The sequence below is a fragment of the Micromonospora citrea genome (assembly GCF_900090315.1).
GTDB classification, from domain to species: Bacteria; Actinomycetota; Actinomycetes; order Mycobacteriales; family Micromonosporaceae; genus Micromonospora; species Micromonospora citrea.
The window spans coordinates 2,913,327-3,025,579 of the sequence record NZ_FMHZ01000002.1; the positions used below are offsets into that span (position 1 = coordinate 2,913,327).

The 112,253-nt window shown below is 73.6% G+C and carries 108 protein-coding genes, 1 tRNA gene and 2 pseudogenes (2 of these 111 cut by a window edge); 50 read left to right on the top strand and 61 right to left on the bottom strand.

Annotated features, from left to right (window positions below; all coding sequences use genetic code 11):
- From GA0070606_RS32495 to GA0070606_RS13300, 3 genes and pseudogenes are all read left to right on the top strand, one after another.
- Positions 1-1,814: the end of a YwqJ-related putative deaminase gene (locus GA0070606_RS32495; protein ID WP_091098765.1), read on the top strand. Its footprint begins 12,118 nt before the window's first position; the window shows 1,814 of its 13,932 coding nt (coding positions 12,119-13,932); the start codon falls outside the window, past its left edge; the stop codon is at positions 1,812-1,814.
- 53 nt (positions 1,815-1,867) lie between these two features.
- Positions 1,868-3,354 (top strand): annotated as a pseudogene (locus GA0070606_RS34015) (DUF6406 domain-containing protein).
- Positions 3,355-3,377: 23 nt separating this feature from the next.
- On the top strand, positions 3,378-4,004 hold the full coding sequence (locus GA0070606_RS13300; protein WP_091098769.1) for a hypothetical protein: 627 nt from the start codon (positions 3,378-3,380) through the stop codon (positions 4,002-4,004).
- Positions 4,005-4,151: 147 nt separating this feature from the next.
- Here the strand turns inward: GA0070606_RS13300 and GA0070606_RS13305 are convergent, their stop codons facing one another.
- Both GA0070606_RS13305 and GA0070606_RS13310 read right to left on the bottom strand, forming a co-directional pair.
- Positions 4,152-4,688, bottom strand: a complete 537-nt coding sequence (locus GA0070606_RS13305) for a hypothetical protein (RefSeq protein WP_091107686.1) — start codon at positions 4,686-4,688, stop codon at positions 4,152-4,154.
- 91 nt (positions 4,689-4,779) lie between these two features.
- Positions 4,780-5,043, bottom strand: a complete 264-nt coding sequence (locus GA0070606_RS13310; protein ID WP_091098775.1) for a hypothetical protein — start codon at positions 5,041-5,043, stop codon at positions 4,780-4,782.
- Positions 5,044-5,197: 154 nt separating this feature from the next.
- On the opposite strand from GA0070606_RS13310, the gene GA0070606_RS13315 reads away from it, so the two are divergent.
- The 7 genes from GA0070606_RS13315 to GA0070606_RS13345 all read left to right on the top strand — a co-directional run bounded on the left by GA0070606_RS13315 (position 5,198) and on the right by GA0070606_RS13345 (position 10,539).
- On the top strand, positions 5,198-5,560 hold the full coding sequence (locus tag GA0070606_RS13315) for a hypothetical protein (RefSeq protein ID WP_091098779.1): 363 nt from the start codon (positions 5,198-5,200) through the stop codon (positions 5,558-5,560).
- A gap of 305 nt (positions 5,561-5,865) precedes the next feature.
- Positions 5,866-6,678 (top strand): hypothetical protein, encoded by an 813-nt coding sequence (locus tag GA0070606_RS13320; protein WP_091107687.1) that lies wholly within the window; start codon positions 5,866-5,868, stop codon positions 6,676-6,678.
- Positions 6,679-6,738: 60 nt separating this feature from the next.
- On the top strand, positions 6,739-7,068 hold the full coding sequence (locus tag GA0070606_RS13325) for a DUF1232 domain-containing protein (RefSeq protein ID WP_091098782.1): 330 nt from the start codon (positions 6,739-6,741) through the stop codon (positions 7,066-7,068).
- Positions 7,069-7,171: 103 nt separating this feature from the next.
- A complete protein-coding gene (locus GA0070606_RS13330; RefSeq protein ID WP_091098786.1) occupies positions 7,172-7,579 on the top strand; it encodes a pyridoxamine 5'-phosphate oxidase family protein in 408 nt (135 codons plus the stop codon).
- Positions 7,580-7,940: 361 nt separating this feature from the next.
- Positions 7,941-8,645: a C39 family peptidase gene (locus GA0070606_RS13335; RefSeq protein WP_091098789.1), complete on the top strand. Its 705-nt coding sequence runs from the start codon at positions 7,941-7,943 to the stop codon at positions 8,643-8,645.
- A gap of 243 nt (positions 8,646-8,888) precedes the next feature.
- Positions 8,889-9,773: an aminoglycoside phosphotransferase family protein gene (locus GA0070606_RS13340; RefSeq protein WP_091107688.1), complete on the top strand. Its 885-nt coding sequence runs from the start codon at positions 8,889-8,891 to the stop codon at positions 9,771-9,773.
- Positions 9,774-9,936: 163 nt separating this feature from the next.
- Entirely contained in the window at positions 9,937-10,539 is a 603-nt protein-coding gene (locus GA0070606_RS13345; RefSeq protein ID WP_091098793.1) for a hemerythrin domain-containing protein, read from the top strand.
- 54 nt (positions 10,540-10,593) lie between these two features.
- Here the strand turns inward: GA0070606_RS13345 and GA0070606_RS13350 are convergent, their stop codons facing one another.
- A complete protein-coding gene (locus tag GA0070606_RS13350) occupies positions 10,594-11,043 on the bottom strand; it encodes an Lrp/AsnC family transcriptional regulator (protein ID WP_245724939.1) in 450 nt (149 codons plus the stop codon).
- A 97-nt stretch (positions 11,044-11,140) separates the two neighbouring features.
- Between GA0070606_RS13350 and GA0070606_RS13355 the strand changes: the two genes are divergently transcribed.
- Positions 11,141-12,046 carry an SMP-30/gluconolactonase/LRE family protein gene (locus GA0070606_RS13355; protein ID WP_218106012.1) on the top strand — a complete coding sequence of 302 codons (906 nt, stop codon included), beginning with the start codon at positions 11,141-11,143 and terminating at the stop codon, positions 12,044-12,046.
- Positions 12,047-12,089: 43 nt separating this feature from the next.
- On the opposite strand, the gene GA0070606_RS13360 is transcribed toward GA0070606_RS13355, so the two are convergent.
- From GA0070606_RS13360 to GA0070606_RS13370, 3 genes are all read right to left on the bottom strand, one after another.
- A complete protein-coding gene (locus tag GA0070606_RS13360) occupies positions 12,090-12,326 on the bottom strand; it encodes a ferredoxin (protein WP_091098801.1) in 237 nt (78 codons plus the stop codon).
- Between the two features lie 4 nt (positions 12,327-12,330).
- Positions 12,331-13,536, bottom strand: a complete 1,206-nt coding sequence (locus tag GA0070606_RS13365; RefSeq protein ID WP_091098805.1) for a cytochrome P450 — start codon at positions 13,534-13,536, stop codon at positions 12,331-12,333.
- 194 nt (positions 13,537-13,730) lie between these two features.
- Positions 13,731-13,913, bottom strand: coding sequence for an antitoxin (locus GA0070606_RS13370; RefSeq protein ID WP_091098809.1), 183 nt, complete (start codon positions 13,911-13,913; stop codon positions 13,731-13,733).
- Positions 13,914-14,115: 202 nt separating this feature from the next.
- On the opposite strand from GA0070606_RS13370, the gene GA0070606_RS13375 reads away from it, so the two are divergent.
- On the top strand, positions 14,116-15,237 hold the full coding sequence (locus tag GA0070606_RS13375; protein ID WP_091098812.1) for an AI-2E family transporter: 1,122 nt from the start codon (positions 14,116-14,118) through the stop codon (positions 15,235-15,237).
- A gap of 79 nt (positions 15,238-15,316) precedes the next feature.
- Here GA0070606_RS13375 and GA0070606_RS13380 read toward each other — a convergent pair whose 3' ends face one another.
- On the bottom strand, positions 15,317-15,970 hold the full coding sequence (locus tag GA0070606_RS13380; RefSeq protein WP_091098815.1) for a dienelactone hydrolase family protein: 654 nt from the start codon (positions 15,968-15,970) through the stop codon (positions 15,317-15,319).
- 167 nt (positions 15,971-16,137) lie between these two features.
- Here GA0070606_RS13380 and GA0070606_RS32500 point away from each other — a divergent pair, with 167 nt between their 5' ends.
- Complete coding sequence (locus tag GA0070606_RS32500) at positions 16,138-16,314, top strand: hypothetical protein (RefSeq protein WP_176737312.1); 177 nt, start codon at positions 16,138-16,140, stop codon at positions 16,312-16,314.
- 41 nt (positions 16,315-16,355) lie between these two features.
- On the opposite strand, the gene GA0070606_RS13385 is transcribed toward GA0070606_RS32500, so the two are convergent.
- The 9 genes from GA0070606_RS13385 to GA0070606_RS13425 all read right to left on the bottom strand — a co-directional run bounded on the left by GA0070606_RS13385 (position 16,356) and on the right by GA0070606_RS13425 (position 28,748).
- Positions 16,356-18,728: a glycoside hydrolase family 65 protein gene (locus GA0070606_RS13385; protein WP_091098818.1), complete on the bottom strand. Its 2,373-nt coding sequence runs from the start codon at positions 18,726-18,728 to the stop codon at positions 16,356-16,358.
- Positions 18,725-19,477, bottom strand: coding sequence for an HAD-IA family hydrolase (locus GA0070606_RS13390; protein ID WP_091098822.1), 753 nt, complete (start codon positions 19,475-19,477; stop codon positions 18,725-18,727). The genes GA0070606_RS13385 and GA0070606_RS13390 overlap by 4 nt, the downstream gene beginning before the upstream one ends.
- Positions 19,478-19,540: 63 nt before the next feature.
- Entirely contained in the window at positions 19,541-20,005 is a 465-nt protein-coding gene (locus GA0070606_RS13395; RefSeq protein WP_091098826.1) for a DUF4442 domain-containing protein, read from the bottom strand.
- A gap of 70 nt (positions 20,006-20,075) precedes the next feature.
- Positions 20,076-21,371 carry an ABC transporter ATP-binding protein gene (locus GA0070606_RS13400; RefSeq protein ID WP_091098829.1) on the bottom strand — a complete coding sequence of 432 codons (1,296 nt, stop codon included), beginning with the start codon at positions 21,369-21,371 and terminating at the stop codon, positions 20,076-20,078.
- Between the two features lie 135 nt (positions 21,372-21,506).
- A complete protein-coding gene (locus GA0070606_RS13405; protein WP_091098832.1) occupies positions 21,507-23,717 on the bottom strand; it encodes a bifunctional glycosyltransferase/CDP-glycerol:glycerophosphate glycerophosphotransferase in 2,211 nt (736 codons plus the stop codon).
- A 15-nt stretch (positions 23,718-23,732) separates the two neighbouring features.
- Positions 23,733-25,745 (bottom strand): DUF5941 domain-containing protein, encoded by a 2,013-nt coding sequence (locus GA0070606_RS13410; RefSeq protein ID WP_091098836.1) that lies wholly within the window; start codon positions 25,743-25,745, stop codon positions 23,733-23,735.
- Positions 25,742-26,488: an ABC transporter ATP-binding protein gene (locus tag GA0070606_RS13415; RefSeq protein WP_091098838.1), complete on the bottom strand. Its 747-nt coding sequence runs from the start codon at positions 26,486-26,488 to the stop codon at positions 25,742-25,744. Before GA0070606_RS13415 ends, GA0070606_RS13410 begins: the two co-directional genes overlap by 4 nt.
- A gap of 2 nt (positions 26,489-26,490) precedes the next feature.
- Positions 26,491-27,318, bottom strand: a complete 828-nt coding sequence (locus tag GA0070606_RS13420) for an ABC transporter permease (protein WP_091107690.1) — start codon at positions 27,316-27,318, stop codon at positions 26,491-26,493.
- 59 nt (positions 27,319-27,377) lie between these two features.
- Positions 27,378-28,748, bottom strand: coding sequence for an L-serine ammonia-lyase (locus GA0070606_RS13425; protein ID WP_091094657.1), 1,371 nt, complete (start codon positions 28,746-28,748; stop codon positions 27,378-27,380).
- 277 nt (positions 28,749-29,025) lie between these two features.
- Between GA0070606_RS13425 and GA0070606_RS13430 the strand changes: the two genes are divergently transcribed.
- Entirely contained in the window at positions 29,026-29,232 is a 207-nt protein-coding gene (locus GA0070606_RS13430; RefSeq protein ID WP_091098842.1) for a PspC domain-containing protein, read from the top strand.
- Between the two features lie 179 nt (positions 29,233-29,411).
- Here the strand turns inward: GA0070606_RS13430 and GA0070606_RS13435 are convergent, their stop codons facing one another.
- The 5 genes from GA0070606_RS13435 to GA0070606_RS13455 all read right to left on the bottom strand — a co-directional run bounded on the left by GA0070606_RS13435 (position 29,412) and on the right by GA0070606_RS13455 (position 33,554).
- On the bottom strand, positions 29,412-30,176 hold the full coding sequence (locus tag GA0070606_RS13435; RefSeq protein ID WP_091098845.1) for a DUF4230 domain-containing protein: 765 nt from the start codon (positions 30,174-30,176) through the stop codon (positions 29,412-29,414).
- Between the two features lie 142 nt (positions 30,177-30,318).
- Complete coding sequence (locus GA0070606_RS13440) at positions 30,319-31,479, bottom strand: acyl-CoA dehydrogenase family protein (protein WP_091098848.1); 1,161 nt, start codon at positions 31,477-31,479, stop codon at positions 30,319-30,321.
- Between the two features lie 35 nt (positions 31,480-31,514).
- Positions 31,515-31,820: a type II toxin-antitoxin system VapB family antitoxin gene (locus GA0070606_RS13445; RefSeq protein WP_089002310.1), complete on the bottom strand. Its 306-nt coding sequence runs from the start codon at positions 31,818-31,820 to the stop codon at positions 31,515-31,517.
- Between the two features lie 189 nt (positions 31,821-32,009).
- Entirely contained in the window at positions 32,010-32,612 is a 603-nt protein-coding gene (locus GA0070606_RS13450; protein ID WP_091098852.1) for a nitroreductase family protein, read from the bottom strand.
- A 12-nt stretch (positions 32,613-32,624) separates the two neighbouring features.
- Positions 32,625-33,554, bottom strand: coding sequence for an aldose 1-epimerase family protein (locus GA0070606_RS13455; RefSeq protein WP_091098857.1), 930 nt, complete (start codon positions 33,552-33,554; stop codon positions 32,625-32,627).
- A gap of 122 nt (positions 33,555-33,676) precedes the next feature.
- On the opposite strand from GA0070606_RS13455, the gene GA0070606_RS13460 reads away from it, so the two are divergent.
- The gene (locus GA0070606_RS13460) at positions 33,677-36,604 is read left to right on the top strand and encodes an AfsR/SARP family transcriptional regulator (RefSeq protein WP_176737314.1); all 2,928 of its coding nucleotides are present in this window, start codon (positions 33,677-33,679) and stop codon (positions 36,602-36,604) included.
- Here GA0070606_RS13460 and GA0070606_RS13465 read toward each other — a convergent pair.
- The 3 genes from GA0070606_RS13465 to pdxH all read right to left on the bottom strand — a co-directional run bounded on the left by GA0070606_RS13465 (position 36,534) and on the right by pdxH (position 40,077).
- Positions 36,534-37,823 (bottom strand): cytochrome P450, encoded by a 1,290-nt coding sequence (locus GA0070606_RS13465; protein WP_091098865.1) that lies wholly within the window; start codon positions 37,821-37,823, stop codon positions 36,534-36,536. The genes GA0070606_RS13460 and GA0070606_RS13465 overlap by 71 nt on opposite strands.
- A gap of 329 nt (positions 37,824-38,152) precedes the next feature.
- Positions 38,153-39,451 (bottom strand): MFS transporter, encoded by a 1,299-nt coding sequence (locus GA0070606_RS13470; protein WP_091098868.1) that lies wholly within the window; start codon positions 39,449-39,451, stop codon positions 38,153-38,155.
- On the bottom strand, positions 39,448-40,077 hold the full coding sequence (gene pdxH / locus GA0070606_RS13475; RefSeq protein WP_141721926.1) for a pyridoxamine 5'-phosphate oxidase: 630 nt from the start codon (positions 40,075-40,077) through the stop codon (positions 39,448-39,450). Before pdxH ends, GA0070606_RS13470 begins: the two co-directional genes overlap by 4 nt.
- A gap of 281 nt (positions 40,078-40,358) precedes the next feature.
- Between pdxH and GA0070606_RS13480 the strand changes: the two genes are divergently transcribed.
- The 4 genes from GA0070606_RS13480 (at position 40,359) to GA0070606_RS13495 (ending at position 45,270) form a co-directional block, all read left to right on the top strand.
- Entirely contained in the window at positions 40,359-41,465 is a 1,107-nt protein-coding gene (locus tag GA0070606_RS13480; RefSeq protein WP_091098874.1) for a citrate synthase 2, read from the top strand.
- Positions 41,466-41,712: 247 nt separating this feature from the next.
- Positions 41,713-42,840 (top strand): phosphoserine transaminase, encoded by a 1,128-nt coding sequence (gene serC / locus GA0070606_RS13485; RefSeq protein WP_091098877.1) that lies wholly within the window; start codon positions 41,713-41,715, stop codon positions 42,838-42,840.
- A 187-nt stretch (positions 42,841-43,027) separates the two neighbouring features.
- Positions 43,028-44,107, top strand: coding sequence for a septation protein SepH (sepH, locus tag GA0070606_RS13490; RefSeq protein WP_091098881.1), 1,080 nt, complete (start codon positions 43,028-43,030; stop codon positions 44,105-44,107).
- 176 nt (positions 44,108-44,283) lie between these two features.
- Positions 44,284-45,270, top strand: coding sequence for an aldo/keto reductase (locus tag GA0070606_RS13495; RefSeq protein WP_091098884.1), 987 nt, complete (start codon positions 44,284-44,286; stop codon positions 45,268-45,270).
- Between the two features lie 13 nt (positions 45,271-45,283).
- Here GA0070606_RS13495 and thpR read toward each other — a convergent pair whose 3' ends face one another.
- The 5 genes from thpR to GA0070606_RS13520 form a co-directional block, all read right to left on the bottom strand.
- A complete protein-coding gene (gene thpR / locus GA0070606_RS13500) occupies positions 45,284-45,862 on the bottom strand; it encodes an RNA 2',3'-cyclic phosphodiesterase (RefSeq protein WP_091098888.1) in 579 nt (192 codons plus the stop codon).
- A gap of 13 nt (positions 45,863-45,875) precedes the next feature.
- Positions 45,876-46,385, bottom strand: a complete 510-nt coding sequence (locus tag GA0070606_RS13505; protein ID WP_091098891.1) for a hypothetical protein — start codon at positions 46,383-46,385, stop codon at positions 45,876-45,878.
- A gap of 101 nt (positions 46,386-46,486) precedes the next feature.
- Positions 46,487-47,770: an MFS transporter gene (locus GA0070606_RS13510; protein ID WP_091098895.1), complete on the bottom strand. Its 1,284-nt coding sequence runs from the start codon at positions 47,768-47,770 to the stop codon at positions 46,487-46,489.
- A 69-nt stretch (positions 47,771-47,839) separates the two neighbouring features.
- A complete protein-coding gene (locus GA0070606_RS13515) occupies positions 47,840-48,289 on the bottom strand; it encodes a MarR family winged helix-turn-helix transcriptional regulator (protein WP_176737315.1) in 450 nt (149 codons plus the stop codon).
- 119 nt (positions 48,290-48,408) lie between these two features.
- A complete protein-coding gene (locus tag GA0070606_RS13520; RefSeq protein WP_091098903.1) occupies positions 48,409-49,887 on the bottom strand; it encodes an NCS2 family permease in 1,479 nt (492 codons plus the stop codon).
- A gap of 87 nt (positions 49,888-49,974) precedes the next feature.
- Between GA0070606_RS13520 and GA0070606_RS13525 the strand changes: the two genes are divergently transcribed.
- Positions 49,975-50,220 carry a DUF2530 domain-containing protein gene (locus tag GA0070606_RS13525; protein ID WP_091098906.1) on the top strand — a complete coding sequence of 82 codons (246 nt, stop codon included), beginning with the start codon at positions 49,975-49,977 and terminating at the stop codon, positions 50,218-50,220.
- Positions 50,221-50,337: 117 nt separating this feature from the next.
- Here GA0070606_RS13525 and GA0070606_RS13530 read toward each other — a convergent pair whose 3' ends face one another.
- Entirely contained in the window at positions 50,338-51,177 is an 840-nt protein-coding gene (locus GA0070606_RS13530; RefSeq protein WP_091098908.1) for a DUF3027 domain-containing protein, read from the bottom strand.
- An 87-nt stretch (positions 51,178-51,264) separates the two neighbouring features.
- On the opposite strand from GA0070606_RS13530, the gene GA0070606_RS13535 reads away from it, so the two are divergent.
- Both GA0070606_RS13535 and GA0070606_RS13540 read left to right on the top strand, forming a co-directional pair.
- Positions 51,265-52,914 (top strand): MFS transporter, encoded by a 1,650-nt coding sequence (locus GA0070606_RS13535; protein ID WP_091098912.1) that lies wholly within the window; start codon positions 51,265-51,267, stop codon positions 52,912-52,914.
- A complete protein-coding gene (locus GA0070606_RS13540; protein ID WP_091098916.1) occupies positions 52,911-53,561 on the top strand; it encodes a futalosine hydrolase in 651 nt (216 codons plus the stop codon). Before GA0070606_RS13535 ends, GA0070606_RS13540 begins: the two co-directional genes overlap by 4 nt.
- A gap of 145 nt (positions 53,562-53,706) precedes the next feature.
- On the opposite strand, the gene GA0070606_RS13545 is transcribed toward GA0070606_RS13540, so the two are convergent.
- Entirely contained in the window at positions 53,707-54,690 is a 984-nt protein-coding gene (locus tag GA0070606_RS13545) for a GNAT family N-acetyltransferase (RefSeq protein WP_245724680.1), read from the bottom strand.
- An 893-nt stretch (positions 54,691-55,583) separates the two neighbouring features.
- Between GA0070606_RS13545 and GA0070606_RS13550 the strand changes: the two genes are divergently transcribed.
- A complete protein-coding gene (locus GA0070606_RS13550) occupies positions 55,584-56,480 on the top strand; it encodes a 1,4-dihydroxy-6-naphtoate synthase (protein ID WP_091098924.1) in 897 nt (298 codons plus the stop codon).
- On the opposite strand, the gene GA0070606_RS13555 is transcribed toward GA0070606_RS13550, so the two are convergent.
- Both GA0070606_RS13555 and GA0070606_RS13560 read right to left on the bottom strand, forming a co-directional pair.
- Positions 56,441-56,827, bottom strand: coding sequence for a cold-shock protein (locus GA0070606_RS13555; protein ID WP_091098926.1), 387 nt, complete (start codon positions 56,825-56,827; stop codon positions 56,441-56,443). The two genes, GA0070606_RS13550 and GA0070606_RS13555, sit on opposite strands and share 40 nt — an antisense overlap.
- Positions 56,828-56,861: 34 nt before the next feature.
- The gene (locus GA0070606_RS13560; RefSeq protein WP_091098928.1) at positions 56,862-57,485 is read right to left on the bottom strand and encodes an HAD family hydrolase; all 624 of its coding nucleotides are present in this window, start codon (positions 57,483-57,485) and stop codon (positions 56,862-56,864) included.
- A gap of 87 nt (positions 57,486-57,572) precedes the next feature.
- Here GA0070606_RS13560 and GA0070606_RS13565 point away from each other — a divergent pair, with 87 nt between their 5' ends.
- Positions 57,573-60,053 carry a helicase-associated domain-containing protein gene (locus GA0070606_RS13565; RefSeq protein ID WP_091098932.1) on the top strand — a complete coding sequence of 827 codons (2,481 nt, stop codon included), beginning with the start codon at positions 57,573-57,575 and terminating at the stop codon, positions 60,051-60,053.
- Between the two features lie 66 nt (positions 60,054-60,119).
- On the opposite strand, the gene GA0070606_RS13570 is transcribed toward GA0070606_RS13565, so the two are convergent.
- A complete protein-coding gene (locus tag GA0070606_RS13570) occupies positions 60,120-60,368 on the bottom strand; it encodes a hypothetical protein (protein ID WP_091107692.1) in 249 nt (82 codons plus the stop codon).
- Between the two features lie 154 nt (positions 60,369-60,522).
- Positions 60,523-61,404 carry a L,D-transpeptidase family protein gene (locus GA0070606_RS13575; protein ID WP_091098935.1) on the bottom strand — a complete coding sequence of 294 codons (882 nt, stop codon included), beginning with the start codon at positions 61,402-61,404 and terminating at the stop codon, positions 60,523-60,525.
- Between the two features lie 175 nt (positions 61,405-61,579).
- Here GA0070606_RS13575 and GA0070606_RS13580 point away from each other — a divergent pair, with 175 nt between their 5' ends.
- The gene (locus GA0070606_RS13580) at positions 61,580-63,259 is read left to right on the top strand and encodes a DNA repair helicase XPB (RefSeq protein ID WP_091098939.1); all 1,680 of its coding nucleotides are present in this window, start codon (positions 61,580-61,582) and stop codon (positions 63,257-63,259) included.
- Between the two features lie 222 nt (positions 63,260-63,481).
- On the top strand, positions 63,482-63,745 hold the full coding sequence (locus GA0070606_RS13590; RefSeq protein ID WP_091098943.1) for a hypothetical protein: 264 nt from the start codon (positions 63,482-63,484) through the stop codon (positions 63,743-63,745).
- A gap of 17 nt (positions 63,746-63,762) precedes the next feature.
- On the opposite strand, the gene GA0070606_RS13595 is transcribed toward GA0070606_RS13590, so the two are convergent.
- Positions 63,763-64,695, bottom strand: coding sequence for an RNA polymerase sigma-70 factor (locus GA0070606_RS13595; RefSeq protein ID WP_091098946.1), 933 nt, complete (start codon positions 64,693-64,695; stop codon positions 63,763-63,765).
- Between the two features lie 163 nt (positions 64,696-64,858).
- On the opposite strand from GA0070606_RS13595, the gene GA0070606_RS13600 reads away from it, so the two are divergent.
- A complete protein-coding gene (locus GA0070606_RS13600) occupies positions 64,859-65,344 on the top strand; it encodes a carboxymuconolactone decarboxylase family protein (protein WP_091098949.1) in 486 nt (161 codons plus the stop codon).
- 175 nt (positions 65,345-65,519) lie between these two features.
- Here GA0070606_RS13600 and GA0070606_RS13605 read toward each other — a convergent pair whose 3' ends face one another.
- From GA0070606_RS13605 to ligD (GA0070606_RS13620), 4 genes are all read right to left on the bottom strand, one after another.
- Positions 65,520-66,479 (bottom strand): zinc metalloprotease, encoded by a 960-nt coding sequence (locus GA0070606_RS13605; protein ID WP_091098951.1) that lies wholly within the window; start codon positions 66,477-66,479, stop codon positions 65,520-65,522.
- 344 nt (positions 66,480-66,823) lie between these two features.
- Positions 66,824-67,588: a TIGR03089 family protein gene (locus GA0070606_RS13610; protein WP_091098955.1), complete on the bottom strand. Its 765-nt coding sequence runs from the start codon at positions 67,586-67,588 to the stop codon at positions 66,824-66,826.
- A gap of 104 nt (positions 67,589-67,692) precedes the next feature.
- Positions 67,693-68,607: a non-homologous end-joining DNA ligase gene (gene ligD, locus GA0070606_RS13615; protein ID WP_091098959.1), complete on the bottom strand. Its 915-nt coding sequence runs from the start codon at positions 68,605-68,607 to the stop codon at positions 67,693-67,695.
- Positions 68,597-69,538, bottom strand: a complete 942-nt coding sequence (gene ligD, locus GA0070606_RS13620) for a non-homologous end-joining DNA ligase (RefSeq protein ID WP_091107693.1) — start codon at positions 69,536-69,538, stop codon at positions 68,597-68,599. Before ligD (GA0070606_RS13620) ends, ligD (GA0070606_RS13615) begins: the two co-directional genes overlap by 11 nt.
- Before the next feature lie 86 nt (positions 69,539-69,624).
- Here ligD (GA0070606_RS13620) and ku point away from each other — a divergent pair, with 86 nt between their 5' ends.
- From ku to GA0070606_RS13655, 7 genes are all read left to right on the top strand, one after another.
- Complete coding sequence (gene ku, locus GA0070606_RS13625) at positions 69,625-70,629, top strand: non-homologous end joining protein Ku (RefSeq protein ID WP_091098963.1); 1,005 nt, start codon at positions 69,625-69,627, stop codon at positions 70,627-70,629.
- 190 nt (positions 70,630-70,819) lie between these two features.
- Positions 70,820-71,212, top strand: coding sequence for a MerR family transcriptional regulator (locus GA0070606_RS13630; protein ID WP_091098967.1), 393 nt, complete (start codon positions 70,820-70,822; stop codon positions 71,210-71,212).
- Positions 71,182-71,529: a thioredoxin family protein gene (locus GA0070606_RS13635; protein WP_091098970.1), complete on the top strand. Its 348-nt coding sequence runs from the start codon at positions 71,182-71,184 to the stop codon at positions 71,527-71,529. Before GA0070606_RS13630 ends, GA0070606_RS13635 begins: the two co-directional genes overlap by 31 nt.
- Positions 71,530-71,750: 221 nt before the next feature.
- Positions 71,751-72,392: an FKBP-type peptidyl-prolyl cis-trans isomerase gene (locus GA0070606_RS13640; protein WP_091098974.1), complete on the top strand. Its 642-nt coding sequence runs from the start codon at positions 71,751-71,753 to the stop codon at positions 72,390-72,392.
- A 196-nt stretch (positions 72,393-72,588) separates the two neighbouring features.
- Positions 72,589-73,413: an SCO6745 family protein gene (locus GA0070606_RS13645; RefSeq protein ID WP_091107695.1), complete on the top strand. Its 825-nt coding sequence runs from the start codon at positions 72,589-72,591 to the stop codon at positions 73,411-73,413.
- 48 nt (positions 73,414-73,461) lie between these two features.
- Complete coding sequence (locus GA0070606_RS13650) at positions 73,462-74,115, top strand: HAD family hydrolase (RefSeq protein ID WP_091098978.1); 654 nt, start codon at positions 73,462-73,464, stop codon at positions 74,113-74,115.
- Between the two features lie 264 nt (positions 74,116-74,379).
- Positions 74,380-75,396: an NADPH:quinone reductase gene (locus GA0070606_RS13655; RefSeq protein ID WP_091098982.1), complete on the top strand. Its 1,017-nt coding sequence runs from the start codon at positions 74,380-74,382 to the stop codon at positions 75,394-75,396.
- Positions 75,397-75,618: 222 nt separating this feature from the next.
- Here GA0070606_RS13655 and GA0070606_RS13660 read toward each other — a convergent pair whose 3' ends face one another.
- Entirely contained in the window at positions 75,619-77,268 is a 1,650-nt protein-coding gene (locus GA0070606_RS13660) for a fatty acid--CoA ligase (protein ID WP_091098985.1), read from the bottom strand.
- 83 nt (positions 77,269-77,351) lie between these two features.
- Here GA0070606_RS13660 and GA0070606_RS13665 point away from each other — a divergent pair, with 83 nt between their 5' ends.
- Positions 77,352-77,843, top strand: a complete 492-nt coding sequence (locus GA0070606_RS13665; RefSeq protein WP_091098988.1) for an NUDIX domain-containing protein — start codon at positions 77,352-77,354, stop codon at positions 77,841-77,843.
- A gap of 110 nt (positions 77,844-77,953) precedes the next feature.
- Here the strand turns inward: GA0070606_RS13665 and GA0070606_RS13670 are convergent, their stop codons facing one another.
- Positions 77,954-79,621 carry an MDR family MFS transporter gene (locus GA0070606_RS13670; RefSeq protein WP_091098992.1) on the bottom strand — a complete coding sequence of 556 codons (1,668 nt, stop codon included), beginning with the start codon at positions 79,619-79,621 and terminating at the stop codon, positions 77,954-77,956.
- 103 nt (positions 79,622-79,724) lie between these two features.
- The gene (locus GA0070606_RS13675; RefSeq protein WP_091098994.1) at positions 79,725-80,285 is read right to left on the bottom strand and encodes a type 1 glutamine amidotransferase domain-containing protein; all 561 of its coding nucleotides are present in this window, start codon (positions 80,283-80,285) and stop codon (positions 79,725-79,727) included.
- Positions 80,286-80,403: 118 nt separating this feature from the next.
- Between GA0070606_RS13675 and rfaE2 the strand changes: the two genes are divergently transcribed.
- Entirely contained in the window at positions 80,404-82,392 is a 1,989-nt protein-coding gene (gene rfaE2 / locus GA0070606_RS13680) for a D-glycero-beta-D-manno-heptose 1-phosphate adenylyltransferase (RefSeq protein WP_091098999.1), read from the top strand.
- The gene (locus tag GA0070606_RS13685; RefSeq protein WP_091099003.1) at positions 82,389-83,267 is read left to right on the top strand and encodes a glycosyltransferase family 2 protein; all 879 of its coding nucleotides are present in this window, start codon (positions 82,389-82,391) and stop codon (positions 83,265-83,267) included. The genes rfaE2 and GA0070606_RS13685 overlap by 4 nt, the downstream gene beginning before the upstream one ends.
- 84 nt (positions 83,268-83,351) lie before the next feature.
- On the opposite strand, the gene GA0070606_RS13690 is transcribed toward GA0070606_RS13685, so the two are convergent.
- Genes GA0070606_RS13690 through GA0070606_RS13700 form a run of 3 tightly spaced genes read right to left on the bottom strand, consistent with a single transcriptional unit; the run spans position 83,352 to position 85,550 of the window.
- Entirely contained in the window at positions 83,352-84,473 is a 1,122-nt protein-coding gene (locus GA0070606_RS13690) for a glycosyltransferase family 9 protein (RefSeq protein ID WP_091099007.1), read from the bottom strand.
- 11 nt (positions 84,474-84,484) lie between these two features.
- A complete protein-coding gene (locus GA0070606_RS13695) occupies positions 84,485-85,018 on the bottom strand; it encodes an Hsp20/alpha crystallin family protein (protein ID WP_091099012.1) in 534 nt (177 codons plus the stop codon).
- A gap of 25 nt (positions 85,019-85,043) precedes the next feature.
- Complete coding sequence (locus tag GA0070606_RS13700; protein ID WP_091107697.1) at positions 85,044-85,550, bottom strand: DUF2231 domain-containing protein; 507 nt, start codon at positions 85,548-85,550, stop codon at positions 85,044-85,046.
- A gap of 148 nt (positions 85,551-85,698) precedes the next feature.
- Between GA0070606_RS13700 and GA0070606_RS13705 the strand changes: the two genes are divergently transcribed.
- The 3 genes and pseudogenes from GA0070606_RS13705 to GA0070606_RS32900 all read left to right on the top strand — a co-directional run.
- Positions 85,699-86,316, top strand: coding sequence for a pyridoxamine 5'-phosphate oxidase family protein (locus tag GA0070606_RS13705; RefSeq protein ID WP_091099015.1), 618 nt, complete (start codon positions 85,699-85,701; stop codon positions 86,314-86,316).
- A gap of 188 nt (positions 86,317-86,504) precedes the next feature.
- Positions 86,505-87,140, top strand: a complete 636-nt coding sequence (locus GA0070606_RS13710) for a hypothetical protein (protein ID WP_091099019.1) — start codon at positions 86,505-86,507, stop codon at positions 87,138-87,140.
- 227 nt (positions 87,141-87,367) lie between these two features.
- Positions 87,368-87,817 (top strand): annotated as a pseudogene (locus GA0070606_RS32900) (SRPBCC family protein); the annotation flags it as partial.
- Positions 87,818-88,287: 470 nt separating this feature from the next.
- Here the strand turns inward: GA0070606_RS32900 and GA0070606_RS13720 are convergent.
- The 3 genes from GA0070606_RS13720 to GA0070606_RS13730 form a co-directional block, all read right to left on the bottom strand.
- Positions 88,288-88,692, bottom strand: coding sequence for a VOC family protein (locus tag GA0070606_RS13720; protein WP_091099025.1), 405 nt, complete (start codon positions 88,690-88,692; stop codon positions 88,288-88,290).
- A 95-nt stretch (positions 88,693-88,787) separates the two neighbouring features.
- Positions 88,788-89,333: a DUF4240 domain-containing protein gene (locus GA0070606_RS13725; protein ID WP_091099029.1), complete on the bottom strand. Its 546-nt coding sequence runs from the start codon at positions 89,331-89,333 to the stop codon at positions 88,788-88,790.
- Between the two features lie 84 nt (positions 89,334-89,417).
- The gene (locus tag GA0070606_RS13730) at positions 89,418-90,371 is read right to left on the bottom strand and encodes a GlxA family transcriptional regulator (RefSeq protein WP_091099032.1); all 954 of its coding nucleotides are present in this window, start codon (positions 90,369-90,371) and stop codon (positions 89,418-89,420) included.
- Between the two features lie 135 nt (positions 90,372-90,506).
- On the opposite strand from GA0070606_RS13730, the gene GA0070606_RS13735 reads away from it, so the two are divergent.
- From GA0070606_RS13735 to GA0070606_RS13745, 3 genes are all read left to right on the top strand, one after another.
- Entirely contained in the window at positions 90,507-91,796 is a 1,290-nt protein-coding gene (locus GA0070606_RS13735; RefSeq protein ID WP_091099035.1) for a Dyp-type peroxidase, read from the top strand.
- Between the two features lie 29 nt (positions 91,797-91,825).
- Complete coding sequence (locus GA0070606_RS13740) at positions 91,826-92,473, top strand: HD domain-containing protein (protein WP_091099039.1); 648 nt, start codon at positions 91,826-91,828, stop codon at positions 92,471-92,473.
- A 103-nt stretch (positions 92,474-92,576) separates the two neighbouring features.
- Positions 92,577-93,620: a saccharopine dehydrogenase family protein gene (locus GA0070606_RS13745; RefSeq protein WP_091099043.1), complete on the top strand. Its 1,044-nt coding sequence runs from the start codon at positions 92,577-92,579 to the stop codon at positions 93,618-93,620.
- A gap of 241 nt (positions 93,621-93,861) precedes the next feature.
- Here GA0070606_RS13745 and GA0070606_RS13750 read toward each other — a convergent pair whose 3' ends face one another.
- Positions 93,862-94,497: a peptidase associated/transthyretin-like domain-containing protein gene (locus tag GA0070606_RS13750; protein WP_091099046.1), complete on the bottom strand. Its 636-nt coding sequence runs from the start codon at positions 94,495-94,497 to the stop codon at positions 93,862-93,864.
- A 532-nt stretch (positions 94,498-95,029) separates the two neighbouring features.
- Entirely contained in the window at positions 95,030-95,647 is a 618-nt protein-coding gene (locus GA0070606_RS13760) for a GNAT family N-acetyltransferase (RefSeq protein WP_091099050.1), read from the bottom strand.
- Between the two features lie 210 nt (positions 95,648-95,857).
- Between GA0070606_RS13760 and GA0070606_RS32505 the strand changes: the two genes are divergently transcribed.
- Positions 95,858-96,019, top strand: coding sequence for a hypothetical protein (locus GA0070606_RS32505; RefSeq protein WP_176737316.1), 162 nt, complete (start codon positions 95,858-95,860; stop codon positions 96,017-96,019).
- Positions 96,020-96,103: 84 nt separating this feature from the next.
- Here GA0070606_RS32505 and GA0070606_RS13765 read toward each other — a convergent pair whose 3' ends face one another.
- A complete protein-coding gene (locus GA0070606_RS13765) occupies positions 96,104-96,634 on the bottom strand; it encodes a hypothetical protein (protein WP_176737317.1) in 531 nt (176 codons plus the stop codon).
- Between the two features lie 155 nt (positions 96,635-96,789).
- Between GA0070606_RS13765 and GA0070606_RS32510 the strand changes: the two genes are divergently transcribed.
- The gene (locus tag GA0070606_RS32510) at positions 96,790-98,391 is read left to right on the top strand and encodes a replication initiator (RefSeq protein WP_425413043.1); all 1,602 of its coding nucleotides are present in this window, start codon (positions 96,790-96,792) and stop codon (positions 98,389-98,391) included.
- Positions 98,392-98,443: 52 nt separating this feature from the next.
- Here the strand turns inward: GA0070606_RS32510 and GA0070606_RS13775 are convergent, their stop codons facing one another.
- Positions 98,444-99,331 (bottom strand): IS5 family transposase, encoded by an 888-nt coding sequence (locus tag GA0070606_RS13775; protein WP_091099058.1) that lies wholly within the window; start codon positions 99,329-99,331, stop codon positions 98,444-98,446.
- A gap of 951 nt (positions 99,332-100,282) precedes the next feature.
- Here GA0070606_RS13775 and GA0070606_RS13780 point away from each other — a divergent pair.
- The 3 genes from GA0070606_RS13780 to GA0070606_RS13790 all read left to right on the top strand — a co-directional run bounded on the left by GA0070606_RS13780 (position 100,283) and on the right by GA0070606_RS13790 (position 102,105).
- Positions 100,283-101,014 carry a hypothetical protein gene (locus GA0070606_RS13780; RefSeq protein WP_141721675.1) on the top strand — a complete coding sequence of 244 codons (732 nt, stop codon included), beginning with the start codon at positions 100,283-100,285 and terminating at the stop codon, positions 101,012-101,014.
- Complete coding sequence (locus GA0070606_RS13785; RefSeq protein WP_091099064.1) at positions 101,014-101,346, top strand: winged helix-turn-helix domain-containing protein; 333 nt, start codon at positions 101,014-101,016, stop codon at positions 101,344-101,346. The genes GA0070606_RS13780 and GA0070606_RS13785 overlap by 1 nt, the downstream gene beginning before the upstream one ends.
- A gap of 294 nt (positions 101,347-101,640) precedes the next feature.
- Positions 101,641-102,105 carry a tyrosine-type recombinase/integrase gene (locus GA0070606_RS13790; RefSeq protein WP_218106014.1) on the top strand — a complete coding sequence of 155 codons (465 nt, stop codon included), beginning with the start codon at positions 101,641-101,643 and terminating at the stop codon, positions 102,103-102,105.
- A gap of 94 nt (positions 102,106-102,199) precedes the next feature.
- Here GA0070606_RS13790 and GA0070606_RS13795 read toward each other — a convergent pair.
- Positions 102,200-102,276, bottom strand: a tRNA-Thr gene (locus tag GA0070606_RS13795).
- 140 nt (positions 102,277-102,416) lie between these two features.
- Here GA0070606_RS13795 and GA0070606_RS13800 point away from each other — a divergent pair.
- Positions 102,417-104,174: a metallophosphoesterase family protein gene (locus GA0070606_RS13800; protein ID WP_425413044.1), complete on the top strand. Its 1,758-nt coding sequence runs from the start codon at positions 102,417-102,419 to the stop codon at positions 104,172-104,174.
- Positions 104,175-104,203: 29 nt separating this feature from the next.
- Here GA0070606_RS13800 and GA0070606_RS13805 read toward each other — a convergent pair whose 3' ends face one another.
- From GA0070606_RS13805 to tmk, 6 genes are all read right to left on the bottom strand, one after another.
- Positions 104,204-105,043 (bottom strand): PSP1 domain-containing protein, encoded by an 840-nt coding sequence (locus GA0070606_RS13805; protein ID WP_091099070.1) that lies wholly within the window; start codon positions 105,041-105,043, stop codon positions 104,204-104,206.
- 375 nt (positions 105,044-105,418) lie between these two features.
- Positions 105,419-106,105, bottom strand: a complete 687-nt coding sequence (locus GA0070606_RS13810) for a hypothetical protein (protein ID WP_091107701.1) — start codon at positions 106,103-106,105, stop codon at positions 105,419-105,421.
- Positions 106,105-106,410, bottom strand: a complete 306-nt coding sequence (locus tag GA0070606_RS13815; protein WP_091099073.1) for a hypothetical protein — start codon at positions 106,408-106,410, stop codon at positions 106,105-106,107. Before GA0070606_RS13815 ends, GA0070606_RS13810 begins: the two co-directional genes overlap by 1 nt.
- Before the next feature lies 1 nt (position 106,411).
- Complete coding sequence (locus GA0070606_RS13820) at positions 106,412-106,741, bottom strand: YbaB/EbfC family nucleoid-associated protein (RefSeq protein ID WP_091099077.1); 330 nt, start codon at positions 106,739-106,741, stop codon at positions 106,412-106,414.
- A gap of 180 nt (positions 106,742-106,921) precedes the next feature.
- Complete coding sequence (locus tag GA0070606_RS13825) at positions 106,922-108,208, bottom strand: DNA polymerase III subunit delta' (protein WP_091099081.1); 1,287 nt, start codon at positions 108,206-108,208, stop codon at positions 106,922-106,924.
- The gene (tmk, locus tag GA0070606_RS13830; protein ID WP_425413095.1) at positions 108,208-110,316 is read right to left on the bottom strand and encodes a dTMP kinase; all 2,109 of its coding nucleotides are present in this window, start codon (positions 110,314-110,316) and stop codon (positions 108,208-108,210) included. Before tmk ends, GA0070606_RS13825 begins: the two co-directional genes overlap by 1 nt.
- 286 nt (positions 110,317-110,602) lie before the next feature.
- Here tmk and GA0070606_RS13835 point away from each other — a divergent pair, with 286 nt between their 5' ends.
- On the top strand, positions 110,603-111,814 hold the full coding sequence (locus GA0070606_RS13835) for an amino acid deaminase/aldolase (RefSeq protein ID WP_091099085.1): 1,212 nt from the start codon (positions 110,603-110,605) through the stop codon (positions 111,812-111,814).
- A gap of 245 nt (positions 111,815-112,059) precedes the next feature.
- Here GA0070606_RS13835 and GA0070606_RS13840 read toward each other — a convergent pair whose 3' ends face one another.
- Positions 112,060-112,253, bottom strand: partial view of a TetR/AcrR family transcriptional regulator gene (locus tag GA0070606_RS13840; protein WP_091099088.1) — the 3' end only. It continues 382 nt past the right edge of the window; the window shows 194 of its 576 coding nt (coding positions 383-576); the start codon falls outside the window, past its right edge — the gene reads right to left on this strand; its stop codon occupies positions 112,060-112,062.

A 112,253-nucleotide genomic window follows, 5' to 3' on the forward strand; every position in this document is an offset into this window, starting at 1 on the left:
CCGTCCAGGGTGAGCAGGCGCAGTCCAGCCTGCCCCGGATGCCGGCCTGCGCCGGGCAGATCGTCGCCATGCCGCCGGCCCAGCTGGATCTGATCCGGCAGGTGGATCCGCAGCTCGCCGACCGGATCGCCGCCCAGGGCGTGTACGTCGACCTGACCGGCCGGTTCGACCTGCGCCCGTACGTGCTCGACGGCGCGCCGGAGTTCCGGCTGGCGGAGTCTCGGACGGCCTTCGACCTGGACACGGAGGTGGGGCGGCAGTCGCTGCTGACGGAGGACCGGGTTCGCGCCCGGGTCGCGTTCCGGGCCGAGTACGGCGCGAACCCCGCCGCCATGGCGGTGCTGAACACGCACGACTTCCACTACCTGACCAACGCGCGGGTGCTGGCCCTGGTGCCGGACGTGCTCGCCCGGGCGTTGCGCGGGCTGGTGCCCGGCGCGCCGCCGATGGATGTCGAGGTCGACGCGACCGTCACGGCCGGTGAGACCGCGGTGGTCGCCGACCGGGTCACGCTGCCGGCCGCGGAGCCGGGCCAGTCCGCCCCCGAGTACGGTCGGGCGCGCGACGCGCAGACCGGTCAGCCGGCGCCGCTCTTCGACGGGCCGCCCCGCCGGGAGCAGGTGCGGCAGGGCATGCTCGGCGACTGCGGGATGCTCGCCACCGTGGCCGCCGTCGCCGGCCACCGGCCGGACGCGATCGCCCAGCTCTTCCGGCCCAACCCGGACGGCACCGTCGACGTGCTGCTGCACGAGAGCACCCTGCTCGGCGACGCGATCAACCCGACGGGCCGGCGACTGCGGATCACCGTGCGCCCGGACGTGCCGCTCCGTCCCGGCCACGGCGGCACGACCGCCTACGCCGACCAGGCCGAGAACGGCAGTTCCTGGGCGTCGCTGTTGGAGAAGGCGCTCGCGGCGGTGGATCGAACCTGGAGCACCGAACGCCATCAGCAGTGGCAGCGTGACTGGTCCTCCTGGCACAGCCCGAACGATCCGCACGTGGCCGCGCCGACCGCATACGCCCGGTTGAACGTCGGCAGCACCTCGCAAATGCAGGCTGAGCTCCTTACCCAGCTCTCCGGAGTGCCGAGCCGCGCCGAACAGTTCGACCCGACGCCGGGACGGGAGGCAGCCGTCGAGGCCCGGCTGGCCGCACTGCTGGCCGCCGGCAGCCCGGTGATCACCACCACCAGGTCGAAAACGGACTACCCCGCATCGATCCGTAAGAAGCTTCCGCACGGGCTCTACGCCGGTCACGCCTACGAGGTGGTCGCGGTCGACAACGGTCAGGTGCGGCTGCGCAACCCGTGGAATTGCGATCACCCGACGCCGATGACGGTGCGGGAGTTCCTCGATCTGATGAGCCGGAGCTTCGCTCACCTGGAGCCACAGCCAACCCCGCCGCACGCAGCCGCCGTGGTTCCGCAGCCGCCAGCTCCGCCCATTCCGCCGCCTCCGCCAATGCCGCCGATGCCCTCGCAGGCGCCGGCAGGACCGGCAGGACCGGCAGAACCGGTCCAGCCCCCGGCGTACCCGACCCGCCCGCACACCCTCGGGCAGACCTACCTGGAGGAGTTCGGGTACGTCATCGCCTACTACGCCCTGCTCGCCGCCGACGGTACGGTGATTGGTCTGGGGGTGGTCGAGTCGTCCGAGCGGGGACAACGCTCGGCCCACTGGACGGCGGGCGGGGCACCGCCCGGCCCCGGGGGCTCGCTGCCGGTCCGGCGGGCGGAGGCCGAGCGGATCGCCCGGGAGGTGCTCGGCTTCGAGCTGCCCGACGAGGCGACGCTGCACGACATGCTGGGCGGGTGACCGTGCCGAGAAGAGAGCTGGAAGGAGAGCCGTTGCGCTCCTACACGGACGTCATGTCCATCCGCAACAACGTGCCGTCGGACATCGGGCCGGCGCGGCTCGGCGTCCGGTGGATCAACGAGGGCCCTCCGGTCCGGTGCGAAATCGCCGTCATGCCCCACCGGAGCGAGGAATCCCCCCACCACGAGGTCACCCTGGGCGAGACCTTCCCGGTGGGCGACGAGACCTGGCGCTTCGCGGACGTCGACATGAAGAACGCGGACGAGTGGCGGGTGATCGTCCGACGGGTCGACGAGAACGAGGTGATGACGCCACCAACCGGCCACGTCTGGAAGTCCGCCCGGCTGCGGCCCTACGGTCAGCTCGACGACGCGCAGCTACAAGCGGTGGAGGCCGAACTCGGCATCTCGTTGCCGCCGAGCTACCGCGACTGGCTGCGTGACAACAACGGGGCACAGCCCGAGGTCGAGCACCACGTCCCCGGCCTGCCCTTCACCGTGTTGCCGGAACGTCCCCTGCTCGGCGTTCATCCCCAGTACCCGCCGTTCGACCTGGTGCACGCTCAGCGCGTACACCGAGATCCCTGGCTGTCGCCGACCTGGCTGGTCATCGCGAACCTCTCCGGCGGTCTGCTGGTGCTCTCGCTGCGGCCGCGCGACATGGCGGAGGAGGGCGTGTACTTCCTGCCGGATGCCGGCCTGAGCGGGGCGATCGGTCCTGACGGTGCCGCCGGGCGCGAGCGGCACCTGGTTCCGGTGGCCCGCTCGTTCGGGTACTTCCTCGGCAAGCTGACTCCGATCGACCTGTCCGACCTGCCGCCGGTGCAGATCATCCGGCCCGGCGAGCCCGGCCACTCCCAGCATGACGACCAGCCGTGGTCGGCCACGCGACCTGAGGATCAGCAGCGATGACGACGACACACACCGCGCAGGCCCTGCTGCTGCCGGTCGGGCAGTTCTTCGGCACCTTCCACCCGGTGGCCGGTTCGACCGAGCGCTACCACCGGGTCCGCCTCGGCGACGAGGTGTGGGAGCTGGACGACCAGCGCTTCACCCTGTGGGCGCTGGCGCACGGCACCGGCGACCGAGCGCCCGAGGAGCCCTGGACCCTGCCCGCGGTACGCGACGCGGCCGCCGCGCAGCTGCCCGGTGTCGACAGCGCCCCGCTGCTGCACGGGCTGCTGGCGGAAGGGCTCGCCGTGGAGGTCGTCCCCGGCGAGGCGGTGGAGTTCGCCCGCCGGCACCGGGTCGGCGCCCGCATGCTCGGGTTGGGCAACAGCGCAGAGCAACCCTGGCTCTGGTCCATCGGCTTCTTCGAGCACCCGGTGGTGAGCGTCACGCGCACGGTCTACGACATGTGGGAACGATGCCCGTCCGGGGAGAGCCTCTGGACGATGTGCCAGGCGCTCGCCGACGAGGAACGAGAGGCCGGCGGCACCGAACCGGACCTGGTGGACCCGGAACGGCTGCTCACCGCGTTCCTCCGTACCGCCCACCTCCTGCTCGCGGCCAGCGTCGTCTACCTGGAGCCGCTGCCGTGACCGACACGACGAGGAACCCCGCGATGGCCGATCCGCTGATCCTGCCGGTGGGGCGCTACACCGGGGAGTTCCACCCGGCCGTCGGCGCCCCGGTGAAGTACCACTCGCTGAGCATCGGCCGCCTCTCGGTGACCCTGGAGGACCCGCAGGCCTTCGCGGTCTGGGCCGCGGCGCACCGCCCTTTGGACCGGCCCGACGCCATCTGGGACCGGACCGCCGTGACCGATGCCGCCAGGCAGCTCGGCGTGGCCGACCCGCACCGCATCGTCGCGGAGTTCCTGGAGGACGGCCTGCTGGTGGAGATCACGCCGGACGCGCCGGACGTGGTGGACTTCGCCCGCGCGCACCGGGTGCTCCCACTCATGGTGTCGCTGGGCAACACCCCCGACGACCCGCTGCGCTACGGCGTAGGCCTCTTCGGCACCGCGCCGGTGTTGCGGCTGCCGGCGTTGGTGCACGACGTGTGGCAGTGGAGCAGCGTGGGCGCCAGCCTCTGGGACGTCTGTCAGGTCTTCGCCGACGCCGGCGCGCGGGCCGAGGTGGCGGATGCCCGCGAGCACGACCCCCGGCACGTGCTGCGCGAGTTCCTGGCCGCGCTGCCCCTGCTGGTCGGCGCGAACGCCGCCTGTCTGGACGAGGCCCGCCGGTGAGGATCGCCGTTTCCGGGACTTGGCGAGCCTGAGAACCGACCGCGCTGGACGGTGTGGCTGCCGGAAGGGTTCGGCGCGATGCGGCCGGCATCCCGGCCCCGGGTCGCGCCGGTGCCGTGAGGGGATCGAGGACGACTCGCGGTCCGCTCAGACGGCCTGCGGCAGCATCCCGGCGTACGTGTCGCGGGCCGCGGCCAGCCGGCCGCGGCGGAATCGGCCCGGCTCCCGCTGGCGCAGGTCGCGTCCCCACTCGCTGGTGCAGGCTGCGGCGGGCACCACGTCCTCGCCGGGCGGGATGAACTTGAGCACCTCGTCCAGCGCCGCGACGGCCCGGATCAGCGTGGCCCGGGCCCGCGGCCCCGCGTCCCCGACCGCCGGCACCGACCTGGCGTACGTGTCGGCCACCCGGAGCCACTCGCCGGGATCGAGCAGCTGCGACGGCTCGTCCCCGCCGTAGCGGAAGCCACCGGCAGGGATCACGGCAGGCTCGGCCGGCAGCCGGAAGGTGAATTCACGCGGCTGGCCGCAGGCGGGGCAGGCACCGGTGTAGCGGGCGGCCAGGTCGCCGTCCTCGAGCGCCACGACCGCGCTCTGCCGGGCGAACCGCGTCTCGCCGCAGGAGCAGGGCCGCAGGTCCATGTAGAGATGAGCCTCCGCGCTCGTACGGCTGGGGGGCAGGATCATGCGCTCCACCGTACCGATCCGCCGCCCTCCCCGGCGACCGTGGCCCGGCGCCGCCGACGCGAGCCGACGCGGTCGCCCCACCGGAGCCGGATCAGGACCGTGACCGGGACTTGTCCCGCAACATCCACGGCGTCAGGGCAAGCATCCCGGCCAGCAGCGCGGCCAGGAACCAGTTCACCGGCTCGTCCAACCCGGCGACGACGAGAACCGGCAGCATCAGCCCGGCCCCGGCCAGGACGAGCACGTGGAACGCCCGCTTCAGCGCGACCGAGGGGCGGAGCCGCTCGTACATGCCGAGCAGAATGCCCACCATCACCGCCAGGAGTGACATCACGAAGAACCACGACATCCACATCAGCGCAACCTAACGTCACTGGTTCCCCCGTGGCTTCCGGCAGAACTGCAAATCCCGCACCCGGTTGGTCCACCCCGGACGGCGTGGTGGCGGTCACCCGGTCCGACACCGCCGCCGCGCTGCACGGCCCGCGCATGGGCGATAGGTTGGACGAGTGCCGTCCACAGCGTCCACCGACCCGTTCTGGTCGGTCACGCTGCGCTCGCTGCGCGAGCTGACCCGGCTGGCCGTCGCCGCGCTGGTGCTCGCCGTCGGCCTCGGCGGCGTGACCGCCGCACCGGCGCCGGCCGCCCCCACCCTCAGCCCGGTCGCCGCGAGCACACCGGTCGCCGCGAGCACACCGGTCGACCGGCCGCTGCCGCGCCGGGAGCCGGCCGCCGAGCGGGTGGTCGACGCGGCCGCCTCGCCAACCGTCCGCCGGGCCGAGACCCCGGTCGCGTCGACCACCCGCCTGGACGTGCCGGCCCGCGACCCCGGTCGGGGAGTTCCCACCCGGCGCGGTCCGCCGACCGCCTGACCCATAGGCCACCGTCTCCGAGGCGACCGGCCGCTGCGGCGGGGCCTCCTCCCGCAGCGCGAGGCCGGGCCGACCGGGCCGCCTCCTGGCACTCGGGCCGCCACGGCTCCGGCCCGCCACCGCGTGGACCGCCACGCCGCCCCGGCCGCCTCCGCCTCGGCGCCGCCCGTCCGACCGTTCCCGCGGGCCCCGCCGGAGACGACCACCTGCCGACATACGCCCACACGCGTCCACGATGTTTAGCCGCCCGCCAGCCGGGCACGACCACACGTCGATTTCCCTCGATCGACCGCGAGGTGCTCACCATGCAGACCGTGCTCTCCTCCGTCCTGCTCGATGTGCCGCGGGCCGCCGCGATCTGGCTGAGCCTGCTCGGCGTCGTCGCCGTCACCGTCGCCGGCCTGTTGCTGCGGCCGGGCCGACTCCGCTTCGACGCGGGTGCCCGCATCCGGCGCGCGGCGATGCCGAGCGAGCTGGAACGTGCCGAGGAGCAGCGCGAGCGGTCCCGGTATGCGGAGGAGATCGCGGTGGCCGCGGAGCGGGCCGGCACCACCGCCGCCCGGATGCGGGCCGAGTGGCTGACCGCGCAGGAGGCGGTCGAGGCGGCCTGGCAGGCGTACGAGGCCGCCGAGGCCGACGTCCGCCGGCTGGCGACCGCCGAGGCGATGCCCCTGCCGAGCACCCCCCGGACCCCGGCCGAGTACGCCGAGCGCGAGCGCTTCCTGCACCGGGCCGCGCTGGACGCGTACTGGCGGAAGGAGCTCTCGGTGGACCAGCTCAGCGACGTCTTCGCACACCGGAACGGGTGGGATCCGCGCCTGCACCCGGTCGAGCAGGAGCTGGCGCTGCGCCGGGCGGTACGGGACAACCTGTTCGCGCGGCAGCAAGCCGCCCGGGACCGGGAGCAGGCCGCCTGGCGGGCCGCCGAACGCGCCGCCGAGGCCGCGCGCAGCCTGCGGGACGAGGCGTTCGCCGCGGCCAACAGCCGCCCCGAGGAGTCGCCGTCGCTGCTGCCGCTGATCGAGGGGACGGGCGAGCAGACCGGGGAACTCCCGGCGGTGTCCGGCCGCGAGGTGCCCTCGGTGGCCCGGGGGCGGGCGGCCGTCGCCGCGTACTGAGCGGCGCGGCCGGCCCGGCGGTTCCGGGCAGGGTTGGCCCGGCTGGGCTAGCGTGGCCGTATGTCCAGGGAGGCGTGGATCGTCGTCGGCGTCGTGGCGCTCGCCACGCTGGTCGGCGCGGTGCTGCTGGCTGTCCGCGTGATCCGGACCCGCCGGCTGCTCGGCACGCTCGGGGTGAACGGCAAGGTCGCCTTCTACGGGGCGCTGCTCTACACCGTGCTGCCGATCGACCTGCTGCCCGACCCGATCTACCTGGACGACATGGCCGTGCTGACCGGCGCGCTGATCTACCTCGGCCGGCTGGTGCAGCGGCGGCGCGCCGGTAATCCCCCGCTGCCCGGCGCACCCGGCGCCCCGCCCGCCGACCGGACCGGCCGCCGGGTGCCCTGACCGGACGACTCTGCCGCCCGGCGGTCTGCCCCACGCCCGTTGCGTCCCGACCCGAGCGGTTCGTGCCATGATCGGAGCCGCACCGCGAGGACAGGGGACGGACATGGCCGGCGACCATCGGTTGGCACCGCACGACGAGCGGGTCGTCGCGTTCTGCCGGGAGCGGCACCTCGCCACGTTGACCACCGTGCGCGCCGACGGCACCCCGCACGTCGTGCCGGTGGGGGTCACCTTCGACGCGGCGGCGGGCCTGGCCCGTGTGATCACCAGCGGCACGTCCCGCAAGGCGCGCCAGGTCGCCGCCGCAGGATCCGGAGGCGCCCCGGTGGCCGTCTGTCAGGTCGACGGGCGGCGCTGGCTCACCATCGAGGGGCGGGCCGTCGTCCGCACCGACCGGGCCGCCGTGGCGGAGGCCGAGCGCCGGTACGCCGACCGGTACCGGACGCCGCGTCCCAATCCCGAACGGGTCGTCATCGAGATCGCCGTGACGCGCCTGCTGGGCAGTCTGTGATCGTCTGACCGATTCGGCCCGGGCCCGGCTCGCGCCCGCCCGACCGTAGGCGCCGCTCGGGACCCACCCGGCCCGACCCGCGCCCGCCCGACGGCAGGCCCCTGGGCTCGGCCGCACGTCACCGTGTGACGAGCGGCATCCGTACGCCGGAATCGCGCTGCCCCCGGCGCCGTTGCATCTCATCGTGCGGCCGGAACCCCGGCCGTGGGCCCGGAATGACGGCGAAGCAGGGCCGTTGGATCCCTGGTACGCCGGCGGACCGACGCGGTCCGGGCCGTCGAATCCCCTCCAGGCGAGCGCCTTTCCCGGTGCTTGCGCCTCCGGCCCCCGGAGGCGTCAAACCCCCGATTGGAGCCCGACCATGAAGCCGATCATTCACAGGAGCGGTCTCTCCGTCGCCGGCCTGCTGGTGGCCGGCGGATGCATCGCCGGACCGGCGGTGGCCGCCCAGGCCGCGCCGGTGACGACTGCCCCGGTGGCCTCGGTGCACACCGACAAGGGCGGGCGGGCGGACCAGGCCGACAAGGGCGGCCGCCACGACAAGGACCGTCGCGCCGGCAGGCGGGCCGAGCGCATGGTGGGCATCGAGTACCAGGCGCAGCCCAACTTCTACTACTGCGGCCCGGCGGCCACCCGGATCGCCCTGTCGGCGCAGGGCAAGGCGCTGCCCCAGGACGAGGTCGCGAAGATGCTGGGCACCACCGAGGCCGGCACCGACTCGGCCCTGGACACCACCCGGGTGCTCAACGAACTGACCGGCGGCCGGTACCGGACGACCGAGATCCCGGGCCCGGCGGCCAAGCCGGAGGAGGTCGACCGGCTGCGCGCCGACGTGATCGCCGCCCTGGACGAGGGCCGGCCGGTGGTGGCCAACGTCAAGGGCACCGCGGTCGACACCGACGGCCACCCGCAGTCGTACGAGGGCGGGCACTACCTGACCCTGGTGGGCTACCGGGACGGCGGCGACCTGATCCGGATCGCCGACCCGGCCTCCCCGGAGGGCGAGTACTGGATGACCCTGGAGAAGGTCGCCAACTGGATCGCCGAGCGCGGCTACTCGTCCTGACCCGACGCACCTCCCGCGGGCCGGTCCCCTCAGGTCGGGGGCCGGCCCGCGCGCGTCCCGCCCCCGCGACCGGAGCGCCGACGCTGTGGGACGTCGGCTTCGCACCGCCTGCGGACGCACGAGGCCGTCGCGGGGACGGCGGCCACGGCCAGCAGCGCCGTGACCGCCGTCGCGCGGGCGCCGCGAGCGGCGAAAATGGAGTCGCCCGGCCGGTCCGCCCTCGCCCATGATCGGCTGGTGAAGATGCACGCCGACCAGATCGACGTCCCGGTTGACGTCGTCACCGCGCTGGTGGCCGACCAGTTTCCCCGGTGGCGCGGCCTTCCGGTGCGCCCGATCGCCTCGCACGGCACCGTGAGCGCCCTGTTCCGCCTCGGCGAGGACATCGTCCTCCGGTTTCCGCTGCGACCCAGCCTCGACCCGGAACTCCTCGACGACCTGCGGCGCGAGCAGGAGAGCGCGCGCCGCGTCGCCGCGCACGTTCCCCTCCAGGTTCCCGAACCGCTGGCCCTTGGCGAGCCGGGCGAGGGCTACCCGGGGCCCTGGACGGCGTACCGCTGGATCCCCGGCGAGGTCGTGAGCGCCCGCAGCATCGGCGACCCGGTCGGCTTCGCCCGTGACCTCGCCGGCTTCGTCCGCGCGCTGCACGGCATCGACACCGGCGGCCGGGCGTGGAACGGGCGTACCCGGGGCGGCCCGCTGCCCACCCGGGACGACTACGTCCGTCGCTGCCTGGCGAAGAGCGGTCACCTCGTCGACACTTCCCGGCTCGCCCGCGTCTGGCAGGAGTGCCGGGACGCGCCCCCGCACGACGGGCCGGACGTCTGGATCCACGCCGATCTGATGCCCGGCAACCTGCTGGTCCGCGACGGGCGGCTGGCCGCGGTCATCGACCTCGAAACGGTCTGCGTCGGCGACCCGGCGGTCGACCTCATGCCGGCGTGGAACCTGTTGCCGTCCCAGGGGCGGGAGAGCTACCGCCAGGCGCTGGGGGTCGACGACGTTACCTGGGCGCGCGGGCGCGGCTGGGCCCTCGTCCAGGCAATCGGCGCCCTCTTCTACTACGTCGACACCAATCCCGTCATGGCCGACACCGCCCGCCACACCCTGAACGCCGTCCTGTCCTGACGCCAACGACGGGGCCGCTCGGGCCGGCACAGCAGGGGCAGGGGCCGCCACCACGGGTCCGTGGCGCGGCGGGAACGACCTCGGCGGCCGGTGGGTTCGGTCGGTGGCTCGGGGGTACCAGCAGCTCAGAGCCGACCGTTCCGCAATCGGTAAGGGGCAGACAATGACCGACACCCACCACGCCGTCGGTCAGGACGTCGTCGACGTCCTGACCGCGGACCACCGCGAGGTCGAGGCGCTCTTCGTGGAGCTGGAGAGCCGGCAGGGCACCCCCGAGCACCGCCGGCAACTGGCCGACGTCATGATCGCCGAGCTGATCCGCCACGCCGTCGCCGAGGAGATGTACGTCTATCCGACCGCCCGCAAGGCGCTGCCGGACGGCGACCAGATCGCCGAGCACGAGATCTCCGAGCACGCCGACGCGGAGCGGACGCTGAAGGAGCTGGAGTCGCTCGACCCGTCCGAGCCGCGCTTCGACGAGGTGCTGGCACACCTGACCAGGACGATCCGGCACCACGTGCAGGACGAGGAGTCGGACCTCTTCCCCCGGCTGCGGGCCGCGGTCGCCCGCGAGGAGATGGTCGAGCTGGCAGGGAGGGTGGAGGCGGCGAAGAAGTCGGCCCCGACCCGGCCGCACCCTGCCGCGCCGGACCGTCCGCCGGTCAACAAGCTGCTCAACCCGGGCGCGGGCCTGGTGGACCGGATGCGGGACGCGCTCACCGGTCGTCCCACGTCGACCGCGGAGCTGCGCGAGAAGCAGCGCTGACCGCGTCGGGCCGTTCGGTGGCCACGCCCCGCCCGGGGCGTGGCCACCGGCGTCTCACTCGCCGAGCGGATCCGGCGGGCGGTCGAAGAACGTCTCCAGCACCACGATGGTCCGGGTGCCGGTGACGCCCTCGACCTGGAACAGTCGCCGCAGGCTGGCCTGGAGTTGCTCGGGCGACCCCGCCCTGATCTTGACCAGCAGCGAGGCCGGCCCGGCCACCACGTGCGCCTCCTCGACCTCCGGCAGCGCGGCGAGCGCCTCGTGGGTGGGGCGGTCCCCCATCCAGGCGTTCGCCTCGATCATCACGAAGGCGAGCACGCCGCGGCCCACGGCGGCGGGGTCGACGTCCACCGTGGTCCGCCGGATCACCCCCTGCTCGCGCAGCTTCCGTACCCGCTCGTGGACGGCGCCGGTCGACAACCCGACCGCGGCGGCGAGGGCCGCGTACGGCTGGGCGGCGTCCCGTTGCAGCTCCGCCAGCAGCCTCCGGTCGATGTCGTCCACACTCACCCTCCGAACCTCATTCTGTAGATCACATCTGTCACTGACTGCCATTCGGCAGTGTTAGCGTACAACCGAACAGCAGTCGGGAGGGTGTCTGATGATCGATCGGGTTAAGGCTCACTTCGAGGCCCTTGACGAGCGGTTCCGCCGGGTCAACGGCGACGAGTGGGTCGAGCGGCTCTACACCGGGGGCCGCTGGCTGGAGGGTCCGGCATACTTCCCCGCCGGGCGCTACCTGGTGTTCAGCGACATCCCCAACGACCGGCTACTGCGCTGGGACGAGACCACCGGGGCGGTCGGCGTGTTCCGGCAGCCGGCCGGCTACGCCAACGGGCACACCGTCGACCGGCGCGGGCGGCTGGTGAGCTGCGAGCAGGGCAACCGGCGGGTCACCCGCACGGAGGCCGACGGCACCGACACCGTACTCGCGGAGCGCTACCGGGGGCAGCGCCTGAACAGCCCCAACGACGTGGTCGAGCACTCCGACGGCTCGATCTGGTTCACGGATCCGAGCTTCGGCATCGACAGCGACTACGAGGGACATCGCGCCGAGAGCGAGATCGGCGGCAACCACGTCTACCGGGTCGACCCGCACGACGGCGAGGTACGCCTGGTCGCCGACGACTTCGGCCAGCCGAACGGGCTCGCGTTCGACGCCGACGAGTCGACGCTCTACGTGGCCGACACCCGACACCGGCACCTGCGGCGCTTCCGCGTCGGGGCGGACGCCACCCTGCGCGGCGGCGAGGTGTTCGCCGAGTGCGACGCGGGCAGCTTCGACGGCGTACGCCTCGACTCGGCCGGCCGGATCTGGACCGCCGCATACGACGGGCTGCACTGCTTCGACCCGGACGGCACGCTGCTGGGCAAGCTGCGCCTGCCCGAGGTGGTCGCCAACTTCACGTTCGGCGGGCCGAAGCGCAACCACCTGTTCGTCTGCGCGTCCAGTTCGCTCTACGCCCTGCGCGTCAACATCAACGGAGTTCGTTACCCCGGCCAGTGACCGGGTGGGCGTGCCGGCGCGACGGCCGGCACGCCCGGCCCGCTCACGGCTCCGGGGCGATCCGGCGCAGGCCGTCCACCTCGGACACGACGACCGCCTCCACCGGGCACGAGTCCGCGGCGTCCACCAGCACCTCGTCGGGCGCCACCCGCTCGGCCAGCGGACGCGACACCCCGTCCACCAGCACGAAGTGCCCCGGCGCGGTGCCCGCGCAGATCCCCGACCCGATGCACCGGGCCCGGTCCACCCGCACCCGCCACTGCTCCGTCGGCCCGCTCACCGGGTCACCAGCTCACCGGCATGGCAACGAGGCCGCGCACCAGCAGGCCGCTCTTCCAGGTCAGCTCGGCCTCGTCGACGGCCAGGCGCAGGCCGGGGGTGCGGTCGATCAGGGTCTCCAGGACGACCTGGAGCTCCATCCGGGCGAGCTGCGCGCCGATGCAGTGGTGCACCCCGTGCCCGAAGCCGAGGTGCGGGTTGGCCTGCCGGGTCAGGTCGAGCCGGTCCGGCTCGGCGAAGACCGTCTCGTCGCGGTTCGCCGACGGGATCGAGACGATCACCGGCTCGCCGGCCCGCACCAGCACGCCGCCGAGCTCGACGTCCTCCAGCGCGTAGCGGGCGAAGGCCGAGGACGCGCCGAGCGGGACGAAGCGCATCAGCTCCTCGACGGCGCCCGGCACCAGCGCCGGCTCCGCCCGCAGCCGGTCCCACTCGTCGGGGTGGGTGAGCAGCACGTACACGAAGTTGGGGATCTGGGTGACGGTGGTCTCGTGGCCGGCGGCGAGCAGCCCGGCGGCCAGCCGCACGACCTCCTCCTCCGCGAGCCGGTCGTCCGCGTCGCGGGCCCGGACCATCGCGCCGAGCAGATCGTCGGTGGGCTCGTGGCGCCGCCGCGCGATCAGCTCGCCCATGTACGCGAACAGGTTGTCGATGTACTGCTGGGCCACCTCCGGACTGAGGGAGGTGGTCGACACGATAGCCTCGGACCAGGTGTGGAAGCGGTCCTGGTCGGTCACGGGCACACCGAGCAGGTCGCAGATGACCCGGATCGGCAGCGGGGTGGCCAGATGCTCCACCAGGTCGGCGGGTGGGCCGGCGGCGAGCATCCCGTCGACCAGCTCGTCGGCCACCTTCCGGGTACGGGGACGCAGCGCCTCCACCCGCCGGGCGGTGAACGCCTTCGCCACCAGCCGGCGCAACCGGGTGTGCTCGGGCGGGTCCATGGACAGGATGCCGGTGTCCTGCTGCCGTGCCCAGTTGCGGGGCTCGTCGCGACCCACGGAGGCGGCGCGGCTGAACCGGGGGTCGCCGAGCACGGTCCGGACGTCGGCGTGCCGGGTGGCGAGCCAGGCCGGCTCCCCGAAGGGCATCCGGATCCGGCTGAGCGGTTCGTCCCGGCGCAGCCGGGCGTAGCGCGGGTCGAGGTTGAGCCGGTCGGGCTCGCTGAACGGATAGCGCTGGGGTCGGGTCGTCTCGGGGGCCTCTGTCACCGATCGACTTCCTCTCGTCGCGGCGTCCGAGGGGGACGCCGGTCCGGTCGGGGGCTGACTCCACGAAGAGTCATGTTCCGACTGCGGATGGTAGCGAGATTCGTCGATCGTTGGCTAGCGGCGACGGCCGATCGTCCTGACCAGACGCTCCCGGGCCGCCGGCGGTGCGGCGACCCGGGAGGGGTACGACGGGGTCAGCGGACCTGGTCGCCCTCACCCGTACGGGCCTGGGCCTGGTCGACGCCCCTGTCGATCTGCTCGTCGTACCTGCCGCCGGTGCGCTGGTCGGCCATGTCGCCGCCCTTCTCCAGACCCTGGTCGACCTGCTTGTCGTGCTTGTCGGCGAAGTCCTTGGCCTTGTCCATGAAGTCGCTCATCGGGTCCTCCTCGAATCGGGGTTCGGTCTCAGCCTTCCCTTGCGGTCCGGGCGCAAACTCCCGACGGGACGGACCCCCGGCAGGGAGGGCGGGAACGCCCAGTCGGCGTTCACCCACGTCCGAGGGATCTAGCGTGAGGGGACGCGGGTGTCGCGGGGACGCCGGCCGGGTACCGACTCGCCGGAGATCGAGGAGGACCGACGTGGTCGCAGACGGTGCCGGGCGTACGCCCGAAGGGACGACGGACCGGGGGGCGGGGCCCCGGCAGACCTGGGCGGCGCTGCCCTGGCTGGTCCGCTCGGCCGTGGTGTGGAGCGCCTGCCTGGTGATGGTCGTCGCCGGGCTCTACCTGCTGGGGAAGATCGCGGTGCTGCTCGCGCCGCTGGCCATCGCGCTGGCCGCCACGGTCTTCCTCACCGCGCTGCTCGATCCGGTGCAGCTCGCGCTGCGCCGGCTCCGCCTGCCCGCCTCGCTGGCCGCCCTGCTCACCGTGCTGCTGCTGCTCGGCGTGCTGTTCGGGGTCGGCGCCCTGGTCTGGAACCTGACCGCGGGCCAGTTCAGCGAGCTGAGCCAGGAGCTGACCCAGGGCCTGCGGCGGACCCGCGAGTTCGTCACCTCCACGCTGCCGGTCAGCGACCAGCAGCTCGACCGCCTGCTCGACCAGGCCCGACAGGGCTTAGGGCAGGGCTCGGTCGACCCGGTGTCGGGGGCCCGGACGGCCGCCGAGGTGCTCGGCTCGGCGCTGCTCGCGCTCGTGCTGCTGTTCTTCCTGCTCAAGGACGGCCGGTCGATGTGGCGCTGGACGCTGTCCCGGGCGACCGGCCCGAACCGCTCGGTGACGGCGGAGGCGGGTCGGGTCGGCTGGCGGACGCTGGGCGCGTACAGCCGGGGCACGATGATGATCGCCGCGATCGACGCGATCGGCATCGGCCTGGCCCTGGTGCTGCTCCGGGTGCCGCTGGCCTTCCCGCTGGCGCTGATCACCTTCTTCGGCGGCTTCATCCCGATCATCGGGGCGACCGTGGCCGGGGCGGTCGCGGTGCTGGTGGCGCTCGCGGCGAAGGGGCCGGTCACCGCGCTGCTCGTCCTCGCCGCCGTGATCGCCGTGCAGCAGATCGAGGGCAACCTGCTGGAGCCGCTGATCATGAAGCGTCAGGTGCGCCTGCATCCGGCGGTGATCCTGGTGGCGGTCACCGCCGGCACGCTGGTCGCCGGGATCGCCGGCGCCTTCGTCGCGGTGCCGATCACCGCCGTCGTCTGGCGCGTCATCGACACCGTGCAACAACACCGCCAACCCCGCACCCCAGCTCCGGATCCCCGTTGATCATCGGTTGGCGATTCGGTGGGTCTCTGCCGCTGTCGCCAACCTCATGGTCGACCCCGCGCGCCGGGCGGGCCGAGAGTCAGCGGGTCAGGTGGGTGGTGAACCAGTCGGCGGCGCTGTGGGCCACCTGTTCCAGGGTGCCGGGCTCCTCGAAGAGGTGGGTCGCCCCCGGGATCACCGTCAGCTCGGCCGTGTCCGGCAGCGCCTCCTGCGCCTGCTCGTTGAGGGTGATCACCTGCTCGTCGAGGCCGCCGACCAGCAGCAGCGTCGGGGCGCGCACCTGGCCGAGGGCCGCGCCGGCCAGGTCGGGACGACCGCCCCGGGAGACCACCGCGCCGACGAGGTCGGGCCGGGCCGCCGCCGCCACCAGGGCGGCGGCGGCCCCGGTGCTGGCCCCGAACAGCCCGATCGGCACCGTGCCGAAGGGCCGCTCGGCCGCCAGCCAGTCCACGATCGCCGCGAGCCGGCCGGCGAGCAGGCCGATGTCGAAGCGCAGCTCGGCGGTACGCGCGTCCACCCGGTCCTCCGCCGGGGTCAGCAGGTCGACCAGCACCGTGCCCAGGGCGCTGCGGTTGAGCACGTGCGCCACGGCCGTGTTGCGCGGGCTGTGCCGGGAGCTGCCGCTGCCGTGCGCGAAGAGCACCACGCCGGTCGGCTCGGCCGGGACCAGCAGGTCGGCCGGGAGTTCGGCCTCCCCCGCCGGGATCGTCACCTCGCTGCTGCGCACGTCCATCTCCGCCTCCGTCCCGTACGTCGCTCCCAAGGGCCCGCATACCCGCCCGCCCGGCCGGCAAGCGGGGGCCGTCCGCCCGGCGTTTGTCGCCGGGGGCGTCGGGTAGGCGGCGGATGACCGCAGGCCGTACCGGCGCAACCGCGCCCCGACGGATCGCGAGGATCGCCATGGCGCAGCAGCGAGAGTCCCGCCAGCAGACCGCCGAGCGCGAACGGCGCGAACAGGACACCGAACGCGGCCGGGACTGGGCGGACGAGGCGGCCCAGGCGCGCACGGCCGACGACCCGCGGGCGATGGCGCCCCGGGACGCCGCCGGCCGCCCGTCGCAGGGCAGGCCGCTCTGACCAACGCCGCCGGCCCGCCCCACGGGCGGGCCGGCGGCGCGTCACGGCTCGTTCTCGGGCAGTCGGAGCAGCGGGGCCCGGCCCGGCGCCTGCTCCGGGGCCGGCCCGGAGACCTCCGCCGGCGGAATCGGCACGGTGACGGGCTCCGCACAGGTGACGCGGACCGTCTCGCCGTGGTGGCGCAGCTCCAGCACGTCCTCCGGGTCGCCGTGGCGCAGGGCGTACGTGGTCTCGTCCGGCCGGACGTCCACGCGCAGCCGCATCCCGCGCCACTGGAGCGAGAACTCCAGCCGCCCGAGCCGGCTGGACAGGCGCGGCGCGAACGACAGCGTGCCGTCGTGATCGCGCAGCCCGCCGAACCCGGCCACCAGGGCGATCCAGGCGCCGGCGAGCGACGCCATGTGCACGCCGTCGCGGGTGTTCTCGTTGAGGTCGTGCAGGTCCATCAGTGCGGCCTCGCGCAGGTAGATGTGCGCCAGCTCCGGGTGGCCCACCTCGGCGGCCAGCACGGACTGGGTGCAGGCCGACAGCGACGAGTCCCGCACCGTCCGGCGTTCGTAGTAGAGGAAGTTGCGCAGTTTCTGCTCGGGGGTGAACGCGTCGCCCCGCCAGTGCATGGCGAGGACCAGGTCCGCCTGCTTGACCACCTGCTTGCGGTAGAGGTCGAAGTACGGGTAGTGCAGCAGCAGCGGGTACTTCTCCGGCGGCGTGTGCGCGAAGTCCCACTCCTGGAGCCGGGTGAACCCCTCCACCTGCTCGTGGACGTCGATCTCCTCGTCGTACGGGATGTGCATGGCCGCCGCCGCGTCCCGCCAGGCGGCGGCCTCCTCGTCGGTCACGCCGAGGTGGAACGCCTCGTCCCGGTAGCGCATCACCGCCTCGGCGGCGGCGATCAGGTTCCGTTGCGCCATCAGGTTGGTGTAGATGTTGTCGTTCTTCACCGCCGTGTACTCGTCGGGACCGGTGACCCCGTCGATGTGGAACTGGCCGTGCCGGTCGTGGTGGCCCAGCGACCGCCACAGCCGGGCGGTCTCCACCAGCAACTCCAGCCCGATCTCCCGTTCCAGGTCGGTGTCCTGCGTGACCTGCACGTAGCGGCGCAGCGCGTCGGCGACGCCGGCGGCGATGTGGAAGGCGGCGGTGCCCGCCGGCCAGTAGCCCGACGACTCCGGGCCCTCGATGGTGCGCCAGGGGAACGCGGCGCCCTCCAGGTTGAGCGTCCGGGCCCGCTCGTGCGCGGCGGCCAGCGTGCGGTACCGCCAGTGCAGGGCGTCCCGGACGGCGGCGGGGTGGGTGTAGGTGAGCACGGGCAGGACGAACATCTCGGTGTCCCAGAAGGCGTGCCCGTCGTACCCGGGGCCGGTCAGGCCCTTCGCGGCGATCGGCCGCTGCTCGGCCCGGGCGCCGGCCTGGAGGACGTGGAACATGCCGAACCGGACGGCCTGCTGGATCTCCGGGTCACCCTCCACCACCACGTCGGCGGTGCCCCAGAACTCGTCGAGGTATTCGCGCTGCTCCCGGCGCAGCCCGTCCCAGCCGTCCAGGCGCGCCCCCGTCAGGGCGGCCTCGACCTGGTCGCGCATCGCCGGCAGCGACCGGCGGCTCGACCAGCCGTACGCCAGGTACTTGACCACCCGCAGCGTCTCGCCCGGCTTGAGCACGCACCCGATCGTGGTACGCACCCAGTCCTCGTATCCCTCGGACTGGATGGTCTTGCGCGCCGGGGCGTACACCTCGTGTTCCATCGCGGCGGCCACCCGCAGCCCGGAGACCTTGGTCCGGTGGATGAGCAGCCCGCCGTCGGGGGTGGTCAGCTCCTCCTCGGCCTGCAACGGCGACTCGAGCACGGCCGCGACCCGGGGATCCCGGCTCTGCGGGGGCAGCGCCTCGTTCGCCACCAGCTCCGACTGCAGGATCAGCCGCAGCGGGCCGTCGACCGCCTCCACCTCGTAGTTGATCGCCGCGACCGCGCGTTGGGTGAAGGAGACCAGCCGGGTGCTGCGGACCTTGACCTCCCGGCCCGCCGGGGAACGCCAGTGCAGCTCCCGGTGCAGGGTGCCGGCGCGCAGGTCGAGGACCCGCTCGTGGGCGAGGAGTTCGCCGTAGCGGACGTCGAGCGGCTCGTCGTCGACCAGCAGCCGGATCAGCTTGCCGTTGGTGACGTTGACGATCGTCTGGCCGGATTCGGGGAACCCGAAGCCGGCCTCCGCGTAGGGCAGCGGGCGCAGCTCGTAGAAGGAGTTGAGGTAGGTGCCGGGCAGGCCGTGCGGCTCGCCCTCGTCGAGGTTGCCGCGCAGCCCGACGTGGCCGTTGGAGAGCGCGAACACCGACTCGGACTGGGCCAGGACGTCCATGTCCAGCCGGGTCTCCCGGACGTGCCACGGCTCGACGGGATACGCGCGCTCCCTGATCACGCGGACCGCCCGGTGTCGAGCAGGTCGGCGAGGTCGGTCACCACGACGTCGGCGCCGTGGGCGCGCAGCTCCGCGGCCTGGCCGACCCGGTCGACCCCGACCACGTGGCCGAACCCGCCGGCCCGGCCGGCTGCCACCCCGGCCAGCGCGTCCTCGAAGACGGCGGCGTTGGCCGGGTCGACCCCGAGCAGCCGGGCCCCGGCGAGGAAGGTGTCCGGGTGCGGCTTGCCGCGCAGCCCCTCGGCGCGGGCGACCAGCCCGTCGACGCGCCCCTCCAGCAGCGGTTCCAGGCCGGCGGCGGCGACCACCTCCCGGCCGTTGGCGCTGGCGGTGACGACCGCGCGGCGCAGGCCGGCGGCGGCAGCGGCCTTCAGGTAGGTGACCGAGCCGGGGTAGACGTCCACGCCGTGGGTGCGCAGCCGCTCCAGCAGCAGGACGTTCTTGCGGTTGCCGACCCCGTTGACCGTGTCGGCGTCGGGCGGGTCGTCGGGCGTGCCCTCGGGCAGCACGATCCCCCGGGAGGCGAGGAAGGTCCGCACCCCGTCGGCGCGTGGCCGGCCGTCGACGTAACGGTTGTAGTCCGGGCCGGGGTCGAAGGGGCGGAAGGGTTCACCGGTGACGGCGGAACGCCGGCGCAGGAAGCCGTCGAACGTCTCGGTCCACGCGGCGTTGTGCACCCGGGCGGTCTGCGTCAGCACACCGTCCAGATCGAAGAGACAGGCGGTCACGTGAGCAGGCAGGCCCAGCACGGTACGAATCTATCCACACCGCCGCGCCGGCAAACCGGTTTCCGACCGCTTGCCCGGAACGGCTCAGTGCGGGCGCAGCGTCCAGAGCACCGTCATCTCCCCGGTCGGCTTCCCCTCCTCGGTGGCGATCTCCACCCGGACCGGGAACTCCGGCCGCCGGCCGGCGTCCAGCTCGGCGACCACCTCGGCGGGGGGCCGGACGAGCCGCGCCGTCGCCAGCACGGGCCCCAGGGCGAGCTTCCGGTACGCGATCTCGGCCCGCACCGCCAGCGGCGTGGCCCGGTCGAGCAGTTGCCCGAACGCGGCCAGCACGACCGCGCCGGAGGCGGTCTCGCCGAGGGTGAACATGGCCCCGGCGTGCGGCCCGCCGACGTGGTTGTGGGTGGCCGGCGAGTCGGGCAGGCGGACGACGGCCCGCACCCCGCCCTGCGCCTCGGGGGCCACCTCGACGAATTCGAGACCGAGCGTACGGGCGAACGGCACCGCCTCCAGCATGCCGGCCGCCACCTGGCGCGAGTCGATGGTCATGCCCCGACGTTACTAGCCGGTAACTTCGACCACAACCCGACGCCCCGGGGACGCCTGCCGGATGCCGCCGTCAGCGCCAGCCGACGTCGATGCGGTCACCCCGCTCGTCGAAGAAGTGCAGCGCGTCCATCCGGACGCTGACGGCGAGGGGGTGACCGGCGGCGACCGAGGGGTACGGCGCGAGCCGGACCGCCAGCTCGGCGGGGCGGCGGTGGTGCCGGCCCGGGTCGCTGAGCACGCTGGTCCGGGTCCCGACGGCCGGCGCGGGCTCCTCCTCCGCCGCCCGTCCGGTCAGCCGCTGCACCACCTGGCCGAGGCGGCGCAGGCCGCGCTGGTCGACGGGGGCCTCGACGCGGGCGCCCATCTCGTCCACCACGATCGCGGTGGCCCCGATGTCGAGGAACGCGAGCGACTCGTGGCCGTGGTGCTCCAGGTAGCGGATCCGGCCGTGCAGCACGTCGCCCTGGGTGTCCGGGGCGACCGGGGTGAGCGCCTCGGCCCGCATCCCGACCACGATCCGCTCGCCGTGGTAGTGCGCGACCGCCCGGCTGCGGATGTCGTCCCAGGGCAGATAGAGCGCCTGCTCGCCGAGGGTGAGGGTGACGTAGCGGTCGAGGTGGACGTAGACCGACGCCTCCAGCAGGTTCATCCGGGGGCTGCCGAGGAACGCGGCCACGTAGAGGGTGGCCGGGCGGCCGTACACCTGGGTGGGGGTGCCGACGTCCTGGAGGACGCCCTTGCGCATGATGGCGACCCGGTCGGCCATGGTCAGGGCCTCGGCCTGGTCGTGGGTGACGTAGATGGTGGTGACGCCCAGCTCGCGGGTCAGGCCGGAGATCTCCGCGCGCAGCTCGGCGCGGAGCCCGCTGTCGAGGTTGGACAGCGGCTCGTCCATCAGGAACAGCCCGGGGCGGCGGACGATCGCCCGGCCCATCGCGACCCGCTGACGCTGCCCGCCGGAGAGCTGGCTGGGCCTGCGGCCGAGCACGTCGCCGATGCCGAGCGCGCTGGCCACGTCGGTGACCCGCTCGCCGCGCGGCTCGGGCTCCACCCCGGCCAGCCGGAGCGGGAAGGCGATGTTGTCGTTGACCGTCATGTGCGGGTAGAGCGCGAAGTCCTGGAAGACCATGGCGATCTTCCGGTCGCGCGGCGGCAGGTCGTTGGCCAGCTCGCCGTCGAGCAGCACCGCGCCCGACGTCGGGTCCTCCAGCCCGGCGACCATCCGCAGGACGGTGGACTTCCCGCAGCCCGACGGGCCGAGCAGCACCATGAACTCGCCGTCGTTGACGTCGAGGTTGATGCTGTCGACGGCGAGGGTGCCGTCCCGGAAAACCTTTGTGACATCCTTGAGCGCGACGGTGGTCACCGTGCCCTCCCCCCAGCTCGTGGACCGAACCCGAATGACTGTGACGAGGATCATTGGCCTCGCACATCGGGTAAACGTGCCATGTTCGACCCGTGACGGTCATGTGACGCCCACCGGGCGGGACGCCCCGACCGGTCAGCAGCCGCCCGGGGTCGGCTCCGGCCGTTCGCCGAGGAAGACCCGGCGGACCACCCGCTCGGCGGCGTGGCCGTCGTCGAGCGCGCAGAACCGGGCCCGGAACCGCTGCCGGGCCTTCGTCGCCGCCTCCGCGTCGACCGCGCCGGAACGGAACAGGTCGAGCAGGTCGGCGAAGTCGGTGGCGACCGCGCCGGGCGGCTCCGCGAGCAGGTCGAAGTAGACCCCCCGGGCGAGCCGGTACGCCTCCCAGTCGGGGGCGTAGACGACGATCGGCCGGTCCAGCACGGCGTAGTCGAACATCGCCGACGAGTAGTCCGTGATCAGCACGTCCGCCACGAGGTAGAGGTCCTCGACGCGCGGGTGGGCGCTGACGTCGCGCACCCGGTCCCGGTCGACCGGGCGTCGGGCGCGACGGTCGCGGTCGTGGAAGTAGTGGCTGCGCATCAGCAGCCGGCCGGCCGGGCCGAGCACGTCGAGCAGGCGCTCCGGGTCGAACGGCGGCCGGTAGCCGGGCAGGTGTTCCCGGTGCGTCGGGGCGTACAGGACGACCCGCTCGCCGGGGCCGAGGCCGAACTCCCCGCGCAGCCGGAGCACCTCCTCGGCGGTCGCGGTGACCAGCCGGTCGTTGCGCGGGTAGCCCACCTCCAGGGTGGTGTACGCGGCCGGGTAGGCCCGCTCCCACATCTGGGTGGAGAAGCTGTTCGCGCTGACGCTGTAGTCCCACCGGTCCACCCGGCGCAGCAGCCCGGCGAAGTCCATCCCCACCGCGCCGATCGGGTACCGCTGCTGGTCGAGTCCCATCACCTTGACCGGGGTGCCGTGGTGGGTCTGCACGTGCACGGTGCCCGGCCGCTTGCGGACGAAGTCCGGGAAGTTGACGTTGTTGACCAGCCAGCGCGCCCGGGCCAGCGCCCGGTAGTACGCGGGCGTGCCGGCCACCACGTACTCCACACCGGGCGGCAGGGTGTGCACCCGGTCCCGCCGGACGATCCACAGCCCTCGAACCCCGGGGGCCAGCCGCCGCGCCGCCTCGTAGACGGCGGCCGGGTTGTCCGCGTAGCCGCGGTACCAGTAGGCCGCGTAGACCGCCAGCGTCGGGTCGACCGGCCGGCGCAGTTCGGCGCGGTAGTACTCGCGTAGCAGCGCGTCCCGCGTGAGTCGGGCGGCCCGCCGGGCCCGAGGCGCCACCCGCCGCCTGGTGCTCCGCGCCGTACGCCGGGCGGCGTCGCGCGCCCGGTAGGCGGTGCGCAGCGCGCTGAACGTCCGCCACCGGCCGGCGGCGACCAGGCGGTGCTTGAGCCCTTCGGCGCCCCCGGGCGCCGGATAGCCGCCGGGCGGCAGCCAGCGCGCGTGGTCGGTGGTGATCTGCGCGAAGAAGGCCGGGCGCAGCTCGGGGGCGATCCGTTGCCCGTTGCCGAGCACCGTGAGGTAGTGCCAGATCATCCGCTCGAACACCGCGGGGCGCAGGTCGTCGACCCGCGGGCCCCAGGAGTCCATCAGCCGGAACACGCGGTGCCACTGGTCGAACACCTCGAAGTGCCGGTCGCCCCGGGTCCTGGTGATCGCGCCGGCCCGCCGCTGCCGGTAGTTGACGCAGACCCGGTCCAGCACGCCGATCCGCTCGGCGGCCATCAGCACGGGATAGCTGAACGAGACGTCCTCGTACCAGCCGGGGGCGAAGCGCAGCCCCTCGTCGATCAGGAACTGCCGGCGCACCAGCCGGTTCCAGGCGGTGTGCAGCAGCCGCAGGGTCTCGGGCCGCTCCCGCAGCCGGAAGGTGTCGCCGGGCGGCTCGGGGAACACCTCCGGCATCGCGCTGCCGGTGGTCGCGTTGTTCCAGTGCGTCCGCACGTGGTCGACCAGGAGCACGTCCGGCCGGGTGGCCCGGAGGCGCTCGGCCACCTCCACCAGGCACTCCGGGGCGAGCCAGTCGTCGCCGTCGACGAACCAGACGTAGTCGCCGACGGCCCGGTCCAGCCCGATGTTGCGGGCCGGACCGAGCCCCACGTTCTCCGTCAGCCGGACGGCGCGCATCCGTCGGTCGCGGGCCGCGTACTCGGCGAGGATCTCGCCGCTGTCGTCGGGCGAGCAGTCGTCGACGCCGATCACCTCGATCTCGGCGACCGGCTGACCGAGGATGGAGTCCAGGCACTCGCGCAGGTAGCCCTGCACCCGGAAGGCCGGCACGACGAAACTGATCAGGGTCATCGGCCGGCCCCTCCGTCAGCCCGGCGAGCGGCCTCCCGCACCGGCCAGGCCCACCGACGCCCGCGCGGCGCGGGCGGGCAGGACGACCCAGGCGAGAACGACACTCCCCACGAAAACCACGAGAAGGTACGTTCCGAGTGTAGCCATCCCGATCCCCGCAATTCCGACTATCGCCGCGAGGGCCAGCAGCACCGAACGCCCCTCCCAGCCCAGCGTGACGCCGTGCAGCGGCGGCGCGGACTGCCGCTTCTCCAGGCGCGCCGTCAGGTCGTAGTGGTGCAGCGTGAGCACGAAGACGTAGCCGAAGACCAGCCACGGCGGCACGTCGCCGACCACCCCGACCGCGATGGCGAAGAGGTACTCGCCCGCCCGCAGCGCGGCCGGCACCAGCCAGTCCAGCGGCCCGTTGTGCGCCGCCCCCGCCCCGAGGCCGCCGGCCAGGAGCACCAGCAGCGCGACCGGCACCGCCCAGCGCAGCCCGTCCGCCCCGGCGCCGTCCGTCGCGACCAGCGCCGCCACCAGCAGCGCCGCCGGCCCCAGCGCCGCGAGCACCGCCAGCGTCAGCGGGCCCAACGGGCGGACCACCGGCAGGAGCCGGGCCAGCGGCCCGTCGTCGCGGTGCAGGGTGGCGTCGACCGTGTCCAGCACGGGCACCCACATCCAGCGCGCGCGCAGCGTGCGCAGCGCCCCGGTGTACGCGAACGCCAGCACCCCCCACGCCAGCACCGCGTAGAGGCTGACCAGCGGCCCGAACAGCGCCACGGTCAGCGCGATCAGCGCCCAGCGCTCCCCGATCGGGAAGACCACCGTCCGCTTCAGCCAGTACGACACCGACCCCGTGTCGGCCTGCACCCGGTTGGAGGCGGCGTTCAGCCTGTCACCGATGCCGCCGCCGGAGGTGCCGACCGTCTTCGGCCGGCGGGCGGCCTCGTCGTGCAGCACGCCGTACCAGGTGTCGGTCATGTGCCGCACGGTCTGCAGCGTCATCGCGGCGATCGCCAGCGCCCAGCCGTACCGGAACCCGGCCTGGGTCGCCCCGTAGCCGAGGCCGGCGTAGACCACGTACTCCTTCGCGCGGTCGGCCATCGTGTCCAGCCAGCCGCCCCAGGCGCTGAAGTGCCGGGTGTAGCGGGCGAGCTGCCCGTCCACGCAGTCGAGCACGAAGCCGAGGTAGAGCAGCACCGCCCCGGCGACCAGCGCCGGCCGCCCGCCGACGCCGAAGAGCACCGCGGCGGCCACCGCGAACGCCACCGAGATCATCGTGACGGCGGTCGGGCCGAGCCCGAGCTTCGCCGACGCCTTGGTCACGTACGGCGACCAGGTGCTGACGAAGAACGTGGTGAAGAAGTCGTCGCGCTCCTTCACCGAGAGCTTCAGCTCGGCCCGGTCCTCGTCGACGGCGGCCACGGCCGCCTCCGCGGCGGCCAGCCCCGCCGGGTCGGTCACCCGGCGCGCGACGAGCAGGCGTACCCGATGGGCGAAGGTCAGCACGCCGAGCCCGGCGAGACCGGCGAAGAGCCGGTCCACGGCGGGCCCGGTCACCGGCGGCGCGGCGGTCGACGGGGTGCCGCCGGGCAGCACCCCGGCGGCGGCGGCCCGCGCGGCGGCGGCGAGTGACGGCAGGTCGTCGACGCCGACCCGCAGGGCCCCGCCGAAGACGCCGGTCGCGTCGCCGTTCAGCGTCTCCGGCGACCCGGCCTCGACCACCTGGCCGCGCTCCTCGCGCACGGCCGCGCGGCCGTCGCCGGGCGGGTCGGTCAGCACCAGCGCCACCGTCGGCCCGACCGGGCTGGTCGCCAGGTGCCGCAGGACGGCGGTGTGCGCGACCAGGTCGGCGCCGGTGACCAGCACCGGGCCGGTGGCCGCGTCGACCAGGGCCGCCAGCTCGTCCAGGTCGGCGGCGCGGCGCACCTCGTCCGCCCCGGCCCGGCGCAACTGGGCGGCCAGCCGGTCGGCGAGGGGTTCGCCCGCGCGGGTGGGCAGGCTCGCGGCCGGGGCGTCGACGGCGAGCACGATCGCGAGCGTCACCGCGGGACCGCGGTGTGGTACGCGTCGAGCGCCTCGGCGATCGTGCCGTCGACGCTCAGCCGGCCGCCGTCGAGGTAGAGCCCCCGACGGCAGAACCGGGTCAGGTCCTTTTCGTTGTGTGACACCAGCACCAGAGTGCGCCCCTCCCCGAGCAGACGGTCGATCGTCGCATAACACTTCTTACGGAACTCCGCGTCCCCGACCGCGGTCACCTCGTCCATGAGCAGGATGGGGTGCGGCAGGTGCGAGATGATCGCGAAGCCGAGCCGGACCTTCATGCCGGACGAGTAGTGCCGCACCGAGGTGTCGATGGCCCGCTCCACCTGCTCGCCGGCGAACGAGACGATGTCGTCGAAGTGCCGCCGCAGGTAGCCCGACGACAGCCCGTGCAGCCCGCCGACCAGGTAGAGGTTCTCCCGCCCGGTCAGGTCGTTGGAGAACCCGGCGGAGAGCTCCAGCAGCGGCGCGACGTCGCCGCGCACCCGGATCCGGCCCTCGTCGGGGATCAGCACGCCGGCGATCAGCCGCAGCAGCGTGCTCTTGCCGGTGCCGTTGCGGCCGATCACGCCGACGGTCTCGCCGGCCCCGACCGAGAACGACACCTCCCGCAGCGGCCAGAACTGTCCGTCCGCCGCGCCCCGCCGCCCCCGGTGGATGAACAGCTCGCGCAGCCGCAGCTGCCGGCGCCGGTTGCGGACGAACCGGATGCCGAGCCCCTCCGCCTCGATGATCGGGTCGGCCATCGTCACAGTTCCTTGAGCACGGCGGGTTCGAGCCGGCGGAAGGACCACCAGCCGGCGGCCAGCACCAGCAGGCTGACGCCGACCGTCGTGGCGAGCAGCCGGGCGTCCGGGAACTCGTCCGGGTACCAGACCGCGTGGTGGAGCTGGAAGATGCCGACCAGCGGGTTCAGTTCGTACGCGGCCTTCAGCCAGCCAGGCAGGTCGGCGTCCCGCACGAGGCTCAGCGGATAGATGATCGGCGTCGCGTAGAAGAGCACCCGGATGATCAGCCGCATGAAGCGTTCGACGTCGCGCATCAGCACGTTGACCGCCGAGAGCAGCAGCGCGAGCCCGACCAGCAGGACGGCCTGCACCGCCACCGCGAGCGGCAGGGCGAGCAGCGACCAGCCCAGCCCGATCCGGTCGTACGCGGCGTAGCCGACGGCGACGGCGACCAGGATCGGCAGGCCGGCGGCGTACTCGGCGAAGCGACCGGTGACCCGGCCGATCGGGAAGACCTGGCGGGGCACGTTCATCGTCGTGATCAGCCGGGACTGGCCGGTGAGCGCGTTGGTGGCCTCGCTCAGCGCCGAACTGGTCCACATCCAGGCGAAGATCCCGGTGATCAGGAACAGCGGGTACGAGTCCGCCGCGTCACCCAGGTGGCGGGTGGTGTCGCGGGAGTAGAGGACACCGAAGACGAACCAGTAGATGGCGCCCATGCCGAGGGGCTCGATGAGCGACCAGAGGTAGCCGAGCACCGACTGCTGGTATTTCACGGCGAGGTCGCGCTTGACGAGGATGCGCAGGGAGTTGCGGTGCGACCACAACGCCGCGACGCCAGAGGTCACCGTCGCCTCCCGCCTCACCGGACGGACGACAGGTTAGCAGTCCGTGAACGAACGCATCCTCAGCACTCGATCACGTTGACGGCCAGGCCGCCGCGCGCCGTCTCCTTGTACTTCACCTTCATGTCCGCGCCCGTCTCCCGCATGGTCTTGATGACCTTGTCCAACGACACGTGATGCACCCCGTCACCACGCAACGCCAACCGGGCAGCCGTGATCGCCTTGATGCTAGCCACCGCGTTCCGCTCAATGCACGGGATCTGCACCAGCCCACCAACCGGATCACACGTCAACCCCAGGTTGTGCTCCATCCCGATCTCCGCCGCGTTCTCCACCTGCTCCGGCGTACCACCCAACGCCTCAGCCAACCCCGCCGCCGCCATCGAACACGCCGAACCCACCTCACCCTGACAACCCACCTCCGCACCCGAGATCGACGCGTTCTCCTTGAACAACACCCCGATCGCACCCGCCGCCAACAGAAACCGCACCACCCCCTCCTCCGACGCCCCCGGCACAAACCGCACGTAGTAGTGCAGCACCGCCGGAATGATCCCCGCCGCCCCGTTCGTCGGCGCCGTCACCACCCGCCCACCAGCCGCGTTCTCCTCGTTGACAGCCAGAGCGAACAACGTCACCCAGTCCATCGCCCGCAGCGGATCGGCGGGGTCGGACTCCATCGCCAGGCTGCGCCGCAACTCGGCGGCACGACGGCGGACCTTCAACCCGCCCGGGAGCACCCCGTCCCGCGAACAACCCCGCTCCACGCACTCCCGCATCACCCGCCAGATCTCCAACAGACCCGCCCGCACCTCACCCCCGCTGCGCCAGGACAACTCGTTGGCCAGCATCACGTCGCTGATCGACAACCCGGTCGCCGAGGTGACGCCGAGCAGTTGCGCGCCGGTGAGAAACGGATACCGCACCCGCGTGACATCCGACTTGATCCGGTCGACCCCGGCCGCCGCCTCATCCACCACGAACCCGCCACCGACCGAGTAGTACGTCCGCACCCGCAACTCCACACCCCGCTCGTCGAACGCCACGAACGTCATCCCGTTCGGATGAAACGGCAACGACCGACGCCGATGCAACACCAGATCCCGCTCCGGATCAAAGTCGACCTCGTGCACACCCAACAGCCACAACCGCCGCTCCGCCCGCACCCGCGCCACCCACGCGTCGACCCCATCGGTGTCCACCGTCTCCGGCGCCTCACCCGCCAACCCCAACAACACCGCCCGGTCACTACCGTGCCCACGCCCCGTCGCACCCAACGAACCGAACAACTCCACCTGCACCCGCACCGTGCCCGACAACAACCCGTCAGCCTTCAACCCCGCCACGAACGCACGCGCGGCCCGCATCGGCCCCACCGTGTGCGAACTCGACGGCCCGACACCGACACTGAAAAGATCGAAAACGCTGATCATGGCTGCACTTCCTCGCCGTCGTACCCCTGACGGGTCCGGTCCGGTCGTGGCCGGCCCGGGTGCGGGGCGGCCGTCCGGCACCCGTGGCGTGCGGATGCCCGACCGGCGAGCCTACCCGCCCAGCTCAGCGCCCGTCCGGTGCGTCGCCCGACCGGCTCGCGGGTAACCACCTACGGGTACGCGGGCCGCCGATCCTCCTCGGGACCGAGGGCGCGGTGGCCGCTCCTTCCTACCGTGGAGACAGACGCGGCGAACGCCGCAGAGTGGGAGTACGACGATGAGTCGCAAACTGGTCCGCCCCCGTCAGGGACGCATGATCGCCGGCGTCTGCGCCGGCCTGGCTGAGCGTTTCGGCAGGTCTGCCGGCTTCGTCCGGCTGCTGTTCCTGCTGTCGCTGCTGCTGCCCGGCACCCAGGTCATCGTCTACCTGGTGCTGTGGGTGCTGATGCCGAACGAGGACCGCCACGCCGCCACCCGCTACTGACCGCCGACCGTCACCCGCGCCACGCCGGGCCGCCGGTCGAGGCGACGAGTCCCTGAAGTAGCCCTCTCCGGCGCGGCGGAGGGGGCTACTTCCGCGAGGTCGCGCGGATCACGGGGCGGGGAGGGGTGGACGCGACAGCGCCCGCCCCGGGCGGGGCGGGCGCCCGGCGTGACGGAGCGTCAGGGGGCGGTGTAGGTGACCGTCACCTTCTCGTAGCCGAGGGAGCGGAGCAGGCCCTCCAGCATCTTGCGGGTGTTCTCCTCGGCGCGCCGGGTCAGGCCGCTGTCCCGCGCGGCGGCGGTGATCCGCTCCTCGGCGAGCTGGTAGACCTGCTGCTGGCGGTTGGGATCGCCGCCGACCAGCTCGCCGATCCGGTTGAGCAGCCCCCGCTCCTCGGCGAAGACGTAGCTCTTCTCCAGGTCGAGGTTGGTCTTGGCGAGCTGCGGCGCCGGCAGCCTGATCTCCACCGACTTGCCGTCGGCGGACTCGACCACCGCACCCTCGGAGATCTTGGCGAAGTCCACGTAAGCCTCGACGCTGCCCGCACCGACGAAGAGGGTGCGCTGGTTGAGCAGCCAGTCGGGCACGTTGCGCCTGTCGTTCTGGAGGTCGACGACCACCTGGAAGTTGCCCTCGGCCGCGACGTAGCGGCTGAGATCCTGGATCGACTTCAGCAGCGGCGGCTGGCTGCGGTCGGTCTGCTCCTTGGCGAACGGGTTACGGAAGTCGGGCAGGATGCCGGTGGCCTGCACACCGAGCAGCACCACCACCGCCAGCGCCGCCGCGCCGAGCACCCAGAGCAGGCCGCGGGCCGGCCCGCCGGCCCGCGCCGCCGCGCCCGGGGCGGGCTGCGTCGCGTCGTCCGTCCGGGCCCTGAGCTCCTCGCCGGTCGGGTAGCCCGGGAACTCCCTCGTCGGCTCGTTGATGTCACCGTCGCGGGCCATGGCCCTCACCGTCCTCGTCAGACACGTCGTCTGTCATGACGGTAAGGCCCCGGTACGACAGGCGCTCGCCGAGCGGGGCAACCGGGCGGGATCGCTCTCCCGGCCGGCGCGGCACCGCCCCCGTAAGGGATGAAATCGCAGGTCAGGCGAAGGCCGACAACCCGGTCAGCCGCTGCCCGACGACGAGCTGGTGGATCTCCGAGGTGCCCTCGTAGGTGAGCACGCTCTCCAGGTTGTTGGCGTGCCGCATGATCGGGTACTCCCCGGAGACGCCGTTCGCGCCGAGGATCGTGCGGCACTGCCGGGCGATGGCCAGCGCCTCCCGGACGTTGTTGAGCTTGCCCACGCTCACCTGGTCGGGGCGCAGCCGACCGGCGTCGGCGAGGCGGCCCAGGTGCAGCGCCAGCAGGGCGCCCTTGTTCAGCTCGACGGCCATGTCGGCGAGCTTGGCCTGGGTGAGCTGGAAGCCGGCCAGCGGCCGGCCGAACTGGGTGCGGGTGGTGGCGTACTCCAGGGCGGTCTCCAGGCAGTCGCGGGCCGCGCCGAGCGCGCCCCAGACGATGCCGTGCCGGGCCTCGGTCAGGCAGCTCAGCGGCGCCTTCAGGCCGACCGCCTCGGGCAGGCGGGCGTCCGCCGGGAGCCGGACGTCGTCGAGCACGACCTCGCCGGTGACGGAAGCACGCAGCGACATCTTGTGCCGGATCTCCCGCGCCGTCACACCCGGCGTGTCCATCGGTACGGCGAAGCCGCGCACGCCGTCGTCGGTGCGCGCCCAGATCACCCCGACGTCGGCGATCGGCGCGTTGGTGATCCACATCTTGGCGCCGTTCAGCACCCAGTCGTCGCCGTCGCGGCGAGCCCGGGTGGTCATCGACGCGGGGTCGGAGCCGTGGTCGGGCTCGGTCAGCCCGAAGCAGCCGATGGCCTCGCCGGTGGCCATCGCCGGCAGCCAGCGCTGCTTCTGCTCCTCGCTGCCGAAGCGCCAGATGGCGTACATGGCCAGGGAGCCCTGGACCGAGACCAGGGAGCGGATGCCCGAGTCGCCGGCCTCCAGCTCCAGGCACGCCAGGCCGTAGGCGACGGCCGACGATCCGGCGCAGCCGTAGCCGGTCAGGTGCATGCCGAGCAGGCCGAGCTTGCCGAACTCGCGGGCCAGCTCCCGGGCGGGCACGTGGCCCTCCTCGTACCAGCCGGCGACGTGCGGGCGGACCCGGTCGTCGACGAGCTGGCGCACGACGGCGCGGATCTGCCGCTCCTCCTCGGTGAGCGACGAGTCCAGGTCCAGCAGATCGGTACGGCTCATGGCAGCCACCCTAACGAAGCCTCAGGGCCGGCCGCTCACTCGATCGGGCCGGAGAGGACGAGCACCCGGGCGTGGATCTGGTTGCGCTGCTGCAGCGCGGCCCGCAGCGCACGGTGCAACCCGTCCTCCAGGTAGAGCCCGCCGTTCCACTGCACCACGTGCGGGAAGAGGTCGCCGTAGAAGGTGGAGTCCTCCGCGAGCAGCTTGTCCAGCGCCAGCTCGCGCTTGGTGGTGATCAACTGGTCCAGGCGCAGCGGTCGCGGCGGGATCTCCGCCCACTGCTTGAGCGTCAGGTTGTGCTCCGGGTAGGGACGCCCGTCCCGGACCGCTCTGAAGATCACGACGGCACGCTCCCCTCCCCCTGGCCGGGCCGACCCACGACGCCGGGCGGGTCGCGGCGTGGCACCGCGACCCAGCGGCACCGATGCCCGTGCCAGCGTAGCGGGCTGCACCACCCCGCGTTCTGCTCCCTGATGTCAGTTTCGCTACCCACCGTCCGGTTCACAACCGCGCGAAACACCCGGAGGGGGTCAGCTCCACCGCCCTCGCCGCACCACCTCGCCCACCGGGCGCCGCCCCCGCCGCAGCGACGGTGACCGGTGGTCCCGCGCCCGGTAACCCACCGTCACCGCACCGATCGGGTCGTACTCCGCCGGCACGCCGAACGCGTCCCGGTAGGCGTCGAGGCGCTGCGGCGGGATGCCGAAGAAGCACGCCCCCAACCCCTCGTCCACGGCGGTCAACAGCATCAGCAGGGCGGCGAAGCCGGTGTCGACGTACCAGTAGGGCACCGGCCAGCGTTCCGTCGAGCGGTCCGCCCAGCCCTTGTCCGGCTCCGCGTAGCGCTCCAGGTAGGCCGAGCGGTTCGCGTGCGGCACGACGATCAGCGGGGCCCGGCGCATGCCGGTCAGCCACCGCTCCCGCCCGCCCCCGGCCGGGGTGGCCGCCGCCCAGAACCGCTCCCGGTCCGCCGGCTCCTCCAGCACCAGGAACCCCCAGCCCTGCGCGAACCCGGCCGACGGCGCGCGGACCGCGTGGTCGAGCAGCCGCTCCACCACGTCGGGCGGGACCGGGCGGTCCGGGTCGTAGTTGCGGACCATCCGGCGCCGCCGGACCACCTCGCTGAATTCCACGCGCTCCCCCGCTCAGGCCCCGGGCCGTACGCCCCAGACACCCCGCCAGGTCGCGCCGGGCTTCAGGGTGATCACGTCCCGGCCGGAGCGGAACGCGTCCGGCGGGCAGGTCATCGGCTCGACGGCGACGGAACGGCGCCGCCGCGGCCCGGAAAGCGCGTCGCCGGTGAACACCTGCCACCAGCCGAACTCCCGGTCGGCCCAGATCCGCACGCCCGCCGAGCCGTCGGGGGCGCTCAGGCTGACCACCGAGCCACCGTCGTCGTCGCGGATCACGTCGCCGAAGGTGAGGTCCAGCCGGGCCCGGCCGATGCGGCGAGGGCTGGTCCAGTCGTACTCGCTGCCGGCGACGGGGGTGACCCCGATCGGCAGCAGCCGGGAGTCCACCTGCAACCGCGACCGGGCCGGCAGCCGCAGCGACAGGTCGTCCACCGCCACCCCGGGGACCCGCAGGTACGGGTGCGCCGCGAGGCCGAACGGCGCCGGATCGACGCCGAGGTTGGTCGCCTCGTGCTCGGCGCGCAGCCCGTCCGGGCCGACGCTCCACCGCGTCCGCAGCCGCAGCGGCCACGGGTAGCCGGGCTGCGGCGGCAGGTCGAAGCCGACCGTCACCGCGTCGGCCGACCGCTCCACCAGCCGCCACGGCACCCAGGCCACCAGCCCGTGGATGGCCACCGCGCGGTCCGGCTCGCTGAGCGTGAGCTGCAACAGCCGGTCGCCGAAGGTGTACCGGCCGTCGCGGATCCGGTTCGGCCAAGGGGTCAGCACCTGCCCGGCGCAGCCGGGGCACATCTCGTCGGCGTCGTACCCGTCGAGCTGGTCCACCCCGTCGTGCCGGTATGTCCGCACCCCGCCGCCCACCTCGACGATGACGGCCTCGTGGCCGGCGGCGGCAATGGTCCACTGTGTACCGGACGGTGACGGTCTCGCGGTGCTCCCCATGCAGGCGACCTTAGTCGAGCGGGAGGGACAGCCGCGGACTCGACTATCTTGACAAATGTCCCTGGATGGCACCGATGTCCGGGAGCGGGTCGTCCGGTTCGTCAGCTCGGCTGGAGGTCGCGGTGGGTTCTGAGGGTCGCGCGCGGGCCGCGTTCCGCGTGCTCGGACCGGTGGAACTCGCGACCGGGGCGGGCCACGTCGCCCTGACCGGCAAGCAGGGGGCGCTGCTGGCGATCCTGCTGTTGAACGCCAACCACGTGGTGTCGGTCCAGCGGTTGGCGGAGCTGTTGTGGCGGGAGCCGCTGCCCAGCGCCCCGTCCTCCCGGGTCAGGATGCTGGTCTCCGACCTGAGGAGGACGTGCCGCACCGCGGGGGCCGATCCGATCCGCACCCAGCGCCCCGGGTACGTGGTGCGGCTTAAGCCCGACCAGCTCGACCTGACCGACTTCCTCGACCGCGTGGCGCGGGCGCGCGAGGCGTCCGCCGAGGGCGACCCGGCCTCGGCGGTGGCCCGCTACGACGAGGCGCTGAGCCGCTGGCGCGGGGCGCCCCTGGACGGGATCAACGGCTCCTTCGTCGAGACCGAGGTGGCCAGGCTGGAGGAGCTGCGGCTGCAGGCCAGGGAGGAGCGGGCCGCGGCCCTGCTCGCCACGGGCCGGCACGCCGAGGCGATCGCCGAACTCAACGCCGTGGTCACGGACCATCCCCTACGCGAGCCGGCACACGGCCAGCTCATGACGGCCCTGCACCGCAGCGGCCGGCGGGTCGACGCGCTGGCGGTCTACCGGAGCCTCCGGGACCGGGTCGTCGCCGAGATGGGGCTGGAGCCCGAACCCGAGCTGCAGCGGCTCCACCAGCGCATCCTCACCTCCGACACCGCACTCGACGCCCCCCGCGCCACGGCCGACCCGGCCGACACCGCGCCGGGGCCACCGGTCGCGGAACCGCCGGTGGAGCAGCCGGGTCCGGCGGCCCACGCGCCGGCGGCCCCGATACCGGTCCCCCGCCAGTTGCCGGCTCCGCCGGCGCACTTCGTCGGCCGCGAACGCGAACGCGCCGAGCTGGACCGGCTCGCCGGCGAACGCCGCACGAACGGCGTGGCCATCGCCGCGATCAGCGGCACCGGCGGGATGGGGAAGACCTCGCTGGCCCTGCGCTGGGCGCACGACAACATGGACCTCTTCCCCGACGGCCAGCTCTACGTCAACCTCCACGGATTCGACCCGACCAGCGGCCCGCTGCCGCCCCACGTGGCGCTGCGCCACCTGCTGACGTCCCTCGGCATCCCGGCCGCCGCCATGCCGGCCGGGAAGGTGGCGCAGTCCGGTCTCTACCGGTCGCTGGTCGCGGGTCGTCGCCTGCTCGTCGTCCTCGACAACGCCCGCGACGTGGCACAGGTCGAGCCGCTGCTCCCCGGCGGCCCCCACTGCACCGTGCTGATCACCAGCCGCAACCGGCTGCCCGGCCTGAGCGCCGCCAGCGGCGCCACCCTGATCGGGTTGGGTGCCCTCACGGACGCCGACGCCCACCGTCTGCTCCGCCGCCACCTGGGCGACTCGCGGGTCGCGGAGGACCCGGGCAGCGTGGCCGTCCTCGTCAGGCACACCGGCGGCCTGCCGCTGGCCATCGGCGTGCTCACCGCACGCGCCGCCATGCATCCCGACTTCCCCCTGTCGATCCTCGCCAAGGCGCTGAGCAACCCCTCCACCCGCCTCGACGTCCTGCGGACCGGTGACCTGAACACCGACCTCCGTGCCGCGTTCGCCGCCTCGTACGAGGCCCTCGACGCCGCCACCGCCCGGCTGTTCACCCTGCTGGGGCTGGCACCCTGGCCCGACGTCGGCCTGCGGTCGGCCGCCGCGCTCGCCGGCCTGCCCCTGCCCGACGCCGAGCTGTCGCTCTACCGCCTCGAAGCCGCCAACCTGATCCACCAGCAGCGTCCCGGGCGGTACCGCATGCACGACCTGGTCCGCCTCTACGCCGCCGAGCGCGCGCAGTCCGACCGGACCGACGACGAGCGGGCGGAGGCGCTCACCCGCCTCGTCGACTCGTACGCGCACACCGCGTCCACCGCCGACCGGGTGCTGTACCCCGGCCGTCCCCTCGCCGCGCGGATCTTCCCCGATCCGGCGCGGGACGAGTTCGAGGACGCCGATTCCGCCTGGGCCTGGTTCGAGGACGAGCAGCCCGGCCTCGTCGCCGTACAGCGGCTGGCCGCGCGGCTCGGCATGGACGCCGCGGTCTTCCGGCTGGCCTGGGCGGCGGACACCTACCACAAGCGGTGCCAGCACGAGCAGCGCGTCGAGTCCTGGCAGCTGGCCCTCGACGCCGCCGGGCGGCTGGGGCACCGGAACACGGAGGCCTTTGCCCACTGGTACCTGGGGTACGCCTACGCGCAGGCGGCCCGGGTCGAGGACGGGCTGGAGCACCTGCTGCTCGCACTCGACCTGTTCGAGCAGGACGGGGACGTCGAGGGTCAGGCGCACACGAGCCACACCCTCGGGTTCGCCTGGCTGGAGCGGGGTGAGCCCGCGCGCGCACTCCCGCACGTGGAGAACGCCCTGCGCCTCCAGCGGGAGCTCCAGGACCCCCGCTGGGAGGCCAACGCGCTCAGCGCCGCCGGCTGGTGCCACGCCGTTCTCGGCCACCACTCGACGGCGCAGTCGTACTGCGAGCGGGCGCTGCGGCTCTTCCGGCGGCACGAGGACCGCAACGGAGAGTCCGCCACCCTCGACAGCCTCGGCTACATCGCCCACCGGGCGGGGCGGCCCGACGAGGCGCTCCACTACTACGGCCGGTGTCTGGAGCTGCGCGAGAGCCTCGGCAACGCCTACCAGGCCGCGGACACGCTGGTCCGCATCGGCGACGTCCACCACGGATCGGGCCGGCTCACCGCGGCCCGCCGCGCCTGGCAGCGGGCGCTCGACTCCTACCGTGAGCAACGCCGCGCCGCCGAGGCCGACAACGTGCGCGAGAAGATCAGACGCCTTGCGGTACGACCTTCCTCCGCAGCCCGACGCGCAGGCCACGAGGGACCAGCAGACCGCTGAAGTCGGGCGTCACCTCCTGCGGCCCGGCGATCTCCATGTCGCCGACCAGCCAGGATGTCACCAAGGTCAACTGCATCATGCCGAGCTGCGTACCCACGCAGACCCGCGGCCCCGCGCCGAACGGCAGGTAGGTGTGCCGGGCGGGCGTGACCTGCGGGTCCAGCCACCGTTCCGGCACCAGCCGGTCGGGGTCGGCCCACCAGCGGGGATCCCGGTGCAGCCGGTACATGCTGAACAGCACCTGGTCGCCCGTCCTGAGCCGCCACCCGCCGAGTTCCGTCTCCCGCCGTACGGTCCTGCCGATCAGCCAGGTCGGCGGCCACAGCCGGAGGACCTCCTTGACGAACGCCTCGGTGTACGGCAGATCCTCGAGCTCCGGAACGTCGCCGGACGAGGCGGCCTCGGCCGCCAGGCGGGCCCGCACGTCCGGCCGTCTGCCGATCTCGTACACGATCCAGGTGAGGGCGGCGGCCGGGACGCCCAGCGCGGCGAGCATGATCCCGCGCAGGAACCGCTCGATCTGCAGGTCCGACAATCCCCGGTCCGAGGCCAGGAGCACGCCGAGGAGGTCCTCAGCCGACGCCGTCCCGGCCTCGCGGCGTCGCCGCACGACCTCGGCCATCAGCGCCAGGAGCCGCTCGCGAGCCCTGGTGAAGCGCCGCACCCGGCGCGACGGCCACCACGGCGGCAGCTGCAACGAACTGCGCGAGAGAGGATCGATGGCCGCCACCTGCTCGGCCAGCGCCTCCGGCACTCCCGCCGCATCGGTGCTGAGGCAGAAGTCGGCGGTTGCCCGGCCGAAGAAGTCGGACATCGTGGCGTACACGTCCGTCTCCCCGTCGCCGACGGTCTCGCGGAAGAGCTCGCGCAACCGCGCCGCGTGTGACTGCGCCACCCGCCGGTGCAGTCCCTGCCAGCCCGCGCGGCGGGCCGTGGTCCACAATTCGGCGGCGGCGGCCATCCGCTCGGTGTCCATCGGCCCGGCGAACGGAGACGTCTCCGCGAGGAAGTCCTTGTTGGTCCGGGCGAGCAACGCGTGCACCTGGTCCGGCGAGGACACCACGATGGTGCGGGCATCGTGGGAGAAGACGTCCCCGTATTCGCGGTGGCACCGCTCCAGGAAGCCGTTCCTGTCCCGGTCGTACTCCTCGGTGTTGCCGAACAACCAGTGCCCTCGCGGCCCCGGGGGCCGCTCCGAACCAGATGCACGCGTCGTCACTCGTCGGCCCTCAACCGGTCAGTTGAAGATGTTCCAGTAGCCGTAGATGCCGCCCATGCGGACCCGGCCCAGGGCGCGGACGGCTGCGTGACGGATGTGCTTCATGCCTGACCTCCAAGAGTTGACGGCGTTGGAGACCACGATCGATGGTCCGGCGCATGATCCCCGCACGAATCCCGCAGGAACGGCGCCGGATCCGTGAGCGGCCCCGTCGACCACCGCCCAAGGACCCACCGCGCGGACGGGCCGGCCGGCACCGGGAAGTGCGCGCGGCTCCACCGCGACGCGTTCCCGGCCCTGCGGGGCGTGCGCCGAGGTGTGGACGACCGTCAGTTCCGGTCGGCCGCCGTGGTCGCCGCCCGGTAGCGCAGCAGGGCCGGGAACGCCACCGCGAGCAGCACCGCGAGCGCCGCGGAGATCAGCCCACCGCTCACCCAGGCCACCCCGCCGCCGAACCCGGCCGCCACCGCGCCGGCCCGCAGGTCACCGAGGCGCGGACCACCGGCGATGACCACCGTGTTGACGCCCATCAGCCGCCCGCGCATCCGGTCCGGCGCGTAGACGAGCAGCATCGACTGCCGCAGCACCGCGCTGACCAGGTCCGCCGCGCCGGCCACCGCCAGCAGCAGCACCATCAGCCAGAGCTGGCCGGCCAGCCCGGCCGCCGCCACCGCCAGGCCCCAGCCGACCACCGCCACCACCAGCGCCAGGCCCTGCCGGCGGAGCCGGCCGATCCACCCCGAGGTGAGCCCGCCGAGCATCGCGCCGGCCGCGATCGCGCTGAACAGCCAGCCGACCGCCGCGCCGCCGCCGAAACGCTCCTCGGCGATCTCCGGGAAGAGGGCGCGGGGCATCGCCAGCACCATCGCGATCAGGTCGATGACGAAGGAGAGCAGCAGCACCGGCGTGGTGCTCAGGTAGCGCAGCCCGTCGACGATGCTGGCCAGCCCGGCCCGGCGCGGGGCGCCGGCCGCGTCCGGGTCCGGCTCCGGCGGCATCGCCGGCAGCCGCACCGTCGCCCAGACGACGGCGGTGAAGAGCACCGCGTCGGCCGCGTACGCGATCGGCAGGCCGGGACCCGTGCCCCACCAGGCGAAGATCAGGCCGGCGACCAGGGGGCCGAACACGGAGGCGGCGGTGTAGGTGGTGAAGTTCAGCGTGCTCGCCGCCGGCACCAGCTCCGCCGGCACCAGGCGAGGCAGGATGGCGTTGCGGGTGGGCGAGCTGATCGCGAAGGCCACCGACTGCACCGCCACCAGGACGAGCGGCAGCAGCGGGCTGCCGACGTCGAGCAGCGCCTGCGCCACCAGCCCGGCGGTGGCGGCCCAGAGCACCGCCGCGGTCACCAGCAGCACCCTGCGCCGGTCGTACGCGTCGGCCAGCGCGCCGCCCCAGAGCCCGAAGACCAGCAGCGGCACGAACGCCGCGATGCCGAGCAGACCCACCCAGAGGGAACTGCCGGTCAGCTCGTACATCTCCACCGGCACGGCGACCGCGGTGAGCTGGATGCCGAACATCGCGACGCCGTTGCCCAGCCACATCCGCCGGTACGCCGGCGCGGCCAGCGGGCGCACGTCGATGGCGAACCGGCGCAGCCCGCGCCGCCGGGGTTCGTCGAGCCGGGTCACGGGGCCAACCGCTCGACGGTCCACTCCCCGGGGCCGACGAGCCGGAACCGCAGCCGGTCGTGCAGCCGGCTGGCCCGGCCCTGCCAGAACTCCACGGACTCGGGCCGCACCCGCAGCCCACCCCAGTGCGGCGGGGCGGGGATCGGCTCGGCGTCGGCGAACCGCTCCGCCGCCGCCCGGTACGCCGCGTCCAGCGCCGACCGGTCGGGCACCACGCGGGACTGGGTGCTGGCCCAGGCACCCAGCTGGGAACCGCGCGGCCGGCTGGCGAAGTACGCCTCGGTCTCGGCCCGGTCGACGCGCTCCACCGGACCGGCGACCACCACCTGGCGCTGCATCGGGAACCAGGGGAAGACCAGGCTCGCGTACGGGTTGGCGGTCGCCTCGGCGCCCTTGCGGGACTCGTAGTTGGTGAAGAAGACGAAGCCCCGCGGGTCGTACCCCTTCAGCAGCACGGTCCGGGCGCTCGGCCGGCCGGCGGCGTCGGCGGTGCCGACCACCATCGCGTTCGGCTCGGGCAGCCCGGCGGCGACGGCGTCGGCGAACCAGCGGTCGAACTGGCCGTGCCAGTCGGCCGCCAGATCCGCCTCGGAAAGGCCCAGGTCCGCCGCGTACTCGTTACGCATCGCCGCAGGGTGCACTGTGTCGCCCGTCACGTTCCCTCTCCTCCCCGTCGACCCGGCCCGCGACCTCCGGGCAGGCCAGCCCGTACCGCCCAGTGTCGCCGACGCGTCCGGGCCGCCCCGGACGGGGGATGTCGTGCGCAGCACAGGCGCAGCGGGTCGCGGATCGGTTACCCACCAGGCAAGATGTCACGAACACATCCCTGAAGGGTCGCCTGAGGCGCTCGGCCGGCTGGCCGGATGAGGGCCCGACCGGGCGCACCGAGCAGATCCAGGAGAGCGACATGGCCGATTTCAAACCCGGGCTGGAGGGCGTCGTAGCCTTCGAGACCGAGATCGCCGAACCCGACCGCGAAGGCGGCGCGCTGCGCTATCGCGGGGTCGACATCGAGGATCTGATCGGTCAGGTCTCCTTCGGCAACGTGTGGGCGCTGCTGGTCGACGGGCGGTTCGGCCCGGGCCTGCCGCCGGCGGAGCCGTTCCCGGTGCCGGTGCACTCCGGCGACATCCGGGTCGACGTGCAGTCCGCCGTCGCGATGCTGGCCCCCTACTGGGGCCTCAACCAGCTCCTCGACATCTCCGACGAGCAGGCCCGCGAGGACCTCGCCCGGGTGTCGGTCACCGCGCTCTCCTTCGTCGCCCAGTCCGCCCGCGGCCTGGGCCTGCCGGCGGTGCCGCAGAAGGAGATCGACAAGGCGTCGACCATCGTCGAGCGGTTCATGAAGCGCTGGCGCGGCGAGCCCGACCCGCGGCACGTCAAGGCCGTCGACGCCTACTTCATCTCGGCCGCCGAGCACGGCCTGAACGCCTCCACCTTCACCGCCCGGATCGTCGCCTCCACCGGCGCGGACGCGGCGGCCTGCATCTCCTCGGGCATCGGCGCCCTCTCCGGCCCGCTGCACGGCGGCGCCCCCTCCCGCGTGCTCAGCATGCTGGAGGCCGTCGAGCGCAGCGGCGACGCCGAGGGCTACGTCAAGGGCGTCCTCGACCGGGGCGAGCGGCTGATGGGCTTCGGCCACCGGGTCTACCGGGCCGAGGACCCGCGCGCCCGGGTGCTGCGCCGCACCGCCAAGGAGCTGGGCGCGCCGCGCTTCGAGATCGCCGAGGCGCTGGAGAAGGCCGCCCTGGCCGAGCTCCAGGCCCGCCGCCCGGACCGGGTGCTCGCCACCAACGTCGAGTTCTGGTCGGCCGTGGTGCTCGACTTCGCCGAGGTCCCGGCGCACATGTTCACCTCGATGTTCACCTGCGCCCGGATGGGCGGCTGGAGCGCGCACATCCTGGAGCAGAAGAAGCTCCAGCGGCTGGTCCGCCCGTCGGCCCGCTACGTCGGCCCCGGCACCCGCAAGCCGCAGGAGGTCGAGGGCTGGGACGCCATCCCGCACGGCGTCTGACCGCGTACCCCCGAGGGCCCCGTCCGCGCGGACGGGGCCCTCGCGCGTGCTGTGGCGCACGCCTCACGTCCCGGGTGTGGGACCAGCGGCCGGTCCGGCCGGCCCGGGTGGGAGGATGAAGGCCGGCAGAGTCGCCGGACCGGGCCCGGATCCCGGCCGCCCCGCGCGCCCGCGCGCGTCCGCCGTCGATCCGCGCCCGTGTGCAGACCGGGCCCGCCCTCGCCCTTGCGGAAGGATCTCGACAACCGTGGCTGACGCACCGACCATCCGGATTCCCGACGACCTCAGGCCCGCCGACGGGAGGTTCGGCTGCGGGCCGTCCAAGGTCCGTCCGGCGGCGGTCTCCGCCCTCGCCGACGTGGCCACGAGCTACCTGGGCACCTCGCACCGGCAGAAGACCGTCCGCGACCAGGTCGCCCGGCTGCGCCGCGGCATCGCCGACTTCTTCTCCCTGCCGGAGGGCTACGAGGTGGTCCTGGGCAACGGCGGCACCACCGCGTTCTGGGAGGTGGCGACGTTCGGCCTGGTCCGCGACCGGGCGCAGTTCGCCAGCTTCGGCGAGTTCGGCGCGAAGTTCGCCAAGTCCGTCAGGGACGCGCCGTTCCTCGGCGAGCCGACCATCCGCAAGTCGGAGGCCGGCAGCGCCCCCACGCTGGTCGCCGAGGCGGGAGTGGACGTCTACGCCACCCCGCACAACGAGACCTCCACCGGCGTCGCGGTGCCGATCAGCCGGGTGGCCGGCGCCGACCCCGGCTCGCTGCTGCTGGTCGACGCCACCTCCGGGGCCGGCGGGCTCGACGTCAACGTCGGCGAGACCGACGTCTACTACTTCGCCCCGCAGAAGTGCTTCGGCTCCGACGGTGGCCTGTGGCTGGCCCTGATGTCCCCGGCCGCGCTGGAGCGGGCCGGCGAGATCAAGGCGTCCGGCCGCTACATCCCGGCCTTCCTCGACCTGGTCACCGCGATCGACAACTCGCGGCTGGAGCAGACCTACAACACCCCGGCGCTGGCCACCATCTTCCTGGCCGCCGAGCAGACCGACTGGATGAACTCCCAGGGCGGGCTGGCCTGGGCGGCCAAGCGGACGGCCGAGAGCGCCGCGATCGTCTACGGCTGGGCGGAGCGCTCCGAGGTGGCGACGCCGTTCGTCACCGACCCGGCGCTGCGGTCCAACGTGGTCGCCACCATCGACTTCGCCGACTCCGTCGACGCCACCGCGATCGCGAAGGCGCTGCGCGCGAACGGCATCGTGGACACCGAGCCCTACCGGAAGCTCGGCCGCAACCAGCTCCGCGTCGCGCTCTTCCCGGCCGTCGAGCCGGCCGACGTCGAGGCGCTGACCGCGTCCATCGACTACGTGGTGGAGCGGCTCTAGCTCGTCGTCACGTTCGGTGGCCGCCGGCGCGTCGGCGGCCACCGAACGTGATCATCGCCGCAGCTCAGTCGCGACATGCGGGTGTCGGATCCCCCACCCCGGGGCAGATGCGCGTACGGTGGTGCGAGGACGCCCGGGTGGCCGGCTCGTGGCGTGACGGCCAGCGAAGCGGGACGGAGGCAACGCTATGCGCCCAGTACGCTTCGTCGCCCTCTCCGAGGACGGCCAGGCCCTGGTGCTCGCCGACGAGGTCGGGCGACTGCTCGCCCTGCCCATCGACGAACGTGTCGCCGGCGCGCTGCACGCCGAGCCCGGCGCCCCGCCGCTCGCGGTGGCCCCGGCCGCCGCCGACCCGGTGCCCTCACTGTCCCCGCGGGACATCCAGGCCAAGATCCGCTCCGGCGAGTCCGCCGAGGACGTGGCCCGGATCGCCGGCGTGCCGGTCGACCGGGTGCTGCGCTACGCCGGCCCGGTGCTCCAGGAGCGGGCCATGCTCGCCCAGCACGCCCGGCGCACCCGGCTCAAGGGCGCGGAGAAGCCGACCCCGCTCGCCGAGGTCGTCAACGGCCGGCTGGCCCAGCACGGGATCGACACCGAGAAGATCTCCTGGGACGCGTGGCGCCGCGACGACGGCACCTGGCGGATCGTCGCGACCTGGCCGTCGGGCAAGGCGACCGCCCAGGCGGTGTGGGATCTCGACAAGACCCGGCAGGCGGTCACGCCGCACGACGACATGGCGCAATACCTGTGCGCCGAGCGGCCCACCCCGATCCTCGGCCAGGAGCCGGCCCCGGAGCGGGGCGGTCACGCGCTGCCCGGCCCGTCGCGCGGCGAGCCGAGCCGGGGCGGGCACGGCCTGCCGGCCGCGGCCGAGCACAGCCGTCCCGGCCGCGACCCCATCCGGGCCGGGCGCGACGCCCTGCTCGCCTCGCTCGACCGCCCGCTGGGCTCGTCCTCGGGTCGCGGGCTCGACCCGCGCTCCCCGGCCGCCCTGGCCGGGCAGGACGCGCCCCGGCAGCGGCCCGTCGGCGGCGGGGCGGCGGCGCTGCTCGGCGGCGGCCAGGGTTCCGCGTTCGACGACGACTCCGACGCGCCCAAGGAGGTGCCGGCCGTGCCGTCCCTGGCGGTGCTGCGGCCCCGCCGCACGGGCGCGCCGGCGGCTGCGGCGGCCGAGTCCGCCGAGGCCGGGGGCAAGCCCCGCAAGCGCCTGCCGAGCTGGGACGACGTGCTCTTCGGCAGCGGTCCGGCGGCCCGCGAGTCCTCCTGACGCGTCGGCTCCGGCGGCGCCCGGTTCCTCCGACGCACCGCGGCTCCGACGCCCGTCCGGCTCCCGCCGAATCGCGGCTCCGCCGACGGCCCGGGTTACTCTGCCGCGTCGGCTCCGGTGGTGACCGCCGGAGCCGACGCGAGGCACTCGAAGTGTCGTCGTGGCAGGGTGGCCGTATGGAGTACACGAACCTCGGCCGCACCGGCCTGTCGGTCAGCCGCCTCTGCCTCGGCACCATGAACTTCGGTCCGCAGACCACCGAGCCGGACAGCTTCGCGATCATGGATCGGGCCCTCGACCACGGCATCAACTTCTTCGACACCGCCAACGTCTACGGCTGGCAGACCGGCGAGGGGATCACCGAGCAGATCATCGGGCGCTGGTTCGCCCAGGGTGGCGGCCGGCGGGAGAAGGTCGTGCTGGCCACCAAGGTCTACGGCAAGATGGGCGAGTGGCCCAACGAGCAGGGCCTATCCGCCCGGCACATCGTCCGGGCCTGCGAGGACTCGCTGCGCCGGCTCCAGACCGACACCATCGACCTCTACCAGATGCACCACGTCTCCCGGAGCACCCCGTGGGAGGAGATCTGGCAGGCCATGGAGACCCTGGTCGCCCAGGGCAAGGTGCTCTACGTCGGGTCGTCGAACTTCGCCGGGTGGCACATCTCGGTGGCGCAGGAGGCGGCGGCGAAGCGGCACTTCCTCGGCCTCGTCTCCGAGCAGTGCATCTACAACCTGCTCACCCGGCACGTCGAGCTGGAGGTGGTGCCCGCCGCGCAGCACCACGGCCTGGGCATCATCCCGTGGTCGCCGCTGCACGGCGGGCTGCTCGCCGGGGTGCTGCGGAAGATGGCCGAGGGCGGGGCCGCGCGCGGCGCCAGCGGCCGCTCCGCCGACGCGTTGGCCGAGCACCGGCCGACCATCGAGGCGTACGAGAAGCTCTGCGGCGAGCTGGGGCACGACCCGGCCGACGTGGCGCTCGGCTGGCTGCTGTCCCGGCCGGGGGTGACCGCCCCGATCATCGGCCCGCGCACCGCCGACCAGCTCGACCGTTCCCTGGGCGCACTCGACGTCGCCCTCGACGGGGACACCCTCACCCGGCTCGACGAGCTCTTCCCGCCGATCGGCAACGGCGGCCCCGGCCCGGAGGCGTGGGCCTGGTAGCCGAGGGGCAGCCTCAGAGGGGCCAGGCGGCCAGCCGGTCGTAGGTGGGGCGGGGGCCCGGGTGGCTGCGTACGAGGACCAGCTCGGCGGCCGGCCACTCGGGGCCCGCGTAGCCGTCCAGGGTCGCCACGTCGGCCGTCACGTCGACCTCGGGCACCCGGTCGCCGGGGCGGGCGACGGTCAGGTGCGGGCGGAACGGCTTCTCGTCGTACGGCAGGCGGGCGTGCCGCAGCCGGGAGCGGATCAGCCGGGCGAGCACCTGGAGGCGCTCCACCTCGCCCCCGAGGTCGACCCAGAGCACCGTGAACCGCCCCCGGCCGAAGCGTCCGCCGCCGACGAGCCGGAGCCGGGGCGCGGCGGCACGACCGTCGCGGGACCACTCGGCGGCCAGCCCGAGCGCGCTCTCCACCTCGACCAGCCGGTCCGCCTCGACGTCGCCGAGGAAGACGAGGGTGACGTGCGCGGTGGCCGGGTCGGCGAGCCGGACGTTGATGCCGGCGGCGGCCGCCGCGCCGACCCGCAACCGGGCGACCTGCTCCCCGAGGTGCGCGACCGCCCCGGGCGGCGGGTAGACCGCGGCGAAGAGCCTCAAGCCGGCCCGCCGTTCAGTGGTGACGCTGCCGGTGGCCGGCCCGGGCGGCGGGCAGGGTCAGCCCGGCGGCGTGCAGCAGGCCCTCCACCCGGACCCGCTCCAGCTCCAGGTCGACGCCGTCCAGCTCGGCGAGGTGCTCGGCGATCCCGAGCGCCTGGCAGGCCTGCCGGAGCCGGTCGTCGTACGCGCGGAGCACCGTGGCGTGCCAGACCGGCTGCCGGCTCTCGCCGCCGGCCCCGTTGCCGCGCAGAAGACGCAGGTCGGCGGCGAGTTGCTCCAGCGGGCGCCGGTCGGGCCGGTCGAAGTCGGTGAGGTCGATGTCGCGGGTCAGCGCGTCGGCCTCGACGGCCCGGTCCAGCCGGGCGATGGTGCGCCGTTCCCGCCGGTTCTCGCGCCACTCGGCCCACCCGCAGGCGACCCGGTCGATGATCTCGTCGGCGCAGAAGAACAGGGCGATCACCGCCGGCAGGCTGGCCACGCCCACGAAGGCGAGGACCAGCAGCAACCCGCGTCCGACCTCCACGCATCGACGCTAAGCCCCGGCCCGGCGGTCCGCCACCGGATTGGCCGCATCCGCGCCATCCGCCGGATGGGACGGATCGTCCCATCCGGGCGGCGGCGCGCTCAGCAGTCGGCGGAGGTGACGTAGAAGCGCGGCATCGGCAGTACGCGGAAGCGCAGCCGGGCGCCGGCGCGGCGCAGCTGCCAGGTGAGCGCGATCAGTGCGGTGGCCAGCGAGATCAGGCCGCCGATCCAGATGCTGGCGCCGGCGCCGTAGGTCTCCGCGACCCAGCCGATCAGCGGCGCGCCGACCGGGTTGGTGCCGAGGAAGACCAGCACCCACAGGGCCATCACCCGGCCCCGGAAGGCGGCGTCGGTGCCGAGCTGGACGCGCTGGTTGGCGGCCTGGGCGAAGAACACCATGAAGAAGCCGGTGGGCAGCAGCAGCGCCACCACCATCCAGTACGCCGAGGCGAGCCCGACCAGGGTGCCGAAGCTGGCGCAGCCGATCGCGGCGCCGAGCACCAGCCAGACCGAGGGGCGGCTGCGCCGCCCGGTGCCGGCGAGCGCGCCGACCAGCGCGCCGACGGCCAGCGCGGTGCTGAAGAGCCCGAACGAGGCGGCGCCGGTCCTGAACACGGTCTTGGCCAGCGCGGCCAGGGTGAGCTGGAAGTTGAACAGCGACATGCCGATCACCGACATCACCGCCATCGGCAGCAGCAGGTCGGGGCGGCGCCAGACGTAGCGCAGCCCGTCGACCACCTTGGCCGACGCCCGCTCGTCGCGCGGCGGCAGCGCCTCGCGGTGCAGCTCGGCCGGGCGCATGCGGACCACGTTGACCAGCGGGGCGATCGAGCTGAGGGCGGTGAACAGGAAGACCGGCCCCACGTCGAAGGCGGCGATGGCCAGGCCGGCGACGGCCGGCCCGACGATCCGCGCGGAGTTGAACACGGCCGCGTTCAGCGAGAGCGCGTTCGGCAGCAGCGAGGTGCCGACCAGCTCGGAGACGAACGCCTGCCGGACGGGAGTCTCCACGGCGTTGGCGACGCCGAGCAGGGCCGCGAACGCGAAGACGTGCCAGAGCTGCACGAGGCCGGTGATCACCAGCAGGCTCATGGCGAGCGCCAGCACGGTCCAGAACGCGTTGGCGACGAAGAGCAGCATCCGCTTGTCGTAGCGGTCAGCGAGCCGCCCGGAGAGCAGGGTGAGCAGCAGCACCGGGGTGAACTGGAGAGCGGTGACCACGCCGAGCGCGGTGGCGGAGTTGTCGGAGAGCTCGAGGACGAGCCAGTCCTGGGCGATGAACATCATCCAGACACCGATCAGCTTGATCAGTTGCCCGGATGCGAATAGCCGGTAGTTACGGACCTGTAGGGACTGGAACATCGTGCTCAACTTCGCCCGCACTCTTGGTGCGCCTCCTCGCGGTCGTACGCGTCATCGACGGCGGACGGCGCGGTGGTGCGAGGCGCGCGGTCAGGCGCGGGCGAGCTGCTGCAGGATCTCCGCGGCCTGCCGCAGGGTGTCCCGTTCTGCTTCGTCAAGCTCGGCCAGCCGGCGGGCCAGCCACTCGTCGCGGGCGCGCTCGAACTGGTCGAGCACCGCCCGTCCCCCCTCTGTCGCCGCGAGGATGACCTGCCGGCCGTCGGTCGGATGGGGGGTGCGCTGCACGAGGCCGCGCTCCTCCAACTTCGCGACGATCTTGGTCATGGTCGGCGGCTGCACCCGTTCGACGTCGGCCAGTTCCCGGGGCGTCAGCGCGCCCGCCAGCCGGAGGCTGGTGAGCGCGGAGAGCTGGGTGACCGTCAGGTCGCCGACCGGCCGGGCCTGGCGGACCCGTCGGTTGAGCCGGGTGATCGCATCACGCAACTGAGGTGCCAGCTGCGCCGGTGGCACGCGTTTCGCCGTCACCGTCCGCTCCGTCACGATAGTTAGCCTAACTAATGAGCCTGGCTGATGAGGTGCGATATGACCAGCCTCACGGGAAGTTTGCCCTGCTCCGGGCCGGGTACCCGATTCGGTCACCGGCCCGGAGCGCAGGGTGGTCAGAGCACCACGGACTCGATCGGCCCGCGCAGGAAGTACAACACGAAGAGGGCGGCCACCCCGTACAGCAGCGGGTGGATCTCCCGGGCCTTGCCCTTGGCGAGCTTCACCACCACGTACGTGATCAGGCCGGCGCCGATGCCGTTGGAGATCGAGTACGTGAAGGGCATCAGCACGATCGTGAGGAACGCCGGGACGGCGATCTCGTAGTCGGACCAGTCGATCGTGCGGACCGCGGTCATCATCAGGAAGCCGACCACCACCAGCGCGGTCGACGCCGCCTCGAACGGCACCACCACGACAAGCGGCGCCAGGAACATCGCCAGCAGGAACATGCCGCCGGTGACCAGATTGGCCACGCCCGTCCGGGCGCCCTCCGCCACACCGGCGGCGCTCTCGATGTACGACGTGTTGCTGGAGGTGCTCGCCGCGCCGCCGGCCGCCGCCGCGATCGAGTCGACCAGCAGGATCTCCCTCGCCCGCGGCGGGGTGCCCCGCTCGTCGAGCATCTGCCCCTCCTGGCCGACCGCGACCATCGTGCCCATGGTGTCGAAGAAATCGGTGATGAGCAGGGTGAACACGAACATCAGCACGACCACCCAGCCGGCGCGGCTCCACGAGTCGAACACGTTGAAGTTGCCGAGCAGCGACAGGTCCGGCAGGTCCACCCAGGTCTTGGGGAACTCGGGGACGTTCAGCGCCCAGCCCTTCGGGTTCGGCTCGCCGTTCACGAAGGACGGCCCGACGTTCGCCACCGCCTCCACGATCATCGCCAGCACCGTGGAGCCGAGGATGCCGATCAGGATCGCGCCCTTGACCCGGCGCACCAGCAGCACGATGGTCAGCAGCAGGCCGACCACGAACACCAGCATCGGCCAGCTGCCCAGGCTGCCGTCGATGCCCAGGCCCACGGGAACGGTGGTGTTCGCCACGTCCGGGATCCGGCGGACGAAGCCGGCGTCGACCAGGCCGATGATGGTCAGGAAGAGGCCGATGCCGACGCCGATCGCCGTCTTCATCTGCGTCGGCACCGAGCGGAACACCGCCGTACGCAGGCCGGTCAGCACCAGCACCGCGATGATCACACCCTCGATCACCACGAGGCCCATCGCGTCCGCCCAGGTCATCTCCGGGGCGATCTCGTACGCGACGAGCGCGTTGACGCCGAGACCGGCGGCGAGGGCCAGCGGGAACCGGCCCACCACGCCCATCAGGATCGTCATCAGGCCGGCGACCAGGGCGGTGGCCGCGGCGAGGGCGGGAATGGAGAGCTTCTTGCCGTCGCCGTCGACGGCACCACCGAGGATGAGCGGGTTGAGCACCACGATGTAGGCCATCGTGAAGAAGGTCGCCAGGCCACCGCGTACCTCGCGGCTCATCGTCGAGCCACGGGCGGAGATCTCGAAGAAGCGGTCGAAACCGCTACGCGGACGAGCGGGGTCGGGTGGTGTGCCGTTGTCGGGCGGCGCTACTGCCATCAGGTCCTCGCAGGTGATCTTCCGTTGTCGCGCGCATCGTCGCAGATCACCGGCCAGCAGGGAAAGTTGATCGCGTACGCTTGCCGCGTGCCGAAGGAGCAGCCACCGCGTCCCGAGCCGCTCGACCCGCCGATGGTGCCGTTCGCCCTCGCCGGGATGGTGGCCTGGGCGCTCGCCGGGCTGGTGCTGCTCGTGTTCCGCGGCTGGCTGACCGAGCACGGTCACCAGGACTGGCTGTGGATCTGCCTGGCCGGTTTTCTGTGGGGGTTCCCCGGTCTCGCCGTGATGATGCGGCACGACGCCAACCGACGCCGCCGCCGAGCGGGCCGCTGACCTGGGCCGTCCCGGCCGCAGGCCCGCGTCGGCGCCTGACCTCCTCGACCGAGGGCGACACGACGGGGGCGGAGTGACGCCGTCAGTCGGGACGGCCTCGGCGCCGCGCCGGGCGCGTCAGGGGTGGCCGTGCGGCTCCGCCGGCTCCGACGCCTCCACCGAGCCGGGCGCCCGGCTGACCGACACGGGCTCCACGGCACTGTCGTCGTAGACCGTCGGCATCTCGTCGACCGGGGTGTCGGCCGCCTCGATCAGGGTCTCGGAGTGGGCGCCACAGCCGTGGTCGACGCTGACGACGCGGCCGTCGTCGGGGGCGTAGAAGTTGCCGCAGGCACCGAAGGACTGCCGCAGGGCGCCGGCGAGCGGCAGATAGAAGCCGCAGGTCCCGCAGCGGGCTGCGGCGGGAGCCGCGACCGAGATCGCCGCGGACGGGCCGTGGTCGCCGTCGTACCAGCGCTGGGCGGCGTCGCTGCGCCCCTCCCGGGAGAGCACCCGGGCCCGGCCGAGCCCCAGCTCCCAGGCGGTCTCCTCGACCGCCGGGTCGTCGGAGAGCAGGTAGCCGGGCTGGAGCCGCTCGTCGTCCGGCGGGGTGGGCAGCAGGTCGCCGGGGCCGAGATCGCCCGGCTTGAGCCGCTCCTGCCAGGGCAGCCAGCCGGGCGCGAGCAGCGCGTCCGAGCCCGGCAGCAGCACCGTCTCGCAGACGGTGACGTGCCGGCTGCGGGGCACCCGGGTGACGGTGACCGCCCACCGCCAGCCGCGGTAGCCGGCGAGCCGGCACTCGAAGTAGTGCGTGACGAGCCGGTCGCCCTCGGCGACGGCCTGCAGATGGTCGCCGACGTCCGAGGCCTCGACCTCGGTGATGGCGTCACGCGCCACCTCGACGGCGGCGGCGCAGACCTGGTCGAGACGAGCGGCGCGGGCGGAGGCGGGCCTGGTCACCCACCCATTGTTCCCCATGCGTACGGCAGACCGACAGGCACCCGCCGGTGACGTTCTGGCGCAGTGGTGCGGCGTGCGCCGACCGGATGGGTCAGGATGGTGGGCATGCCGCTGTTCTCCCGCTCCGGGCGGTCCGTGCTCGGGCAGACCGTCGGCACGGGCATCAGGGCCGTGCGCCTGCTGCTCCGGGGCTCGGTCAGCGGTGGGCGCTGGATGACCCGCCGGGCCGGCCACGCCCGCGCCCGGGGCGCCGGGGGCGAGGTCGGCATGGTCCGCCTCTTCGACCTGCACGCGGTCTCCTGCGCCGGCGACACGCTGATCGCCATCGGCCTGGCCGGGACGATCTTCTTCAACGTCCCGCTCGGCGAGGCCCGCAGCAAGGTGGCTCTCTACCTGCTGGTGACCATGGTGCCGTTCGCCATGCTCGCGCCGGTGGTGGGCCCGCTGCTCGACCACTTCCGGCACGGCCGGCGGTACGCCCTCGCCGCCACCATGCTCGGCCGCGCCTTCCTGGCCTGGCTGATCTCCGACTACATCCACGGCTTCGGGCTCTATCCGGCCGCGTTCGGCGTGCTGGCGCTCTCCCGGGCGTACGGGGTGGCCCGCTCCGCGGCGGTCCCGCGACTGCTGCCCGAGGGGCTGGGCCTCTCGCAGGTGGGCGCGCGGGCCAGCGTCTACGGCACCGTGGCGGGCGCCCTGGTCGCCCCGATCGGGCTGGCCGCCTTCTGGTTCGGCCCGCAGTGGCCGCTCCGGGTCGCCTCGGTCATCTTCCTGGTCGGCATGGTGATCGCCCTGCGGCTGCCGCCGAAGGCCGACTCGGAGCCGCCGGAGCGGGTGCCCCGGCCGCTGCGGGCGCTCGGCCGCCGCACCGGCGACCGCCCGCTGGGCCGGGGCCGGCCGGCGGGCCGGCTCGTGATCGCCACCCTGGTCGGTGCCGCGACGCTGCGCGCGGTCTACGGCTTCCTGCTGCTCTTCCTGGCCTTCGCGATCAAGGCGGGCGACCTGACCACCGTCGTCTTCGGCCGGGACCTGGGCGACGAGGGGGCGCTCGGCCTGGTCGGCGCGGCGCTCGCCGTGGGCACCTTCCTGGCCACCGCGGTCGGCACCCGGCTGCGCATCCACCGGCCGGCAGCGATCCAGTCGAGCGGCATGGTGATCGTGGCCGGGGTGGCGATCCTCGCCGCGCTGAAGTTCTCGCTGCCCATGGTCGCCCTGCTCTGCCTGGTCACCGCACTGAACAGCGGCATCGCCAAGCTCGCGGTGGACGCCTCGATCCAGGAGCGCATCCCGGAGCGGCTGCGGGCCAGTTCCTTCGCCCACTCCGAGACCGTGCTGATGCTCGCCTTCGTCGCCGGGGGCGGGCTGGGGCTCGTACCCTTCGACGGCCGGATCGGGATCGCCGTCGCCGCCGCCGTCGGCACGGTGGCCGCCGCCCGGGGCATCGTGGTGGCCGGCCGGCTGCGCGCCGAGCGCCTGCTCGGCCGCCCGCTCGGCGACGACGAACTGGCCGAGGAGGCGGCCGGGACCGACCCGGACGGCCCCGGTGCCGACGACGCGGAGGCGCGCGACCCGGGCGCCCGGGACCGGTACGAGCCCGCGCCCACCTCCCCCGCCCCGGCGCAGGGCGGCGCGCCGCTGGACGACCCCGGCCTCGCGCCGCCGGGCTACCACATCTACCGGCCGTCGTCGGCCGTCGGCGGCCCCGGCGGGACCGACGACGAGACCCGCCGCGAGTCGCAGGGTCCGCTCTCGTGACCGGGCTGCTGGTGGTCACGGCGGTGCCCGCCGAGGCCGAGGCGATCCGGGCCGGCCTCACCGATCCGACGACGACGGTGCTGCCGGTGGGGGTCGGGCCGGCCGTCGCCGCCGCCACCACCGCTCGGCTGCTGGTGCTCGCCGAGGCGGCCGGCCGGCCCTACCAGGGCGTGGTCAGCGCGGGCGTGGCCGGCGGCTTCACCGGCCGGGTGGCGGTGGGCGCCACGGTGCTCGGCAGCGCGTCCGTGGCCGCCGACCTGGGCGCCGAGTCGCCCGCCGGCTTCATCCCGGTCGACGAGTTGGGCATGCCCGCGGACTGGCTCGGCGGCGGCACCACCCTCGCCGCCGATCCCGGCCTGCTCGCCCGGTTACGGGCCGCCCTCCCGGCGGCCACCGTCGGCCCGGTGCTGACCGTCAGCACGGTGACCGGCACCGCCGCCAGCACCGACGCGCTACGCCGGCGGCACCCGGACGCGGTCGCCGAGGCCATGGAGGGGTACGGCGTGGCCGTCGCCGCCGCCCAGGCCAACCTTCCCTTCGCCGAGCTGCGGACCGTCTCGAACCCGATCGGCCCCCGCGACCGCGACGCCTGGCGCATGCGGGAGGCGCTCGCCGCCCTGACCACCGCCGCAGCGGCCCTGACCTGACCCGGCTCGGCCCGCCTGACCCGGCTCGGCCCGCCACCCGCTCGCTGGGCCCGCCCGGCCGTCCGCCTCACCGCTCGCCCGCCCTCGCGGGCCCACACCCCAACCCGCCTGCCCTGTCATGCTCTGCCCACCTGCCGGGTTGCCGTCACTCTGCGAGCGCCGGCCTACGATCGAGCCGCAGCGACCACGGCCGGCTCGCCTCCAACTGGTATCCACAGGCCAGCAGCAGGTCGACGTCGTCGAACCGGGCAACCGCCCCGGCGCTCCGGATGCCCACCCGGTCCATCTCGTCGGTGAGCAGGCCGACCAGCCGGCGACCGATGCCGAGCCGCCGGTAGTCCTCGGCCACGAGGACACCGTCGAGAACGATCTCTCGGTCCTCGCACGGGCCTTCGCCGTACACCAGGTGCCGGCTGCGCTCGTAGGCCCGCAGCTCACCGACCTGCTCGCCGCCCGGCAGTTCGGCCACGAACCGCCACGACGTCGCCGGCAGGCCATCCGTCACCCGACGCACCCGGATCGTGCGCCGGATCTCCGCGGCCCGCCGGCGCCTGTCCCGGTAGGCACGGTTCCGCTCGTATGTCGCCGCCGGTACCGGAAGCGGCCACAACGGGGGCGGCAGGTTGTACCAGTTCGCCCACCAGGCACCGGGCCAGTCCTTCGGCTCCCGAACCTCCCACGCGTCGAGGTGGGCGGGATAGCGCCGGCCAGCCACGTCCCGTAGCCCGTCGTGCGGCACCGTCGGCAGAGGCTCGCCGGCGTTGTCGTTGTTGCCGTCGTCGTTGTTGCCGTCGTCGTTGTTGCCGCCGCCGTTGTTGCCGTCGTCGTTGTTGCCGTCGCCGTTGTTGCCGTCGCCGTTGTTGCCGTCGTCGTTGTTGCCGTCGTCGTTGTTGCCGTCGTCGTTGTCAGTCCGGCCGGCCGCGTTGACCGCCACCTTCCCTCCGGCAGCCCGGACGAGCCGTTCCACCGTGCGGAATCTGGGATCGGTCGCCCGCCCCGACTCGATCCGGGCCAGGGTGGCCTGCGGCACCCCGGACAACTCGGCCAGTTCCCGCTGGCTCAGGTCCGCGAGACGCCGCAGGGACCGGAGGGCCGCGCCCAGGTCAACCGCCTCATTCAGCTCTCCCACCAGACCATGCTCTCGACCCGGTGCGGCTTCCTCAACAGCCCGCCGGAACCTGTGGACAGACCTGTGGATAACCCCGGATCGGGCAGGGCGTACCTTGTCGTGACGCTGTCGAGCTGAATCGTTTACGACATCACCGGCGAACGCCGAGCAGGACGCACGGACAAGCGCTACGCGAACAACACGGGTTACGCGTCGCGCCGAACCAGGTGCGCCAGCGAGGAGGGCCGGGCGGCGCAAGGGCACCAGTGGGGAGCCCGGCATCCGGGGTGGGCGGAGGGGCAGAGGGCGAGGGGCAGAGGGGCGGGGAGGCGGAAGGGCGAGGGGCAGAGGGGCAGAGGGCAGAGGGGCGGGGAGGCGGAAGGGCGAGGGGCGGAGGGGCGGAGGGGAGCCTGGCATCCGCGGTGGGCGGAGGGGCGGTGGGTGTTGGGTGGTGTGGGTGAGTCGTTTACGACATCAGCTCGAAAGCAGCCGCATACACATCCACAGGCCCACCGCACCCGAAGCGCACGCACCCCATCCCGAGACGCAAACAGCCGCATACACATCCACAGGCCCACCGCACCCGAAGCGCACGCACCCCATCCCGAGACGCAAACAGCCGCATACACATCCACAGGCCCACCGCACCCGAAGCGCACGCACCCCATCCCGAGACGCAAGCACCGCATCCAAGACGCGCATCCAAGGCGCGACACGTCGAAGGCGCGACGCATCGGCGGCGCACCGCATCGGCGGCGCACCGCAGCCGTAGTGAAACACCCGGCGGCGAACGGTGTCCGGCACCCCGCCGCGTCCGGCGGCACCGCGTCCGACGGGCGTGCTGCACGGTGGGCCTGTCACATTCGCGGGGACCGGGCGGAACCGGACCGGGGGGGCGAGGCTACCGTGGGGGCGTGGCGCTCTCGCTGGCGATCTCGCCCTGCCCCAACGACACGTTCGTCTTCCACGCCCTCGTGCACGGCCTCGTGCCCGGCGCGCCGCCGGTCGAGGTGACGTACGCCGACGTCGACGTGACCAACACGGCCGCCGAGCGCGGGGCGTTCGACCTGGTGAAGGTGAGCTACGCCGCGCTGCCGTGGCTGCTGGACGACTACCACCTGCTGCCCTGCGGCGGCGCGCTCGGCCGTGGCTGCGGCCCGCTGGTGCTGACCCGGGGCGACCGGGCCGACCTGACCGACAGCACCCACCACGCCGACAGCACCCACCACGCCGACAGCGGCGGCAGCCGGGCCGACCTCAGCGGGGCCACGGTGGCGGTGCCCGGTGACCGGACGACGGCGTACCTGCTCTTCCGGCTCTGGGCGGCGGACCGGCCCCCGGCACGCATCGAGGTGGTCCCGTTCCACGAGATCATGCCGGGCGTGGCCGCCGGCCGGTACGACGCCGGCCTGGTCATCCACGAGGCCCGGTTCACCTACCCTCGGCACGGCCTGACCGCACTGGTGGACCTGGGCGAGTGGTGGGAGGCCGACACGGGCCTGCCCATCCCCCTCGGCGCCATCCTGGCCCGGCGCGGCACGGTGGACCCGGAGGCCGCCGCCGGCTGGGTCCGCGAGTCGGTCCGCCGGGCCTGGGCCGACCCGGCGGCGAGCCGCGACTACGTGCTGGCGCACGCGCAGGAGATGGAGCTCGACGTGGTGGACCGGCACATCGGCCTCTACGTCAACGAGTTCACCGCCGACCTGGGGGACGCCGGGTTCGCCGCCGTGGAGGCGCTGCTCGGCCGGGCCGCCGCCGCCGGGCTCGTGCCTCAGACCTCCAGCTCGCGGGCGACCGCGTGGACCAGCTGAGCGATCTTCTGGGCGGTCTTGCGGTCCGGGAAGCGGCCCCGCCGCAGGTCCGGCTGAACCTTCGCCTCCAGCACCTTGATCATGTCCTCGACGAGGCCGTGCAGCTCCTCCGCCGGCCGGCGGCGCAGCTCCGCCACCGACGGCGGGGCGTCGAGCAGCTTCACCCCCATCGCCTGCGCGCCCCGGCGGCTGTCGACCACGCTGAAGTCGACCCGCTGACCGCCCTTGAGGTCGGTGACACCCGCCGGTAGCGCGGTCTTGGGAAGGAACACGTCGCCACCCTCGTCACTGGTGACAAACCCGTATCCCTTGGCCGCGTCAAACCACTTCACTCGACCCGTCGGCACCTGAGAACCCCTGCTTCGCTTGAGCTTGAGACGTCTACCGCTCCAAGGCTAGCCGGATCATCCCGTCCAGCGCCGCCGGGAATGCGGTGAGATCATCCAGCACCGCCTCCGCGCCGGCCGCGCGCAGCTCGTCGGCCGGGCACGGGCCGGTGGCGACCGCGATGCCCGGCACACCCGCCGCCCGCGCGGCGGCCATGTCGGCCACGTGGTCGCCGACGTAGTGGGTGGCGCCGTGCTCCCGCAGCGCGGTCGCCTTCTCCTCGGCGAACAGGTCGCCGGCCACCTCGTCGACCACCAGCCCGAGGTGGTCGAGGTGCAGTCGGGCCAGGCGGCCGAGCTTGGCGGTCACCACCAGCACCCGGCCGCCACGTTCGCGTACCGCGTCGATCGCGGCGCGGGCGCCGGGCATCGGGACGGTGGGTGTGATCGCGTACGCCGGGTAGAGCTCGCGGTACGTCCGGACGGCCGCGTCGACCTGCTCCGGCGGGAACCAGTTGGCGATCTCCGTGCGCAGCGGCGGACCCAGTCGGGACACGGCGGCCTCCGCGTCCACCCGCACCCCCGTCCGGGCCGTCAACGCCCGGAACGTGTCGGCGATGCCGGGGCGCGAGTCGACCAGGGTCATGTCGAGGTCGAATCCGACCGTCAGTACGGGCATGCGGAGGAACCTACCCGTCCATCGCCTCGGGCCAGCCGGACGTCCGAGGGGCGGGAGGACCCCCTGCCGGGCTAGCGTGGAACGACGATGACCATCTCACTCGCCGACCACCTGCGGTCGCTGCCCGACGAGTCGCTCGCCGCCCTCCTGCAACTGCGGCCGGACCTCGTCGTGCCCGTGCCCGCGGACGTCTCCGCGCTCGCCATCCGGGCCCAGTCCCGGGTCTCGGTGGCCCGCGCGCTCGACGGGCTGGACCAGTTCACCCTGCAGGTCCTGGACGCCGCCCGGCTCACCCGGGGCGGAGCCGACGGGACCACCTCCACCGACGCGGTGCTCGCCATGGCCACCGCCGGACCGCACCCGCCCGCCCCCACCTCCGTACGCGCCGCCGTGGGCCGGCTGCGCGCGCTCTTCCTGCTGCACGGCCCGGAGAGCGACCTGCACGTGGTGGCGAGTGTCGACGAGGTCTCCCCGTACCCGGCGGGGCTGGGCCGACCGGCGGCGGAGCTGGACCCACGGGCGGCGGCGCTCTGCGCGGACCCGGCGAAGCTGCGCCGGACGCTGCTGGCCGCGCCGCCCTCGGCCCGGGCGATCCTGGACCGGCTCGCCGCGGGCCCGCCGGTGGGCAGTGTGCCGGCCGGCGCGCTGCAGGCCCCGCCCATCGGGGCGGAGGACGACCTGCCCCCGGACGCGACCAACGGCGGTGCGCCGACCGGCTCGCCCGTGCGCTGGCTGGTCGACCACCACCTGCTGGTGCCGGTGTCGGGCGGCAGGGCCGGCGCCACCGGCACGGTCGAGCTGCCCCGGGAGGTCGGCCTGCTGCTGCGGCGGGACAGCGGCCCGCTCGGCCCGCTGCGGACCAGCCCGCCGCCGGTGGCCGCGCCACCGCGCGAGCCGAAGGTCGCCGACTCCGCCGGGGCCGGGCAGACCATGGAGGTGGTACGCCACACCGAGGCGCTGCTGGAGCAGCTCGCCGCCGAACCTGCGCCCGTGCTCCGCTCCGGCGGCCTGGGCGTACGCGACCTGCGCCGGCTGGCCAAGGCGGTCGGGGTGGACGAGCCGACGGCCGCCCTGCTGCTGGAGGCGGCGTACGCGGCGGGGCTGATCGGCGAGGTGGACCTGCCCGGGGCCACCACCACCCGCTACGGCGCCGACCAGCAGATCCTGCCCACCGCCGGGTACGAGGTGTGGCGCGCCGGCACGCTGGCACAGCGCTGGGAGCAGCTCGCCCGGGCCTGGCTGACCATGACGCGGCAGGCGGGGCTGGTCGGGCAGCGGGACGACCGGGACCGGCCGATCGCCGTGCTCTCGGCCGAGGCCGAACGGGCCGGGGCGCCGGCCGCCCGACGCGCGGTCCTCGGGGTGCTCGCCGACCTGGAGCCGGCCACCGCACCCACCCCCGAGGAGGTCCAGTCGCTGCTCGACTGGCGGGCGCCGCGGCGCAGCCGGGGACGGGAGGCCGCGCACCGGGAGGTGCTGGCCGAGGCGGCGACGCTGGGCGTGACCGGGCTGGGGGCGATCACCTCGTACGGGCGGCTGCTGCTCGCCGACGTCAGCGCCGCCGACGAGCGGGGCGCGGACGACCCGCTCGGGCTGCACGCCGACGCCGAGGGCGGCGACGGGACGGCTGCGGTGCGCGCGCTGGACGCGCTGCTGCCCGCCCCGGTCGACCACTTCCTGGTGCAGGCCGACCTGACCGTCGTGGTGCCCGGCCCGCCCGACCCGACGCTCGCCGCCGAGTTGGAGGTGGTGGCGGAGCACGAGTCGGCCGGTGGGGCCAGCGTGCACCGGGTCACCACGGCCAGCGTGCGCCGGGCCCTGGACGCCGGCTACTCGGCCGACGACCTGCACGCCCTGTTCCGCCGCCGCTCCCGCACCCCGGTTCCGCAGGGCCTGACGTACCTGGTGGACGACGTGGCCCGCAAGCACGGCGGGCTGCGGGTCGGCTCGGCCGGGGCGTACGTGCGCAGCGACGACGAGGCGCTGCTGACCGAGGTGCTCGCCGACAGGCGGCTGGAGTCGCTGGCGTTGCGCCGGCTCGCGCCGACGGTGCTGTCGACTCCGTACCAGGTGGGCCGGATGCTGACCGCCCTGCGCGAGGCCGGGTACGCCCCGGTGCCCGAGGACGCCAGCGGCGCGGCGGTGCTGGCACGCCCGAAGACCCGCCGGGCACCGGCCCGGGTGTCGGTGGCGACCCGGACGCTCGACCCGCTGACCGCCCCGAAGCTGGCGATGCCCCGCCTGCTGGGCGTGGTGGAGCAGATCCGGCGCGGCGACGCGGCGGCCCGGGCGGCCCGGCGCGCGCCGGCGGTGGTCCGGGGCGGGGCGGCGCGCACCGGCCCGGCGCCGGCCCACTCCCACAGCGACGCCCTGGCCGTGCTCCAGCAGGCGGTGCGGGACAAGGCGCTGGTCTGGGTGGGTTACGTCGACGCGCACGGGGCGACCGCGTCGCGGCTGGTCCGGCCGGTGTCGATCGGCGCGGGCTACCTGCGCGCCGAGGACGAGCGGACGGAGATGCTGCACACCTTCGCCCTGCACCGGATCACGGCGGCGGTGCTGGAGGACTGAGCACCCGGCGGCGGCCGGTCGGCGCGGGCTGCGGCGGCCGGGTCGGCGCCGGCTACACCGCCTGCGTCAGCGCCGGCTGCGGCGTACCGTCCCGACGACGGAGACCACCAGCAGCAGCGCGAACCCGGCGCCGGCCGACTCGCCGACCGAGTCGACGAAGCCCTGTTCGAGCACCAGCCAGCCGAAGAGGAACCAGCCGACGAGCACCACCGCGGCGGTCGCGTACGCGACGACGGTGGCGGTCGAGACCTGCTCGTCCGGTGCTTGGTCGCGTTCGACGCTGTGTTCCGGTATCGCCTCCCGGTCGACCGTCATCTCCACGCCTCCCCGTCCGGTCCGACGCCTGGCACTCCAGCGTGTCACTCGGGTGACCGGAGTGACAGGGGATAAAACCCCGATCGGACGACGTGTGCGACGGAAGGCGGGGACGTGTGCGACGGAAGGCCGGGCCCGGGGCTGCCGCGCCGGCTCAGGTGCCGGGGCGTCGCCCGACGAGCACCACCCGGCTGCCGACCCTGCCCAGCTCCCAGTAGCGGACGGCGTCGGCGTGCAGCAGGTTGACGCAGCCGTGCGAGCCGATCGCCTTGTTGTGCAGGTAGGTCGTGGTCTCGTGGAAGCCCATCCCCTGCGTGAAGTGCTGCCAGTAGGGCAGCCAGACCTCGTACGGGTCCGACCACTCCTTGACGTTTCGGTAGTTGATCGTGAAGGTGCCGGCCGGGGTGCGGTAGCCGGGCATGCCCGTCCGGGTGACCGTCGGCTTCACGAGCACCCTGCCGTTGCGCATCACCCAGGTGGTCTGCCGGGTCAGGTCGATGCAGAACGTGGTGCCCGAGCCGGCCTTGCAGCGCGCCGTGTCGGTGGTGGCGAGCCGCTTCGCCACGTCGTGGGTGGTGGGCCCGGCGCGACCGTGGGCGGGGCGGATGTCGTACCGCTTCTGGAACTTCTTGATGGCGGCGCAGTCGGCGGCGGACTGCCGGCCGTCCACGGTCAGCGTGCCGAAGCCGCCCAGCCGGGCGAGGTACGCCTCCACCTCGCGCTGGTGCTCCCCCTGCGGGCAGCCGGCGGCGGACGGTGACCCGGTGGGCTTCGGCGCGGGACGGGTCGGCTTCGGCGCGGGACGGGTCGGCGTGCGCGTGGGCTTCGCCTCCTGCTTCGGCGGCGCCGTCGTGGGCCTGGTCCGCTGGTCCGGGCCGGGCGCACCGCTCGCCCCCGTTACCTCCGCAGCGCCGACCGGGACGGGACCCCCGCCCCCACCTCCGTCGGCCTCCGGATCGAACGCGCACGCACCGGCGCCGACCAGCGTGGCCACTGCCAGGGCGACGAGCCGGGTGGTGATCCGGACGTGTTTCATGGCGCCTCCCCTGACAGGTGTCCCCTTGCTAGACGTTGCGAGCCCCGTTCCGGTTGCGTCCGATGTCCAAGTTTCTTGGCGTCACCCGGATGCGTGCAACACTGGTGGGTCGGCCTGGGGCGGATCAGTCGCCTCCCGGACAGCCGGCGAGCCGAGGCGGAGGAGAGGCACTGGCGTGAGCGGTGGACCCCTGATCGTTCAGTCGGACAAGACCCTGCTGCTGGAGATCGACCACCCCGACGCGCAGGCGTGCCGGATGGCCATCGCGCCCTTCGCCGAGCTGGAGCGCTCCCCCGAGCACGTGCACACCTACCGGCTGACCCCGCTCGGGCTGTGGAACGCGCGCGCCGCCGGCCACGACGCCGAGGGCGTGGTGGACGCCCTGATCAAGTACAGCCGCTATCCGGTGCCGCACGCGCTGCTGGTCGACGTGGCCGAGACGATGGACCGCTACGGCCGCCTCCAGCTCGTCAACGACCCGGCGCACGGCCTCGTGCTGCGAGGACTGGACCGGATGGTGCTGATCGAGGTCGCCAAGAGCAGGAAGCTCGCCGGGATGCTCGGCGCGAAGCTCGACGACGACACGATCGCGGTGCACCCGTCGGAGCGTGGCCGGCTCAAGCAGGCGCTGCTCAAGCTGGGCTGGCCGGCGGAGGACCTGGCCGGCTACGTCGACGGCGAGGCGCACCCCATCGAGCTGGCCGAGGCCGGCAAGGACGGCGGGAAGCCGTGGACGCTGCGGTCGTACCAGCGGGAGGCCGTGGAGGCGTTCTGGGCCGGCGGGTCGGGCGTCGTGGTGCTGCCGTGCGGCGCCGGCAAGACGCTGGTCGGGGCGGCGGCGATGGCCGAGGCGAAGGCGACCACGCTGATCCTGGTCACGAACACGGTCGCCGGGCGGCAGTGGAAGCGGGAGCTGATCGCCCGCACGTCGCTGACCGAGGAGGAGATCGGGGAATACTCGGGCGAGCGCAAGGAGATCCGCCCGGTCACCATCGCCACGTACCAGGTGCTCACCTCGCGCAAGAAGGGCGCGTTCACCCACCTGGACCTGTTCGGCGCCCGCGACTGGGGCCTGGTCGTCTACGACGAGGTGCACCTGCTGCCCGCGCCGATCTTCCGCTTCACCGCGGATCTCCAGGCCCGCCGTCGGCTGGGCCTGACCGCCACTCTGGTACGCGAGGACGGCCGCGAGGGCGACGTGTTCAGCCTGATCGGGCCGAAGCGGTACGACGCGCCGTGGAAGGACATCGAGCAGCAGGGCTGGATCGCCCCGGCCGAGTGCACGGAGGTACGCGTGACGCTCACCGACGCGGAGCGCATGTCGTACGCGACGGCGGAGGCCGAGGAGCGCTACCGGATGGCGGCGACCGCCCGCACGAAGCTGCCCGTGGTGAAGGCGCTGGTCGACCGGCACCCCGACGAGCAGGTGCTGGTCATCGGCGGCTACATCGACCAGCTCCACCAGCTCGGCGAATACCTCGACGCGCCGATCGTGCAGGGTTCCACCACCAACAAGGAACGCGAGCGGCTCTTCGACGCGTTCCGCTCGGGTGAGATCCGCACCTTGGTGATTTCAAAGGTAGGGAATTTCTCCATCGACCTGCCCGAGGCGGCGGTGGCGATCCAGGTGTCGGGCACGTTCGGCTCCCGGCAGGAGGAGGCGCAGCGGCTCGGCCGGGTGCTGCGGCCGAAGGCCGACGGCCGGCAGGCCCACTTCTACACGGTCGTCTCCCGCGACACCATCGACACGGAGTACGCGGCCCACCGGCAGCGCTTCCTCGCCGAGCAGGGGTACGCGTACACGATCGTCGACGCCGACGACGTCCTCGGCCCGAAGCTCCCGACGGTCGACTGACGCCCTGCCGTTAGGACGCCGCTACGGCTACGGCACCTGCTCACCCTGCTCCCGCATGTCCGCGATGACTTCCCGCAACAGCTCTTGGAGCCCTTGCAGAGCCGTCGTCTGCGAGGAGGCGAGCCACGAGAGAGACGGGACTTCGGCGCAGGTGGCAACGAACTCGTCGTCCTGGGCCGCGCCCGCCACGCGGACTACGGCCGTGGCAGATCCGCGACCGGTATGACCGACCGCTGGGTGATCCACCTGCCGGTCACCGCGCCCGACCTGCTCCGGGCGCGGATCCTCGCCCGGACCGCCGCCCGGGTGCCGGCCCGGCTCAGCGCCCGCGTCGAGCCCGGCGGGGTCACCGTCTCGGCCGAGGACCAGCAGGGCGTACGCCACTGGGTCTGCTGCGACCGGCCGCTGCCCGGCGGCGCGCGGTGTGCCCTGCCGGTCGACCACGCCGCGCCCTGCTCGCGCCGGGTGCGACCGGGCGGCCGATGAGCCGGGCCTGCTCGGGCTCAGCGGCTCAGCGCGGTTTCCCGCTCCATGTGCGACAGCTTCTCCGGATTGCGTACGGCGTAGATGCCGGCGATTAGGCCGTTCTCGATCCGCAGCGCCACCACGGTGTCCAGCTCGCCGTCGAGCTGGAGCACCAGCGCCGGGTGACCGTTGACCTGCGTCGGCCGCCACGACGAGATGGCGGCGACCCTGCCCCACCCGCCGTGCAGCAGGCGGGCCACCTTCTCCGCCCCCAGGACGGGCCGCGGCACCGCCTGCTTGACTCCGCCGCCGTCGCCGAGCAGGACCACGTCCGGCGCGAGGATGTCGAGCAGGCCCTGCAGGTCGCCGGTCTCGACCGCCCGCTGGAACGCGTCGAGCGCACCGCGGGTCTCGGCGGCCGAGACGGCCTGGCGGGGGCGGCGTGCCGCGACGTGCGCCCGGGCCCGGTGCGCGATCTGACGGACCGCCGCCGGGGTCTTGTCGACGGCCTCGGCGATCTCGTCGTAGCCGACGTCGAACACCTCCCGCAGCACGAACACGGCCCGTTCGACCGGCGCGAGCGTCTCCAGCACCATCAGCATCGCCATCGAGACGCTGTCGGCCAGGGCGACGTCCTCGGCCACGTCCGGCGCGGTGAGCAGCGGCTCGGGCAGCCAGGGGCCGACGTAGGACTCCTTGCGGCGACCGAGCGTGCGCAGCCGGCCCAGTGCCTGGCGAGTGGTGATCCGCACCAGGTAGGCGCGCTCTTCGCGCACCGTGCCGAGATCGACGCCGGCCCACCGCAACCACGTCTCCTGGAGCACGTCCTCCGCGTCGGCGGCCGAGCCGAGCATCTCGTACGCGACGGTGAAGAGCAGGTTGCGGTGGGCGAGGAAGGCCGCGGTGGCGCGGTCCAGCCGGTCGGCGTCCCGGCCACGGTCGTCGGCTGCGGTTCGCGGCGTGCCCACCATGGGTGACTCCTCTGCGCTCTGGTCTGCGTCACCCACGAGATGCCGGTCCTCGCCGTCGTGTGACACCCGCGCACTGTGGCTCCCGTCACCGGGCCGCGCCGTCACAGGGATCCGCCGGCCGGCATCTCGTGTTCGTCCCTCCCACGAGTTAAGGACGGAACCGATGGACGCACGATTCAACATGTTCGACAACGAGACCGCGATGAGGTTCTTCAAGCGGTTCGCCAACGCCGGGATGCTCGTCCAGCAGTCGTCGTTGCCGAAGTCCACCCAGGAGCTGGTGTCGCTGCGCGCCAGCCAGATCAACGGCTGCGGCTGGTGCATCGACATGCACACCAAGGACGCGGTGGCCGCCGGCGAGACGGCGGTCCGGCTCCACCTGGTCGCCGCCTGGCGCGAGTCCACCGTCTTCACCGAGGCCGAGCAGGCCGCGCTGGCGCTCGCCGAGGAGGGCACCCGGCTCGCCGACGCCCACCAGGGCGTGTCCGACGAGACGTGGGCCCAGGTGCGCAAGCACTACGACGACGACCAGATCGCCGCCCTGGTCTGCCTGGTCGCCCTGATCAACGCGGCCAACCGGCTCGCCGTGATCCTGCACCAGCGGGGCGGCTCCTACCAGCCCGGCATGTTCGCCGCCGCGTTCGACTGATCGCGCCACCGCCGGCCCGGACGCGCCGCCGTCGCCCGCACCGCACGCGTACCCGCTGCCCCAGCCCGGCGGATACGGGCCGGGGCGGCGGCGGGTCCGTGCCCGGCGCGGACACGGCGAAGGGGTCGGCGGGCCGCTCGCGTGCGGCCCGCCGGCCCCTCGGGATCCGGCTGGATCAGCCGTTGCCGCCGGCGCGGAACGCCACCCAGGCGTCGCTCATCCGGTCGGCCTGACCAGGCGTGAACATGTTCATGCAGGAGTCCTGCGTGTAGTCCATGAAGTTGTGGATCGGGTCCAGCCCGGGTGCGGTGCAGGAGTCCGCGCCCACCGGGCAGTTGAACTGCGGCGCCGCCTCGCGCGGGGTGTCCGCGACGAAGTCGCCGGAGGCGGAGCAGCCGTGCGCGAAGGTGTGCTCCAGCATCAGCCAGTGCCCGACCTCGTGCGTCAGCGTGTCACCGAGGGCGTACTTGCCGGCCGTGCCGCCCGGCATCGACTCGTCGAGCATCACCACGCCGTCGATGTAGTCGCGGCCGTTGTTGTAGCCCTTCGGGAAGTACGCCCAGCCGAGCAGGCCGTCGCCGATGTTGGCCGCGTACACGTTCAGGGTGCGGGAGTCGCCGGTGTGCAGCGCCTTCTTCATGTCCCGCTCGTTCTTGCCCGGCACGACGGTGTACCAGTCGCTGTTCACCGTCCAGGTGGTGTCGACCAGGTCGAAGCGGAACGGGGTGTCGGAGGCGTCCGCCGCGGTACGGCCGGCGAACGAGTCGTTGAGCACCTTCATCTGCGCCGCGATCAGAGTGTTCCACCTGGTCGTCTCCGCCGCGCTGAGCGGGTGGTCGGAGATCATGTGGAAGACCGTCGGCACGGTGACGCTGCCGTTGGCCAGGCGCGGGGCGTCCTTGATGACGCCGTAGGCGTTCGCCTCGTTCTTGGAGTACAGCTCCGGCTCCTGGGCGGTGGCGCCCTCGGCGAGCCGGGCCCCGCCGTGCCCGTGGGCGTCCGGCTCGCACTCGGCGACACCCGGGGAGACGGACACGGGCGCTGCCGATACCGCGCCGTAGGTGCCGCCGGACGCCAGCAACGTCGCGGCGGTGGCGGTGAGGACTGCCAGTCGGAAGATCGGTCTCCTGTGCATCGATGCACCTTTCAGGAGGATGGGGGTGGTGCGGGAGTCGACGCGGGTTGCCACGACCGGGGTCGACGACGCCGTCTCCCCGGTATGAGAACACGCCGACGGGCACCGGCAACAGGCCCGCGAGCAGGGCGGTTGCGGGTGTAACGGCAGAGGGCCGGGCAGCGCTGTCGCAGAGGGCCCGCACACGCGGACCCGTCCGTACGCCCGCCGCGCGGCGGCTTCGGCGACGCGGACCGGCACGGGTCAGAGCACCCGGGTGCCATGCTCGGCGGCTTCGGCGACCGGGCCGGCACGGGTCAGAGCACCCGGGTGCCATGCTCGGCGGCTTCGGCGACCGGGCCGGGTCAGAGGACCCGGGTGATCTGCTCGGCGGCGATCCGGGCGTCGAGCCGGGCCGGGTCGAGGTTGGCGCAGAGCACCACCGACGCGCCGACGGCCAGCGGGGCCAGCAGCCAGTAGACGGGCTGCTCGTGTTCGGCGACGTCGACCAGCAGTCGGTCGCCGGCCCGCAGGTCGAGCCGTTCCGCCACGGCCAGCGCCACGCTGCCCCACTGGCGGTAGCTCGTGCCGTCGGAGCTGGCCGCGTCGGCGCTGGTCAGCGTCGCGGAGGCGGGCAGCGCGTCGGTGTGCCGCCCCACCTCGGCGAGCCAGTCGAGGTAACCCGGGGGCACCTCCTTCGGCGGGGTGTCGCCGAGCCCGAGGACGTAGCGGTGCCGCGCCTCGGGCACGTCCTCCAGCCAGTCGTCCAGCCGCTTCGCGCTGACGAAGAGGGCGTCGAACGGCTCGTCGTCGCCCGGCGCGACCTGCGGCAGGCCGGCGGTGGCGCGGGGGCGGAACGACACCGCCACCCCGGCCGACCAGGCGCCCAGCAGCACTGCGGCGGTCTGCCAGTGGGCCGGGAGCAGCACCGCCGCGCGGTCGCCGACGCCCAGGCCGCAGCCCTCGCGCAGCAGCCCGGCGGCCCGCGCCGCCCAGCCGCCCAGCTCCGTGGCGGTCAACTCGACCCGTTCGCCGGTCGCCTCGTCGAGATACGTCAGCAGCGGCCGGTCCACCTCCGCCGCCCGGTCACCGGCCGGCGACTCCCGAACGAGAGCATCGGTCATGTTCATCGTCGCGCTCCTCCGCAGGCTGCGCCCACCCTACTCAACGCCACCCCACCGCAGATCTTGGACACTTGCCGTCAGACAAGAACGGCAACTGTCCAAGATCCAGCTCAGCGGGCGGGCAGCTCCGGGCCGCCGTCGAGCAGCGGGGCCAGCAGGTCACCCTGCTTCTCCACCCGGGTCAGCACCTCGCCGGCGGTGTACGGCTTCGACGAGGGGCGCTTCCCGGCCGCGCCGGCCTCGACCTCGTCCCAGGTCAGCGGGGTGGAGACCGACGGCACGGACTGGGCCCGCAGCGAGTACGGCGACACGGTGGTCTTGGCCGCGTTGTTCTGGCTCCAGTCGATGAAGACCTTCCCCGGCCGCAGGTTCTTCGCCATCTTCGACACGATCAGCTTCGGGTGCGCCCGCTCCAGCTCCTGCGCGATCCGTTTCGCGTAGTCGGAGACGAGGTCGGAGGACTGCGTGCCGGCGATCGGGCAGCAGAGCTGCATGCCCTTCTTGCCCGAGGTCTTCGGATACGAGGAGATGCCGTCCTCGGCGAGCCGGTCCCGCATCAGCAGCGCCACCTGGCAGCACTGGCGCAGCGCGGCCGGCGGCCCCGGGTCCAGGTCGACGACCATCATGTCCGGGTGCTCGCCGATCTTCCACTGTGGGGTGTGCAGCTCCAGCGCGGCGAGGTTGGCCAGCCAGACGAGGGTGGGCAGGTCGTCGGCGACCACGTAGTCGATGGTCTCCCGGCCCTTGCTCGACCCGGGCGCGGGCAGCGTCTCGGTGCGTACCCAGCCAGGGGTGGCGGCCGGGGCGTTCTTCTCGAAGAACGAGCCGCCGGTGACGCCGTTGGGGAAGCGGATCCGGGTCAGCGCCCGGCCACGCAGGTGCGGCAGGAGCACCGGGGCGACGCGGGTGTAATAGTCGATCACCTCGCCCTTGGTGAACCCGGCGTCGGGGTACAGCACCTTGTCGAGGTTGGAGACCTCAAGCGAGCGCCCCTCGACCTCGACCCGGAACCGGTCAGCCGGCATCGTCTACCTCCTCGGCGGGCTTGTCCGGCCGCAGCCGGAGCACCCGGGGGAACCGCAGCCGTCCGTCCGGGGTGCGCTGGCCGTACTTCACCTCCACCACGACCCTCGGTTCCACCCAGATCGCGCCCCGCGCATCCTCGCGCGGCACGCCGGCGGCGAACGGCGACGCGCCGGTGCGCAGCGGCTCCAGCTCGCGCAGCAGTTGCCGCTCGATGGCCGCGCCGATGCCGCCGCCGACCCGCCCCCGGTAGACGAGCCGCCCGTCCGGGCCCGGCACCCCCACCAGCAGGCCGCCGATCTTGCGCGCCCCGGGCCGCCAGCCGCCGACCACGAAGTCGCCGGTCACCTCCAGCTTGACCTTCACCCAGTCCGGCGAGCGCACCCCGGGCCGGTAGACCGACTCGACGCGCTTGGCCATCACCCCCTCCAGGCCGTGCTCGCCGGCCGCCTCGTAGGTGGCCAGGCCGTCGGGGAAGACCGGCGACACCGCCCACCGGGCGCCGCCGAGCGCCAGGCCGTCGAGGGCCTCCCGCCGGCGGGCGTACGACCAGCCGGTCAGGTCCTCGCCGTCGAGCCGGAGCAGGTCGAAGATCATGTACGTCACCGGGACGACAGCCGCCAGCCGGGCCGCCTTGTTGCGGTCGCGGACGTGCATCCGCTCGGCCAGCGCGGTGAACGAGGGCTGGCCGGTCTCGCCGATCAGCACCACCTCGCCGTCGAGCAGGGCGTCGCCCACCTGCTCGTGCAGGGTCGCCAGCTCGGGGTACGCGGCGGTGATCTCGACGCCGGAGCGGGCGTAGAGGTGCTGCCGGCCGTCGCGGATGTCGGCGAGCGCGCGCACGCCGTCCCACTTGAACTCGTAAGCCCAGCCGGCACCCGCCGGGAGCTGCCCGGTCATCGCGAGCATCGGCTTGAGCGGCGCGCCGGGCACCTCCCGACTGTACTTGCGCACGGAAGCCCTCGCGTGGCCTTCGATCTTTTGGGATCCTGGGCAGTACCGGCGAGAGGAGCACGGGGATGCGGGCCATCTGGAAGGGAGCGGTCTCGTTCGGGCTGGTCTCCATCGGCGTGCGGGTCTACTCGGCCACCGAGGAGAAGGACATCCGCTTCCACCAGGTGCACCGGGAGGACGGCGGCCGGATCCGCTACAAGCGCACCTGCCAGGTCTGCGGCGAGGAGGTCACCTACGACGACATCGCCAAGGGCTACGACATCGGCGGCGGCGAGATGGTGATCCTCACCGACGAGGACTTCGCCGACCTGCCGCTCTCCACCTCGCACGCGATCGACGTGCTGGAGTTCGTCCCCGCCGAGCAGGTCGACCCCATCCTCTACAACAAGGCCTACTTCCTGGAGCCCGAGGGCACCGCCACGAAGCCGTACGTGCTGCTGCGCGACGCGCTCGCCGACTCGGAGCGGGTGGCGATCGTCAAGGTGGCGCTGCGCCAGCGGGAGCAGCTCGCCACGCTGCGGGTACGCGAGGGCGTGCTGCTGCTCAACACGATGCTCTGGCCCGACGAGGTCCGTACCCCCGACTTCGGCTTCCTCGACGAGGACCTGAAGGTCCGCCCGCCGGAGCTGGCCATGGCCAGCTCGCTGATCGACTCGATGGCCGGCGAGTTCGAGCCGGACGCGTTCACCGACGACTACCGGGCGGCCCTCCAGGAGGTCATCGACGCCAAGGTGGAGGGCCGCGAGGTGGTCCAGCCGGAGGAGGTCGAGGAGGTCCCGGCGGCGGCGGTGGACCTGATGGCGGCGCTGAAGGCGTCGGTGGAGCGGGCCAAGGCCGCCCGTGGCGAGGCGCCGGCCGGCGGTGGCGGCGAGCCGACGCCGATCTCGGCGGCCCGCTCGGCGCAGAAGAAGGCGGCCGAGAAGAAGGCCGCGCCGAAGAAGACCGCCGCGAAGAAGGCGGCGCCGAAGAAGACCGCCGCGAAGAAGGCCGCCCCGAAGAAGGCCGAGGGCGAGAAGAAGCCCGCGGCGAAGAAGGCCGCCCCGAAGAAGGCCGCCCGCAAGACCGCCTGACCCTCCCCAGCCGCGCGCACCTGGCTAGCGGGCGGCCACGCAGGGGGTGGCGGTGCACGAGCCGACCGGCCCGCTGACCGCACCCTCGTTCGCCGGACCGGGCCCCTCGCGGCGCCCTTTCTCGCGGCCGAGGTTGCCTTGACGCCGGTGGCAAGGTCTAGCGTCGGCCGGGTCGGACGAGGGAGGTCGGATGCTGATCGGTGAGCTGGCGGAACGCGCCGGCACGAGCACCCGGGCCCTGCGCTACTACGAGACGCACGGCCTGGTCCGGGCGGCCCGCTCGGCCAACGGCTACCGCGTCTACGACGAGGCGGAGCTGCACGTCGTACGCGAGATCCGGGCCCTGCTCGCGGTGGGCTTCGGGCTGGACGACATCCGCCCGTTCGTCGCCTGTCTCCGGGCCGGCAACGCCTCCGGCCACGTCTGCCCGGACTCCGTCGCGGTGCTGCGGCGCAAGCTGGCCGAGGTGGACGCGGGCATCGACCGGCTCAACACGGTCCGGCAGGAGCTGCGGGACCAGCTCGCCCACGCCATCGCCCACCGGGAGGAAACGTGCTCGAAACTGCGCCGGGCGGCGCGCTGACCGCCGTCACCGACGACACCTTCGCCGCCGTGGTGCTGGCCGCCGACCGGCCGGTGGTGGTGGACTTCTGGGCGGACTGGTGCCCGCCGTGCCGGGCGATCTCCCGCAGCCTCGCCGAGCTGGCCGTCGAGTTCGCCGGGCGGATGCTCTTCGCCACCATCGACACGGACGCGAATCCGGACACCACGCGCGCGTACGGGGTGCTGTCCCTGCCCACCCTGCTGGTCTTCCGGCGCGACGAGGTCGTCGGCTCGATCGTCGGGGCGCGACCGAAGCACCACCTGCGGCAGTCCCTGGCCCGGCACCTGGCCGGCTGACCCACCCGCGCCGCCCGCCGGTCGGGGGTCGGCGCGGCGAACACGCCGGCGGGTCGCCCCCGGGCCGCCCCGCCGGCGTCGCGCCCGAATGCCGGTGGGGCGGGGGTGACGTGAGTGGTGCCGAGGCGGCACGGTCGGCGTCCGGGCGGGTACCGTGTGCGTCGGCTTTCCCCCGGCACTCCGATGCCGGCCACCCACCTTCGCAGCAGGGAGTCGACGCCGTGAGCGAGCGTACGCAGAACCGAGCCCAGAAGTCGGAGCGGCGGCTGGCCGCCCAGTTGGCGGCGCAGAAGGCTGCCGAGGCGAAGCGTCGCCGCCAGGCCTGGGCCGGCGGGCTCGCGGGCGTCGCCGTGGTCGCGGTGCTGATCACCGTCTTCGTGACGATCGGGCGCAACAGCGACGACAAGGACCAGGTGGCGGGCACCCCGTCGGCGTCCGCCACCGCGCCGGGGGCCGAGACGCCCGGCGCCCCGCAGCTCCCGGCGGGCGCGGACCCGGCGCTGGGCAGCAAGCCGACGGTCACCGCCGGCAAGGGTGAGCTGAAGAAGCTCGTCGTCACCCCGCTGATCAAGGGCACCGGGCCGGCCGTGCAGAAGGGGCAGACGATCACCACGAACTACGTCGGCGTGTTCTACGCCGACGGCAAGGAGTTCGACTCCTCGTGGAGCCGCAACGAGCCGGCCTCCTTCGCGATCGGCGTCGGCCAGGTCATCCCGGGCTGGGACCAGGGCCTGGTCGGGGTCACCGTCGGCAGCCGCGTGCAGCTCGACATCCCGGGCGAGCTGGCGTACGGCAACAAGGCCACCGGCGGCCGTCCGGCGGGCCCGCTGCGCTTCGTCGTGGACGTGCTCGCCGCCCAGTGACCCGGCCGGGCGGCCCGGTTCGCCCGGGTTGTCGCGCGCCGGCGATGCAGTAGCCCACAGAGGGCTTCCGGCCCTTCACCCACCGGCAGTAGGTTCGGCGTCACCCCGGGCGGTCCGGCCGGCCGGGGGGACAACCGGACCGGACGCGGAGGTGCACGTGACGGCGTTGGACGACGCGGGGCGGACCGCCCGGGTGATGTGGACCCACTTCGAGCCGGTCCACGCGGTCACCTACTTCCATCCCCGCGCCCGGACCGCCTACGAGGCGGCCGGGCTGCGCGGTTTCTGGCGCGGCTACTTCGCCGGGCGGGCGGCGCCGCTCGGGCCCGTCGACGCCGCCCCGGTGGTCGGCGCGTTCTTCAACTTCGCCCCGCACACGGTGGCGCGGGCGCTGCCGGCCGTCTGGCGGCTCGCCACCCCGCAGGAGGCGCTGCGCGCCCGGCTCACCGGCGCGGTGCAGGCGCTGGCCGAGCTGACCTACGAGCTGCCCGAGTCGCATCTGGTCGAGGCGGCCGGGCTGCTGGAGGCGGCGGCCGCCGAGGTGGAGCCCGCCGGGCGGGTGCTCGGCGCCGCCAACGCCGCCCTGCCGCGCGGCGAATACCCGCTGGCCCGGCTCTGGCAGGCCGCCACGACGCTGCGGGAGCACCGCGGCGACGGGCACGTGGCGGCGCTGGTCGCGGCGGATCTCGACCCGGTGGAGACGCTGGCCTGGCGGGTCGCGCTCGGCATGTCCCCGCTGAACCTGCTGGGCCGGGGATGGGCCGACGAGCAGTGGGCCGCCGCCCGCGCCCGGCTGACGGAGCGGGGCTGGCTGACCGCCGACGGCGAGGCGACGGAGCAGGGCCGGGCCCGGTTCGAGGCGATCGAGGACGCCACCGACGACGCCGCCGCCCGGCCGTGGCGGACGCTGGGTCGGGACCGTACCGACCGGCTGCGGGAGTTGCTGGAGCCGATCGCCCGCGCCGCCCACGCGCTCATCCCGGAGGGCAACCCGATCGGCCTGCCCGCGCTGCAACGCTGACCCGGTCGCCCCCGCCCGCGCCGCCGGCCGGTGGGGCAGGATGGGGTCGTGGCGGATGCGGTGATCTTCGACCTGGACGGCGTGATCGTGGACTCCGAGCCGGTCTGGGAGGAGGTCCGGCGGGCGTACGTGGCGGCGCACGGCGGGACCTGGCAGCCCGACACGCAGCGCCGGCTGATGGGCATGAGCACCGGCGAGTGGGCCCGCTACCTCAGCGGCGAGCTGGGCGTCGACCGCAGCGCCGAGCAGGTCGCCGCCGAGGTGGTCGAGGAGATGACCCGGCGGTACGCGGCACGCGTACCGCTGATCGACGGGGCCGACGAGGTCGTGCGCCGGCTGGCCGGGCGGTGGCCGCTGGGGCTGGCCAGCTCGTCGCCGACCCGGCTGATCGCCGCGGCGCTGGCCGCGACGGGCCTGTCCGCCGTGTTCGGCGCGACGCTGTCGACCGAGGAGACCGAGCGGGGCAAGCCGGCGCCGGACGTCTACCTGGCGGTCGCCGGCCGGCTCGGCGTCGACCCGGCCCGCTGCGTCGCCGTGGAGGACTCGTCCAACGGCGTCCGGTCGGCTGCGGCGGCGGGAATGACGGTGGTGGCGGTGCCGCACGGGGCCTACCCCCTGGATCCGGACGCCGAACGGCTCGCGGCCGTGGTGCTGGGGTCGGTGGACGAGCTGACCCCCGGGGCCGTGGACCGGCTCGGATAGCCGCTGCGCCGAGGGTGGTGGCGGCTGCTCGGGTGGGCCGCCACGTCGAGCGGCGCCGCCGGCCGGTCGACCGGGCGATCGCCACGACGGCGCGGCCCGCGACGTCCACCCGGTCGCTGTGTCGGCCGTCCGCATGGCCGCTCCCTCCCGTCGCCTGCCCGGTTGTACGGTTTCCGGCCCCGTCGGGCCCGGCATGAGCCCGGATCCGCCGGGTACGGCAGCCGACGGCGTCCCGAGCCGGGGCCGCCGGGTGAGGAGACGGGGATGAAGGCGATCGTGTACGAGCGCACCGGCGACGCCTCGGTGCTGCGACTGGTCGACCGGCCGGTGCCGGAGCCCGGCCCCGGCGAGGTGCTGGTGCGGGTGGCGGTCTCCGGGGTGAACCCGACGGACTGGAAGTCGCGCCGGCACGGTCCGCTGCCGGACGGCTGGCAGACACCGGGGCAGGACGGCGCGGGGGTGATCGAGGCGGTCGGCGAGGGCGTCGACCGGGACCTGATCGGCGAGCGGGTGTGGTTGTGGGAGGCCGCCTGGCAGCGCCCGTGGGGCACCGCCGCCGAGTACACGGTGGTGCCGGTCCGGCAGGCGGTGCCCCTCGGCGACGCCTCCTTCGACCTGGGGGCCTGCCTGGGCATCCCCTTCCTCACCGCGCACCGGTGCCTGACCGCCGGGGAGTACACGCCGGACCGGCTGCACGCCGGGGCGCTCAGCGACCACACGGTGCTCGTGCAGGGCGGGGCGGGCGCGGTGGGCAACGCGGCCGTCCAACTCGCGCGCTGGGCGGACGCCTGCGTGGTCGCCACGGTCAGCAGTGCGGAGAAGGCGCAGCTCGCGGCGGCGGCCGGGGCGTCCTTCGTCATCAACTACCGGGAGCAGGACGTCGTCGAGGAGGTCCGCAAGATCGCGCCCGACGGGGTGCACACGATCGTGGAGGTCTCCCCGGCGCGCAACGCGGCCGTCGACGTCCAGTTGCTCCGGCGCGGCGGCGCGGTCTGCGTGTACGCCGACGACGGCGGGGCCGAGGTGACCCTGCCGGTCCGGCCGCTGATGGCGCCGAACGCGCGCTGGCAGTTCGTGCTCGTCTACACCGAGCCGAAGGCGGCCAAGGCCCAGGCGGTGGTGGACGTGGCCGCCGCCGCCTCGCAGGGCGGCATCGGGGTGGGCGAGGAGGCGGGGCTGCCGCTGCACCACCACCCGCTCTCGGCGGCCGTCGCGGCGCACCAGGCGGTGGAGAACTCGGTGGTCGGGAAGGTGCTGCTCACCGCCGGCGGGGACGGGTGACGGCCCCGGCCCGGCGGGTCGACCGCCCAGGTCGCCCCTGAGCTGGGCGAGTTTCCCCGTCGCCGGGACAGAGGCGAACAATTTTCGCAACAATGGCTGTGCGGGTCGCCCCGCAAAGGAGCGGGCGGCCCCGGCGCGGTGCGAACGCCGGGGCCGCCCCTGGGGAGGGATGTCTCAGGAGTGCGTCCCTTACCCCAACAGGCGACGGTGCGCCTGAAAACGTTACGGGGCCGTCAGCTCCCGTACATCCAATTCGCCGTCGGCGTACCTCGCGCGCACCACCTTCTTGTCGAACTTGCCGACGCTGGTCTTCGGCACCGCCTCGATGACCGCCCAGCGCTCCGGCAGCTGCCACCGAGCCACCGCACCGGCCAGGAACTCCCGCAGCTCCTCCGGGGCGGCCCGCTCCCCCTCGCGGAGCACCACGGTGGCCAACGGCCGCTCGCCCCAGCGCTCGTCGGGCACGCCGACCACGCAGGCCTCCAGCACCGCCGGGTGGGCCATCAGGGCGTTCTCCAGCTCGACCGAGGAGATCCACTCGCCGCCGGACTTGATGACGTCCTTCGAGCGGTCGGTGAGGGTGATGTAGCCGTCCGGCGAGAGCGTGCCGACGTCGCCGGTGCGCAGCCAGCCGTCGCGGAACTTCTCCTCGTCCGGGGTGTCGTCGCCGAGATAGCGGGCGGTCACCCAGGGCCCGCGCACCTCCAGCTCGCCGACGGACGTCCCGTCGGCCGGCAGCGGCTCGCCCAGCGGGCCGACGATCCGGGCCTCGACGCCGGCCGGCACCCGGCCCTGCGTGTAGCGGTAGCGCCAGGCGTCGTCGCCGCTCGCCCCGGCCGGCGGGCGGGCCACCGAGCCCAGCGGTGACGTCTCGGTCATCCCCCAGGCGTGCACGACGTCGATGCCGTGCCGCTCGCCGAACGCGTGCATGAGCGCCGGCGGGCAGGCCGACCCGCCGACGATCACCTCCCGCAGCGAGGAGGTGTCCACGTCGTGGGCGTCCAGGTGGGCCAGCAGGTCGTTCCAGATGGTCGGCACCGCGCCGGCCAGGGTGGGCCGCTCGGCGGCGATCATCTCGGCGATCGGCGCGGCCTGGAGGAACCGGTCCGGCATGATCAGCGACGCGCCGGAGACGAAGGCCGCGTACGGCAGGCCCCAGGACATCGCGTGGAACATCGGCACGATGGCCAGCTCGCGGTCGGTCGGGCCGATGCCGAACGACTCCGGCATGCAGATCTGCAGCGAGTGCAGGTAGATCGAGCGGTGCGAGTAGGCCACCCCCTTGGGGTGACCGGTGGTCCCGGAGGTGTAACACAGGGCGGCGGCGTCACGCTCGTCCACCTCCGGCCAGTCGTAGACCTCCGGCCGATCGGCCAGCAGCGCGTCCCAGTGGTGTACGGCGATCCGGTCGCCGGCCGCCGCCACCAGCGGGGCCGGGTCACCGCCACCGACGACGACCACGTGCCGCACGGTGGTCAGCTCGCCGATCACGCGGGCGAGCAGCGGGATCAGCGTCGAGTCGACCAGCACCACCCGGTCCTCGGCGTGGTTGGCGATGTAGGCGAGCTGGTCCGGGAAGAGCCGGATGTTGAGGGTGTGCAGCACGGCGCCCATGCTCGGCACCGCGAAGTAGGCCACGAGGTGCTCGGTGTTGTTCCACATGAAGGTGGCGACCCGCTCGTCGCCGGTGACGCCGCACTCGTCGCGCAGCGCGTGGGCCAGCCGGGCGGCCGTCCGCCCGACCTCGGCGTACGACATCCGGCGCGGTTCACCGCCGGTCCACGTGACCACCTCGGCCGTGCCGTGCACGGTCGAGCCGTGGGTGAGGATCCGCGCGACCAGGAGGGGGGCGTCCATCATCGTGCTACGCATGGGTAAGAAGTTAGTGTCGGCGGTCACACCTTGGGAACCCTGGAAACCCCGTCCGCCCCCGGCCGGCCCCGTAAATTGTCCGGGTGAGCATCTCCTGGGCCGATTCCTACGTCGGGCAACTGCGTGCCCTGGCCGGTGACCGGACGCTGATGTTCGTCGGCGCCCGCGCCGTGGTCCGCGACAACGCCGGCCGCGTCCTGCTGATCCAGCGCTCCGACAACCACCAGTGGGCCCTGCCCGCCGGGGCGATGGAACTGGGCGAGTCGATCGCCGACTGCGCCGTCCGCGAGGTGCGCGAGGAGACCGGCCTGCGCGCGCTGCGGGTCAGCGCGTTCGCCCTCTACACCGGCCCGGACCGCACCCACACCAACATGTACGGCCACACCTACCAGATCTTCACGACCGCGTTCCGGGTCGAGGAGTGGGACGGCACGCTGGCCCGGGCCACCGACGAGACCGTCGACGCCGCCTTCTTCCACCGGGAGCAGTTCCCTGCCCCGCTCTCCGCGAGCGTCCCGGAGACCCTCGCCGACCTCGACGTCTTCGAGCAGACCAACCGGCTGATCCTCAAGTAGGCGACGCGCGGCCGGTTCCTCAAGTAGGCGACGCGCGGCCGGTTCCTCAAGTGGCCGGCGCGCGGCCGATCCTCGGGTGGCGGCACCTCCGCCCGGCCGCCCGGGGCGGATCAGAGCATCGTCTGGCTCTTCGCCTCCATCTCGGCGGCGGCCTCGCCCTTCGACTCCTCGGCCAGCGGCTTGCCGCCGGGGGCGGGCGCCTCGCCGCCCAGGCCGTCCGTGCCGCCGGTCGCGCCGCCCGGGCCCGCCCCGCGCAGCTTCTCGTTCGGCAGCGCGAGGGTGACCAGCACCGCCACGATCGCGATCAGGCCGGTGGTCAGGAAGACCAGGTGCAGCGACTCGACGAACGCCGCCTGGACGGCCGCGCGGACCGGGGCGGGCAGCGCCAGGATGGTGGCCGGGTCGTTGACCGAGACGTCGGCCCCGCCGCTCGCCGCCACCGCGGCCTGCTGCTGCGGCGGCAACTGCGCGATCGCCCCGGGCAGCCGCCCGGCCAGCTCGGATGTGAGCCGCGACGACAGCACCGCGCCGAGGATGGCGACGCCGAACGACCCGCCCAGCGAGCGGAAGAACGTCGCCGCCGAGGTGCCGGCGCCCAGGTCGCGCATCGACACGGCGTTCTGCACGGCCAGGATCAACGACTGCATGCACAGGCCCAGCCCGACGCCGATCACCACCATGAAGCCGAAGGCCACCCAGAGCGAGGTGCCCACCTCCAGCCGGGTGAACAGCAGCATGCCGACCAGCAGCACCGCCGCGCCCGCCACCGGGAACCACTTGTACCGCCCGATCCGGCTCATCGCCCGGCCGGTGAGCACCGAGGTGACGATGACGCCGGCCATCATCGGCAGCATCAGCAGGCCGCTGCGGGTCGGCGAGGCGCCCTTGACGATCTGCAGGTAGAGCGGGATGAAGATGATCGAGCCGAACATCACCAGGCCGAGCACGAAGCCGGCCGAGTTCGCCAGCGCGAAGGTGGCGCTGCGGAACAGCCGCAGCGGCAGGATCGGCTCGGCCACCCGGGCCTCCTGAAGCACGAAGAGCACGCCGAGCACCGCGCCCGCGACGAAGAGCCCGACGATCACGCCGGAGCCCCAGGCGTACTCGTTGCCGCCCCAGCTCAGCGCCAGCAGCAGGCAGCTCACCCCGGCGACCAGCAGCGCCGCGCCGAGCCAGTCGATCGCGTGGTCGCGCCGGGTGAACGGGATCAGCCGCAGCACCCGGGAACAGACCAGGATCGCCAGGATCCCCAGCGGCACGTTGACGTAGAAGATCCACCGCCAGTCGGTCTCGGCGAAGTAGCCGCCGACCAGCGGGCCGGCGACCGAGGAGAGGCCGAAGACGGCGCCGAAGAGCCCCTGGTAGCGGCCGCGCTCCCGGGGCGACACCACGTCCGAGATGATGGTGAACGCCAGCGTCATCAGGCCGCCGGCGCCGAGGCCCTGGATCCCACGGGTGACGATGAGCTGGGTCATGTCCTGCGACAGCCCGGCCAGCAGCGAGCCCAGCAGGAACGTGCCGATCGAGAAGAGGAACACCGGGCGGCGCCCGTACAGGTCGGCCATCTTGCCGTAGAGCGGCGTCGAGGCGGTGGAGGCGAGCAGGTACGCCGTCACGACCCACGAGTAGTGGTTGATCCCGCCCAGCTCGCCGACGATCGTCGGCAGGGCGGTGCCCACGATCGTCTGGTCGAGCGCGGCCAGCAGCATGCCGGTCATCAGGCCGAACATCAGCAGCCGGATCTGCCGCCCGTCGAGCGCCGGGGCCTCCGTGGTCATCCCAGGTCCTTTCCCCGTCCACCCGAAACATGCGCCGCTCGGCGGACCGTCGGCCGCGCCGCCCGGGAGGCCGGGCAACGGCGCCGGCCTCCCGGACGAGGAGTCACCGGGTCGGGTGCGGCCCTTCGGCGAACTCCTCGACGATCTTCGCGCAGAAGGCGGGGAGATCGTCGGGCTTTCGGCTGCTGACCAGGCCGTTGTCCGTGACGACCTGCTCGTCGACCCAGGTCGCGCCGGCGTTGGTCAGGTCGGTGCGCAGGCTCGGCCAGGACGTCATCCGCCGGCCCCGCACCACGTCCGCCTCGATCAGCGTCCACGGCCCGTGGCAGATCACCCCGACCGGCTTGCCGGCGTCGAAGAACGCCCTGACGAAGCGCACCGCCTCGGCGTCGGTCCGCAGGAAGTCCGGGTTCGCCACCCCGCCGGGCAGCACCAGCGCGTCGTAGCCGCCGGCGTCCGCGTCGGCCGCCGTCACGTCGACGTCGTACGTCTTGGACTGGTCCAGGTGGTTGAACGACTGGATCGTGCCGGGCCTGAGCGAGACCAGCTCGACCGTGGCGCCGGCCTGCTCGACCGCCTCGCGGGGCTGGACGTACTCGACCTCCTCGACGCCGTCGGCGGCCAGGAACGCGATCCGCCTGCCCTGAAGTGTCGTCGCTGCCATGTCGGTGTCCTCTCCTCTCCGGGGTTACCGTGCGTCCGTTCCCGGGGCCCGGTGCCCGAAACCCGCCTCCACGCGGCGTCCAGGTTTGACCCCGGTGCCTCGGGGGACCCCGAAGGGCATGGCAGGAGCAGCAGCGGAACAGCGCCGGCTCGCCACGGTGGTGGAGAGCTGGCTGGGGCGTCCCGTCCTGGTCATCGGCGACGCCATGCTCGACGACTGGCGGTTCGCCGAGTCGGACCGGCTCTGCCGGGAGGCGCCCGCACCCGTCCTCACCCTGCGCCGGCGGATCTCCGCGGCCGGCGGGGCGGCGAACACCGCCGTCAACGTCGCCGCGCTCGGCGGCCGGGCGGTGCTGGTGGCGCCCGTCGGCGCCGACGTCGCCGGGGACGAACTGCACGACTGTCTGGACCGGGCCGGCGTCTGGGACCGTACGGTCAACCAGCCCGGCCGCCCGACGCCGGTGAAGCGGCGCATGCTGGCCGGCAACCAGATCCTGCTCCGGGAGGACTCCGGCGACCCCGACGACGCGCTCGACGACGACGGGGTGGCCCGGCTGCTGACCGCGCTGGACTGCGCCACCGAGGAGTTGCGCGCCGCCGCCGGCGGCGAGGCGCCCACCCTGGTGGTCTGCGACTACGGCCTGGGCGCGCTGCCCGCGCCGGTGCGCGCCTGGCTGGTCGCCCAGCGGGAGCGGTACGCGACCGTCGCGCTGGACGCCCACGACCTGGCCGACTGGCGCGGTCTCGCCCCGACCGTGGTGACCCCGAGCTTCGCCGAGGCGACCCGGCTGCTGGCCCGGGCCGCCGGCGCCCGGCCGGCGCACGGCACCGAACTGCACCTCGACCACCCCGACGGCGACCCGGTCGACGGCCCCTCCGAACTCACCGTGGGCGCGGCCCCGGGCGGCCTCGGCGCGCCGCAGGGCGTCCGCGACCTCGACGTCCTGACCGGTGCCCACCCGGACCTCACCGCCGGAGCCCCGAGCCTGACCGGCGACGGCGCGGGCCCCACCACGGGCGCCGCGAAGCTGACCGCCGGCACCGCGGGCCCGACCGGCGGCGGCGCCGGCTCCCCGGGCCCGACCGGCGGTGGCGCGGGACCGGCCGCCCGCGGGGCGAGCCAGGTCGGCGGTGGCGTCGGGCCGACCGGCGAGCCGACGCCCGGCGAGGGCCGGGTGGCGATGACCGGGGACGGGACGACCGTGACCGGCACCGGGGTCACCGTGAACGCCACGGCCGGCGAGGGCGTCGACCGGGCGGTGCTGGCCGAGTCCCGCCTCGCCGAGCTGCGCGCGCACACCGGCGCGGACGTGGTGGCGGTGACCCTGGACACCGACGGTGCGGTGGTCGGCGGGGCCGACGGCGAGCCCCGGCGCAGCCACAGCACCCCCGTGCCGGCCAGCCACGCCGTCGGGGCGGGGGACGCGTACCTGGCGGCGATGACGCTGGCGCTGGCCGCCGACGCGCCGCTGCCGACCGCCGCCCAACTGGCCCAGCTCGCCGCGACCATCACCGTCTCGGACACCGGCACCTGCGTGTGCCGCCGGGAGGACCTGCTCGCCGCGCTCGACGTGCCGGTCGACGCGGCCGGGGACCGGGCGCTGGTGGGCGCCGACGAGCTGGCCGCGATCGCGGCGGAGCACCGCCGGGCGGGCCGCTCGATCGTCTTCACCAACGGCTGCTTCGACGTGCTGCACCGCGGCCACGTGCGCTACCTGGAGCAGGCCCGGGCGCTCGGCGACCTGCTGGTGGTGGCGGTCAACTCCGACGGCAGCGTACGCCGGCTGAAGGGCCCGGACCGGCCGGTGAACCCGGTCGAGGACCGCGTCGCCCTGCTCGCCGCGCTGGCCTGCGTCGACCACGTGGTGGTCTTCGAGGAGGACTCGCCGGCCAACCTGCTCGGGACGGTCCGCCCCGACGTGTACGTCAAGGGCGGCGACTACCCGCCGGAGATGGTCCCGGAGGCGCCGCTGGTGCGCCGGCTCGGCGGGCAGGTCCGCACCCTCGGCTACGTGCCGGACCGGTCCACCTCGGCGATCATCGACCGGATCCGGTCGCACGGCCACGAGGTCCCGGGCGACTCCCCGCTGACCAGCAAGCCGTCGTGAGCCGCCCGCTCGACCCCGGCACGGCCGAGCGGTTCCGCGCCCAGCGGCTGCTCGACGTGCTGGTCCCCACCCGCAACCGCCCGGCCGAGCTGGCGGTCACGCTGTCGGGGCTGGCCGCCCAGGAGGGCGTGCCCGGCTTCGGGGTGGTGGTCAGCGACCAGTCCGACGGCGCCGCCGCGTACCGGCACCCGGCGGCGGCCACCATGGTCCGGGCGCTGCGCCACCGGGGCCACCCGGTGCTGCTGACCCGCCGGCTGCCCCGGCGCGGGCTGGCCGAGCACCGGGCCTACCTGCTGGCCGCCTCCGCCGCCCGGTACGTGCTCTGCCTCGACGACGACGTCTGGCTGGAGCCGGGCGCGCTGCGCCGGCTGCTCACCGCCATCGAGGAGCTGGGCTGCGGCTTCGTCGGCAACGCCGTGCACGGGCTGTCGTACGCCGACGACGTCCGGCCGGAGACGCACCGGCACTACGAGGAGTGGACCGGCCGCCCCGTCCCGGAGCGGATCCGCCCGGGCACCCCGGAGTGGGACCGGGCGTCGATCCATCCGGCGGCGAACCTGCTGCACGTCACGCGGAAGCTGGACCTGCCGCCGGGGGCGTGGCGGGCGTACAAGGTCTCCTGGATCGGCGGCTGCGTGCTCTACGACCGGGCGAAGCTGCTCGACTCCGGCGGGTTCGACTTCTGGCGGCGCGTGCAGGAGAAGCACCAGGGCGAGGACGTCGCGGCCCAGCTCGCCGTGCTGGCGCGCCACGGCGGCGCCGGCGTCCTGCCCAGCGGCGCGTACCACCTGGAGTCGCCGACGACGGTCACCGAGCGGGACGTGGAGGCGTGGGAGGTCGTGCTCGCCGAGGAGGACGCGGCCCAGCCGGCCTGAGCCCTCCGCCCCGCTCGGGGTGCCCCGAGCCCGCGGCCCGGCGCTCCGCTCAGGACGCGCCGAGCCCGCCGCCCGCCGCTCCCCTCAGGGCGCGCCGGGTTCGGGACGCAGGAGCTCGCGGGCGGCCTCCACCACCTCGACGACCGGCACGTCGGTGACGAACGAGTCCCGGTGGGGGCACTCGCCGTCGCCCGGCCGGTGCGGATAGATGCCGGGGGTGCAGTCGACCCCGCAGACCGGGCACAGCACCGTCCAGGAGCTGATCGGGCGGTGCCGGCCACGCAGCAGGTTCGCCACGTTGATCATGTTGCCGACCCAGTAGATGCCGACGGTCGCGGTGCCCACGGCCGCCGCCAGGTGCAGCGGGCCGGTGTCGTTGGAGATCACCAGCTCGCACCCGGCATAGCAGCCGGCCAGCCCGCCGAGGCTGAGCGTGCCCACCTGCGGGCGGACCGGCACCCCGGCCGCCACGACCACCCGGTCCACCACGTCCCGCTCGGCGGGGGTTCCGGTGACCAGCACCTCGTACCCGTCGCCGACCAGCTCCCGGGCGACCTCGGCGAAGCGTTCGGCGGGCCAGCGCCGGCGGGTGTCGGTCGCGCCGGGGTGCAGCGCGACCCTCGACCGCCGCAGCGGGCCGAGCACCCCGGCCGCCTCGGCCCGGTCGGCGTCGGTCACGGTGAGCGCCGGCACGACAGTGGTGGCCGGCGCGCCCACCAGCGCGGCCACCTCCAGGTAGCGGATCACCTCGTGCTGGTAGTAGACGTACCGGATCCAGCGGTCCAGCGGCGGCGCGTCGTCGGCCCGCAGCCCCGCGGTGACCCGGGCGCCGAGGGCGGCGACGAGCGGATTGGAGTTGGCCCCGCCGCCGTGCAGTTGCAGCGCCAGGTCGAAGCGTTCCTCGCGGGCCGCGGCGAGGAAGTCGTCCGCCGACGACTCCGGCTCGCCCGGCTCCGGATAGCGGATCCCGGGCGCGGGCGGCACCACCAGCACCCGGTCCACCGGGCCCGGCCGGCCGCGCCAAAGCTTCGCGTGCCACGGCGCGCCGAGCAGCACGATCTCCGCCTCCGGGTACGCGGCGCGCAGCGAGTCCAGCGCCGGCAGGACGAAGATGAAGTCGCCGAGCGCGTTGGCGCGCAGCACGGCGATCCGCTCCACGTCGGGCACCCGCCCGGCGACCGGGCCGAGCAGGTCCGGGGTGACCACGCGGCCCCCCGTTACGGCCGGTCGGTCTCGCCGACGGCGATGTCCGGGTGGTGCATCTCCCGGTCGGCGGCCGGGTCGACGACGGTCCGCGTACCCACCGGGGCGCCGGCGCGGCCGACGGTGATGGTGCGGGGCGCGGGCCGGGCGGCCCGGGGCAGCCGAACCCGGAGCAGCCCGTGGTCCATCACCGCGTCGATGGCGTCGGGGTCCACCCGGGACGGCAGGTCGACCCGGTACTCGAAGCCCCGGGTCTCGAAGCCGCCGGGGATGCCGTGGTCGGCGTTGACCTCCGCCTCGGAGCGGGCCCGGACGCACAGCTCGCGGTCGTCCAGCTCGACGGCCACCTCCTCGGGCGCCACCCCGGGCAGCCGCACCACGACCTCCCAACCGTCGGCGGTCTCGGCCAGTTCGACGTCGGACGACCCCGCCCGTCCGCCGACCAGCCGGCGCAGCTCGGAGCGCAGGGACTGCAACTCGCCCATCGGGTCCCACCCCTGCTGGCGGCCCCGCCAGCCCCGGCCGGACCCGCCGCTCTGCTCGCTCATGCCGCCGGTCCTCCGCTGCGCTCGCTCATCGCACCTCTCCGATCCGCTGGGCGGCCGCCGTGGACCGCAGTGAGCTGGGGGCGTCCAGGCCGGCGTCCCGGTCCACCCCGACGCCGAGCCGGTCGACCAGTTCCCCGCCGAGCCAGGCGCTGATGCCGAGGATGGCCAGCGCGACGACCTCGATGGCGATCAGCGCGCCACCGGCGGCCCGGGAGTCGGCGTTGAGCCGCACCACCCAGATCGCGGCGAACAGCAGGATCACCGCCAGGTTGGCGGCGGCGTGGGTCAGCGCCACCCGCTTGGCGCGGGTCCCCGAGGGGATGGCCAGCAGGTCGACCGTCCCGGCCGCCGCGGCCAGCAGGCCGCCGACGAGGCCGACGGTGATGTTCCAGTACGCGACCTCGCCGAGGAGGTCGGGCCCGCCGACGGTGTCCACCACGTCGAACAGGACCGCCGTGACCAGCAGGGCCACCGGGAACATGACGAGCATGGGGTGGACGGGGTGGCCCAGCACCTTGAGTCGGCTCTCCACGCGGGCCTCCACTGCTCGGTCTCTCCGGGTGGGTCGGGTGAGGCGGTACCCCCGCCGTCGAGGGACAAACCTCCGCCGGTCAGCGCCCCCTAGGCTGGCGGCCGACGGGCGCGCCGCCCGTCGGGATCAACGCACGGGGGAGGGTCACGTGACGGTGGAGATCACCTCGTACGAGGAGCTGCGCGAGCTGCTGGGCAGGCCGATGCCGCGGGCGCTGAACAAGGAGCGTCCCGTCCTGCACCCCAGGGACCGGCAGTGGCTCGCGGCGTCGCCGTTCTGCCTCGTGGCGACGGCCGGCGCGGACGGCACCTGCGACGTCTCGCCGAAGGGCGACCCGCCCGGCTTCACGCTGGTGCTGGACGAGCGGACCATCGCCATCCCGGAGCGGCCGGGCAACCGGCGCGCGGACGGCTACCGCAACATCCTGGACAACCCGCACGTCGGGCTGATCTTCCTGATCCCGGGGCGCACCGACACGCTGCGGATCAACGGCCGGGCGCGGCTGGTCCGCGACGCCCCCTGGTTCGACGACATGGTGGTGAAGGGCCACCGGCCCGTCCTCGCCGTGGTGGTGGAGATCGAACAGATCTTCTACCACTGCGCGAAGGCGTTCCTGCGGTCCCAGCTCTGGCAGCCGGAGAGCTGGCAGCCGGACGCACTGCCGTCCCGGGCGCGGCTCGTCAAGGAGCTGGAGGCGCCCGAGGCGAGCCTCGCCGACCTGGAGCGGCACTACGGCCCGGACTACGTGAAGAGCATCTACACCTGACCGTCCCCGATCGGGCTGCCGCCCCCGATGACCGCCGCCCGTCGTCCCGCGCGACCTGCCGGCGCGGGCCGTCGGACCGGCCCTGACGTTTGCGCCGGCTGCCGAGGGTACTGATACGGGGACGATCCGCCGCGCCATGCGGCACCACACACCCCCTGGACACGGGTCGAAGGAAGGACGGACCTCCCATGCCCACGCGAAGCAGCTCGGGATCGACCGCGACCAAGAACCCCCCGGGCAACCAGACGCCGAACACCCCGGACATCAACGAGAGCGAGATCGCGCGGATGAAGGTCGACGACCTCCGCGACCGCCTCCGCCGGCGCGGCGTCACCGACACCGCCGACATGAAGAAGGACGACCTGGTCAAGGCCCTCGTCAAGAGCATGAAGGCGGGCACCGGATCGTCGGGCTCCGCCCGCTCGGCCGGCTCCTCGGGCTCCTCGTCCGGCGGCATCCGGACCGGCGCGCAGACCTCCAGGTCGGTGAAGTACTCGCAGGTCATCGACTCCGTCGACGACGAGCCGGAGCGGCCCGGCCGCAGCCTGGTCACCACCGACCACGAGGTGATCCGGCAGTGGGCCGAGGCCCGCAACGGTGTTCCGTGCACCGTCGACGGCACCGACCACGACGGCCACGCCGGTGTCCTGCGCTTCGACTTCCCGGCCAACGGCCGCGAGGACCGGCTGCGCGAGATCAGCTGGGAGGAGTGGTTCGACGCCTTCGACAAGCGCCGGCTGAACTTCATCTACCAGGAGGAACGCTCCGACCGGCGGCAGAGCAACTTCTTCCGGTTGGAGAGCCCCGACCGCGAGGACGGCTGAGCCTCGTCGTACCCGTCGAAGGCCCGGGCCGGCATGCCGCCGACCCGGGCCTTCGCGCGTCGTCCGGCCTGCCCGCGTGGCCCGGCCTTCATCCGTCGTCCGGCGTCCTTTGTGGTGTTCCGGCAGGTCCGGCGATTGAGCGCCCTCGCTGGGGGTAGGAGTTCAGGCAGACGAGGGACGGCTCTCCCCTCCGAGAAGATCGATTCGACCAACGAGGAGGAATACCCGTGACCACGAAGGTCGAGAAGTCCATCGAAGTGCAGGTTCCGGTGAGCACCGCATACAACCAGTGGACGCAGTTCGAGGAGTTCTCCCGCTTCATGGGTGGCGTCCGCGAGGTGCGCCAGCTCGACGACCGGCGGATGCACTGGGTCGCCGAGATCGCCGGTGTCCAGCGTGAGTGGGACGCGACGGTCCTGGAGCAGGTGCCCGACCGGAAGGTCGCCTGGGCGGCCACCGAGGGCGCGACGAACGCGGGGGCGGTCTACTTCCAGCCCGTCGGCCCCGACCGCACGATGGTGCAGCTGCACCTCGAGTACGAGCCCGAGGGCATGGTCGAGAAGGCCGGCGACAAGCTGAACATCGTCGAGCGGCAGGCCGAGTCCGACCTGCGGAAGTTCAAGTCGTACATCGAGGAGCGCGGCGTGGAGACCGGGGCCTGGCGTGGCACGGTCGACGGCGGCCTCGGGGTGGGCACGCCGGGCGTCGAGCACGCGGCGGCCACGCGCGGCGACAGCGGCAAGGCCGGCGTGTCCGGCAAGGCCGTGGCCGCCGGCGCGGCGGTGGCGGGGGCGGCTGCGGCCGGAGCCGCGGCGGCCGCGAAGCGTCGCTCCGACGACACGGACGACCGCCCGATCACCACGACCGACACCGCCTACGTGGTGACCGACGCCGAGGTCGTGCCGGAGCCCGGCGCCGCCGGTCACCCGCACCGCACGCTCTGACGGTTTTCCCGTACGCCCACCGGCGTCAGCGGACGGCCCAGGTCCCCCGGACCTGGGCCGTCGCTCGTGCCCGCCCGGCAGGCGGGGCGAACCGTCAGGGGCTCCGCGACCGCGTGGCGGGCGTTCGGCCGGCCGGGCCGGCGGCGCGGGAGGCGTCAGGCTACGTCCGCGACGGCCATCCGGGTCCGGCGGCGCGGGGTGCGTCAGGTGACGTCCGCGATGGCCATCCACAGGTGGCCGTCCGGGTCGGCGAAGACGCCCGTGAACGCCCACGGCCGCTGTCCCGGTTCGACGACGACCTCCGCGCCGGCCGCCCGGGCCCGCTCGACGAGCCGGGTGGCCTCCTCCGGCGTCGCGGCCGGGAGGCTGAGCACGCACTCGCTCTGCCCCCGCGCCGCCATCTGAGCCTCGCCGATGACCCAGCCGAACCCGCCGGTCGGCACCAGCATGATCCGCAGGCCCTCGTTGACCACGAACTGCAACGGCTCGGGAATGCCGTCCTCCGCCGGCTCCCCGACCGCCTCCAGGCCGAGCGCGTCCTGGTAGAAGCGGTACGAGGTCTGCCGATCGGCGATCGGCAGACTGACGACGACCGGTGCGTACTGCATGAGGTTGCCTCCGAAGGGCTCGCGTTACGACGTGTCATCAGGGTGGACGTGGTGGGACGCGGAAACTCACCGCCGGAGTCGCGCCCGCCGGCCAGTCACTCGCTCCAGCCCGCCGGGTTGGTGCACGACTCCCGCGAGATGCCCGAGCCGGTCTCCGGCCAGCCGCCGAAGCGCTCGTCGTGCAGGTGGGCGAAGAAGTAGCACATCCCCTCGCACTCGCCGTCCGGGACGGCCACGGCGGGATCGGCGTCGACCGCCTCGTAGAACTCACGCCCCAGGGCGACGACGAAGCCCCGGCAGTAGAGGAAGCCGTCGTCGGAGCCGTCGGTCACGTCGTGGACGTCGGCCCGGTCGATGTCGTGCAGCTTGCGCTCCACCACCCGGTCGAGGTCGGTCAGCTCCCGGCTGGACAGGCCGGCGCTGAGCTGCCGGAGGCTGTCGAGGAACGGGTCGAGCCACGGGTCGAGGGCGTAGCGGCCGTCGTCATCGTCGTCGGCGTCGGGATCCCGGGTCAGCAGTGCCCGGCGCAGCGCGGCGGGCTCGGGGCCCAGCCGCTCCCAGGCGGACTCGACGAGGGCCCAGAAGCGGGCCTCGTCCTCGGCGCTCGGCAGCTTGACGACACCATCGGCAAGGTCGGTCACGGCGGGAGCGTATCGAGCACGACCGACATCCCTGCCCCGCCGACTCCCGCCGCCGGACCGCACGTCGCGGGCGCGGCCCGGTTTTCAGGGCCCCGCCGTCGGGTGGAAGCGTTGCCGGTACGCGGTCGGCGTCGTGCCGAGCACCCGGTGGAACGAGCGGCGCAGCGTCTCGGCGGAGCCGAATCCGGTGGCGCGGGCGATCGCGGCGACGCTCGCGTCACCCGACTCCAGCAGCGCGCGGGCCGCCTGGATCCGCACCTGCTCGACGTACTGGCCGGGGGTGCGACCCAGCTCACGACGGAACAGCCGGGTGAGGTGCCGCTCGCTGACCAGCGCCCGGGCGGCCAGCGTGCCGAGCCGGTGGTCGCCGTCGGGCTGGCTGGTGACCGCGTCGAGCACCCCCCGCAGCACCGGGTGCCGTGCCGCCGGCACGAAGTGCGGATCGCTGAACTGCGACTGCCCGCCGACGCGCCGGGGGAAGACCACCAGGTGCCGGGCCACGGTGCGGGCGCGGGCGGCGCCGTGGTCCTCCTCGACGAGCGCGAGGGCGAGGTCGATGCCGGCGGTCATCCCCGCCGAGGTGCGTACCCGCCCGTCGCGGACGTGGATCGCGTCCGGCTCGACGGTGACGTCGGGAAAGCGCGCGGCGAATTCGGCGCAGGAGTTCCAGTGGGTGGTGGCCCGGCGGCCGGCCAGGAATCCGGCCTCGGCGAGCAGGAAGGCGCCGGTGCACACGGACGCCACGCGGCGCGCCCCCGCGCCGATGCGGCGCACCTGGCCGGCCGCCGCCGGGTCGGCGTCGAGTTCGCGCACGCCCGGCACGAGCAGCGTGTCGACCGGCGGGCGGACGTCGGGCAGGGCGAGGTCGACGCCGAGCGGCGTGCCGACGTCGGCCGGCACCGGGCACCCGTCGGGTGAGGCGACGAGGATCCGGTAGCCGCCGGCGCCGTGGAGCACCTGCATCGGCCCGGCCAGGTCGAGCAGCACGACGCCCGGGCGGACCACCAGCACGACGGTGCGGGTGGCGCCGGTACTCATGATCGGTAAGTCTGCGCCGGCCCCGGGCAGGTCCGCAAGGACCCGGTCCCCACCGGAACGGACCTGCCGCCCACACTGCCGGACCTCGAAGCCCGGCCCGGGAACCACCTCCGTGACCGGCGCGACCGTTACGACATGACAGCGTCACACTCGAACCCTCCGCCCGGGCGGCGGCCGGTGGCCTCCCGCCGCGCGGTGCTCGGCGTCTCGGCGGCGGCGCTGGCCGGCGCGGCCGGTGCCGTCGCCGCCGTCGCGCGCGGCGGTGATCCGGCGCCGGCCCAGCCACCGGCCACCGTGCCGTTCCACGGCCGCCACCAGGCCGGGATCGCCACCCCGAAGCAGCGGTACGCCGTCTTCGTCGCCTTCGACCTCGTCACCCGCGACGTGGCAGTGCTGCGGAACCTGATGCGCGACTGGACCGAGGTGGCCGACCGGGTCACCCGCGGGCAGCGACCGCTGCCCCGGGGCAACGCCCCGGCCGGCGCGGCCGTCGACAGCGGGGACGGCGACGGGCTCGCGCCCGCCCGGCTCACCATGACGTTCGGCTTCGGGCCGGGCGTTTTCGACGCGCGGTTCGGCCTGGCCGCGCGGCGGCCACCGGCGCTGCGCGACCTCCCCGCCTTCGCCGGCGACGAACTCGACCCGGCGTACACCGGTGGCGACCTGGTCGCGCAGGTGTGCGCCGACGACCCGCAACTGGCCAGCTACGCGGCCCGGCAGTTGCGCAGCCGGGTCATGGGCATCGCCCGGTTGCGCTGGGTCCAGCGGGGTTTCCAGGGATATCCGGCGGACGGCGGCACGCCGCGCAACCTGTTCGGGCAGAAGGACGGCACCGCGAATCCGGCCCCCGGCACGCCCGAGTTCGCCGACACGGTGTGGGTGCCCGACGGGGCCGATCCCGCCTGGATGGCCGGCGGCACGTTCCTGGTCCTGCGCCGGATCCGGATGTCGCTGGCGACGTGGGACCTGACTCCGCTCGCGGAGCAGGACGCGATCCTCGGTCGGCACCGCGACACCGGCGCGCCGCTGTCCGGCGGCTCCGAGTTCACGGCGCCCGACCTGGATCGCACCGGGCCCGGCGGCGCGCCGGTGATCGCGGCCGACAGCCACGTCCGGCTGGCCCGGCCCTTCAAGATGTTCCGCCGGGGCTTCAACTACGACGACGGGCCGCAGGGCGACGAGCCGCACGCGCACCCGGCCGGCACCGAGCCGCACGACCACGCCAACCACCGGCACGACTACGACGCCGGGCTGCTGCTGGCCGTGTACGTGCGCGACCCCGGCGCGCAGTTCGTCCCGGCGCAGGAGGCGCTCGCCCGCGCCGACCGGCTCACCACGTTCACCACACACGTCGGCAGCGGCGTCTGGGCCGTCCCGCCGGGCGCGGAGCCCGGCGGCTACGTCGGCCAGGCGCTGCTCGGCTGAGCCACGTCCCGCAACGAGAGGACCTTCCGATGGACCCCTTCCACGAGCTGCCGTTCCCGTCGACCGAGCTGGCGCGGGAAACCGCCCGGTACGTGCGGCAGCGCGCCGATCCGGCGATCTTCAACCACAGCATGCGGACCTACCTCTACGGCCGGTTCCTCGGCGAGCAGCGCGGCCTGCGGCCCGACCGCGACTACGACGACGAGTTGCTGTTCCTCGGCTGCGTCCTGCACGACGTCGGGCTGACCGACGACGGCAACGGCGACCAGCGCTTCGAGCTGGACGGCGCCGACCTGGCCGCGCGGCACCTCACGGCGCACGGCGTGCCGCCGGACCGGGTCGAGGTCGTCTGGGACGCCGTCGCCCTGCACCTGTGCGGCGACATCCCGCTGCGCAAGCGGCCCGAGATCGCGCTGGTGACGACCGGCGCCGGGTACGACCTGCAACCGGACGGTCCGCCGCTGCCGCCCGGGTACGCCGACCGGATCCACGCCGTGCTGCCCCGCCTGCGCGCCACCGTGGTGCTCCACGACGCGGTCGTCGGCCAGGCGCTCGCCAAGCCGCAGAAGGCGCCGCCGTACAGCATGCCGGGCGAGCTGGTCCGGCAGCACACGGGCGCGACCTGGCCGACCTGGGAGGAGCTGATGCGGATGGAGCCGAGCTGGGGCGACTACTGATGTCGGAAACTGTGCGGACGATGGCGTTCCAGACACTGGCCGGGGCTCTTCGACCACGACAGGATCTTCAGCAGCAGATCACTTCAAGTCGCGGGAGCAAGAGATGGCAACGGTTCGGCACGTGGCGGTGTACGGCGCGTACGGGCACACCGGTCGGTTCGTGGTCGCCGAGCTGCGGGAACGCGGATACGTCCCGCTGCTGGTCGGCCGCGACCAGGACAAGCTGCGGGCGCTGGCACGTGACTTCCCGGGCCTGCGGACGCGGCAGGCGTCGGTCGACGAGCCGGCCGCCCTCGACCGCGCCCTCGACGGCGCGGCCGCCGTGATCAACACCGCCGGCCCGTTCGCCTCGACCGCCGCCCCCGTCATCGAGGCGGCGCTGCGCGCCGGCATCCCGTACGTCGACGTGGCCGCCGAGATCGAGGCCAACGTCGACACGTTCGCCGACTTCGCGGAGCGCGCCCGCGCCGCCGACACCGTGGTGGTCCCGGCGATGGCCTTCTACGGCGGCCTCGGCGACCTGCTCGTCACCACCGCCATGGGCGACTGGACCGCCGCCGACGAGGCGCACATCGCCTACGGTCTGAGCAGCTGGCACCCCACCGGCGGAACCGTCGCCTCCGGCGTGATCTCGGCACAGCGCCGCGGCGGCCGCCGGGTCCGCTACACGGGCGGTCAGTTGGAGTACCACAACGACGAGCTGCCCACCCTGGAGTGGTCCTTCCCCGACCCGCTGGGCACCCAGAACGTCATCGGCGAGTTCTCCATGGCCGACATCGTCACCGTCCCCAGCCACCTGGCAATCCCCGAGGTGCACACCTACATGACCGCCAAGGCGGCCGGGGACCTGTTCGCCCCCGACGCCGCGGCGCCGACCGCCGTCGACGAGCGCGGTCGCTCCGCACAGACCTTCCACGTCGACGTCCGCGTCCGCTCCGGCGACACCGAACGCCGCGTGATCGCCACCGGCCAGGACATCTACGCCATCAGCGCGCCGCTCGCCGTGGAGGCCGTCGACCGCATCCTCACCGGCCGCACCAGGACCACCGGCGTCGCCTCCGCGGGCGCCCTCTTCGACGCCCCGGACTTCCTCGACGCCCTCTCCCCGTACCTCACCCTCCACACCCCGGCCGACACCCGCGCCTGACCGGCGACCCGCGCCGTGCTCCAGACTGCGCCCAGCACGGTCGAGCGATCCCGTGAAACGAAGATGCCCAGGTCGTCGACCTGGGCATCTTTCCGGCCGCCTGACCGAATCGGACCGTCGACCGATGCCTTACGAAATCACGATGGGCGACGCGGCGAGCGATTGCGGCTTTCGGTCCCGTGAACGCTTGCCGTACGGGACGGCGGTGCAGCCGGGTCACACCGGTCGGGAGTGCTGGTCATCAGCTCGCGGAATCCGGGAACAGGTACAGGTCGAGCCACAGTCCCTGGCCGTCGATCTCCAGCTGCTGACTGCTGCCTGAGAGGCTGGGCGGGCCGGCGTAGGTGCCGGTGAGCGTGTAGAGGCCCGGGTCGACGTCGAACTGGAAGTAGCCGTCGGGGCCGGTGATCATCTCGATCCCGGCCGGCTCCAGCCGGATCGTCGCCCCCGCCACCGGCAGCCAGGTGGTCATGTCGAGCGCCTGGCCCCTGAGGTCCCAGATGACCGACACCGTGAAGGTCGCCTGCGTCATGGAGCTGCGCCGGCCGTGCCGGTCGACCGCCACCGCGTGCACCGGACGCTCACCGCTCACGCTGCCGACGTCGATCGTCACATTGGCCGTGCCATCAGAGCCCGCCAGGACCTCGCTGCCCAGACTGGTGTTGTCGACGCTGTACCGGAAGCTGGCCACCTTGGGGTCACCGTTCGCGTGGAACCTGACGGCAAGCTGACCGCCTTCAACCGCGCTGCCCCCGTTCGGGAAGCTGATCGCCGGCTGGAGGGGCACCTTCGTCGTGGCTGACGGCGCGACGGCCGCCGACGCGGGCGGGGCCAGCACCGTAAGGCTGGCGGCCAACAACACCAGCGACGCGGTCACCGCAACGAGGCCACGGCGGGTAGAACGGGTGCGCGTACCCGAGGCTGGTCCGACAGACATCCGAGCCCTCGAATCATCAGAAGGTCATGGCCTGGTCAAGCTAGCAAGCGCCTGCCAGCTCGCGGACCTGAAAACGGTGCACATGTCGATCGCCACCGCCTGGATCTGGTCCCGCCAGGCTGGTGAGCGAGCGGTCAGCCCGATGAGCTGCGAGCCCTTCACGCTCGGGTCGGCCCCAACACCCCTCGACAGGCAAGGCGCAAATGGCCGTCCAACCTCCGCAGGCCAGCGAGTCTCGCCGTGGCGGCGGGCGCCAACGTCAAGGCGGTGCAGCGGATGCTCGGGCACGCCTCGGCGTCGATGACGCTGAACCTGGACGGGGGTCTGTTCGGCGACGGCCTGGACGCTGTCGCCAATCGGTTGGATGAAGCAGTCGCTGCACGAGACGAGGATTTCCGAGGACTCGACCCGTCAGCGGCGGCGTGGCCGACCTCGGGAAACGGCGAAGCCCAGGTCGTTGACCTGGGCTTCTTCACCGAGCCGCCTGACGGAATCGAACCACTTGGTCATCGCCACGGATGCGGGCGTGCAGGTGCATGTCGTGCCGTCCGTCGGAGTGGATGGCGTCGCTGCGTTTGGTGCCCTCGAGTAGAAACCCGGCTTTGACAGCGACGCGGCAGGAGGCATGGTTGCGGGTTGAGTGATCCAGATGCAGACGATGGAAACCAGCCTCGCCGAGCGCCCAGACGCTCAGGCCCATCAGCGCCCGGGAGGCCACGCCTGCTCCACGAGCAGCCGGGAGCACCCAATATGCGCACCCTGCGACACCGTCATCGAGACTCATGCTGCCCATGGCGATGCGCCCCAGCACCTCACCGCCGCCGCGCGTCACCGCCCAACTCGCGCCCGTCTCCTGCTCCCAGGCCTGGCGATACTGCTGGAACCACTCACGGACCTGGTCCTCAGATGCGGGTTGGCGAGTGTGCCAGTGCTGGATCTCGGGGTCCCGGTACGCAGCGAGAAAGACCGGCGCATCGGAAGGTTCCCAAGGTCGCAAGAGGAGGCCACCCTGCGCGGAAAGCATCGGTTGCGGATCTGCGGCGAGGGTGCCGGCGGGAATAGCAGGTGGCGTCGAAAGGGAGGACCGCACCCGCCTATGCTCTCCTGGCGACGATGACCCGCGTCAAGTTCCCAGGCGTAGACCGTCCCGCATCCCCTTACGGGCGTCTGCCAAGGCGGCCATCACCCGGGGTGACTGGATCGACCCGGCTCGGACTCGGGTGACGGTGGGCGCCTGGGCGTCGCAGTGGATGGCGGCTCAGGTGCAGCTCAAGCCGTCGACGCGCGCCCCTCCGCGTCGATGACGCTGAACGTGCACGCGGGGCTGTTCGGTGACGACCTGGACGCGGTCGCCAACCGGCTGGACGAGGCGGTCGCTGCACGGGATGCGGACCATTTGCGGACTGGCACCGTCAGCGGCGACGTGATCGACCTCGGGAAACGGCGGAGGCCAGGTCGTTGACCTGGGCTTCTTCACCGAGCCGCCCCCGCTGTCCGTCGATCTCTTGCGGACTGGATGCGGACCGCTCGCCGGGCGCAGCGTCAGCTAGGGAATTGTCGATGTGCGGCCGTCATCAGGCCGGCTGTCCGGACGCGACCGGTAGAAGTCGTTGGCGGACGGCAGGGCGAGCAGGACCATGGCGACCAGCAGCGCTGGGGAAGCCACAAACCCGGAGAACGTGGCGACGGGCTCAAGCCATGCGGGCATCAGCTGACCGGCGACCGCATGGACCGTATCCCACTCGGTCCTGTCCGGGGATTCGCCGCCGGGGGCCGGGAGGAGGGACAGCGCCAACGCGCAGCCGGCCACCGCCAGCGTCAGACCGCCGATAATCCAGGTGACGATCCGGGTCCAGTTTTGGCCGGCGGGATTGACCAGCGCCAGCACCAGGAGGGCGAGGGCGGTCAGCATCACGACAAGGGCGACGCCCATGAGGAACACCAGTGGCAATGCCCCGAACCCGTCGGGCGTGCCCACTGCCTCATGCGCGCTCAGGTACGCGTTCTGCTCGACCGCCTCCACCGCCACCTGGGCCAGCCGGGCCAGGCCGCTAAGCGCCAGCAGCAGGCTGGACACGACGACGACGGCAGGCGTCCGTCGCCGGGTCACCTGACTCGCGAAATTCCCCGTATTCATCAGGACGGATGCTAATGCCCTGTCCGCCGTCCCGGTGAAGCGAATCTCCTCGTCGGGCAGGCGTAGACCGTCCAGCCTCCCCGGACGGGGACAAGGTGGAGCGCCCTACCGGACGACGACCGGGCCGGCGCGGCCCGCTTGCGGGCCGCCTTGATGTTCCTCACCCTCACCCTCGGCTCCTACGGCCGTGTCCACACCGACGGCACCTCCGTCAACCCCGACGCCTACAACTACCGACGCGCCGCCTCGACGCCGTCCACTTCCCCCGGCTACTCGACCGGTTCTGGCAGAACCTGCGCCGCGCGGTCGGCTGGAACATCCAATACGCCGGAGCCGTCGAGCCGCAACGCCGCCTCGCCCCACACGCGCACTTCGCCATCCGGGGCACCATCCCCCGCGCGCTGGTGCGGCAGGTAGCCGCCGCCACCTACCACCAGGTGTGGTGGCCCTCGGTCGACGTGCGCGTCTACGAACCAGGGCGAGCGCCGCAATGGAACGCCGACGCGGGCGGCTACACCGACCCGGACAGCGGCGACCTGCTGCCGACGTGGGATGACGCCCTGAACCAGGTCGACGTCGACCCCGACGCCGAACCCGACGCCGAACCCGTGCACGTCGTCCGCTTCGGTGCCCAGGTCGACGCCAAGGGCGTCCTCGCTGGCACCAAAGACGCCGACCGCTGCGTCGGCTACATCACCAGTTACCTGACCAAGCAAGCCGCCGACTGCCACGACGCGACCACCGGCCGGCAGCGGGCACACCTGGAACGGCTCTGGCAGGAGCTTCGGCACACGCCGTGTTCGGAGCGGTGCGCGAACTGGCTGCTCTACGGCGTCCAACCGAAGAAGGCCCGACCCGGGTTGAAGCCGGGGAACTGCAAGAACAAGGTGCACAAGCGGGAAACCCTCGGCATCGGCGGCCGACGCGTCCTCATCTCCCGACAATGGTCCGGCAAGACCCTCGCCGACCACCGCGCCGACCGGAAGGAATGGGTCAAGGCGCTCCTCGTTGTCACCACCGACGCCGATACCGCCCCGGCCGGCAGCGCACAACGGCACGCGTGGGAACTCGCCCGACCAACCGACCCTGACGTGCCGCCCTGGGCCACCGGGTCCTACGCGCCATCTCCGAACGCATCCAATGGCGCGCACAACTCGACGCCGCCAGACGCGATCAGGCACGGCCCAGTGTTCGGCAACTGCGACCGAGGAGGGAGCTACATGAAGGCCCGGACCATCGAACCGCCGTGGACGGCTGAGGGCGCATCGGCGCTCCTCGCTGCGAGTGGCACGGCTGGATCTGCTGCGGCGTCGATGACGCTGGACGTGTACGCGGATCTGTTCGGTGACGACCTGGACGCGGTCGCCAACCGGCTGGATGAGGCGGCCGCTGCGCGGGATGCGGACCATTTGCGGACTGGCACCGTCAGCGGCGGCGTGGCCGACCTCGGGAAACGGCGACGCCCGGTCGTTGACCTGGGCTTCTTCACCGAGCCGCCTGACGGAATCGAACCGTCGACCTACGCATTACGAGTCGGCTGCCTTCGACATGCCCAGCGGCAGGGAGGAAGAGGAGGATCCAGCAAACAGAGCAGAGGTTACGGCCGACGCCCTCGACCGGGAGTTGACGGTGCTGGAGCTGCTTGCCCCCCCGCGAGGTCTATGTCGCTGCGGCACGCTACGCAACAGCGGCACTGACCGGGACACCTCGTCTCTACGCGGACGAACTAAGGCGTGTTTCATAAGCGGGTCAGAGCCACTCGCAGATGATGGTGATGGTCAGGACGGCCTGGAACCGGACGGCCAACTTGTCGTAGCGGGTGGCCACGCCGCGGTGGCGCTTGAGTCGGGCGATGCCGTTCTCGACTGCGTGTCGCATCCGGTAGAGGTCTCGGTCGAACTTCGGCGGGCGTCCGCCGCGGCTGCCCTTGGCCTTGCGGTGAGCGTCCTGGTCGGTCTTGCTCGGAATGCAGGTCTTGATCCCACGCCTTCGCAGGTAGGCGCGGTTACCGCAGCTGGTGTAGGCCTTGTCCGCCAGGACCAGGTCGGGGCAGGTGCGGGGCCGGCCCACCCCGAGACGGGTCACCCTGATACGGCGCAGGACCGGGATGAACTGCGGGCTGTCACCACGGTGCCCGGCAGTCACCACCATCGACAGGACCTTCTGCCCCTGCTCACAGGCCAGATGCGTCTTGGTGGTCAGACCGCCGCGAGATCGTCCGAGGGCGTGATCGGCGGGTTCGTCGTGCACGCCGCCGGGCGGCTCTTTCTGCAGGTGGCCGTCTCTGCGGGCGCCGGCGGCGTGTTGGTGGGCGCGGCTGGTCATCGAGTCCACGCTGATCGTCCAGCCGATCCGGCCTTGCGCATCTGCGGTGGCCTGTGACGCGGCCAGGATCTTGTCCCAGGTGCCGTCGCGCTGCCAGCGACGGAACAGGCCATAGAGCGTCTGCCAGGGTCCGTACTCGGCCGGGACGTCACGCCAGGGCGACCCGATCCGGATCCGCCACCTGATCCCGTCGAGGAGCTGCCGTTCTTTCGGCGGCCGACCCTTCGCCGACGCGGCAGGCAGCAGTACGGCGAGCCGCTGCCACTGGGCGTCGGTGAGGTCATGCCGCCTCGTCACCGCTACGCTGGCCACGAGGTCTCCGGTATGAAGTTCTTGCTTGGTCGCAGAACCAGATACCGGAGACCTCTTCAGTTGTCGATCACCGCCACGCCGTGACCCTCACCGGCCACCACGACTTCTGAAACACGCCTTAATAGCATCCATCCGCCTTGATCTTGGCGTCGATGAGATATCCCAACTGGCCGGCGTTGAACTCCCGGGACCTCCCAGGCCGTAGGAGCCGTCCCGACGCTCCTACGGAGGAGCAACCCGGCGACTCCTTGACCCCCAGGCAACGATCAAGCTACGCGGACCTGCCCCTTCTCCCGTCGTACCCTGGACTCTCAGTCCGTCATCGTCCACCGGTGTGCGCGCCGGTCCGCCCCGGTCGTCACTCAGTTAGTCACCCACCCACGCGAGGTCGAGATGGCTCGTCGTCCTTCCGGGGTCATGTCCTCGCCGTCGTGCCCCGGCATCGTGATCCTCCACGAGAACATGTCGACGGAGTGCGGCCGGGCCGACTGCCCCGGAGCGGAACGCGGCGGCCAACGTGCGCGCTTGCGGCATCACCGGCTGCGGGCGGCGCCCGTCCGGTCCGGGGTGGAGCGAGCAGACGCCTTCGGTGTGAAAGAATGATCAACCGCCGATGAGCTGCGCAAGTAGCCGGAATGAGCTGCCGGAACAGTCCACCATCGTCCGTGGGCGTCCGGCGTCGGCCGCCCCGGTTGTCACTCAGTTCGTCACCCACCCAGCGTCGTTGACTCCCCTAGCGGGTCCTGGGCACGCCCAGAGCCTGACTCCACTGGCCATGGTGTCGCCATGATCCTTCGCCACATCACGATTGACTGTGCCGATCCCTACAGGCTAGCCCGACGGCACCGGCTCGCTCGCGCCGCGGGCCGTGCAGGGTCCCGTCACGGCACGGCCGGCGAAATGCGACCGGATCCGCTTGCGCAGATAGGTCTGTAATGCAAACCTATCTTCATGACACATGAATCTGCCCCCCAGGCGGACAACCCTCGCGAGCTGCTGGCGGCCGTGCGTGACCTGACGCGCAGGGTCCGTGTCGCCCAGCGCGGCACCTGGTTCCCACTGCTGGTCTTCGCGACGATCACACTGGTCGCGATACCCGTCTACCGGTACGCCCCCTACCTCGACCTCTTCGACACCTGCCGCTCCCGCCCGGGCCACACGGTCTGCATGGCGCCCAACCCGACGGAGCTCGTGTACTGGACGGTCGCGCTGGTGCTCGCCTACGCGGCGATCGCAGGCTTCTACGTCAGGCAGTCCCGACGGCGCGGCGTGGGCACCCCCATCCGCCCCTACGTCGTCGTCGGTGTCGCGCTGGCCGTCCTGATGGCGGCCGTGTCGATCTGGTTGACGTTCCACCCGCTCATTCCCGTCCCCGCCGACCCCTTCTCCACCGACCCGGTCGAGATCGAGGTCGGGCCGACCGCGTGGCTCGTCAACGGGCTGGCCTCTCCCTTGGCGGTGATCGGGTTGGCGCTGCTGGTGCTCGCGTGGGTCGAACGCCACTGGGCGCTGCTGGCGTACAGCCTCGCCTACCTGGCGATCGTCGTGATCATGGGCAACCAGGTCATCCACTCGACCTCGCGGTGGTTCTTCCTGCCGTACCTGCTCGTCCCGGCGGCGGTGCTGCTGCTGGGCGCCGCCGTCTTCGCCCTGTTCCGGCCGACCGCCGAGGTTCAGGCGTGATGACCGATCACCCCGCCAACGGCCTCGACGACGTGGTCCACCAGCGCGTCCGGCTCGGCATCCTGGCCATCGCGCACCAGGCCCGCCAGGTCGAGTTCGGCTTCCTACGTACCACGCTACAGCTGACCGCCGGCAACCTCGGACAGCACTTGACCGTCCTGGAGAAGGCCGAGCTGATCCAGATCGAGAAGGGCTACGAGGGCAAGCGCCCGCGTACCTGGGTCACCCTCACCGCCGCCGGGCAGACCGCCCTGCGCGACGAGATCGCCCACCTCAAGCAGCTCATCCAGCAGGTCGAACAGGCGGAGACGACGCCGCCCGCCGACCGGTGACCAGCGGGCAGCCGACGTGCGTCGCGTCAAGCGGACCTTGACGCACGTACGGACGCTTCCGGAACAACCTAAGTCGGCTCTCGTGTCACGGACCGCGCCCTCGGCGGACACCGCCACAGTGGCGCAGTTGACCCAACCTCGCCCGGCACGGACCCGGCTCCCGGGGTCGGAGCTGGCCACCGGCGGCCACTTTCCCCCTCGCAGGTGAGCGGTTGACCTGACCCTGAGCGGCTGTGGAGCCGGCTCCTGGACGACCGGCATGCCGCACGCGGCCACCGCCCCCATGCTTGGAGCTTGCCGCGCGAACCCGGCGCGCCCGTCCCTGCGCCGCGCTGCTCAGGCGCGGCGCAGCCGGCTGCCGGCGACGAACCTCCACCACTCTCCCCGCTATCACGTCTGCGGCGGCCCCGGGCTTCCCGCTCTCCGCGCCAGCTGCCGGAACGGTTCGATGCCGACAACTGGGCCGATCCGGGTCTGGTCTTTGCCACGACCGTCGGTACCCCGATCCACCCGCGCAATGACTACCGCTCATTCCGGGAGATCATCCGGCAGGCTGGCCTTCGGCAGGTTCGTCTTCACGACCTTCGACACACGGCAGCCAGCGTTCTTCTTGCCCAGGGGGTGCCCGCCCGCGTGGTTATGGAAATCCTCGGCCACTCGCAGATCAGCGTCACCCTCAACATCTACGCGCACGTGGCCCCGGAGATCGCGCGGGAAGCCGCGTCACGGCTAGAGGGGGCGCTCTGGTCGGGTGAGTAACGTTTGGCTGCTCGCTTGGCTGCTCGGCCTCGCGACGACAAGCAAAAGGCCCAGGTCATGATCGGCGATCAAGCCGGTGACCTGGGCCTTTCTGTGGAGCCGCCTGACGGAATCGAACCGTCGACCTACGCATTACGAGTGCGTCGCTCTAGCCGACTGAGCTAAGGCGGCAACGATCGTCAAGTGTACGGCACGCCCCGCCGCCGGCCGAATCGGATACCCCTCCCGCGCCCACCGATCCGGACACCCGGGCCCGAACCGTGCGCCCGGCCGGACTGCGGTCGCAGCGAGCCCGGACTACGCTGCGGCGGGTGACCGACGATCGCGCCCCCGACGAGGACCGGCTGGACGGCGCGGCGGAGAGCCCGCACGCGAGCGAGGCGGCCGGCGGGCGGGCGGCGCGCCGGCCGCGCAGCACCGACCCGCGCGAGCTGGGCTTCACCCCGCGCAAGCCGGTGCCGTGGCTCGCGCCCTTCCTGCTGATCAGCACCGGCATCCGTACGCTGCTGGCGATGCTCTTCGGGGCGTACCTGGACAAGCGGGAGCTGCAGAACTCCCTCGACGCCGGCATCGCGCGGCAGGTCGGGCCGGACGGCGGGCTCTGGCTGGACTACGTGGCCGACCTGGGCGACGGCTTCAACGCCACCTACTCGATCGCCTACCTGCTCGCCCAGCGGGAGCTGGAGGTCGACGGGCACCGGCTGCCCCGGGCGCAGACCCTGGTGATGGGCGGCGACCAGGTCTACCCGTCGGCGGCCTTCGAGGCGTACGAGGACCGGTGCAAGGGGCCCTACCAGGCGGCGCTGCCCGTCACCCCGCCCGAGCGGCCGACGCTCTTCGCCGTGCCCGGCAACCACGACTGGTACGACGGCCTGACCGCCTTCCTGCGGCTGTTCGTGCGCTCGCGGGACCGGCACTTCGGCGGCTGGGACACCGGCCAGTCCCGCTCGTACTTCGCCGTCGAGCTGCCCGCCGACTGGTGGCTGCTCGGCCTCGACGACCAGTCCGGTTCCTACCTGGACGACCCGCAGCTCACCTACTTCGACAAGGTCGCCGAGCGGCTGGGCCCGCGCAGCCGGGTGATCCTGGTCGTGCCGGCGCCGACGTGGGTCAAGGCCGCCGACCACCCCACGGCGTACGACTCGATCGACTACTTCGTCCGTACGATCGTCGCGCCCACCGGGGCCCAGGTGCGGCTGCTGATCTCCGGCGACCTGCACCACTACGCCCGGTACGCCGGCCCGGACCGGCAGCTGATCACCTGCGGAGGCGGCGGCGCGTACCTCTACCCCACGCACAAGCTCCCGGAGCGCATCGAGGTGCCGCCGCGCGACACCCTCGCCCGGCGGGCCAGCACCTCCCGCACGTACGACCTCGCCGGCCGCTACCCGGACGCCGCCCGCTCCCGACGGTACGGCTGGGGGATCTTCCCCCGGCTGCCGCTGCGCAACCCGGGCTTCACCACCCTGCTCGGCACGCTGCACACGCTGCTGATGCTGGCGATGGCCGGCGTCGTGAGCAACCGGACCGGGACGGAGCAGCGGCTGTTCAGCGTCCCGCTGGTGGCGATGCTGGTCGTCACGCTGCTCGGCGCGGGATTCTTCGCCAAGCCACCCAGCTCGGGCGGGAAGCGGCACGCGCGGCACTGGATCCTCGGCGTGGGCCACGGCCTGGCCCACGTCGGGCTGGCCGCCGCCGGCACCTGGGTCTGGCTGGCGCTGCCCCTCTACGACTGGCCGTGGCCGCTGCCGGCGGTCGCGGCGGCGGTGGTCTACGGCCCGGTGATCGGGCTGGTGGCGAGCCAGTTGGTCGCCGCGTACCTGCTGGTGGCCGGCGCGTTCGGGGTGAACGTCAACGAGCTCTTCGCGGGGCAGGGCATCGAGGACGCGAAGGCGTTCCTGCGGCTGCGCATCGACCCCGACGGCACGCTGACCATCTATCCGATCGCCGTGGACCGGGTGGCCCGCGACTGGCAGGTCAACCCGGACCAGTCCCCGGAATCCTCCTGGCTGGTCCCGAGGCACCCCCTCCGCCCGCGCCTGGCCGAACCCCCGACGACCCTCCCCTGACCTGTCCCTTCCCTCCCCGGGCGGGGTGGTCAGGCGTTGTAGTGCTGGTCGTGGGCCTGGCGGGGCCCGCAGACCGAGGCGCGGGAGCAGGAGCAGCGGGAGCCGTCGGCGTCGAGGCGGACCGTGACCGAGTCGCGCGGGACGCTGTGGCCGACCACGCGGCCCTCCCCCTCCGGCGTCGACACCCGCGTGCCGATCCCCGGGGCGGATTCCTGGAACCGCTGGTAGAGCGGATGTTCGTACTTGAGGCAGCACATCAGCCGCCCGCACGCGCCGGAGATGCGCAGCGGATTGAGCGGCAGGTCCTGGTCCTTGGCCATCCGGATCGTCACCGGCTCGAAGTCGGTGAGGAAGGTGGCGCAGCAGAGGTCGCGGCCGCACGAGCCGATGCCGCCCTGCACCCGCGCCGAGTCGCGGGCGGAGAGCTGACGCAGCTCCACCCGGCAGTGCAGGGTGGCCCCCAGGTCCCGGACCAGGGAGCGGAAGTCCACCCGGTGCGGGGCGGTGAAGTAGATGGTGCTCCGCTCGCCGCCGCCCTCGGCGGCCCCGAGCACGTGGTCGACCGCAACCACCTTCATCGGCAGGCCGTGCTCCCGGATCAGCCGCTTCGCCGCGACCTTCGCCTCGGCCTTGCGCCGGCGCAGCGCCTCGTCGCGGCGCAGGTCCTCCTCCTGCGCCAGCCCGGCCAGCCGGGGGAAGCCGTCGGTGTCCTCGGAGACCCACTGCGCGGCCCAGACGCACTCGGCCACCTCGGGGCCGTCGTCGGTCGGCACCAGCACCTTGTCGCCGACCTGAGGGCTCCACTCGCCGGGGTCGAGGTAGTAGAGGCGCCCGTACCGCTGGAAGCTGACCGCGCAGAGCATGCCCATGGCTCCCACCCTACGACGGTCCGGCGCCCGCGGCGCGGCCGGCCGTCGCGGTCCGACTACGCCGTGCAGCCATTCACGCTCGTCGACTCGACCGACCCGCGGCCCACCTCGTCGTGCCGTTGCCCCTCGCCCGGACGGTTGAATCCTGTCCGCCGTACGGGACAAACGGGCACGGGGGGCGTTGAGTGGAGGCAGACCTGCGGGGGGTGCAGGGGGAAAGGCCACGGCGTCGTCGCCGGATCCCGGTCGGACCGGGTCCCGCGCGCGACGCCGTGCGCCGTGTGGAGCCCGGCGGAAGCCGCCGACCCCGCACCCGACTTCGCCGGGCCCTCGCCCCGGGGAGGGCCGCCAGGGGGGGCCGTCGCCCGGGGAGGGCTACCAGCCGATCCGCGTCGGGGTGTCGTAGCGGGGCCGGTCGGTCAACGGCTCACGCCAGCGCGACTCCGCCAGGCTCGGCCCCCACTGCCGCAACAGCGTCTCCGCCCCGTCGTACGCCACGCAGAGCACCGCCAGCACCCGCGCGGCGATCTCGGCGGCCTCGATGCCGCCCGGCCCGGCCTGCGCCGCGCGCCCCGATCCGCCGCCCGCCGTCGAGGTCGCCGCGACCACGGCCACCGCCTCGGCGGAGCGCAGCACGTCGGCCAGCGCGCGGGCCAGCGCCAGCCGGCTGCCCTCCACCCAGTCGGCGAGCGCCTCGGCGTAGCCGGCGGTCGACTCCAGCCGCCCGACCAGGCTCTCCGGCCCCTCGTCGAGGTGGCGCAGCAGGGCCGACCGGGACTGCCCGTACGCCGACGCGGCCGGGCCGGACCAGAGGACCGGGTCGGTCAGCGCGGCGGAGGCGTCGTCGTAGCCGGGCACCAGCCGGCGCACCGAGTGGCCCGCGGCGGTCAGCGGCGCCGGGTGCAGGTCGAGGAAGTGCCGGACGGCCTCGCCGGGGAGCACCTGCAGCCGGCGCAGCAGCGGCCAGACCCGGTGGTTCTCGGGTGCCCCGGCGGCGAGCAGCATGTCGACCCGGCGCAGCAGGTCGAGCCCGGGCTCCGCGAGCCGGTCGAGCGTGTCCATCACGCCTCCCCGGCCAGCCGGTGGCGGACGCTCCGGTCGACGTCGGCGTAGTGGTCGGCGGCGGCCCGCACCGCCGCCGCGGCGGTTGCCAGCCGTTGGGCGGCGACGTGCGCTTCGCGGGCCCGGTCGCCGGTGGCCGCGATCCACTGCCGGTGCAGGGCCCGCCCGATCTCGCCGGGCCGGCCGGGGGCGTCGGCGCCGAACGCGGCCTGCGGCGGGTCGCCGGCGGTGACCGTGCGGGACACGGCGGTCATGGTCTCGCTCGCCTGGTCGAGCCGGGCGGCGAGGGCGCGCAGACTCTCCATCTCAGGCTCCCGCCAGCGGACGGTAGGCGGCGAAGGTCTCGTTGTGCAGCTTCTCCCGGGCCCACTCGGCGGCGTCGGCGGCGGCGGTGACCGCGGCCTGCACGGAGTTGGCGACGTCCCGCGGGCTGCGGGTGTGCAGCGGGCCGAGGAACCGGACGTCGGTGATCCGGCCGCCGGCGGTCACCACGACCTCGACCAGCCCGTCGGGCGACCGGACGGTGACCTCGACCGTCGCCACCGCCTGGTCGAACTCGGCCTGGAGCGACTCGATCCGGCGGTAGCGGCGCACCGCCTCCTCGATCCAGGCCTCGTCGATCTCGCCCCGCGGCATCGGCGGACTCCTCCCCGGACAGGCCATCACTGAGCGTGCCACCACCGTCACCACGGCACACCGGACCGTACCGCACAGCAATTGCGGCTGTCGATGCCTGTGGACAGCCGGTCCGGCCGACGGGACCTGGCCCGGCCGGGGACGGCGGGGACGGGCCCTGCGCAGGGGATCCGCTCCGGGTCAGCCCTTCCAGAGCGCGAGCATCATCGCCTCGACGGCGATCCGGGGCTTGACGTTCGCCTCGATCGCCGCCCGGCACTCCAGCACCGCCTCCAGGCGGCGCAGCGCCCCCTCGGCGTCCCACTTCTGCGCGCCCGCCCCGGCCAGCGCGGCGGTGTCCGTGTGCACCGGCGCCACGGGGGCGCGCAGCGCCATGGTGAGCGCGTCCCGGTAGAACCCCGCCAGGTCGACCAGGGCGCGGTCCAGCGCGTCGCGCTGCGCCCGGGTGGCCCGCGACTTCTGCCGCTTCTCCAGCTCCTTCAGCTGGCCGGCGGCGCCTCGCATCGCGCCCGCCGCGCCCCGCCCGGTGCCGCCCGCGCCGAGCGCGGTCTCCAGCGCCGCCCGCTCGGCGGCGTCGGTCTCCGCCACGGAGGCCGCCGCCTCCGCCTCCGCCGCCTCGATCAGCGCCGACGCGGCGTCGAAGGCGGCGCCCACGCCGGTCAGCCGGCGCGGCACCGCGAGCACGGCCTCCCGGCGGGTACGCGCCTCCGGGTCGCGGGCGAGGCGACGGGCCCGGCCCACGTGCCCCTGCGCGGCCGCCGCCGCCCACCGCGCCACGTCGGGCGCCACGCCGTCGCGGCGGACCAGCATTTCGGCCACCGCGTCGGCCGCCGGCTGCCGCAGCGGTACGACCCGACAGCGCGACCGGATGGTCACCGAGATGTCGTCCGGGTGGGTGGACGGGGCGCAGAGCAGGAACACCGTACGCGGCGGCGGCTCCTCGACGGCCTTGAGCAGCGCGTTGCCGGCGGCCTCGGTGAGCCGGTCCGCGTCCTCGATGATCACCACCTGCCAGCGCCCGCCCGACGGGGTGCTGGCGGCGCGCAGCACCAGCGCCCGCATCTCGTTGACGCCGATGGAGAGCCCCTCCGGCACGACCAGCCGGACGTCGGCGTGGGTGCCGGCCGTCGTGGTGTGGCAGCCCTGGCACTGGCCGCAGCCGGTGCCGTACGCACACTGGAGGGCGGCGGCGAAGGCCCTGGCCGCCACCGACCGCCCCGACCCGGGCGGCCCGGTGAAGATCCAGGCGTGCGTCATCCCCGCCCCGGGATCGACGGCACCCGCCGACGCGCCCTCGACGCCCGCGCTGTCGGCCTCCTCGGCGAGCGCGTCGAACTCGTCCCCGGCGGCTTCGGTCGCGGGCGGGGCGGCGGCGACGCGCAGCACGGCGGCCGCCGAGGCGGCGGCGCGGCGCAGCGTGTCGACCGCCTCGTCCTGCCCGACCAGGTCGGCGAAGACGTCCGGCATCAGGTCCGATGCTCCATCGTCACCAGCTCCGATTCGGATAACTCCGGCTGCACCGAGGTGTCCGGCCCCTGCGCGGGGCGCGGGTGCACGATGCCGCCGGGGGCGCCGAGCATCTCCTCGACCCGCCGGGCCACCTGCTCGGCGATCTCCTCGACCGGGCGGGACGCGTCGAGCACCAGGTAGCGCTTCGGGTCGGCGGCGGCGAGGTCGAGGAAGGCGTACCGGACCCGCTCGTGGAAGGCGACCGACTCGGCCTCCACGTGGTCGGCCGCCTCGGCGCGGGCCGCGACCCGGGACAGGCCGGTGCGCGGGTCGACGTCGAGCAGCACCACCAGGTCGGGCTTGAGCCCGCCGGTTGCCCAGGAGGAGAGCCAGGAGACCTCGTCGACGGGGAGCGTCCGCCCCGCCCCCTGGTAGGCGAGGGACGAGTCGACGTACCGGTCGCTGATCACCACCGCGCCCTGGACGAGCGCCGGCCGGACGACGGTGGCCACGTGGTGCGCCCGGTCGGCGGCGTAGAGCAGCGCCTCGGCGCGCGGCGACGGCACGTCGGAGCCGGGCGCGCCGAGCAGCAGCGACCGGATCCGTTCGCCGACGGCGGTGGCGCCCGGCTCGCGGGTGACGACCACGTCGCGCCCCTGCCCGCGCAGTCGCTCGGCGAGCACGGTGAGCTGGGTCGACTTGCCGGCGCCCTCGCCGCCCTCGAAGACCACGAAGAGGCCGGCGGAGACGAACGGCTCGGCCGGCATCAGCGGGCGGCCCCGGATCGAGCCCCAGAGATCGGCCAGGACGGGGACGCCCTTCTTGTCGTCCATCTGCCCGAACGCGCTGACCCCGGCGAAGATGCCGGCGGCGCCGGCGGCGAGCAGCAGCAGCCGGGTGGACGAGATCGAGACGCCCAGGTCGGCCAGCTCCAGCCGGCGCGAGCCGCCGACACCGGCGAGCAGGCTGCTCAGGCCGATCGCGAGGATCAGCACCAGCCGGGTGCCGATCTGCACCACGGCGAAGACCCGGCCGCGCACCTCGTCGGCGATCTCCCCGCCGAGCAGGGTGGTGCCGGACAGGAAGGCCATCCCGGCGCCCGCGCCGACCAGGATCGCGCCGACCATCGCCATCGACAGGTGGATGGCGAAGGCCAGGGCCATCACCGAGGCGCTGGCCAGCACGATGCTCATGCCGAACCAGCGCCGCCGGGACATGTCCTTGACGATCATCGGGCCGAGCCCGATGCCGAGGGCCAGGCCGATGAAGATGGCGCCGAAGAGCAGGTAGAAGGCCGCGTCGCCGGCGCCCAGCGAGGTGGCGAAGAACTTGGCGGTGCCGATCACGATGCCGCCGCCGGCGAAGGCGCCGAAGATGCCGAGCACCAGGCCGCGGACCAGCGGGGTCTGCCCGATGTAGCGCCAGCCCTCCTTGAACTGGCGCAGCATGCTCTGCTCGGTGCGCTCCCGCTCGTCGGACTGCCCCTGGCTGATCTCCTTGATGCCGTACGCCACCACCAGCGCGGTGGCCAGCCGGGAGAACGCGTTGAACCAGAGCGCCAACTGCGCCGGCTCGGCCCAGTCCGGCGTCGAGCCGCCGGTGGCCGCCCGCACGATGCCGTCGAGCGCGGCGAGGATCAGCGCGGCGAGGACCGGCGTGAGGCCGTACGTGGTGATGAGCGTGAGCTGGTTGGCGGCCTCCAGCCGGGCGCGCGGGATCAGGTTGGGGACCGCGGCCTCCTTGGCCGGGATCCACAGCAGCGTGAGCGACTCGATCAGGAAGGTGGCGATCGCCGCCCAGCCGACCACCACCCCGCCGGGGGCGCCGAGCAGCGCGACCAGCGGGATCGAGGCGAAGAGCAGGAAGCGCAGCACGTCGCAGATGACCATCGTCCAGCGGCGGTCGAAGCGGTCGGCCAGCACGCCGGCGATCGGGCCGAGCACCAGCGCCGGCAGCAGCCGGATGGCGATGACGCCACCGAAGGCGGCACCCTTCGCCGTGCTCCCCTCGACCTGGGCGGCGGCGAAGACCGACGTGGCGAGCAGGCCGAACCAGTCGCCGAAGGAGGCCGCGCCGAGCACGATCCAGAGCCGGCGGAACGGGGTGATCCGCAGCACCGAGCGGATGCCCGCGTAGCCGGACAGGTCGGCCCCGGGCTTCTCGGCGGCCCCGGGCTTGTTCGAGGACGGCGACACGCCGGGCGACTCGCCGTTGAACTGGCTTTCGATGGCCGTACCTCCACGTGCCGGCCCATCGCTGGGCAGTCCCGGTGGAACACTCTAGACCCGGCGGGGACCTCCCCCGCCGCGACATTCTCCTGCTCGCCGAGCCTAGGCCGCCGCGACCGCCGCCGTCAGCCCGGACAGACGCGAGGGTATTTCGCATTGACTCCCAGACAGTTAGCGTGCAGACGTGGCCACCACCGAAAGCGACGAACTTCGTGAGCGCCTCGACCGGGCGACCGCGCACCTCGACCCGCCCTACGCGGTGGTGGACCTCGCGGCCTTCGACGGCAACGCCGCCGCGCTGGTCGACCGCGCCGCCGGCAAACCGCTCCGCGTCGCCAGCAAGTCGGTCCGCTCCCGCGAGCTGATCGGCCGGGCGCTGGGCCGACCGGGCTGGCACGGCGTGATGGCGTTCACCCTGCCCGAGGCGATCTGGCTGGTCCGCGCCGGTGTGACCGACGACGCGCTGGTGGCGTACCCCACGGCCGACCGGGGGGCGCTCGCCGGGCTCGCCGCCGACCCGGCGCTGGCCGCAGCCGTCACGCTGATGGTCGACGGCACCGACCAGCTCGACCTCGTAGACGCCGTGTGTCCGCCCGGCCGCCGCCCCGAGCTGCGGGTCTGCCTCGACCTGGACGCCTCCTGGCGACCGCTGGGCGGACGGGTGCACGTCGGGGTGCGCCGCTCACCGGTGCACAGCGCGCGGGCGGCCGGCGCCCTCGCCGCCACCGTCGCCGGCCGCGCCGGCTTCCGGCTGGTCGGGCTGATGGCGTACGAGGCGCAGATCGCCGGCCTCGGCGACGCGCCGCCCGGGAGGGCGGTGCTCGGCTCCGCGATCCGGCTGGCCCAGCGCGGGTCGTACCGCGAGTTGCTGGCCCGCCGGAGCGCGGCGGTGGCCGCCGTACGCGAACACGCCGACCTGGAGTTCGTCAACGGCGGCGGCACCGGCAGCGTGGCCGCGACCAGCGCCGATCCCGCGGTCACCGAGGTCACCGCGGGATCGGGCCTGTACGGGCCGACGCTGTTCGACGCGTACCGTGCGTGGCGCCCCACCCCGGCGGCGTTCTTCGCCTGCGCGGTGGTACGCCGCCCGGCGCCCGGCCTGGCCACCGTGCTCGGCGGCGGCTGGATCGCCTCCGGGCCGGCGGAGGGCAGCCGGCTGCCCCGCCCGTGGCTGCCCGGCGGGCTGAAGCTGGTCGGCACGGAGGGGGCCGGCGAGGTGCAGACCCCGCTGGCCGGCACCGCCGCCGCCACGCTACGGGTCGGCGACCGCGTCTGGTTCCGGCACGCGAAGGCCGGCGAGCTGTGCGAGCACGTGAACGAGCTGCACCTGGTCGAGGGGGACGCGGTCGTGGCCACCGTGCCCACCTACCGGGGCGAGGGCCACGCCTTCCTCTGAGACTCACCGGCCCCGCGCACCCGGGCCGTCCTGCCGCGCCCGGCGCACCCCGGGCGGCTCCGCCTGTTCCCACCTTCACCGCCCCGGCGCACCCCCGGGCGGTTCCTCCAGTTCACACCTACACCGCCCCGGCGCACCCCGGGCGGTTCCGTCAGTTCGCACCTCTCGCCGGCCCCGGCGCGCACCCCGGGCGAGCCGACCCGTCTCCGGTGCCGTCCGCCCACGCCCCGGGCGGCGGGACCGGGTCAGCCGGGCTGGCCGGCGTCGGCCGGGGCGTCGACCTGGCGGTGCAGGTAGTCCCGGATCAGCGCCTTCGCCTCGGCCAGCACCCGGTCGTCGCCCTCGGGCTGCCGACGGAACGCCAACTTGATCAGCGCGTCGGCCGTCTCCACGGCGATCTCCAGGTGGAACCGGAGGGCGGGGACGTCGGTCAGGCCGA

Bases quoted from the DNA above. Each gene is read 5' to 3' on its own strand.
- GA0070606_RS13300 (WP_091098769.1), top strand. From the start codon at position 3,378: ATGGCCGATCCGCTGATCCTGCCGGTGGGGCGCTACACCGGGGAGTTC.
- GA0070606_RS13305 (WP_091107686.1), bottom strand. From the start codon at position 4,688: ATGATCCTGCCCCCCAGCCGTACGAGCGCGGAGGCTCATCTCTACATG.
- GA0070606_RS13310 (WP_091098775.1), bottom strand. From the start codon at position 5,043: ATGTGGATGTCGTGGTTCTTCGTGATGTCACTCCTGGCGGTGATGGTG.
- GA0070606_RS13320 (WP_091107687.1), top strand. From the start codon at position 5,866: ATGCAGACCGTGCTCTCCTCCGTCCTGCTCGATGTGCCGCGGGCCGCC.
- GA0070606_RS13325 (WP_091098782.1), top strand. From the start codon at position 6,739: ATGTCCAGGGAGGCGTGGATCGTCGTCGGCGTCGTGGCGCTCGCCACG.
- GA0070606_RS13330 (WP_091098786.1), top strand. From the start codon at position 7,172: ATGGCCGGCGACCATCGGTTGGCACCGCACGACGAGCGGGTCGTCGCG.
- GA0070606_RS13335 (WP_091098789.1), top strand. From the start codon at position 7,941: ATGAAGCCGATCATTCACAGGAGCGGTCTCTCCGTCGCCGGCCTGCTG.
- GA0070606_RS13340 (WP_091107688.1), top strand. From the start codon at position 8,889: ATGCACGCCGACCAGATCGACGTCCCGGTTGACGTCGTCACCGCGCTG.
- GA0070606_RS13345 (WP_091098793.1), top strand. From the start codon at position 9,937: ATGACCGACACCCACCACGCCGTCGGTCAGGACGTCGTCGACGTCCTG.
- GA0070606_RS13355 (WP_218106012.1), top strand. From the start codon at position 11,141: ATGATCGATCGGGTTAAGGCTCACTTCGAGGCCCTTGACGAGCGGTTC.
- GA0070606_RS13370 (WP_091098809.1), bottom strand. From the start codon at position 13,913: ATGAGCGACTTCATGGACAAGGCCAAGGACTTCGCCGACAAGCACGAC.
- GA0070606_RS13380 (WP_091098815.1), bottom strand. From the start codon at position 15,970: ATGGACGTGCGCAGCAGCGAGGTGACGATCCCGGCGGGGGAGGCCGAA.
- GA0070606_RS32500 (WP_176737312.1), top strand. From the start codon at position 16,138: ATGGCGCAGCAGCGAGAGTCCCGCCAGCAGACCGCCGAGCGCGAACGG.
- GA0070606_RS13395 (WP_091098826.1), bottom strand. From the start codon at position 20,005: ATGACCATCGACTCGCGCCAGGTGGCGGCCGGCATGCTGGAGGCGGTG.
- GA0070606_RS13405 (WP_091098832.1), bottom strand. From the start codon at position 23,717: ATGACCCTGATCAGTTTCGTCGTGCCGGCCTTCCGGGTGCAGGGCTAC.
- GA0070606_RS13415 (WP_091098838.1), bottom strand. From the start codon at position 26,488: ATGGCCGACCCGATCATCGAGGCGGAGGGGCTCGGCATCCGGTTCGTC.
- GA0070606_RS13425 (WP_091094657.1), bottom strand. From the start codon at position 28,748: ATGATCAGCGTTTTCGATCTTTTCAGTGTCGGTGTCGGGCCGTCGAGT.
- GA0070606_RS13430 (WP_091098842.1), top strand. From the start codon at position 29,026: ATGAGTCGCAAACTGGTCCGCCCCCGTCAGGGACGCATGATCGCCGGC.
- GA0070606_RS13435 (WP_091098845.1), bottom strand. From the start codon at position 30,176: ATGGCCCGCGACGGTGACATCAACGAGCCGACGAGGGAGTTCCCGGGC.
- GA0070606_RS13440 (WP_091098848.1), bottom strand. From the start codon at position 31,479: ATGAGCCGTACCGATCTGCTGGACCTGGACTCGTCGCTCACCGAGGAG.
- GA0070606_RS13455 (WP_091098857.1), bottom strand. From the start codon at position 33,554: ATGGGGAGCACCGCGAGACCGTCACCGTCCGGTACACAGTGGACCATT.
- pdxH (WP_141721926.1), bottom strand. From the start codon at position 40,077: ATGCGTAACGAGTACGCGGCGGACCTGGGCCTTTCCGAGGCGGATCTG.
- GA0070606_RS13480 (WP_091098874.1), top strand. From the start codon at position 40,359: ATGGCCGATTTCAAACCCGGGCTGGAGGGCGTCGTAGCCTTCGAGACC.
- sepH (WP_091098881.1), top strand. From the start codon at position 43,028: ATGCGCCCAGTACGCTTCGTCGCCCTCTCCGAGGACGGCCAGGCCCTG.
- GA0070606_RS13495 (WP_091098884.1), top strand. From the start codon at position 44,284: ATGGAGTACACGAACCTCGGCCGCACCGGCCTGTCGGTCAGCCGCCTC.
- GA0070606_RS13520 (WP_091098903.1), bottom strand. From the start codon at position 49,887: ATGGCAGTAGCGCCGCCCGACAACGGCACACCACCCGACCCCGCTCGT.
- GA0070606_RS13530 (WP_091098908.1), bottom strand. From the start codon at position 51,177: ATGGGGAACAATGGGTGGGTGACCAGGCCCGCCTCCGCCCGCGCCGCT.
- GA0070606_RS13535 (WP_091098912.1), top strand. From the start codon at position 51,265: ATGCCGCTGTTCTCCCGCTCCGGGCGGTCCGTGCTCGGGCAGACCGTC.
- GA0070606_RS13560 (WP_091098928.1), bottom strand. From the start codon at position 57,485: ATGCCCGTACTGACGGTCGGATTCGACCTCGACATGACCCTGGTCGAC.
- GA0070606_RS13565 (WP_091098932.1), top strand. From the start codon at position 57,573: ATGACCATCTCACTCGCCGACCACCTGCGGTCGCTGCCCGACGAGTCG.
- GA0070606_RS13570 (WP_091107692.1), bottom strand. From the start codon at position 60,368: ATGACGGTCGACCGGGAGGCGATACCGGAACACAGCGTCGAACGCGAC.
- GA0070606_RS13575 (WP_091098935.1), bottom strand. From the start codon at position 61,404: ATGAAACACGTCCGGATCACCACCCGGCTCGTCGCCCTGGCAGTGGCC.
- GA0070606_RS13590 (WP_091098943.1), top strand. From the start codon at position 63,482: ATGACCGACCGCTGGGTGATCCACCTGCCGGTCACCGCGCCCGACCTG.
- GA0070606_RS13595 (WP_091098946.1), bottom strand. From the start codon at position 64,695: ATGGTGGGCACGCCGCGAACCGCAGCCGACGACCGTGGCCGGGACGCC.
- GA0070606_RS13600 (WP_091098949.1), top strand. From the start codon at position 64,859: ATGGACGCACGATTCAACATGTTCGACAACGAGACCGCGATGAGGTTC.
- GA0070606_RS13605 (WP_091098951.1), bottom strand. From the start codon at position 66,479: ATGCACAGGAGACCGATCTTCCGACTGGCAGTCCTCACCGCCACCGCC.
- GA0070606_RS13610 (WP_091098955.1), bottom strand. From the start codon at position 67,588: ATGAACATGACCGATGCTCTCGTTCGGGAGTCGCCGGCCGGTGACCGG.
- ligD (WP_091098959.1), bottom strand. From the start codon at position 68,607: ATGCCGGCTGACCGGTTCCGGGTCGAGGTCGAGGGGCGCTCGCTTGAG.
- ku (WP_091098963.1), top strand. From the start codon at position 69,625: ATGCGGGCCATCTGGAAGGGAGCGGTCTCGTTCGGGCTGGTCTCCATC.
- GA0070606_RS13630 (WP_091098967.1), top strand. From the start codon at position 70,820: ATGCTGATCGGTGAGCTGGCGGAACGCGCCGGCACGAGCACCCGGGCC.
- GA0070606_RS13645 (WP_091107695.1), top strand. From the start codon at position 72,589: ATGTGGACCCACTTCGAGCCGGTCCACGCGGTCACCTACTTCCATCCC.
- GA0070606_RS13655 (WP_091098982.1), top strand. From the start codon at position 74,380: ATGAAGGCGATCGTGTACGAGCGCACCGGCGACGCCTCGGTGCTGCGA.
- GA0070606_RS13660 (WP_091098985.1), bottom strand. From the start codon at position 77,268: ATGCGTAGCACGATGATGGACGCCCCCCTCCTGGTCGCGCGGATCCTC.
- GA0070606_RS13670 (WP_091098992.1), bottom strand. From the start codon at position 79,621: ATGACCACGGAGGCCCCGGCGCTCGACGGGCGGCAGATCCGGCTGCTG.
- GA0070606_RS13675 (WP_091098994.1), bottom strand. From the start codon at position 80,285: ATGGCAGCGACGACACTTCAGGGCAGGCGGATCGCGTTCCTGGCCGCC.
- rfaE2 (WP_091098999.1), top strand. From the start codon at position 80,404: ATGGCAGGAGCAGCAGCGGAACAGCGCCGGCTCGCCACGGTGGTGGAG.
- GA0070606_RS13695 (WP_091099012.1), bottom strand. From the start codon at position 85,018: ATGAGCGAGCAGAGCGGCGGGTCCGGCCGGGGCTGGCGGGGCCGCCAG.
- GA0070606_RS13710 (WP_091099019.1), top strand. From the start codon at position 86,505: ATGCCCACGCGAAGCAGCTCGGGATCGACCGCGACCAAGAACCCCCCG.
- GA0070606_RS13720 (WP_091099025.1), bottom strand. From the start codon at position 88,692: ATGCAGTACGCACCGGTCGTCGTCAGTCTGCCGATCGCCGATCGGCAG.
- GA0070606_RS13730 (WP_091099032.1), bottom strand. From the start codon at position 90,371: ATGAGTACCGGCGCCACCCGCACCGTCGTGCTGGTGGTCCGCCCGGGC.
- GA0070606_RS13735 (WP_091099035.1), top strand. From the start codon at position 90,507: ATGACAGCGTCACACTCGAACCCTCCGCCCGGGCGGCGGCCGGTGGCC.
- GA0070606_RS13740 (WP_091099039.1), top strand. From the start codon at position 91,826: ATGGACCCCTTCCACGAGCTGCCGTTCCCGTCGACCGAGCTGGCGCGG.
- GA0070606_RS13745 (WP_091099043.1), top strand. From the start codon at position 92,577: ATGGCAACGGTTCGGCACGTGGCGGTGTACGGCGCGTACGGGCACACC.
- GA0070606_RS32505 (WP_176737316.1), top strand. From the start codon at position 95,858: ATGACGCTGAACGTGCACGCGGGGCTGTTCGGTGACGACCTGGACGCG.
- GA0070606_RS13780 (WP_141721675.1), top strand. From the start codon at position 100,283: ATGACACATGAATCTGCCCCCCAGGCGGACAACCCTCGCGAGCTGCTG.
- GA0070606_RS13785 (WP_091099064.1), top strand. From the start codon at position 101,014: ATGACCGATCACCCCGCCAACGGCCTCGACGACGTGGTCCACCAGCGC.
- GA0070606_RS13805 (WP_091099070.1), bottom strand. From the start codon at position 105,043: ATGGGCATGCTCTGCGCGGTCAGCTTCCAGCGGTACGGGCGCCTCTAC.
- GA0070606_RS13810 (WP_091107701.1), bottom strand. From the start codon at position 106,105: ATGGACACGCTCGACCGGCTCGCGGAGCCCGGGCTCGACCTGCTGCGC.
- GA0070606_RS13815 (WP_091099073.1), bottom strand. From the start codon at position 106,410: ATGGAGAGTCTGCGCGCCCTCGCCGCCCGGCTCGACCAGGCGAGCGAG.
- GA0070606_RS13820 (WP_091099077.1), bottom strand. From the start codon at position 106,741: ATGCCGCGGGGCGAGATCGACGAGGCCTGGATCGAGGAGGCGGTGCGC.
- GA0070606_RS13825 (WP_091099081.1), bottom strand. From the start codon at position 108,208: ATGCCGGACGTCTTCGCCGACCTGGTCGGGCAGGACGAGGCGGTCGAC.